The 115,343-nt window shown below is 42.5% G+C and carries 101 protein-coding genes, 7 tRNA genes, 1 other RNA gene and 1 pseudogene (2 of these 110 only partly in view); 49 read left to right on the top strand and 61 right to left on the bottom strand.

The window, feature by feature from the left end:
- Positions 1–157, bottom strand: partial view of an ESPR-type extended signal peptide-containing protein gene (locus tag F899_RS05795; protein WP_005221405.1) — the start only. The gene continues 11,105 nt to the left of window position 1, outside the view; 157 of the gene's 11,262 nt are visible here — the first part of the coding sequence; the start codon lies at positions 155–157; the stop codon falls past the left edge of the window.
- A gap of 603 nt (positions 158–760) precedes the next feature.
- On the opposite strand from F899_RS05795, the gene F899_RS05790 reads away from it, so the two are divergent.
- Both F899_RS05790 and F899_RS05785 read left to right on the top strand, forming a co-directional pair.
- Entirely contained in the window at positions 761–1,435 is a 675-nt protein-coding gene (locus tag F899_RS05790; protein ID WP_004893735.1) for a response regulator transcription factor, read from the top strand.
- Positions 1,345–3,264 (top strand): sensor histidine kinase, encoded by a 1,920-nt coding sequence (locus F899_RS05785; RefSeq protein ID WP_228127788.1) that lies wholly within the window; start codon positions 1,345–1,347, stop codon positions 3,262–3,264. Before F899_RS05790 ends, F899_RS05785 begins: the two co-directional genes overlap by 91 nt.
- Before the next feature lie 202 nt (positions 3,265–3,466).
- Here the strand turns inward: F899_RS05785 and F899_RS05780 are convergent, their stop codons facing one another.
- From F899_RS05780 to F899_RS05770, 3 genes are read right to left on the bottom strand one after another with little or no spacing between them, the layout of a single operon-like run.
- Complete coding sequence (locus F899_RS05780; protein ID WP_005221401.1) at positions 3,467–4,339, bottom strand: MBL fold metallo-hydrolase; 873 nt, start codon at positions 4,337–4,339, stop codon at positions 3,467–3,469.
- Between the two features lie 2 nt (positions 4,340–4,341).
- Positions 4,342–4,758, bottom strand: a complete 417-nt coding sequence (locus F899_RS05775) for a DUF6691 family protein (protein ID WP_005221399.1) — start codon at positions 4,756–4,758, stop codon at positions 4,342–4,344.
- A gap of 1 nt (position 4,759) precedes the next feature.
- The gene (locus F899_RS05770; RefSeq protein ID WP_004810628.1) at positions 4,760–5,176 is read right to left on the bottom strand and encodes a YeeE/YedE family protein; all 417 of its coding nucleotides are present in this window, start codon (positions 5,174–5,176) and stop codon (positions 4,760–4,762) included.
- A 120-nt stretch (positions 5,177–5,296) separates the two neighbouring features.
- Here F899_RS05770 and F899_RS05765 point away from each other — a divergent pair, with 120 nt between their 5' ends.
- Complete coding sequence (locus F899_RS05765) at positions 5,297–5,617, top strand: ArsR/SmtB family transcription factor (RefSeq protein WP_005221397.1); 321 nt, start codon at positions 5,297–5,299, stop codon at positions 5,615–5,617.
- On the opposite strand, the gene F899_RS05760 is transcribed toward F899_RS05765, so the two are convergent.
- From F899_RS05760 to dsbD, 4 genes are all read right to left on the bottom strand, one after another.
- On the bottom strand, positions 5,614–5,976 hold the full coding sequence (locus F899_RS05760; protein ID WP_005221395.1) for a YidH family protein: 363 nt from the start codon (positions 5,974–5,976) through the stop codon (positions 5,614–5,616). The two genes, F899_RS05765 and F899_RS05760, sit on opposite strands and share 4 nt — an antisense overlap.
- A 110-nt stretch (positions 5,977–6,086) precedes the next feature.
- Positions 6,087–6,827 carry a thiol:disulfide interchange protein DsbG gene (dsbG, locus tag F899_RS05755; protein WP_005221385.1) on the bottom strand — a complete coding sequence of 247 codons (741 nt, stop codon included), beginning with the start codon at positions 6,825–6,827 and terminating at the stop codon, positions 6,087–6,089.
- Between the two features lie 18 nt (positions 6,828–6,845).
- Entirely contained in the window at positions 6,846–7,694 is an 849-nt protein-coding gene (locus F899_RS05750) for a TlpA disulfide reductase family protein (RefSeq protein WP_005221383.1), read from the bottom strand.
- Positions 7,691–9,628 carry a protein-disulfide reductase DsbD gene (gene dsbD / locus F899_RS05745; protein WP_005221382.1) on the bottom strand — a complete coding sequence of 646 codons (1,938 nt, stop codon included), beginning with the start codon at positions 9,626–9,628 and terminating at the stop codon, positions 7,691–7,693. The genes F899_RS05750 and dsbD overlap by 4 nt, the downstream gene beginning before the upstream one ends.
- 108 nt (positions 9,629–9,736) lie before the next feature.
- Here dsbD and F899_RS05740 point away from each other — a divergent pair, with 108 nt between their 5' ends.
- Positions 9,737–10,411: a response regulator gene (locus F899_RS05740; RefSeq protein ID WP_005221381.1), complete on the top strand. Its 675-nt coding sequence runs from the start codon at positions 9,737–9,739 to the stop codon at positions 10,409–10,411.
- Positions 10,404–11,768: a sensor histidine kinase gene (locus tag F899_RS05735; protein WP_005221380.1), complete on the top strand. Its 1,365-nt coding sequence runs from the start codon at positions 10,404–10,406 to the stop codon at positions 11,766–11,768. The genes F899_RS05740 and F899_RS05735 overlap by 8 nt, the downstream gene beginning before the upstream one ends.
- Before the next feature lie 625 nt (positions 11,769–12,393).
- Here F899_RS05735 and F899_RS05730 read toward each other — a convergent pair.
- From F899_RS05730 to lldP, 7 genes are all read right to left on the bottom strand, one after another.
- Positions 12,394–12,484 (bottom strand) — tRNA-Ser (locus F899_RS05730).
- An 87-nt stretch (positions 12,485–12,571) separates the two neighbouring features.
- The gene (locus F899_RS05725) at positions 12,572–14,608 is read right to left on the bottom strand and encodes an NADPH-dependent 2,4-dienoyl-CoA reductase (RefSeq protein ID WP_005221379.1); all 2,037 of its coding nucleotides are present in this window, start codon (positions 14,606–14,608) and stop codon (positions 12,572–12,574) included.
- A 107-nt stretch (positions 14,609–14,715) separates the two neighbouring features.
- Complete coding sequence (locus F899_RS05720; protein WP_005221378.1) at positions 14,716–15,012, bottom strand: hypothetical protein; 297 nt, start codon at positions 15,010–15,012, stop codon at positions 14,716–14,718.
- Positions 15,013–15,302: 290 nt separating this feature from the next.
- A complete protein-coding gene (gene dld / locus F899_RS05715) occupies positions 15,303–16,997 on the bottom strand; it encodes a D-lactate dehydrogenase (RefSeq protein ID WP_005221375.1) in 1,695 nt (564 codons plus the stop codon).
- Between the two features lie 156 nt (positions 16,998–17,153).
- Positions 17,154–18,308: an FMN-dependent L-lactate dehydrogenase LldD gene (lldD, locus tag F899_RS05710; RefSeq protein WP_005221367.1), complete on the bottom strand. Its 1,155-nt coding sequence runs from the start codon at positions 18,306–18,308 to the stop codon at positions 17,154–17,156.
- A 3-nt stretch (positions 18,309–18,311) separates the two neighbouring features.
- Positions 18,312–19,055, bottom strand: a complete 744-nt coding sequence (gene lldR / locus F899_RS05705) for a transcriptional regulator LldR (protein ID WP_005221366.1) — start codon at positions 19,053–19,055, stop codon at positions 18,312–18,314.
- Between the two features lie 21 nt (positions 19,056–19,076).
- Entirely contained in the window at positions 19,077–20,738 is a 1,662-nt protein-coding gene (gene lldP / locus F899_RS05700) for an L-lactate permease (RefSeq protein ID WP_004810658.1), read from the bottom strand.
- 504 nt (positions 20,739–21,242) lie between these two features.
- Here lldP and argG point away from each other — a divergent pair.
- Positions 21,243–22,583 carry an argininosuccinate synthase gene (argG, locus tag F899_RS05695; RefSeq protein WP_004810660.1) on the top strand — a complete coding sequence of 447 codons (1,341 nt, stop codon included), beginning with the start codon at positions 21,243–21,245 and terminating at the stop codon, positions 22,581–22,583.
- Positions 22,584–22,649: 66 nt separating this feature from the next.
- Here the strand turns inward: argG and F899_RS05690 are convergent, their stop codons facing one another.
- On the bottom strand, positions 22,650–23,918 hold the full coding sequence (locus tag F899_RS05690) for a GGDEF domain-containing protein (protein ID WP_034434197.1): 1,269 nt from the start codon (positions 23,916–23,918) through the stop codon (positions 22,650–22,652).
- A 151-nt stretch (positions 23,919–24,069) separates the two neighbouring features.
- On the opposite strand from F899_RS05690, the gene pyrC reads away from it, so the two are divergent.
- The 12 genes from pyrC (at position 24,070) to F899_RS05635 (ending at position 34,719) form a co-directional block, all read left to right on the top strand.
- On the top strand, positions 24,070–25,104 hold the full coding sequence (pyrC, locus tag F899_RS05685; protein WP_004893685.1) for a dihydroorotase: 1,035 nt from the start codon (positions 24,070–24,072) through the stop codon (positions 25,102–25,104).
- Positions 25,089–25,748, top strand: coding sequence for a ribonuclease T (gene rnt / locus F899_RS05680; protein ID WP_008303612.1), 660 nt, complete (start codon positions 25,089–25,091; stop codon positions 25,746–25,748). Before pyrC ends, rnt begins: the two co-directional genes overlap by 16 nt.
- A gap of 20 nt (positions 25,749–25,768) precedes the next feature.
- Positions 25,769–25,844: transfer RNA gene (locus tag F899_RS05675), tRNA-Glu, on the top strand.
- 162 nt (positions 25,845–26,006) lie between these two features.
- Positions 26,007–28,553 carry a TonB-dependent receptor plug domain-containing protein gene (locus tag F899_RS05670; RefSeq protein ID WP_005221361.1) on the top strand — a complete coding sequence of 849 codons (2,547 nt, stop codon included), beginning with the start codon at positions 26,007–26,009 and terminating at the stop codon, positions 28,551–28,553.
- Between the two features lie 81 nt (positions 28,554–28,634).
- Entirely contained in the window at positions 28,635–28,784 is a 150-nt protein-coding gene (locus tag F899_RS15625; protein ID WP_171063857.1) for a hypothetical protein, read from the top strand.
- Positions 28,785–28,995: 211 nt separating this feature from the next.
- A tRNA-Glu gene (locus F899_RS05665) sits at positions 28,996–29,071 on the top strand.
- Positions 29,072–29,185: 114 nt separating this feature from the next.
- Positions 29,186–30,598 carry an amino acid permease gene (locus F899_RS05660; RefSeq protein WP_005221357.1) on the top strand — a complete coding sequence of 471 codons (1,413 nt, stop codon included), beginning with the start codon at positions 29,186–29,188 and terminating at the stop codon, positions 30,596–30,598.
- A gap of 87 nt (positions 30,599–30,685) precedes the next feature.
- Positions 30,686–31,579, top strand: coding sequence for an alpha/beta fold hydrolase (locus F899_RS05655; RefSeq protein ID WP_005221355.1), 894 nt, complete (start codon positions 30,686–30,688; stop codon positions 31,577–31,579).
- A 243-nt stretch (positions 31,580–31,822) separates the two neighbouring features.
- A complete protein-coding gene (locus F899_RS05650; protein ID WP_004893674.1) occupies positions 31,823–32,734 on the top strand; it encodes an alpha/beta fold hydrolase domain-containing protein in 912 nt (303 codons plus the stop codon).
- A 131-nt stretch (positions 32,735–32,865) separates the two neighbouring features.
- Positions 32,866–32,941: transfer RNA gene (locus F899_RS05645), tRNA-Glu, on the top strand.
- 46 nt (positions 32,942–32,987) lie between these two features.
- Positions 32,988–33,063: transfer RNA gene (locus tag F899_RS05640), tRNA-Glu, on the top strand.
- A gap of 243 nt (positions 33,064–33,306) precedes the next feature.
- A complete protein-coding gene (locus F899_RS05635; RefSeq protein WP_004893673.1) occupies positions 33,307–34,719 on the top strand; it encodes an iron-containing redox enzyme family protein in 1,413 nt (470 codons plus the stop codon).
- 53 nt (positions 34,720–34,772) lie between these two features.
- Here the strand turns inward: F899_RS05635 and F899_RS05630 are convergent, their stop codons facing one another.
- The 6 genes from F899_RS05630 to F899_RS05605 all read right to left on the bottom strand — a co-directional run bounded on the left by F899_RS05630 (position 34,773) and on the right by F899_RS05605 (position 44,969).
- Positions 34,773–36,017: an NADH:flavin oxidoreductase/NADH oxidase family protein gene (locus F899_RS05630; protein ID WP_005221353.1), complete on the bottom strand. Its 1,245-nt coding sequence runs from the start codon at positions 36,015–36,017 to the stop codon at positions 34,773–34,775.
- 102 nt (positions 36,018–36,119) lie between these two features.
- Positions 36,120–37,706, bottom strand: a complete 1,587-nt coding sequence (locus F899_RS05625; protein ID WP_005221350.1) for an ABC transporter ATP-binding protein — start codon at positions 37,704–37,706, stop codon at positions 36,120–36,122.
- Positions 37,681–38,694: an ABC transporter permease gene (locus F899_RS05620; RefSeq protein ID WP_005221347.1), complete on the bottom strand. Its 1,014-nt coding sequence runs from the start codon at positions 38,692–38,694 to the stop codon at positions 37,681–37,683. The genes F899_RS05625 and F899_RS05620 overlap by 26 nt, the downstream gene beginning before the upstream one ends.
- Positions 38,694–39,761, bottom strand: a complete 1,068-nt coding sequence (locus F899_RS05615) for a microcin C ABC transporter permease YejB (protein WP_004810685.1) — start codon at positions 39,759–39,761, stop codon at positions 38,694–38,696. Before F899_RS05615 ends, F899_RS05620 begins: the two co-directional genes overlap by 1 nt.
- A gap of 18 nt (positions 39,762–39,779) precedes the next feature.
- A complete protein-coding gene (locus tag F899_RS05610; protein WP_005221345.1) occupies positions 39,780–41,621 on the bottom strand; it encodes an extracellular solute-binding protein in 1,842 nt (613 codons plus the stop codon).
- A gap of 27 nt (positions 41,622–41,648) precedes the next feature.
- Complete coding sequence (locus F899_RS05605; protein ID WP_005221342.1) at positions 41,649–44,969, bottom strand: lytic transglycosylase; 3,321 nt, start codon at positions 44,967–44,969, stop codon at positions 41,649–41,651.
- 206 nt (positions 44,970–45,175) lie between these two features.
- On the opposite strand from F899_RS05605, the gene dnaQ reads away from it, so the two are divergent.
- From dnaQ to nudC, 3 genes are all read left to right on the top strand, one after another.
- On the top strand, positions 45,176–46,579 hold the full coding sequence (gene dnaQ / locus F899_RS05600; RefSeq protein WP_005221340.1) for a DNA polymerase III subunit epsilon: 1,404 nt from the start codon (positions 45,176–45,178) through the stop codon (positions 46,577–46,579).
- 127 nt (positions 46,580–46,706) lie between these two features.
- Positions 46,707–48,350, top strand: a complete 1,644-nt coding sequence (locus F899_RS05595; RefSeq protein WP_005221338.1) for a hypothetical protein — start codon at positions 46,707–46,709, stop codon at positions 48,348–48,350.
- Positions 48,350–49,126, top strand: coding sequence for an NAD(+) diphosphatase (gene nudC, locus F899_RS05590; RefSeq protein ID WP_005221336.1), 777 nt, complete (start codon positions 48,350–48,352; stop codon positions 49,124–49,126). The genes F899_RS05595 and nudC overlap by 1 nt, the downstream gene beginning before the upstream one ends.
- Before the next feature lie 61 nt (positions 49,127–49,187).
- Here the strand turns inward: nudC and F899_RS05585 are convergent, their stop codons facing one another.
- The 4 genes from F899_RS05585 to F899_RS05570 all read right to left on the bottom strand — a co-directional run bounded on the left by F899_RS05585 (position 49,188) and on the right by F899_RS05570 (position 52,266).
- Positions 49,188–50,069 (bottom strand): alpha/beta hydrolase, encoded by an 882-nt coding sequence (locus tag F899_RS05585; protein ID WP_005221334.1) that lies wholly within the window; start codon positions 50,067–50,069, stop codon positions 49,188–49,190.
- The gene (locus F899_RS05580; protein WP_004810697.1) at positions 50,059–50,742 is read right to left on the bottom strand and encodes a BON domain-containing protein; all 684 of its coding nucleotides are present in this window, start codon (positions 50,740–50,742) and stop codon (positions 50,059–50,061) included. Before F899_RS05580 ends, F899_RS05585 begins: the two co-directional genes overlap by 11 nt.
- Before the next feature lie 139 nt (positions 50,743–50,881).
- Complete coding sequence (locus F899_RS05575; protein ID WP_004893644.1) at positions 50,882–51,301, bottom strand: YraN family protein; 420 nt, start codon at positions 51,299–51,301, stop codon at positions 50,882–50,884.
- 5 nt (positions 51,302–51,306) lie between these two features.
- Positions 51,307–52,266, bottom strand: a complete 960-nt coding sequence (locus tag F899_RS05570) for a penicillin-binding protein activator (protein WP_005221332.1) — start codon at positions 52,264–52,266, stop codon at positions 51,307–51,309.
- Positions 52,267–52,276: 10 nt separating this feature from the next.
- Here F899_RS05570 and rsmI point away from each other — a divergent pair, with 10 nt between their 5' ends.
- Entirely contained in the window at positions 52,277–53,119 is an 843-nt protein-coding gene (gene rsmI / locus F899_RS05565) for a 16S rRNA (cytidine(1402)-2'-O)-methyltransferase (RefSeq protein WP_005221330.1), read from the top strand.
- Between the two features lie 82 nt (positions 53,120–53,201).
- Here the strand turns inward: rsmI and F899_RS05560 are convergent, their stop codons facing one another.
- From F899_RS05560 to F899_RS05520, 8 genes are all read right to left on the bottom strand, one after another.
- Positions 53,202–53,450, bottom strand: a complete 249-nt coding sequence (locus tag F899_RS05560) for a hypothetical protein (RefSeq protein WP_004810703.1) — start codon at positions 53,448–53,450, stop codon at positions 53,202–53,204.
- 174 nt (positions 53,451–53,624) lie between these two features.
- On the bottom strand, positions 53,625–54,866 hold the full coding sequence (locus tag F899_RS05555) for an FAD-dependent monooxygenase (protein WP_005221329.1): 1,242 nt from the start codon (positions 54,864–54,866) through the stop codon (positions 53,625–53,627).
- Positions 54,863–56,071, bottom strand: coding sequence for a 2-octaprenyl-6-methoxyphenyl hydroxylase (gene ubiH, locus F899_RS05550; protein ID WP_005221328.1), 1,209 nt, complete (start codon positions 56,069–56,071; stop codon positions 54,863–54,865). The genes F899_RS05555 and ubiH overlap by 4 nt, the downstream gene beginning before the upstream one ends.
- 1,095 nt (positions 56,072–57,166) lie before the next feature.
- Positions 57,167–57,757 (bottom strand): DUF4142 domain-containing protein, encoded by a 591-nt coding sequence (locus F899_RS05540; RefSeq protein WP_005221327.1) that lies wholly within the window; start codon positions 57,755–57,757, stop codon positions 57,167–57,169.
- 376 nt (positions 57,758–58,133) lie between these two features.
- Complete coding sequence (locus F899_RS05535; RefSeq protein ID WP_004810720.1) at positions 58,134–58,376, bottom strand: DUF378 domain-containing protein; 243 nt, start codon at positions 58,374–58,376, stop codon at positions 58,134–58,136.
- A gap of 578 nt (positions 58,377–58,954) precedes the next feature.
- On the bottom strand, positions 58,955–59,911 hold the full coding sequence (locus F899_RS05530; protein WP_005221321.1) for a sensor domain-containing diguanylate cyclase: 957 nt from the start codon (positions 59,909–59,911) through the stop codon (positions 58,955–58,957).
- A gap of 211 nt (positions 59,912–60,122) precedes the next feature.
- Entirely contained in the window at positions 60,123–61,457 is a 1,335-nt protein-coding gene (pepP, locus tag F899_RS05525) for a Xaa-Pro aminopeptidase (protein WP_005221319.1), read from the bottom strand.
- 109 nt (positions 61,458–61,566) lie between these two features.
- Positions 61,567–62,202: a UPF0149 family protein gene (locus tag F899_RS05520; protein WP_005221317.1), complete on the bottom strand. Its 636-nt coding sequence runs from the start codon at positions 62,200–62,202 to the stop codon at positions 61,567–61,569.
- Between the two features lie 64 nt (positions 62,203–62,266).
- Here F899_RS05520 and F899_RS05515 point away from each other — a divergent pair, with 64 nt between their 5' ends.
- The 3 genes from F899_RS05515 (at position 62,267) to ssrS (ending at position 63,390) form a co-directional block, all read left to right on the top strand.
- A complete protein-coding gene (locus F899_RS05515; RefSeq protein ID WP_004893620.1) occupies positions 62,267–62,824 on the top strand; it encodes a hypothetical protein in 558 nt (185 codons plus the stop codon).
- Positions 62,821–63,108, top strand: coding sequence for a cell division protein ZapA (locus tag F899_RS05510; RefSeq protein ID WP_004810731.1), 288 nt, complete (start codon positions 62,821–62,823; stop codon positions 63,106–63,108). The genes F899_RS05515 and F899_RS05510 overlap by 4 nt, the downstream gene beginning before the upstream one ends.
- A 97-nt stretch (positions 63,109–63,205) precedes the next feature.
- A non-coding RNA gene (gene ssrS / locus F899_RS15365) (6S RNA) lies at positions 63,206–63,390 on the top strand.
- A 95-nt stretch (positions 63,391–63,485) separates the two neighbouring features.
- Here ssrS and F899_RS05505 read toward each other — a convergent pair.
- Complete coding sequence (locus tag F899_RS05505; RefSeq protein WP_005221315.1) at positions 63,486–63,938, bottom strand: hypothetical protein; 453 nt, start codon at positions 63,936–63,938, stop codon at positions 63,486–63,488.
- A gap of 69 nt (positions 63,939–64,007) precedes the next feature.
- A complete protein-coding gene (locus tag F899_RS05500) occupies positions 64,008–65,198 on the bottom strand; it encodes a YncE family protein (RefSeq protein WP_228127807.1) in 1,191 nt (396 codons plus the stop codon).
- 359 nt (positions 65,199–65,557) lie between these two features.
- Here F899_RS05500 and F899_RS05495 point away from each other — a divergent pair, with 359 nt between their 5' ends.
- Positions 65,558–66,148 (top strand): 5-formyltetrahydrofolate cyclo-ligase, encoded by a 591-nt coding sequence (locus F899_RS05495; protein WP_005221313.1) that lies wholly within the window; start codon positions 65,558–65,560, stop codon positions 66,146–66,148.
- Positions 66,149–66,290: 142 nt separating this feature from the next.
- Entirely contained in the window at positions 66,291–68,717 is a 2,427-nt protein-coding gene (gene lon, locus F899_RS05490) for an endopeptidase La (protein ID WP_005221312.1), read from the top strand.
- A 60-nt stretch (positions 68,718–68,777) separates the two neighbouring features.
- Here lon and F899_RS05485 read toward each other — a convergent pair whose 3' ends face one another.
- On the bottom strand, positions 68,778–69,725 hold the full coding sequence (locus F899_RS05485; RefSeq protein WP_005221311.1) for a M28 family peptidase: 948 nt from the start codon (positions 69,723–69,725) through the stop codon (positions 68,778–68,780).
- Between the two features lie 154 nt (positions 69,726–69,879).
- On the opposite strand from F899_RS05485, the gene rlmH reads away from it, so the two are divergent.
- The 3 genes from rlmH (at position 69,880) to F899_RS05470 (ending at position 72,207) form a co-directional block, all read left to right on the top strand.
- Positions 69,880–70,362, top strand: coding sequence for a 23S rRNA (pseudouridine(1915)-N(3))-methyltransferase RlmH (gene rlmH, locus F899_RS05480; RefSeq protein ID WP_034433940.1), 483 nt, complete (start codon positions 69,880–69,882; stop codon positions 70,360–70,362).
- Between the two features lie 113 nt (positions 70,363–70,475).
- Entirely contained in the window at positions 70,476–71,252 is a 777-nt protein-coding gene (locus F899_RS05475) for a dioxygenase family protein (RefSeq protein ID WP_004893595.1), read from the top strand.
- 184 nt (positions 71,253–71,436) lie between these two features.
- On the top strand, positions 71,437–72,207 hold the full coding sequence (locus F899_RS05470) for an META and DUF4377 domain-containing protein (RefSeq protein WP_034434194.1): 771 nt from the start codon (positions 71,437–71,439) through the stop codon (positions 72,205–72,207).
- A 61-nt stretch (positions 72,208–72,268) separates the two neighbouring features.
- On the opposite strand, the gene F899_RS05465 is transcribed toward F899_RS05470, so the two are convergent.
- Complete coding sequence (locus F899_RS05465; RefSeq protein ID WP_004646736.1) at positions 72,269–73,420, bottom strand: IS4-like element ISAbe18 family transposase; 1,152 nt, start codon at positions 73,418–73,420, stop codon at positions 72,269–72,271.
- A 139-nt stretch (positions 73,421–73,559) separates the two neighbouring features.
- Positions 73,560–74,903, bottom strand: a complete 1,344-nt coding sequence (gdhA, locus tag F899_RS05460) for an NADP-specific glutamate dehydrogenase (RefSeq protein WP_004810752.1) — start codon at positions 74,901–74,903, stop codon at positions 73,560–73,562.
- Positions 74,904–75,250: 347 nt separating this feature from the next.
- Between gdhA and F899_RS05455 the strand changes: the two genes are divergently transcribed.
- Together F899_RS05455 and nth are read left to right on the top strand one after the other, a co-directional pair.
- Complete coding sequence (locus F899_RS05455; RefSeq protein ID WP_005221308.1) at positions 75,251–76,042, top strand: RnfABCDGE type electron transport complex subunit B; 792 nt, start codon at positions 75,251–75,253, stop codon at positions 76,040–76,042.
- 4 nt (positions 76,043–76,046) lie between these two features.
- Positions 76,047–76,751, top strand: coding sequence for an endonuclease III (gene nth / locus F899_RS05450; RefSeq protein ID WP_034434191.1), 705 nt, complete (start codon positions 76,047–76,049; stop codon positions 76,749–76,751).
- Positions 76,752–76,816: 65 nt separating this feature from the next.
- On the opposite strand, the gene F899_RS05445 is transcribed toward nth, so the two are convergent.
- From F899_RS05445 to F899_RS05430, 4 genes are all read right to left on the bottom strand, one after another.
- On the bottom strand, positions 76,817–77,029 hold the full coding sequence (locus F899_RS05445) for a hypothetical protein (protein WP_005221304.1): 213 nt from the start codon (positions 77,027–77,029) through the stop codon (positions 76,817–76,819).
- Positions 77,030–77,115: 86 nt separating this feature from the next.
- Positions 77,116–77,775 carry an adenylate kinase gene (gene adk / locus F899_RS05440; RefSeq protein ID WP_004810758.1) on the bottom strand — a complete coding sequence of 220 codons (660 nt, stop codon included), beginning with the start codon at positions 77,773–77,775 and terminating at the stop codon, positions 77,116–77,118.
- Between the two features lie 84 nt (positions 77,776–77,859).
- Positions 77,860–79,176, bottom strand: coding sequence for a DUF445 domain-containing protein (locus F899_RS05435; protein ID WP_004810761.1), 1,317 nt, complete (start codon positions 79,174–79,176; stop codon positions 77,860–77,862).
- A gap of 66 nt (positions 79,177–79,242) precedes the next feature.
- Positions 79,243–79,761, bottom strand: a complete 519-nt coding sequence (locus F899_RS05430) for a hypothetical protein (protein WP_004893576.1) — start codon at positions 79,759–79,761, stop codon at positions 79,243–79,245.
- Positions 79,762–80,001: 240 nt separating this feature from the next.
- Here F899_RS05430 and mrdA point away from each other — a divergent pair, with 240 nt between their 5' ends.
- Positions 80,002–82,050 (top strand): penicillin-binding protein 2, encoded by a 2,049-nt coding sequence (gene mrdA / locus F899_RS05425; protein WP_034433937.1) that lies wholly within the window; start codon positions 80,002–80,004, stop codon positions 82,048–82,050.
- 3 nt (positions 82,051–82,053) lie between these two features.
- Entirely contained in the window at positions 82,054–82,605 is a 552-nt protein-coding gene (rsmD, locus tag F899_RS05420) for a 16S rRNA (guanine(966)-N(2))-methyltransferase RsmD (protein ID WP_005221299.1), read from the top strand.
- 85 nt (positions 82,606–82,690) lie between these two features.
- Here rsmD and F899_RS05415 read toward each other — a convergent pair whose 3' ends face one another.
- The gene (locus F899_RS05415; protein WP_004810769.1) at positions 82,691–82,894 is read right to left on the bottom strand and encodes a hypothetical protein; all 204 of its coding nucleotides are present in this window, start codon (positions 82,892–82,894) and stop codon (positions 82,691–82,693) included.
- Between the two features lie 246 nt (positions 82,895–83,140).
- On the opposite strand from F899_RS05415, the gene F899_RS05410 reads away from it, so the two are divergent.
- The 3 genes from F899_RS05410 to F899_RS05400 all read left to right on the top strand — a co-directional run bounded on the left by F899_RS05410 (position 83,141) and on the right by F899_RS05400 (position 85,204).
- Entirely contained in the window at positions 83,141–83,878 is a 738-nt protein-coding gene (locus F899_RS05410; RefSeq protein ID WP_005221297.1) for a sulfite exporter TauE/SafE family protein, read from the top strand.
- A 92-nt stretch (positions 83,879–83,970) separates the two neighbouring features.
- Positions 83,971–84,732 (top strand): 3-oxoacyl-ACP reductase, encoded by a 762-nt coding sequence (locus F899_RS05405; RefSeq protein ID WP_005221295.1) that lies wholly within the window; start codon positions 83,971–83,973, stop codon positions 84,730–84,732.
- 151 nt (positions 84,733–84,883) lie between these two features.
- Positions 84,884–85,204, top strand: a complete 321-nt coding sequence (locus F899_RS05400) for a hypothetical protein (RefSeq protein ID WP_005221294.1) — start codon at positions 84,884–84,886, stop codon at positions 85,202–85,204.
- A gap of 67 nt (positions 85,205–85,271) precedes the next feature.
- Here the strand turns inward: F899_RS05400 and F899_RS05395 are convergent, their stop codons facing one another.
- Complete coding sequence (locus tag F899_RS05395; RefSeq protein WP_005221283.1) at positions 85,272–85,859, bottom strand: 1-acyl-sn-glycerol-3-phosphate acyltransferase; 588 nt, start codon at positions 85,857–85,859, stop codon at positions 85,272–85,274.
- A gap of 191 nt (positions 85,860–86,050) precedes the next feature.
- On the opposite strand from F899_RS05395, the gene F899_RS05390 reads away from it, so the two are divergent.
- Entirely contained in the window at positions 86,051–87,382 is a 1,332-nt protein-coding gene (locus F899_RS05390) for a hypothetical protein (RefSeq protein ID WP_005221272.1), read from the top strand.
- A 46-nt stretch (positions 87,383–87,428) separates the two neighbouring features.
- Here the strand turns inward: F899_RS05390 and F899_RS05385 are convergent, their stop codons facing one another.
- On the bottom strand, positions 87,429–88,583 hold the full coding sequence (locus F899_RS05385) for a helix-turn-helix transcriptional regulator (RefSeq protein ID WP_005221270.1): 1,155 nt from the start codon (positions 88,581–88,583) through the stop codon (positions 87,429–87,431).
- Positions 88,584–88,797: 214 nt separating this feature from the next.
- Between F899_RS05385 and F899_RS05380 the strand changes: the two genes are divergently transcribed.
- The gene (locus F899_RS05380) at positions 88,798–89,280 is read left to right on the top strand and encodes a copper resistance protein NlpE (RefSeq protein WP_005221268.1); all 483 of its coding nucleotides are present in this window, start codon (positions 88,798–88,800) and stop codon (positions 89,278–89,280) included.
- 75 nt (positions 89,281–89,355) lie between these two features.
- On the opposite strand, the gene groL is transcribed toward F899_RS05380, so the two are convergent.
- Both groL and F899_RS05370 read right to left on the bottom strand, forming a co-directional pair.
- Positions 89,356–90,990, bottom strand: coding sequence for a chaperonin GroEL (gene groL, locus F899_RS05375; protein ID WP_005221266.1), 1,635 nt, complete (start codon positions 90,988–90,990; stop codon positions 89,356–89,358).
- A 71-nt stretch (positions 90,991–91,061) separates the two neighbouring features.
- Positions 91,062–91,352, bottom strand: a complete 291-nt coding sequence (locus F899_RS05370) for a co-chaperone GroES (protein ID WP_004810787.1) — start codon at positions 91,350–91,352, stop codon at positions 91,062–91,064.
- A 1,222-nt stretch (positions 91,353–92,574) separates the two neighbouring features.
- Here F899_RS05370 and F899_RS05365 point away from each other — a divergent pair.
- From F899_RS05365 to F899_RS05360, 3 genes and pseudogenes are all read left to right on the top strand, one after another.
- Complete coding sequence (locus tag F899_RS05365) at positions 92,575–94,404, top strand: phosphoenolpyruvate carboxykinase (GTP) (protein WP_004810788.1); 1,830 nt, start codon at positions 92,575–92,577, stop codon at positions 94,402–94,404.
- 323 nt (positions 94,405–94,727) lie between these two features.
- Positions 94,728–94,907 (top strand): annotated as a pseudogene (locus F899_RS15780) (alpha-ketoglutarate permease); the annotation flags it as partial.
- Positions 94,908–95,103: 196 nt separating this feature from the next.
- On the top strand, positions 95,104–95,526 hold the full coding sequence (locus tag F899_RS05360; protein ID WP_034424215.1) for a hypothetical protein: 423 nt from the start codon (positions 95,104–95,106) through the stop codon (positions 95,524–95,526).
- A 49-nt stretch (positions 95,527–95,575) separates the two neighbouring features.
- Here the strand turns inward: F899_RS05360 and F899_RS05355 are convergent, their stop codons facing one another.
- Together F899_RS05355 and folD are read right to left on the bottom strand one after the other, a co-directional pair.
- Positions 95,576–96,244: a class I SAM-dependent methyltransferase gene (locus F899_RS05355; protein WP_004810792.1), complete on the bottom strand. Its 669-nt coding sequence runs from the start codon at positions 96,242–96,244 to the stop codon at positions 95,576–95,578.
- Positions 96,245–96,355: 111 nt separating this feature from the next.
- Positions 96,356–97,204, bottom strand: coding sequence for a bifunctional methylenetetrahydrofolate dehydrogenase/methenyltetrahydrofolate cyclohydrolase FolD (gene folD / locus F899_RS05350; protein WP_004810794.1), 849 nt, complete (start codon positions 97,202–97,204; stop codon positions 96,356–96,358).
- A 153-nt stretch (positions 97,205–97,357) separates the two neighbouring features.
- Here folD and F899_RS05345 point away from each other — a divergent pair.
- Together F899_RS05345 and F899_RS05340 are read left to right on the top strand one after the other, a co-directional pair.
- Positions 97,358–97,431, top strand: a tRNA-Cys gene (locus F899_RS05345).
- Between the two features lie 10 nt (positions 97,432–97,441).
- A tRNA-Leu gene (locus F899_RS05340) sits at positions 97,442–97,527 on the top strand.
- A gap of 143 nt (positions 97,528–97,670) precedes the next feature.
- Here the strand turns inward: F899_RS05340 and F899_RS05335 are convergent.
- A complete protein-coding gene (locus F899_RS05335) occupies positions 97,671–97,850 on the bottom strand; it encodes a hypothetical protein (protein ID WP_004810797.1) in 180 nt (59 codons plus the stop codon).
- A gap of 357 nt (positions 97,851–98,207) precedes the next feature.
- Positions 98,208–99,200, bottom strand: coding sequence for an NAD(P)H-quinone oxidoreductase (locus tag F899_RS05330; RefSeq protein WP_004810798.1), 993 nt, complete (start codon positions 99,198–99,200; stop codon positions 98,208–98,210).
- A 259-nt stretch (positions 99,201–99,459) separates the two neighbouring features.
- Between F899_RS05330 and F899_RS05325 the strand changes: the two genes are divergently transcribed.
- Positions 99,460–101,856 carry a glycerophosphodiester phosphodiesterase gene (locus tag F899_RS05325; protein WP_004810800.1) on the top strand — a complete coding sequence of 799 codons (2,397 nt, stop codon included), beginning with the start codon at positions 99,460–99,462 and terminating at the stop codon, positions 101,854–101,856.
- A gap of 47 nt (positions 101,857–101,903) precedes the next feature.
- On the opposite strand, the gene F899_RS05320 is transcribed toward F899_RS05325, so the two are convergent.
- The 5 genes from F899_RS05320 to cysD all read right to left on the bottom strand — a co-directional run bounded on the left by F899_RS05320 (position 101,904) and on the right by cysD (position 106,035).
- The gene (locus tag F899_RS05320) at positions 101,904–102,161 is read right to left on the bottom strand and encodes a DUF2798 domain-containing protein (protein ID WP_004810801.1); all 258 of its coding nucleotides are present in this window, start codon (positions 102,159–102,161) and stop codon (positions 101,904–101,906) included.
- A 32-nt stretch (positions 102,162–102,193) separates the two neighbouring features.
- On the bottom strand, positions 102,194–102,712 hold the full coding sequence (locus F899_RS05315; protein ID WP_004810804.1) for a PadR family transcriptional regulator: 519 nt from the start codon (positions 102,710–102,712) through the stop codon (positions 102,194–102,196).
- Positions 102,713–102,953: 241 nt separating this feature from the next.
- The gene (locus F899_RS05310; protein WP_004810806.1) at positions 102,954–103,220 is read right to left on the bottom strand and encodes a hypothetical protein; all 267 of its coding nucleotides are present in this window, start codon (positions 103,218–103,220) and stop codon (positions 102,954–102,956) included.
- A 142-nt stretch (positions 103,221–103,362) separates the two neighbouring features.
- Entirely contained in the window at positions 103,363–104,976 is a 1,614-nt protein-coding gene (gene cysN / locus F899_RS05305; RefSeq protein ID WP_004810808.1) for a sulfate adenylyltransferase subunit CysN, read from the bottom strand.
- A gap of 144 nt (positions 104,977–105,120) precedes the next feature.
- Complete coding sequence (gene cysD / locus F899_RS05300; RefSeq protein ID WP_004810809.1) at positions 105,121–106,035, bottom strand: sulfate adenylyltransferase subunit CysD; 915 nt, start codon at positions 106,033–106,035, stop codon at positions 105,121–105,123.
- Between the two features lie 321 nt (positions 106,036–106,356).
- Between cysD and F899_RS05295 the strand changes: the two genes are divergently transcribed.
- The 4 genes from F899_RS05295 to pgaB (F899_RS05280) all read left to right on the top strand — a co-directional run bounded on the left by F899_RS05295 (position 106,357) and on the right by pgaB (F899_RS05280) (position 111,289).
- Entirely contained in the window at positions 106,357–106,899 is a 543-nt protein-coding gene (locus F899_RS05295; protein ID WP_034433933.1) for a hypothetical protein, read from the top strand.
- 584 nt (positions 106,900–107,483) lie between these two features.
- Positions 107,484–108,119 carry a YqiJ family protein gene (locus F899_RS05290; RefSeq protein WP_005221262.1) on the top strand — a complete coding sequence of 212 codons (636 nt, stop codon included), beginning with the start codon at positions 107,484–107,486 and terminating at the stop codon, positions 108,117–108,119.
- 82 nt (positions 108,120–108,201) lie between these two features.
- Positions 108,202–109,908 carry a flotillin family protein gene (locus F899_RS05285; protein WP_005221260.1) on the top strand — a complete coding sequence of 569 codons (1,707 nt, stop codon included), beginning with the start codon at positions 108,202–108,204 and terminating at the stop codon, positions 109,906–109,908.
- 178 nt (positions 109,909–110,086) lie between these two features.
- Positions 110,087–111,289, top strand: coding sequence for a poly-beta-1,6-N-acetyl-D-glucosamine N-deacetylase PgaB (gene pgaB, locus F899_RS05280; RefSeq protein ID WP_005221258.1), 1,203 nt, complete (start codon positions 110,087–110,089; stop codon positions 111,287–111,289).
- Here the strand turns inward: pgaB (F899_RS05280) and pgaD are convergent.
- The 4 genes in view from pgaD to F899_RS05260 are tightly spaced (at most 1 nt apart) and all read right to left on the bottom strand, a layout consistent with a single transcriptional unit that may run on beyond the window.
- On the bottom strand, positions 111,267–111,848 hold the full coding sequence (pgaD, locus tag F899_RS05275; protein ID WP_005221257.1) for a poly-beta-1,6-N-acetyl-D-glucosamine biosynthesis protein PgaD: 582 nt from the start codon (positions 111,846–111,848) through the stop codon (positions 111,267–111,269). The genes pgaB (F899_RS05280) and pgaD overlap by 23 nt on opposite strands.
- A gap of 1 nt (position 111,849) precedes the next feature.
- Positions 111,850–113,112 carry a poly-beta-1,6-N-acetyl-D-glucosamine synthase gene (pgaC, locus tag F899_RS05270; protein ID WP_005221256.1) on the bottom strand — a complete coding sequence of 421 codons (1,263 nt, stop codon included), beginning with the start codon at positions 113,110–113,112 and terminating at the stop codon, positions 111,850–111,852.
- Positions 113,109–114,914: a poly-beta-1,6-N-acetyl-D-glucosamine N-deacetylase PgaB gene (gene pgaB, locus F899_RS05265; protein ID WP_005221255.1), complete on the bottom strand. Its 1,806-nt coding sequence runs from the start codon at positions 114,912–114,914 to the stop codon at positions 113,109–113,111. The genes pgaC and pgaB (F899_RS05265) overlap by 4 nt, the downstream gene beginning before the upstream one ends.
- Positions 114,914–115,343 carry the 3' portion of a PgaA family protein gene (locus tag F899_RS05260; protein ID WP_005221254.1) on the bottom strand. It continues 2,024 nt past the right edge of the window, so 430 of the gene's 2,454 nt are visible here — the last part of the coding sequence; the start codon falls outside the window, past its right edge — the gene reads right to left on this strand; the stop codon is at positions 114,914–114,916. Before F899_RS05260 ends, pgaB (F899_RS05265) begins: the two co-directional genes overlap by 1 nt.

Genomic DNA, 115,343 nt, shown 5'->3' with positions numbered 1-115,343 from the left:
TAGCGAATGCGGGAATATGTAGCAAACTGATGAGTGTTGTAACGGAAAGAGCAGCTAATTTTACTGATGATCTTTTCCCTTTTCTTTTTACATTCTCTGCAACTGCAACCCATGCCCCTAAAGTTTCATTCCAGATAATACGGTAGATGTGGTTCATGACTTTCTATCTCATGCAACGACTCTCATCTCAATGTCAATTAAAAAAAATAAATAAAAATAAATATATGTATTAATAAAATTGACGAGATTAAAATGCAGTCCTAGTTAACTCAATCCAAACACCTGTTACAAAAGTGCATGGTTCTCCTATCATGAATTACATCAATGAAAAGAAACTTTACATATCCCTGAAAATTGGTATTTTCCAAAATTATTCATCTGATTTAGGTCATGTTTAGAAAACTAAATGTTCCATAAATCTCCCGTTAAAATCATAAAAAATTTTCGGTCAACTAAAAAAATGGCATTTGTTCATTTCGATTTTTCCTAGTATTTATTTTTCTTTAACGAAACGAAAAAGGTTAGAACTGTAGAGAACGTATGGAATAGAGCAGAGAAATTTGATATTTGTTATAGGAAATAATGCATAAATTATAAGTTAAAAATATCCACTCTAAAGTATTAAAAATATTTGTAATATATATAAAATATAGGCTACATTAATAAAGCAACACAACAACTGAATTATAAATAGCGTTCTTTCCTGCAGGCGCATGCTCTTTCATAAAATGCACTTTGATTTGAGGGAGACATCAATCTGATGCTGACGTACGAAATGGAATTACCTGCCCCCATATTAGTTTTAGAAGATGATATTTTCATGCAACAACGGACTGAAAAGCTGTTGCGAGAACTGGGCTATACTTCCGACGTCATTTATTATGCGCAGTCAGTTAAACAGGCGCATACCTTCATTGATCAATATTCTTTTGCACTTGCCTTGATCGATCTCGGCTTACCTGATGGCTCAGGACTAGAGGTCATTCAAACCTTACATCATCTGAATGCAGAACTCCCGATTCTGGTCATTTCGACCTGCTGCACACAGAACATTATCCTTCAGGCCATCCATACCGGGGCAACAGGTTATTTTTTAAAAGAACGTGATGACTTTGAAATATTACTCTCCATACGTAATGTCATTCGGGGAGGTGCACCCATTGACCCCTTTATTGCACAGCAAATTCTGAAAAATATTTCTTTTGAATCAATAGAAAAGCATTCAAACCTAGAGAAAAATGATTTACTCTCTAAACGTGAATATGAAATTTTAAATCTGGTCGCTCAGGGGATGAGTAATAGAGAGATTGCCGAAGCATTGTTTCTATCAAAATATACAATCGAATGTCATATCAAAAATATTTATCGCAAACTTTGCGTGAGCAACAGGTCGAAAGCTATCCATACTGCACGCACTATGGGGTTAATCTCTTAATTTTATGCCTGCTGTTTTTCTTCGTCTGTCAATTGCATGCCCAATCACCAGAGTCTTCCTCAACCTCCTGTAAAGCATACATTACAGAAAGTTTTATCGCCAAAGCAATTCCTAATAACCCTGTTGAACGACCAACAACAGGCTGGGCAAAAGTCGAGCACTTTCCTGATTTCATCAATTCACACTGGAAAGATTATAAAGGTAATGCCTGGTATAAAATTCACTGGACCTATGACTGTAAAAATAAGCCTGACCACCCCCTGAGTCTTGTTATTAGTCATATTAATATGGCTGGAAAAGTCTATTTAAACGATGATTTACTTTGGAAAGATCAATCTTTAACTGAACCACTATCACGAAGTTGGAATATTCCACGTAGCTGGCAAATTCCCATCTCTGCTCTTAAGACAAAAGAAAATACGATCTGGATATATGTAGCAAGCGCATCAATTCAGGAAGGAAATTTAGGTCATGTCCATATTGGACCTTATAACCAGCTACTGCCACTTTATCAAGAGTATCAATTCAAGCAAAAGACATTGATTTCAATTGGTTTTTTAATCAATGTAATTATTGGTATTTTTTACTTTATGGTATGGATTATATACCGTAAGGAATCAGCATATCTCTGGATCAGTGCGAATGTCTTGTTTTGGCTCGGCTATTCCCTGTTCTTTCTGCTGTATTCAACCCCACTCAGCAGTATTCAGGTCGACAGGTTGCTCGCCTGGTTATTTTCAACCTATACCTTGGTCTCCTGTGTTTCTATCTGGCGCTTTGCCAATCTGAAATTTCCTCGAATTGAAAAACTGCTTTTGTTTATATTTTTTCTTGCCACTGCTGTACTCGCAGTTATTCCAGATGAATATTTAAAACAAACTATTCATTTCTTTTTCATCCTTAATATGATTATTTTCTTATTAGAAAATTCTACTTATCCATTTTTAACTTATAAATCTAAACAAATTGAAGTGTATTTAATGGCAGGATTACATGCATTTTTTGTTCCGGTTGCGATTCATGATGCTTATCAAATCCTGACTTATCAAAATGAATTCTGGTCACCTTTTATTTCACCATTTAGTGCTTTATTCTTAGGGCTTTTACTAGGTCTGCGTTTATATCGTAACAATAAGGTGATTTCACGATTTAATAAAACTTTAAAAGACGAAATTGATAATGTGACTCAAAAACTCAGTTCTTCTTTAAATTCTCAGTACCAATTAGCTTTAGAAAATATTCGCCTTCAAGAACGCGTTAATTTGTCTCGTGATTTACATGATGGTATTGGTGGTTCAATTGTTCGTTCAATCGAACTGGTGAGCCGCAATGATCATTTAGAAAAAGAAAAATTTTTATCGATTTTAAAATTATTAAGTAATGACTTACGCCAGATTATTGATCATGGTTCAAGTCTGGATGCAAAAATACCTGATAGTCCAATATTATGGGCAGCGCCAACCCGCCATCGCTTTATGGAAATTTTTGATGAGCTGCACATTGCTGCACATTGGCAAATACCAGATAAATGGAACAAGTCGCCCACACCTCTGCAATGTTTAACCCTGACACGTATTCTTGAAGAAGCACTGACCAATATTATTAAACATAGTCAGGCAAGCGAGATTAGTATCGGGCTTGAACAGACAGAGCAGGCATTAATCCTGAATATTCGGGATAATGGCGTCGGTTTTGATCCTGAATGTATTATAGAAGCCAAGCATATAGGGCTACAAAGTATGAAAATACGTGCTCAACGTGCGAATGGTACACTGAATATCCTGTCTTCAGGTCGGGGAACTCATATTCAGGTCATGTTAAGTTTTTAAAATTATTTAGGATAGTTAAATACTTATTTTAATTTATCAAGACTAAGCTGCTTTTTTCCTCCGATGCTTAAATGTAGTGTGGCACAGAATGAGGTGAAGCATAGGAAGGAAATAAAATGAGCTGACATTTTCCTTTTATAAGCAAGTCTTATGAACAATTAAGCCCTGTATCTACAGGGCTTACAGAAGCAGCAGTTCAAAACTATTTAAAATAATTCAATGGTAATTTCAAATAAGACACACCATTGGCTTCAGGCTCAGGAAACTGCCCTGCTTTCATATTGATTTGAATCGCTGGCAGAATCAGTTTTGGCATATTTAAAGTAGCATCACGCTGATGACGCATTTCGACAAACTCTGCTTTACTGGTGCCTTCGTGGATATGAATATTTTGGGTCTTTTGTGTCTGCACATCAGTTTCACAGACATAGTCATGACGCGTTTCAGGCAGATAGTCATGACACAAGAACATCCGCGTTTCAGGCGGAAGCTGATACAGTGACTGTACCGAATCGAACAAGGTCGATGCACTACCACGCGGGAAGTCACAACGCGCCGTACCGTAGTCCGGCATAAACAGGGTATCACCCACAAATACCGCATCTCCGATTACATAGCTGAGACAGGCCGGTGTATGCCCTGGCGTAGGAATATTATAGGCATCCATTTCACCAATCTTGAAATGCTCATGATCCTCAAACAGGTAGTCAAATGGTTGCAGGGCATTAAACTGTTTCATGTCCAGATGATAAATCGCACCAAAGGTTTCCTGTACCACAGAAATCTTCTGGCTCATGGCAATTTTACCACCCAGTTCTGCCTTGAGATATTGCGCTGCCGTCAGGTGATCAGCATGAACATGAGTTTCCAGAATCCACTCAACAGTTAAATTTTGTGCCTTAACATAGGCAATAATTTTATCGGCATGAATAGTTGAGGTACTTGCTGATGCCGGATCATAATCCAGAACGCTATCAATAATGGCGCAGGCCTTGGTCTCCGGATCACGTACAACATAACTGAAGGTATTGGTATCTTCGTGAAAAAAATCTTTTACTATAGGTAAGTTTGACATCATTAAGCTCCTGACCATTTACGGTGAATCCATACACCCACCAGCATTGCTACAATAAAATAGAGCACTTGATAGTGGCCCAAACCGATCAAGGTGAAACTTGGCGCCGGACAGATGCCCGCAATCCCCCAACCTGCACCAAATAAAACCGCGCCCGTAATCAGTTTCTTATCTATCTGATTATTTTCAGGCAAATCAATAGGCTCATTAAATACTGTTTTCGGTTGCGCCGTACGTACTGCTTTCTGGAAAGGAATAAAGGCTACCAGAATCGCCCCCATCATGACAAAGGCCAGACTGGCATCCCAATCACCAAACAGATCCAAGAAATCGAGTACTTTTTCCGGATTAGACATGCCTGACACCATCAGACCCACAGAGAACAGAGCACCAAATAAAAAGGCAAACACATTTTTCATTTTAGAATGCTCCTGTGATATGACGGATAATATAAACGGTGACAAAACCTGCAAACATAAAAGTCATCGTCGCGACAATAGAACGCTTAGACAGCCGACTAATGCCACAAATTCCGTGACCACTGGTACAGCCCGAACCCAAACGTGTCCCAAAGCCTACCAGTAGACCTGCCACAATCATCATCAATGGGCTGGCATTCAATTCGATTTCAGGTTGTACAAACAGACCATAAATAAACGGTGTGATGATCAAGCCTGATAAGAACCAGATCGCAGGCGTTTTAAATACGGTTTTTGGGTTTAATACCTGCCCCACCAAACCACTGATTCCTGCAATACGGCCATTGACGTAAAGATAGCCGACCACTGAAAGTCCGAGCATTAAACCGCCAATAAATGCGATGAGGAAGTCATGCATGGTAAATCAATCTCTATACAATATACTTTTTTATATTATATAATAAAAAATAATAATCAAGCAGTTTTATGGTAAATTGTGTAAACTGCATGGGCTACATCAAAGGTTTGAAGGACATTTATGGATATGATTGCTGCAAATGCCAAAATTGATTTTTCACAGGTCGATTTCGTCAGCCAATGTCTAAAAGTTTTAGCCAATCCTGATCGTCTGAAAATCTTATGTGTTCTGGTCGACGGGGAAATGAATGTTCAGAAAATTGAAGAATCTACCGATATTCATCAACCTACACTTTCACAACAGCTGACTGTACTGCGTAAGGCCGACATGGTTGGCACCCGACGTGAGGGCAAACAGATTTTCTATCGTCTGAGTGATCCCAAGGTCTTGAGTCTGATGCAAAAGCTGTACGAGCTGTATTGCGCCCAGCCCTCTTCTTAGCGCAGCCAAAAAGAAATGATCAGAAGCAGTCCGCTAAAAGCAGTAAACAGATTTAGCCATACGGGATACTGGGTGTAATAACCTTCAATAAATTCCAGCGGTCGCAGTGATGTCAACCCCCGTCGATATTGCAGGATTGAGGCGAAATTCACCAACATACCAAATACAATCACCGCAATTCCCAACCATTGTGAATAAGCTATTTTCTGTGCATAAGTGTCTGGGTCCACCAGTTGCACTAGCAGGTTGGATTTTTCAATCACAAAACCAAAAGCAATTAATGCCAAACCACTCCGGTTCCACGCCAGAGCGGTTCGTTCCAAAGCAAGCAGTACCCGTGGATCATCCAAATTTGACATATCTTATCTGCTCTTCATACTTAGCCTTTCCATCAATGTAAATCTGGACTCTCAATCATGTATAGACGTTTTAAGTAAAAAATAACTTTTTCTATCATATAGTTAAAATCTTATTGTTCAAAAATATCTTTGACATCCCTCGCCAAGCCTTGAGTAGATTTAAATTCACCCTGGTTATTTTTCCAGGCCATCGACGGTGTGGAGAAAAAGCCGTATTTCCCCATTAGGGCCTGGTTGGCATCAATTTTTGCAGCAATTTCTGCAGGAATCTTTGCCATTTTCTTGAGCTGCTTTTTGCCTTTATTCTTGTTTATATCATTAAAAACTGCTGCTGGATCTTTCGACATTAACAATGTTGCCACCTGACCACGGCTTTCTTCACGGATCACACCGACCTGAATATGACGCAGCTGTACCTTGCCTGATTCGACCCAAGGCCGAGCCGCCTGCCAGAATTTATAGCAATATGGACAATTCGGATCGGAAAAGACATAAACCACTCGTGGTGCATCCGGCTTGCCATCCTGAATCCAAGTCGATTTTTCCAGGGTTTTCCAGACGTCGTCCAATACCGCTTTTTTCATATGCTTTTCAATCTGTTCATTGGACAGGCTTTTCCCTTGCGCATCAAACAGTTCGCCCTTGATATAGTATTTATCATCATTGGAGATAAATACCGTATTGGAGTACTGGTCTTCATGCCCCACCCAGCCGGTCATTCCTTGTGGTGCCGGAATCTGTTTTACAAACACAAAACCCTGTTTTTCAATATTCTGTTTAATATTTGCCTGCGTGTGCATGCTCATGATCAGAAACATGCCTGCACCAAGCACCTGGTTAATTTTATTCATACTACGTCCTTCCGTTTTTTAAGGTTGATCTGAAATCCTGTTTAAATATTGCTGCAACATGGCCGGACTGAGTTCCCCCATATGCCGCTCGACCAGCTGACCTTGAGCATTAAAAAACAGCGTCGTTGGCAGGCCGAAACTATTCAGCTGCTGGGGTAGTTCACCATATGGGTCCAGCAGGACATGTTTAAATTGAAACTGATGTTTTCTTAAATAGGCATTTACGGTGGCTACCTCCTCACCCTGATTGAGCATGACAAAATTCACTTGAGGATGCTGCTTGGCTGCTTTAGCCAACACCGGCATTTCACGGTGACACGGCGGACACCAGCTCGCCCACATATTAATTACCGTGGGCTGGCCAATGAACTGGCTGAGTGGAATCTTGTCTGTACCCAGATGCCCCTGTTCTAGCCCACCAAAGGCTAGATCAGGAAACGCCGCTTCAGTTTTTAGACTGGATTTGAATGCGAGCCCAAGCCCGATCCAAATTATAAAGATGATCAACAAGATGGCTTTGAATCGGGTCTGCAACTGTCTGTTTCGAATGACATACCACAAAGCACAAATCAGCACCCCTCCCCATAAATGGAAACCTTTGTCCTGGATTTTCAGTATGTCGATGGGTGCTGCAAAATACAGCTCGGCATTAAGCAGGACAAAAACAAGACGCGCACCCAGCATCCCCAGCAAAAAACTGCTCCAGAGCAAATCCTGACTTTGTCCAAGCAGCTGTTTAGACCATGAATACTTTCTGGCTAATCCAAACAGCACGGCAGATAACAGCATCAAGCCAGTGGCAACAATTATGAGTGTCCAGGGCAACATCAAAGGTCCCAGATGCAATGCATCACTGGAAATCATCATGGTTGCTCCCCTTGCAGTTGCTGCAATGTGTCTAGTAAATGTGCCGCACTAAAGCTTCCGGTCAAACGCAACTCGCGCTGCTCCTGATGCGCTGCATTTAAAAATATAAAGGTGGGTGGACCCAGGATTTGCCATTCTTTTAGCAGCTCATCCTGACTTGGATGATAGTGAGTCAGGTCTAATTTGATACGAACCACATTTTGTAAAGCCGTCTGGACATCACTACGTGGAATCACTTCCTTTTCAATCGGTTGACAGGCCACGCACCAGTCTGCATAGACATCAATCACCACCGGCTGTGCAGGATGTTTGGCTAAAACCTGTTGCAATTGTGCGGCTGTGCTGACCTTCTGCCATTCAAGCCGTGATTCTACATGGGCCACCTGTACCTGACTCCAGACATGATAGAGCTGCATGCCTCCTGCATAGACCAGTAAACCACTGAGCAGCATCAGGACTATTTTCAATACAGACCGATGCACATGGGGCAGCATCTTGAACAAGAAATAACCTGAACAGGTGATCAGTACCACACCCAAAAGGCTCAGGTATAAAATGCCGGGCAATAGAGGGCGGGCAAAATACAAAGCCAAGGCCAGCATGACAAAGCCAAAACTAAACTTCAGGCGATCCATCCAGATGCCAGGCTTGGGTAAAAGATGAGATCCAAATACGGCTGCAATAAATAGCGGCAAGCCCAGCCCAAGGCCTAAGACGAACAGATAACTGGCTCCCAGCATCGGTTGATTGAGCTGAGACACATAGATTAAGGCACCGGCCAACGGTGCACTCATACATGGCCCGACAATCAGTGCGGCGATCATACCCATAAGACCAGCACCAATCAGCGTGCCACCCTTCTGCTTTTGCTGCCATTGATCCAGACGCTGTAACATTCCTTGGGGTAAGGACAGCTGAAATGCTCCGAACAGATTAAGCGCGAACAAAACAAACAGAATGCTGAAAATACTGATGAATACCGGACTTTGAAACCAACGCTGAAAACTGTAACCAAGCTGTGCCACAGCAAATCCCATGACCGCATAGACCAGTGCCATACCCAAAACAAAGACCAGCGCAATCAGTGCAGCACGGTAACCTCGGTGCTGCTGGACCAGAATACCCGTTAAAATTGGAATTAAAGGTAAAGAACACGGTAAAAATGCCAGCAGAATGCCAAGCCCGAGAAAAATCAGGGCATTAATTAACAGACCTTGTTCCGACAGCAAACTTAAAAAATACTGGTCATTGTTCCATTGGCTATTCATGCCTGCTGACGAAGTTTGATTTTTAGAGTCTGCAATGAGCTGGTCATTTTTCTCTGTTAATTCCACCTCAGGCTGCACCATAGGTTCAGAAACTGCAGCGACTTGTATTTCCTCTACCTTTTCTTCGGTCAGTGCTTTATCTGTACTTGGAGTCTGCTCTATAGCTTGGAGCTCATCTTTCTGAGCATTCAGAATTTTTTCGTTTGCTTCTGGCTGTACAGTACTGGCCAGCAGGTTTGGGGTTTTGCTCAAGTTTTGCGCTGGAAATAAACCATCTGCATCAGTTTTTATTGTGGTACGTTGCACCGGATAACATAAACCGCTTTCTGCACAGCCCTGCCACTGCACCACAAACTGCTGGTTGGGCTGCACATTCATATTGCTTTTGACTTGCCCATAATGCACCTGGGTCAAACCGAAATTGGGGTCGTCTTTGTCTTCGGGTTTGGGCAGTGCCAACTTGACTGGGATCTGCTGATGAGACACTTTAAGCTGGTCATGATACAGATAATAACCATCTGCGATTTTCCAGCTAAGCTCTGCCTGATCCTGACTTGTAGAAACCACCTGAAACTGAAATGCCTGATCTGGTGATAAAAAGTCTGCATGTGCAGTTCCCGTCATGATTCCACCGCCAATCACGGCACCCAATATCCACTTCAACATCCAGCTGATCTCCTCCTGTTAGGACTGCATTATTGAAAAACTAAAATTAAGGCAACATTAACAGCCCAAATCATTTATAAAATAATGGCAGTTTGATCAGGATGTTCTATGTTTATTGTATTGGTTGAGGATGATCCCTATATCGCACAGAGCATTTGTGCTGCTCTGAACTATCTGAATTTTTCAGTGGAGCATGTCAGTCACGCACGTGCTGCAGATTATTTTATCCGGCATAGTGCAGTCGATTTGTGTTTACTGGATTTAGGCCTGCCGGATCAGGATGGCCTGGAGTTGTTGCATAGCTGGCGACGCGACCAGATTGATCTCCCAGTACTGGTATTGACGGCGCGGCTACGGACCGATCAATGTGTTCAGGCCCTGAATGCCGGTGCCGATGACTATCTGACCAAACCCTTTGAACTGGAGGAGCTGATTGCCCGGATTCATGCCCTCACCCGTCGCCACCGCGGCTTTGCCTCCAATACCCTGCAATTTGATGAACTGGTTCTGAATCGGGATACCCAGACTGTGATCTATCAAGACCAGACCGTGAATTTATCTCGCCGTGAATTCAGCCTGCTGGAAACCCTGATGAGCCACCCCAACCAGATCCTGAAAAATGAACAGCTTATTGACAAGCTCTATGGTTTTCAGGACTCTATCGAGAGCAACGCCCTGAATGTACACATTTATCACCTGAGACAAAAACTGCATCCAGATTTAATTCAGACCATTCGTGGTGTGGGATATATTTTCAAACCGTTTGAGCAGCGTCATGTTTAGTCACAGCTTGAAATGGCGTTTGGTCATGAGTCTTTTGGCCGTGTTTATTGTGCTGTGGAGTGCAGTATTTTCATGGCTGTATATTGACCTGAAACAGCGTTTACAAGACACACTGGATCAACGCTTATCGGCATCTGCACAAATGGTTGCCCGGCTGATTCAGCAGTTACCGCTGGATAGTCTAGGGGATGCAACCTTATCCAAATTAGCCAAGAATGATGATGCAAACCAGTTAATTGCCTGTGAAGTTTCTCTTTTTAGCTCTGACATCTCGTTAGGTAATCAAGTGATTGCCAAAACACGCGGTGCCCCCCAAAATTTAAGCCAGCGACCAGAAGGATTCAGTACCTGGCAGCAGGGTGATACGGAATGGCGCAGTTATGTCCTGCGTCGTGGCGATATTCAGGTGGTGGCGGCAGAACGCATGTTCTTGAGGGATATGCTACTACAGCAGATTCTGCAGTCCGTACTGGTTCCCTTGGTCTTCTCACTGCTGATCTGTATTGCCTTGATCATCTTTATTATCCGCAGACAGTTCCGGCCTTTGGATCAGCTCAGTCAATACCTGAACCAGAAAAACCTCAACTATTCACAGGCGGCAGATTTTTTAATGCAGCTCAAGCCTGCAAGCATCCCTCAGGAAGTACAGCCTTTTGTCAACAATTCCACGCAGTTGATTCAGAAACTCAATGACAGTCTGCAACAGGAGAAAGCCTTTAGTGCCTATGCTGCACATGAATTACGCAGTCCCCTGACCGCAATTAAAACCCATGTACAACTGGCCCAGCTGATCGGTCAGCAGCAGAACCTGCCTGAATCCATTCAGCACAATTTGCAGCAGGCCAATGAGAGCATCCGGCGTTATACGCTGTTACTCGAGCAGCTTTTATTGCTGACCCAATCAGAAAACAGTATCCAAGCAATGTCTGAAGCCATCTGGCTTCGCCCCACGCTTGAGAAGGTGCTTGCAGACTTAAGTACACGCTATCCTGAAATTAATGAAAAAATACAGGTGGACTGGGAAAGTCTAGGCGAAATTCAGCTACCTGAATTTGTGCTGTATACGGTACTGAAAAATCTGCTTGAAAATGCACTGCTGCATGCACAGGCTACCCATATCTGGATTTCCATGCAGTCTCATGGCCTGGTGATTGAAGATGATGGACAACAACTTACAGCCAAGGATATCCAACATTTAGGACAACGCTTCTGGCGAAAATCTGCTCAGCAGCACGGCCATGGTCTGGGACTGGCATTGGTTAAAAGCTTGCTAGGTAATTATCAATACCACCTTGGATTTCAGCAGCGTCAGCCAGTAGGACTGACCATCAAAATTCGACGATATATTCAAAATTAATTTGAATTTAATAGATCTCTTTTATAAATCAAAAAATGATCGTGCTATTTATCTTTAAATGGATACTAAAAGTGCCTTCTCTCTTTGGGATAAGAAGCACTGCCTCGCAACAGGATGAGGGGGTGGAAAGCTCTTCCTAAGGAGCCTGTTTCGCAAATCTTCTATAAGGAGAAGGAACTGTCTTGATAGTGATTAAACATAATTTATGAAAGAACTCTAATAATCATGCAAACAGAAAATAAAATTCCCCCTAAAGCTGAAATTTTATTTTCTGTTATTTAAGTTTGAGCACTTGCTCCCATGAGGATCAGTATCAATACATAGATCAAGATTTTCGCCAGCTGGCAGCTTTATTATTTTGTCCAGATGAAGTTCTGCTTTTTTAACCTCTATAGTGGTTATAGCGGCCAATTGACTTAAACCACATGTAATCCCATTCACCATGCAAAAAAAGGTGTAGGTTTTAGCTTTTGGCACTTTTTACTACTTTGTCACTGTCAATCTATATCAGTTGTTTATATGTCCGCATATTCTAATTTATTATATAATTCAATTACCTATACCCGTAACTCAAAATATCCAGGCAATAAAAAAACCCCAGTCATTGACTGGGGTTTTTCGTATCTGGCGGAAGCGGTGAGATTCGAACTCACGGAGGGGTATAAGCCCTCGTCGGTTTTCAAGACCGGTGCATTAAACCGCTCTGCCACGCTTCCATGTGCGCCATCATACGGAGCTTTTTCTCACCTGACAAGTGAAAATTACAGTGAATGCAATCAACTGCATATAGTTTCATCAAATCCTTACAATCTGGCTGCCAGTTCAGCACCTTCACGAATCGCGCGTTTGGCATCCAGCTCTGCCGCCAGTTTGGCACCACCAATAATATGATACTTAGCTATAGTTTTTTGACCTTCAACTGGCATGATTTCTTTCACTGATTCCTGACCGGCACATACCACAATCGTATCTACGCGTAGCAATTGGTCATGTCCATCCACTTCAATCCATAAGCCTTCATCAGTAACCGACTTATACTGCACACCCCGCAGCATACGTACACCATGTTTTTTCAATTGTGCGCGATGTACCCAGCCTGTGGTTTTGCCTAAACCCGCACCAAGTGGTGTGGTTTTACGTTGAAGCAGATAAATTTCCCGGACTGGTGCTTCAACCTCTGCAGGCTGCATCCCCCCTTCCGTTACATAATTTGGATTTGGATCTACTCCCCATTCACGCTTCCATTCCTCTACAGGCATTGGCTGGGGTTGCAATGGCGGTTTTAGCAAAAATTCAGATACATCAAAACCAATCCCACCTGCACCAATCACGGCAACTCGATCTCCGACAGATGCTCCATTCAACACTTCGGTATAGGACAAGACCTGTGGTGCATCACTACCCGCAATCTTCAAGGCGCGTGGTACAACGCCAGTCGCCACAATCACCTCATCAAAACCTTCACGTTCCAGCTGTTCACGATTGACCTTGGTATTCAGACGTAATTCAACCCCAGTCTTTTCTATTTGAACCTTGAAATAACGAATGGTTTCATGAAATTCTTCTTTACCCGGCACTACTTTTGCCAGATTGAACTGGCCACCAACATCGTTCGTTGCTTCAAACAGGGTCACCTCATGACCACGTCCGGCAGCCACCGTTGCCGCTGACATACCTGCAACGCCACCACCCACAACGGCGATCCGTTTCGGTTTTTTGGTTTTTACATAAACCAGTTCAGTTTCATATCCAGCACGCGGATTCACTAAACAGGTAGCACGCTGGTTTTTAAACGTATGATCCAGACAAGCCTGGTTGCAGGCGATACAGGTATTGATCTCATCAACACGGTTGGTCGCTGTTTTATTGACCCAGAAAGCATCTGCCAGTAAAGGACGTGCCATTTGCACCATGTCCGCCTGCCCTGATGCCAGGATTTCTTCAGCAGTATCTGGCATATTGATACGATTCGATGCGATCACCGGAACAGTAACATTTTTCTTTACTTCTGCAGTGTACTCGACGAAAGCAGCCCGTGGCACAGACGTAACAATGGTTGGAATACGTGCTTCATGCCAGCCGATCCCGGTATTAAGTAAAGTAATTCCGGCCTTCTCTAATGCTTTAGCGACGGTAATGACTTCCTGCATGGTATTGCCATCATGCACCAGATCCAGTAAAGACAGACGGAAGCAGATAATAAATTTTTCACCAATCTCGGCCCGAATCGCTTTGACAATTTCCACCGCAAAACGCATCCGGTTTTCGATCGAACCACCCCAGCGATCATTGCGCTGATTAACATGACGACTCAGGAACTGGTTAATCAGGTAACCTTCTGAACCCATGATTTCCACACCATCATAGCCGGCTTTTTTTGCCAGACTGGCAGTTTTTACATAGTCCTGAATAGTATCCAGAATCTGTTTTTCTGAAAGCTGGCGTGGTTTAAAAGGAGAAATCGGTGACTTGATTGGACTCGCTGAAACCACAAAAGGTTGGTAGCCATAACGGCCGGCATGCAGGATCTGCAACAGGATTTTGGCACCATGCTTATGCACGGCATGGGTTACCAGTCGATGCGGAGCAATATCTCCCAAGGTATTCATGGTCCCACCTGCAGGCAGTAACCAGCCCTGACGGTTTGGAGAAATACCACCCGTGATGAGCAGCCCTACCCCACCTTTGGCACGCTCGCCAAAATAAGCTGCCAGTTTGGGATAATTATAGAAACGATCCTCCAGCCCGGTATGCATTGAACCCATCACCACCCGGTTTTTAATCGTGGTAAATCCCAGATGAAGCGGTTTTAAAATATTCGCATAACGAGTCGTTGTCATGGCTATTCCCTTTGATGATGGCTTTGCAACTTGTTGCATATTACTCTAGCGTGTTTTTTATTTTTGTTTATGGCATTTTCACAAAATTATTGCTTTCTCAGGTCAACTCAGGCCTCCCACTGTTTCGCCGAGCTTTTCCATAATGCAATTGCCCCCAGTACTGTTCCTACAGGAAAACTCAACAGCATCAGCACCGCCATAATTCGGGAAAGTGTACGTCCCTCGCCCTGACCTTTCTTAACTTTCAGAGCTGCCTGAATATTGAAATAGATCAATACCAGCATTAATAGAATGACAAATCCCAGGCTGATGGTTGAAGCGGTTCTTTGCTGAGATTCAAGATAAAGAAATACTGCGCCACTAAAGATCAACAGGCCGGCATAAATGCCATGCAATACAGACAAAGTCTGATTACGCTCATGTAGTCGTGGCAGCTGGGCGGGGTGATACTTGAATTCATAAGAGACTCCTAAAAACTTGTTATTGTTGGTTTTATCGTATCAGGAACAGATCATGATCTCTACTTGGCATATTAAACCCCAAGACTGGATTTAAATCAGCAATTTTTCGATCTATTGCAAGATTCGTACACCCTGTATTTTTCCAATGTTTTATAGATAAAAAAATGCAGTGCGAGCACTGCATGAGATAGGCCAGATCATATTTTTATTGTTGTTATTCCCAGTTTTTCTGCTTATTTCCAATATTTCAGCTTTGAGCTATGCCCAATCCCAACATTAAAACTATTGGTCGGGTCCAGCTTCTGGTAATGATTTTTTAATGCCGGTTTGGCAATGTAGAGATGCCCTACATTATGTTCAGCCGGATATTCCGCACCACGATCATCCAGCAGCTTCCACATGGCATGTTCCATTTTCAGCGGATTAACCCCTTTTTTCACGATATAATCCTGATGGAATACATGGCACAGGAAGTGACCATAATAAAGTTTATGTAAGATCTGCTCCTCCATTTCCTGTGGCAGGGTTTCTACCCATTGGCGGTCATTCCTACGCAGCGCAATATCCAGCGCCACAATATCTTCTACTTCACTTAAATGAGTATCACGATAACGAATTGCTGCACCTGCTACGGCAAAACGGTGCAGAAATGCCTTACGTCCTTCGTCTTCGGTGCAGAGAAAATAGTTCCCGTTAGGATGGGTCTTAAAGTAGCCTTCAAAGAAGGCCTGTACCTGTGCCACATCCTGATTTTCAATTCTGAGAATCAGATGATGCTCATACAGATCACGGTACTCATTCATGCGTTTTGGCAAGTGTGATGGCAGCATTTTACTGATCATTTGCAAAATTTTGTCACTTAAGCCACGTAGCCCCATTTTCTGCAATATCCCATCAACCTTGTCTTTCATGGCAAATGCGGCAGGCACTTTGGCAGTACCAAATTTTTCAATGAACATAAAAGTGTCTTTGCCGTATTCCGCACCGATGTCATAAGCCACACGGTGAATATATTCTCCAGCAATCGGCAGACCTGGCAGATCTTTGAGCAGAAAGCGACGGATTTTTGTTAGATCATCCTGTGAGTTGGTGCCAACATAGAACACCTGACTCGGGATTTTTTCAAAAGTATCCAGACGTACTGCAAAAACACACACCTTGCCAGCAGAACCAGAGACTTCAAACAGACGGCTTGGATCAGCATTGAAGCGTGCCGGAGTATCAGCATCGACCTGACGCACATCCTGACTATAACGATGATCAGATGCACAGCGATGTTCCTGCTGCTGGATATCCTGCTCGTTATATTGTTTCTGCTCCAGATTTTTCAGAATCTCTTCCGGACTATGACCCAGATGGATACCGAGATGATTCACCAGCTCCAGTTCGCCATGTTCATTCACACGCGCATATAATGCCAGTTCAGTATAGGCCGGCCCTCGGCGAACCAAGGCTCCACCGGAGTTATTGCACACGCCACCCAGCACCGAAGCACCAATACAGGATGAACCAATCACCGAATGCGGTTCACGGTTAAATGGCACTAACTGTTTTTCCAGTGCATCAAGTGTTGCACCCGGCAAACAGATAACCTGTTTGCCTTCCTGGATCACCTGAATACCTGTCAGACGGCGAGTACTCATCACAATCACTGGACGGTCATATTCACCAAACGGCGTTGAACCACCAGTTAAACCGGTATTGGCTGCCTGCATAATTACGATACAGTCTACTGCAACAGCAATTTGCAATACTTGCCATTGTTCCAGTAATGAACCTGGAGTGACGACCGCAAACACCTCACCTGAACCATAACGCCGGCCCTGCCGATACAGACGAGTATCGTGATCGTCCGTCAACACATGTCGCTGGCCGACCACAGCGACCAGATTGTTTAAGGTCGCAGTAGGGTCAAATGAGTTTTGCATAGTAGAGCCCCGTTTCATTTTTATAGCTATCTTTTTATAAAATTAGCCATAAGCATGTTTTGGATTTTTAATCTTGAATAGATGAAATAGCAGTAATTATGTAGTTCCGAATTGCTCTAGGATGACCACGATTTAGAGTGGTCATCCTGATTGGTTTTATTGTGAAATTTCGCGATCGAGCCTTACCAGACAATCCTGTGTAATGTCAGCAATGGTCTTGGCACCTGTTAAGGTCATGGCAACACGCATTTCCTTGTCGATCAGATCAAGAAGGTTGCTGACACCAGCCCCGCCTGCAGCACCCAATGCATAAACGAAGGCCCGACCGAGCATACAGGTGTCCGCACCCATTGCCAGCATACGCACCACATCCAGACCATTACGGATACCAGAGTCGACCAGGATTTTCAGTTCACCTTTTACCGCATCAGCAATTGGTGGCAAGGCACGTGTGGTGGATAACACACCATCTAGCTGACGACCACCATGGTTGGATACTACAATGCCATCCGCACCGAAACGCACAGCGTCTTTAGCATCTTCAGGATCCAGAATCCCTTTGATCACCATTGGACCATCCCAATAGTCACGGATCCACTCCAGATCTTTCCAGGAAATAGACGGATCAAAGTTGGCACCCAACCAGCCGATATAATCTTCAAGGCCTGTCGGTTTACCAAGGTATTTCGAGATATTACCCAAGTCGTGTGGACGACCCATTAAGCCAACATTCCAGGCCCAGTGCGGATGCATGCAAGATTGCATATAACGGCGCATCGCTGCATTTGGTCCACTCATGCCAGAATGCGCATCACGGTAACGTGCACCCGGCACTGGCATATCCACGGTAAAGACCAGCGTTGAACAACCCGCAGCTTTGGCACGTTCCAAGGCATTTTTCATAAAACCGCGGTCACGCAGGACATAGAGCTGGAACCACATTGGGCGCTGGATCGCTGGTGCCACTTCTTCAATTGGGCACACAGATACCGTCGACAAGGTGAATGGAATACCTTTTTGGTCTGCCGCAACTGCTGCCTGTACTTCCCCACGGCGTGCATACATACCGGTCAAGCCTACAGGTGACAAAGCCACCGGCATCGAAAGGGTTTCATCAAATAATTTAGTTTCCAGACTTAGTGCTGACATGTCATTCAAGACACGTTGACGCAGCGCTACTTTTGATAAATCTTCTACATTGCGTTTCAGCGTGTATTCTGCATAAGCCCCACCATCAATATAATGAAACAGGAATGGTGGAAGACGACGTCGTGCGGCTTCACGGTAATCATTTGCAGAAGAGATAATCATAATTTAGATCCTGTTTAATCGGCTCATACGTTGCTGACGGGCTTCATCCTCATCAATCGTGCGTACTTGCTGAATGACAAACTCAATGTGTCCACAAACTGCCTGACGTGCAGCTTCTGGATCTTGACGCTCAATTGCGACCATCACCTTAAAGTGCTGGTCCTGCAACTGATCAAAACGGTGGGCCTCGGAATAGACTTTGCGTCGTCCGAGTACCACATTAAATTGCAACAGGTCGAACAGACTGCGCATCAACTGGATCAGCACCACATTATGCGATGCTTCGGCAATCGCAAGATGAAAACGGGCATCCGCGCGAGCTGCCTCATCGTCATCACCCAACAGCTGATAGTGCGCAATCTGGTCGTAACACTGTCTGATTTTTTTTATATCATCGGGTGTGGCGCGCTGTGCCGCATACCAGGCTGTACCGCCTTCCAGAATCAGACGAGACTCCTGAACATCAAAACGGTATTCAGGATCGACATCCATCAGGTCACTTAAAGGCTGCACAATATGATGCTGTGACCAGTGATTCGGCAGTTCCTGCAAATAAGTACCGGCACCAACACGGCTCACCAGCATGCCCTGGCTAACCAGATGCTGCAGCGCTTCTCGCAACGAAGAGCGCGACACACCTAACTGTTCACATAATTTACGTTCTGCGGGCAAACGGTCCCCGACCTGCATATGATTTTTTTCAATCAGATTACGCAGACTTTGTACGACTTTATCAGAGACTTTCATTGCACCGCCCTCAGTATGGTGTTATGGAATCATCCATGGGAACACATAAGCTTGTAAGGTGATAATGATACCGATCATCACCGTGAAGGTGATACTGTGTTTTACGGTAAAGCGGAATAAATCCGATTCTTTACCGACAAGACCTACTGCGGCACAGGCAATTGCAATCGATTGTGGTGAAATCATTTTACCGGTTACACCACCGCTGGTATTCGCAGCCACCAGTAATACTTCAGGCACACCGATCTGCTGGGCCGTAGTTGCCTGTAAAGCCGAGAACAATGCGTTTGCTGAAGTATCAGACCCTGTCAGGAATACACCGACCCAACCCAGGAATGGCGAGAAGAACGTGAATGCTTGTCCTGTATGTGCCAAGGCTAATGCCAAGGTTGCCGATAAGCCTGAGTAATTGGCAATAAAAGCAAATGCCAATACCATACCAATTGAGTAAATCGGTGTTTTCAGCTCATTTACCGTTTCAGCAAAGGTCGCTACAGCTTCTTTCGGTTTCATTTTCAGGTAAATGATGGTGATGATTGCAGCGATCATGATCGCTGTACCCGTCGCCGATAACCAGTCAAATTTATAGATCGCGTCGTAATCTTTCGCTTCAGCGACCACCGGCGGCAACTTTTGAATCATTTGATGCAGGAAAGGCACTTTAATAGAAATTACTAAATCACTTAAAGCCCCATCTTTGGCAAACAGATCTTTAAATGGTTTGATGCTCCATAAAGTTACCATGGCAGTCAGTACCGCAAATGGCGACCACGCTTTAATAATTTGACCGATGCTATATTTTTGCTGGCTTGCCAAAGCAATATTGCTATCGACTTGTTTTTCATTATCAAAACGGAAAATATGTTTTGGCTGCCAGAACTTGAGTAATACCGTTAAGCTCACCAAAGATGCAATCGCTGCAGTGATATCGGGTAATTCAGGACCCACATAGTTAGCAGTCAGGAACTGCGCCAGGGCAAAAGAACCACCACCGACTAAAATTGCAGGCCAGGTTTCTTTCACACCACGCCAGCCATCCATGATTGCCATAATCCACACCAGTACAATGGGTACCATGATTGGCAATTGACGTCCTACCATCTGGCTGATTTCCATGGTGTCTACGCCTGATACCTGACCAGCGACAATAATCGGAATTCCCATCGCACCAAAAGCCACAGGTGCTGTGTTCACAATCAGACATAAACCCGCGGCATACAGTGGTTTAAATCCAAGACCTACTAATAACGCAGCAGTAATTGCAACCGGTGCGCCAAAGCCTGCAGCACCTTCCAGGAAAGTACCAAAAGCGAAGCCAACCAATAACATTTGCAAACGCTGGTCTTCGGTTAATGACAGGATCGATGAGCGAATAATATCAAATTGACCGGTTTTCACTGAAATCTTGTAAAGGAATACTGCTCCAATAATAATCCAGGCGATCGGCCATAAGCCGTAGAAGAACCCATAGACCATGGAAGCCAATGCCATAGTGACTGGCATTTTGTAGAGGAACATTGACACCAGAAATGCCAAAGCCACAGTAATCGTTCCAGCTACACTGCCCTTCATTCTGAAAACAGCAAGAGCAAGGAAAAAGAATACGATTGGAATGAGGGCGATCGCACTGGAAATCCAAATATTTCCGATTGGATCGTAGATTTGTTGCCACTGTTGAAGCATTCTCTACTCCTTGAAATGCTTGTTTGTTATGTCATTACAGGACATGTCCAAAAGATTATTGGTATGACCAATTTAACATTAAACAGACCAATATCGGTCTTTGAGGTAGCTAAAATTAATAAAATATTTAAAATACCGCAACAGTTAAATCATTAAAATATAATTGGTATGACCAATTTTTTATATTAAAAGATGGAATTCAATATGAGCGAAAGCTAAGCAACATCGGGTATTTAACAGGTTGAAAGGAGCAAAGGTTGAGATAAAATGAAGCCTATAGAACTTTAGTCTTAGCCCGCTTTAAAACCCTGGATTTGGCTAATTCAAGGCCATTTGTGATGGCTCTATTTGCATTAGATTGTTTATTTTTTTGTCTATTTTTTAGATTTTGCATTTTTTTTGCGAAAACTTGCCATTTGAAAGGTGTTACAATATCTGCATTCAAAATTCTCTTTGGCCACCAATATAAGTGGTGCCTATATTATTCTATCGTTAGGATTAACAATGTCTGATAATGCAACTATCTTACAGAATGTACCTGTAGGCAAAAAAGTTGGTATTGCCTTTTCTGGTGGTCTAGATACTTCAGCAGCCCTGTTGTGGATGAAACAAAAAGGCGCAGAACCTTATGCATATACTGCAAACCTGGGTCAGCCTGATGAAGATGATTACGATGCGATTCCAAAGAAAGCTGAAGCATATGGCGCAGTAAAAGCACGTTTAATCGACTGCCGTCTACAGCTTGCATTAGAAGGTATTGCTGCAATTCAATGTGGCGCGTTCCACATCTCAACTGGTGGTGTTCCTTACTTCAACACAACGCCACTAGGCCGTGCAGTAACAGGGACAATGCTTGTTACCGCAATGAAAGAAGATGACGTCAACATCTGGGGCGACGGATCAACCTATAAAGGTAACGACATCGAGCGTTTCTACCGTTATGGTTTGTTGACTAACCCGAATCTTAAAATCTATAAGCCTTGGTTAGACCAGACATTTATTGACGAGCTGGGTGGCCGTGCCGAAATGTCTCAGTTCCTGATCGACAACGGCTTTGACTACAAAATGTCAAAAGAGAAAGCTTATTCAACTGACTCAAACATGCTGGGTGCGACGCACGAAGCCAAAGATCTTGAATACCTGAATGCAGGCATCAAAATCGTTGACCCAATCATGGGTGTTGCGTTCTGGAAGGAAGAAGTTGAAATCAAACCTGAAGAAGTGTCGATCACTTTTGAAGAAGGCTTCCCAGTTGCAATCAACGGTCAACGTATCGAAGATCCTGTTGAGTTCATTCTTGAAGCAAACCGTATCGGTGGCCGTCATGGTCTAGGTATGTCGGATCAAATCGAAAACCGTATCATTGAAGCGAAATCTCGTGGTATTTATGAAGCTCCAGGTATGGCGCTGCTTCACATTGCTTATGAACGTCTGGTGACGGGTATTCATAACGAAGATACCATTGAACAATACCGTATCAACGGTCTTCGTTTAGGTCGTCTTCTTTACCAAGGTCGCTGGTTCGATTCTCAAGCGCTTATGCTTCGTGAAACTGCTCAGCGTTGGGTTGCTAAAGCGGTTACCGGTACTGTGACTTTAGAACTACGTCGTGGTAATGACTACACGATTATGAACACTGAATCTGAAAACCTGACATACGAAGCTGAACGCTTAACGATGGAAAAAGGTGATTCAATGTTCTCGCCAATGGATCGTATCGGTCAGTTAACTATGCGTAACCTGGACATTACGGATACGCGTGCAAAACTGGGGATCTACACAGGTGCGGGTTTACTTGCAGTGGGTACCGGTTCAGCTGTTCCACAATTAAAAGACAAAAACTAAGTTTTAGTTGTGTCAAAAAAACCGCGCAAATTGCGCGGTTTTTATTGTCTGTAATTCAGGAAAAATTCAACTGATATGCAGCGGTTTTGAATTTACCGAAGCAATGCTTTGATAATAAATCTGATTGCGCCCTAGTTGCTTGGCACGATACAGTGCCTGATCTGCAATACCGAGTAATCCATCTTTGGTCATAGATTGCTCGCCACGATAAACCGTAATGCCTAGACTTACCGTAATCTGCTTGGATACCAAAGATTTTTCATGTGGTATTTCCAGACGTTCAATCGCTTTAAAGATATTGGTAGATACTGCATAAGCCCCATGTGCATCAGTTTCTGGAAGTAGCACCACAAACTCCTCACCTCCATAACGCGCAACAAAGTCCATATGCCGGATCGCATTCTTGATAGTTTTGGCGATGGTCGAAATCACATCATCACCCTTTTGGTGCCCATAAAAATCGTTATAGTTCTTAAAGAAATCTACATCGACAAATAAAATAGCCAAAGAGCTTTCCTGACGCTGAGCGGTAGAAAAGTAAATTTCCAGCATTTCATCAAAGGTACGGCGATTCGAGATTTTGGTCAGCTCATCATGCTGGCTCAGATGTAACAGTTCGGTATTGTGAATCCGGTGAATCTGCTCACTGATCCGCGCCCGCATGGAATAAAGAAAAATCATCCGTTCACGTGCAAAAATCATATGACTAATAACAAAACCGAGCAGGCAACTTCCCAACAGAATTCGGCCAAATACCAAAGGATTAAAGTTAGCCCCAACCAGGGTCAGGCAAATAATCGTAGTTCCAGCTGCCAATACACCAGTGATCATCATCTGAATCGGCTTGACACCAGTAAGGATATAACCCAACACATAAATAATGGTGACAATTGCCATGGATTGATGCTGTAAAGCTGCAGTCTGAATGGACATAGTTAGACATGAAATTGAAACCAGTGCCCAGAATATCAAGACCAGTGAAGCAGGCTGAAAAAAAGGTTTTAAGCGTTCTAAACTTGAGAATAAATAGAAAACAAATAAACTAATTCCGCCATTAATAATACCTATTAAAGACAATACAAAATCATGTACAAAATATTGTTTATCGATGATCCAGTAATCGGTAGGAATAAGGATAAGGATGCCGATAAAATAGATTAATAATCCTGCCCAGACATACTGATCGGTGTGCTTACGGGCACGTTCCAGATTTTTGGTCCAGAATTCATCTTCAAGCGGTTGAGGAAAAACTCGGCTCAATTTCTGCCCAGCAATAAGCTCTTCGACTTTTTCCTTTTGATCCTGCAGTTTTGCTAAATTATACTTATATTCCATGGCAAGCATGTATGTAATTTTTTTAGTGTTTTTAAAATAACATACTTTTTTAAATTAATTCATAGTTAATGCATCTTTTGTCAGTATTTCACATTACCATTTTCGGTATAGATGCATTATCATTCATATTATTTCTCTGATTGAATTCGCCTTGAATACGATTACGATTCTCCAGCCAGATGACTGGCACGCTCACCTACGTGATGGTCTAGCACTTAAACGTACTGTTCCTGATCTAGCTCAACAATTTTCCCGCGCAATCTGTATGCCAAACCTGGTTCCACCGGTAAAAACTGTGGAAGAGGCAAACAGCTATCGTGAACGCATCATGGCGCATGTGCCGGAAGGCTGCAACTTTGATCCACGCATGGTGTTGTACTTCACCAACAATACTTCACCTGCCGAAGTTAAAAAAATCAAAGAATCTGAGTATGTGAATGCCATCAAGCTTTATCCTGCTGGTGCGACTACAAACTCGGATAGCGGTGTAAGCGATATTTCTAAAGTGTATGCAGTAATTGAGCAGCTTGAAGAACATCAGGTACCTTTACTGCTACATGGTGAAGTCACGCATAACCATGTCGACATTTTTGATCGTGAAAAACGTTTCCTGGACGAAGTACTTTCTCCATTATTAAAGCAGTTCCCGAAACTGAAGCTGGTACTTGAACATATTACCACCAGTGAAGCGGCAAACTTTGTCCTGGAACAGGACCGTAATGTGGCTGCAACGATCACGCCACAACATTTACTGTTTAACCGTAATGACATGCTAGTGGGTGGCATCAAGCCGCATTTCTACTGCCTGCCGATTTTAAAACGCCAGACGCATCAGCAAACTCTGCTGGAAGTCGCGACCAGCGGTAATCCTAAATTCTTCTTGGGCACAGATAGTGCGCCGCACTCAAAAAATGCCAAAGAAAATGCATGTGGTTGCGCAGGATGTTATAGTGCGCCCACTGCAATTGAACTTTATGCTCAGGCATTTGATCAGGTCGGCAAAATTGACCGTCTGGAAGGTTTTGCGAGCCACTTTGGTGCTGACTTCTATGGCCTTCCTCGTAATACCAATACCATTACCCTGGTAAAACAAGATCAAGTGATTCCTGAGAGTCTGGACTATTTGGATGGTGAACAGATTATTCCGTTATATGCGGGTAAAACCATTCAATGGAGAAAAGTGTGACAAATGAAACTCTCCCAGTCATTGGTCAACGTTTCCGTGGATTCCTGCCTGTTGTTGTCGATGTAGAGACAGCGGGCTTTAATGCACAAACTGATGCCTTGCTGGAAATCGCTGCCATTCCTATTATTTTTAATGAGAAAGGTGAATTTGTGCCCGGCCCTGCTCACCATGCACATATCAATCCATTTGAAGGGGCAAACCTTGACCGCCGTTCGCTGGACTTTATTGGGATCGATCCCTCTAATCCGATGCGTATTGCAATGGCCGAAGATGAGAAAACTGCGCTTAAACGTATTTTTAAATCTGTCAATGAAGTACGCCGCCAGCAAAACTGTACCCATGCCGTTCTGGTCGGTCATAACGCCCATTTCGATTTAGGCTTTGTACAGGCAGCAATTGCCCGTACAGGAACCAAAAACCAGAACCCATTTCATAGTTTTTCTGTCTTCGACACAGTGACTTTGAGCGCGGTGATGTTTGGTCAAACCGTACTGGCAAAATCCTGTATTCAGGCCGGTATCGAGTTTGATGGCAAAGAAGCCCATTCTGCGTTATACGACACGCAGAAGACAGCTGAACTGTTTTGCTATATTTTAAACAAACTCACCCCACACCTGCTTGACACTTTGGTGGCGGATCAATAAGATACCGCCATCTTCTAAACGTCCCTATCGTCTAGAGGCCTAGGACATCGCCCTTTCACGGCGGTAACCGGGGTTCGAATCCCCGTAGGGACGCCATCTATTTTCCTCTGTCTTTTTATTTCTATTATTCAGCTATTTAAGTCGATTAAATTCCGCACACATAAAAAACCCATTAATGCAAATAATTCTCATTATTATTGATTATTACACTAAAGTTAATGATAATCACTTTCATTATCCTTATTAAAATCAATCATTATGCGTTTTGCCTATTCCACCCTGTCAATTGCCATTTTATCTGCCCTAAGCAGCAACTTGTTTGCTCAAACAACCAATCCAAAAGCACAAAGCAAACCAGAGGCTGAAGTCAAATTATCGACGATTGTGATTGAAACGAAGGTTGAAAATGAAGTTGGAAAAACGGTTTATAGCAAAGAAGATTTAAAAAAGACGCCGAATAGCTCTAAAAATATCACTGACTTTCTAAAAGTAAATCCGAATGTGCAGTTTAGCAATGAACATATGGCAGCCAGCTCACAAGCTGATTTAAAACCGGCTGAAATTTCGATTCATGGTGCACAATCATTTAATAATAAATTTGTGGTCAATGGCGTCAGCAACAGCAATAACCTCGACCCTGCTGGTTCAGGAACAACCAACTACGGTGCAGTGTCTGGCGGTTCACAAGGTGTGGCAATCAACACCGATTTATTGTGTAATTTAGAAGTATTAGACAGCAACATTAGTGCAAAACACGGTGGCTTCACCGGTGGTGTGGTTCAGGCAGAAACCTGTGCGCCTAAATCTGAAATTGGCAAAGTCCATGGTAGCATCACTTATGACTATACAGAAAGTGACTGGAACCGCTACCACTTAAAAACTGATGCAGACAAAGGACTTTTTGAAGGTTCATCCACCCAGTCAAACCAAAAAGAGTATGTTCGCCAAGGTGTTAGTGCCAATATTTTTGCTAAGCTTTCAGAGGTTTATGGCTTCGACCTCTATGCTTCACAACGTAAATCAACAATTCCTGTTGAAAGTGGCTTACCTGCACCAAAACAAATTGATCAAGAAAAACGTAATACCAATGTCGGCGGAACCTTGTATGTCGATCCAAATGTAGACACCAGTATGAAATTCGGTTTCGCTTTAGGTGATTTGGAAGACAATACTTACGCAGACAAACGTCGTAACTCTCACAGCAGCACCAATAATCAATCAGCTTTGATTTTCGCAGAGATGCAACAAAAACAAGATTGGGGACAATTAATACACCAGCTCAATTACCAGCAAATTGACAATGCACGTGAATCATCATCTGATCGTGGTGTGAACTGGATATATGCAGCAGGGAGCAAAGACTGGGCAAATACTGAAAAAGTATGGGAAGGCGCAACCTCTGCAGATATTGATTTAAAACAATCTTCTGTGAGTTATGGGTTAAATGCGCTATTTAATAACTTTAAATTTGCAGACACCGACCATCAAATCAGCGCCGGTTTTGCCTATCATTATGATGATGTGCAATGGGAACGTACCAAAGATTTTTCAACTTTCTATGGCGTAACATCAGGGAAAACCCAAAACTTGTTTGATCTCAAAGGTCAACAATGTCAAATCAATGATCCCCTCTGCGATGAAAATACCACAGCTGTATTCCTGAACAATAAAGTCCCTACGGTCTTTGATGGCCAATACTTTAAAAAGGGTAATGTATACAAAGCAGGCAGCTTTGCTGGTCAATATCATCAAGCAGCCTTGTATCTAGAAGATAATATTCGCTGGAACAACCTCAATGCCCGTTTAGGTGTGCGTGCTGATTATGATGAATCAAATAATAATCTTAACTTTGCACCACGTAGCAGCATTAGTTATCAGCCTTTTTCCAATAAATTATTAACCCTGACTTCAGGTTGGAACCGCTACTATAATGCCCCAACGTATATGACGGACTTGCGTCAACATCTGACCTCATTAGATTTTGACATCAGCCGTGCTGATCAAAATTCTGAATGGGTTGAAGAAGCAAAAGTTTCAGCCAATGATACACGCCGCAAGGATCTTAAAACCCCATTTGCAGATGAATTTGTCCTTGGGTTTAATAGCCAATTTAAAAACACCAATCTTAGCTTAAAATGGGTGAATCGTCAGTATGATGATGAAATCACCCGTAATAGAACTGATATTCCAAATGACTATTTTACTTATTCTTATGAGTTTGATAACAGCGGTTATGGCGAAAATGATACCGTAACGCTAGAACTTAATACGATTGAGCCACTTAAATTTAAAGGCACTCAACATAATTTAGGCTTAGCGGTCAATTACTCGGAGGTGTACCGTAGCGCACCAGATTATACGGAAAACTTTACCGAAGAAGATCTTCAGGAGCTGATTTCCTATGATGGCAAAATCATGCCTTATGGTGACCGTCCTGCATCAAACTATAACCAACCGATTACTGCACGTGTCATGTGGAATATTGGCTTTGATTCTCTTCCTTTAAAAATTTCCAACTTCTTTAGCTATAAAGACACCTATGAGCAAGTGCTAGAAGCGAGCTCTGCTGACAAAGTGGTGCATGATGGCGTTAAAATCGATACTTATACGCTACAAGATGTAAAACCTCGTTTTACATGGGATGTGCGCACCACCTATGATTGGAAAGTTTCAAAAGATTATTCAGCGATTTTTGGCTTAACGGTCAATAATATTACTAACCGCAATAATTTATATGTGAGTGGAAGCAAACTGTACTCTGAAATTGGCCGCCAATTTATCGCAGATATCACTTTTAAATTCTAACTCATGGACAAGAGCACTCAGGTGCTCTTTTTAATTTGCTTAGGCTATAATTACTGCAATTTCATCTCTTGCATTTGTGCCATGTTAAAAAAGATCTTACTGGTTTTAGTGATTTTAGCGCCTTCCGCACTGTACCTCTATATCGTCAATCGTGAAGATAAAACCGAAGCACCTGCGGAACAAATGGTTCCGGCCAGTAACCCGCCTGAATACCAAACACCTGACCATTAAATCCACACGACTTAAACTTCTGTAAAGTGACGGGAGTTTGAGGTTTTAATGTCGATTTTTGATGCTACAAACTGATTGACACGCCTGTTTGGAGTCCAAAATAACATTATTGCTTTGTTCTTGTTTAATGTTTGAACTTTTAGCGTATTTTTAGCAAAAAGCCTTTTGACAAAACTCAGCTTAGTCCTTAACATAGCCATCACCTCGCAACGTCCCTATCGTCTAGAGGCCTAGGACATCGCCCTTTCACGGCGGTAACCGGGGTTCGAATCCCCGTAGGGACGCCATCTATTGATCTCATACGATCAGCACTTATTCAAAATTACTATTATTTGATTGCAGATTTGTAGTTTTTCACTACAATAGCTCGCTTCATTCCTTTGAAGTATTTCTTATTTCCTATGCACTCATCTCCGAATGATGCTACGCATCAGGGCAATTCTGCGCCTTTAAAACGCGCTATGAGTACTCGACATCTGGTCATGATTTCGCTTGGTGGCGCAATCGGGACCGGCCTATTTTTAGGGTCGGGTGAAGTCATTGCACAAACGGGGCCTGTAGGTGCCATTCTTGCTTATCTCCTCGGCGGTATCATCGCTTACATGGTTATGCTATGTCTGGGTGAACTTGCCGTACATATGCCTGAATCTGGTTCATTTGGTGCTTATGCCAAACGTTATATTGGACCGGGCACAGGTTATACCATTACCTGGTTATACTGGCTGACCTGGTCAGTGACATTGGGAACCGAATTTACCGCTGCAGCTTTATTGATGCAGGAATGGTTCCCGGACAGCTCCATGTGGATGTGGACACTGGTCTTTGGTGCGCTTGTGTTTACACTGAATATGATTTCGACCCGCTGGTTTGCAGAATCCGAATTCTGGCTAGCCCTCATTAAAGTTGTCACTGTTATTGCCTTTATCCTGCTGGGATTATTGGCCATATTTGGTGTATTGGGTTATGCAGGTCAGGAAACTGCCCCGCTGTTTAGCAATCTGACAGCTCAGGGTTGGTTCCCTGAAGGCCTGTTCCCCATCTTCACAACAATGCTGATTGTCAACTTTGCCTTCTCAGGTACAGAACTGATTGGTGTAGCCGCTGGTGAAACCAAAGATCCTGCCAAAAACGTACCGAAAGCCATCAATACCGCAATTTTCCGCCTATTGATTTTCTTTGTAGGTACGATTGTCGTGGTGACGTGTCTATTACCACATCAAGAAGCAGGTCTTGCTGCTGAAGGTGTAAGTAGTAGCCCATTTGTGACCGTATTCCAGCACATTGGTATTCCATATGCTGAAGACGTTATTCGCTTTGTAATTATCACCGCACTGTTGTCTGCTGCAAACTCAGGTTTATTTGCTGCTTCCCGTATGATGTGGTCATTGTCTTATAGCAAACAATTACCAGCCATATTCTCAAGAGTGAATGCACGCGGTATTCCTTACATTGCGGTAATCGTGACCATGATTGGTGGTATGCCAGGTCTGTTGTCTGAACAGTTTGCGCCAGAAACCATTTTCACCAATCTGTTAGGTATTGCAGCCTTTACCATGGTGGTGGTCTGGATGAGTATCTGTCTGAGTATGTTCAACTTCCGCCGTGAATGGTACAAACAAGGGAAGACAGCTAAAGATCTTGCTTTCGCTGCACCGTTGTTCCCGATTGTGCCAATTCTGGGCTTCCTGTTCTGTCTGATCACCTGTATCAGTATGGTATTTGATCCAACAATGCGGATCAGCTTCTTTGGCTGTCTGGTGTTTATTGGACTTTGCTATGCCAGCTACTACAAGTTTTATCACAATAAAGCTTAAATCTTAGCGCTAACAAAAGAGCAGCTCCGGCTGCTCTTTTGTTATCTATACTGAATATGTTTCAGGCAGCCACACAGCGGTGTGTCAATGAAAATTTTTTATATCCATGGAATGAACAAGCAGAATTTTAGTTCTGCTTCATTAAAGCAACGTTGGCTAAGTCTGCTTAAACATGGTCTGGAACAGTCGCATCGACAGGCTTGTTTTTCCTATATCAAACGTCATGTTCGTATCCCTTTTTATGGAGATTTACTGTTACGGCATCATTTACATAATGTATTGAACGCCAGTACCTTAATGCCACAAGACTGGCCACATTTTCCCATGCGCCAGCCACTTAAATCCCAACCGTCGCCGCCACATCTTCATCAGTATTTAGCTGAAACTTGCAAGATTCCCGAATTAAATATTGAGGATGCTTTGACTTTTAACCAGAAGCTGAAATTTATTACTACCTTAAGCCGAAATACAGCCTTACGGGATTTTATGGTCTTGCTCAATTATTTTCCCCATCTGCATGATACGCTCATCAAAAAATTTCTGATTGAAACATATTCCTATCTAGCCAATGCCAGATTCATGCAGCAAGTTCATCAGCGTATTGGTCAGCGACTACATGACAATAAACCTTGTATCTTGATCGCACACTCCTTAGGCAGCGTGATTGGCTATCATTATCTGCTTTTACATCCGGAATTAAGTGTGCAGCGCTTTATTACGCTGGGATTACCCATGGCCTTTCGTGTAATACAGGAACATTTGCCGCAACCGATGACCCGACCCGAGGCCATTCGTGGTGACTGGATCAATTTTTATTGTAGTGATGACTTTCTGACTGCCTTTCCCTTATCAGAACCACCCTTCCAGTTTCAGCCGGCGATTATTAATCAGAAAATTCGTACCTCCATCTATCATCCGCATGATATTGATGGTTATATCCAACATCCCAACGTCATCAAAGCGCTGCTGGAATTAATTTAGGATTTACTTAAACAGCGGGATTTAACTTTTACCGTTTGATTCCTATCTTTTTTCTATGTAGTAAAATCCTTGATCCGTATCTATCAATTTACTGCTTTTTCTACTTTTTTATAAATATACAACTGTCTGTTAATGGTTGTTTTATCAAAGTAATTTACACATGAACACCACAAAAAGTACAGCTTGGCTTGCCGCAATTTTCTCTATAATGTGAATATATAGATCGACCTCCGTGAGGTATCGATGAAAGTTATTTTTATTCATGGAATGAATCAGCAACATCATAGCGCTGCATCGATCCGTCAGCGCTGGCTACATATACTTCAAAAAGGCATTCGCAAACATCATCACGATGCCAGATTCAGTTATTTACGACGTCACATTCACATTCCATTTTATGGGGACTTGCTTTCTCGCTATAACGTCCGCAACATCCTCAATGCTGGCACCCTGATGCCACAGCAATGGCCTAGCTTTCGGTTCCGTCAGCCTGTTCAGCCCCAGCTTCCTGCACCAGTTCCACGTCCTGGCTGGCGCAAACCCGTGATTTCCGATCTTCCCCTGCTCAACCTGAATGACTCCATGAATTTCAAACAGAAATTCAAATTTATTACTACACTGAGCAAAAATGTTGCGCTGCGGGACTTTGTGTTATTGCTCAATTATTTTCCCAGTCTGCATCGTAGCCTGCTTCAAAAATTTCTTATTGAAACCTATTTGTATCTCGACAATCCTGGTTTCATGAAAGAAGTTCATGAGCGGATCGCCCGGCAATTGAACGGTCGTAAACCTTGTATTGTAATTGCTCATTCTCTGGGTAGTGTGATTGCCTATAATCATCTTATTCAGCATCCAGAACTCAATGTACAGCGTTTTATTACTTTAGGATCGCCATTAGCATTCCAGGTGATCCAGTCACATTTACCACAACCGATTGTACGACCTGCTGCAATTACAGGCGACTGGATAAATTTCTATTCAACTGATGATTTCCTCACCGCTTTTCCTCTTACCCAACCGCCATTTCAGTTTCAACCTGCAATTATTAACCATGGCATTCGTACACATATTCACCGCCCACATGATATTACTGGTTATTTACTCCATCCGCAGGTGGTAGAAACAATTCTAGAATTGCTTAAAAATCCAGCTTAAACCATGTATTTTTCAAGTATTTTCTTAAGATTGTTTTAATTTTATGCACTCGGTTCAAAAAACCAGAAAAAGTGCAGAAATGCGTTTGACACCCCCCATTTTTCACCCTATTATACGCCCACCTCTGAAACGTCCCTATCGTCTAGAGGCCTAGGACATCGCCCTTTCACGGCGGTAACCGGGGTTCGAATCCCCGTAGGGACGCCATTACTTCAAACTGAAAGTAAAGGTTTTAAAATCTATCTTCTGTACTGTCCCTATCGTCTAGAGGCCTAGGACATCGCCCTTTCACGGCGGTAACCGGGGTTCGAATCCCCGTAGGGACGCCATATTCGAGATGATTATCTTAAAATGATCTTCTCATAAAAAAGCTCAGGCATTGTGACCTGGGCTTTTTTATTGCCTTCAATTTGATTTATTTTTACCATATATTCAAAATAATAAACCTCTAAAAATTTACGCACTTTTGCAAAGTCCTTGTATTTTCCGCCATAAAATCGAACAAAAACCAAACATCTGATCTTTCACATAAGGCTAAGGTAAGTTAGGAGCCAATATGCAAGGATAAGATTATGTTCACGAGTACGGAGTTTTGTTTAACTGCACCCCCATTTGAGAATCTTGTTCAAGAACCAACTAAAAGCTTCAAAGATTGGGTGGATTTTTTTCTGGATGAGCAGATCTCTAAAAAAACAAAAACAGATTCGGCAGAACAATACCTCAGTCAGTTAATCCAGCACATCGATCTGGGTTCCATCAGCTGGCTCGACCAACCCGAACATGCTGCTACGCATTTTTTAGAAGAACATCATAAAATTTGTGGAATATTTCAGGATTATCTCAGCCGTCGCAAACAAGGCGGACAACGTGAATACTTTGCTACGGTATCGCATGCATTTGAATTTCTCTACCGGGTGGCACCTACAAAAATGGTCGATGGCTCATGGTTATACTCTACTCTGGAACATGCGGATCAACCTGCGCTTAAAGACCTGATTCATATTTATCTGGAAGAGCTGGGGCTAGGTCATCCACAAACCAACCATGTCACCATGTATCAGGATCTGCTAAATAACTATGAACTCACTGCCTATAGCGAACAACTCGATGACCGCTATTATGAACAGGCAGCTGTCCAGTTGGCTTTGGCGTATGCGCCAGCTGAATATTTACCGCTGGTGATTGGCTTTAATCTGGGCTATGAACAACTACCGCTACATTTATTGATTACCAATTATGAACTGGCTGAACTCGGTATCAATCCGCATTACTTTAATGTGCACATCACGATTGATAATGCGCATAATGGCCATGCGCAAAAATCCCTGCAAGCTTTCCTGGATCTATACCGTTCTGCAGAACACCCAGAGCGCTATCTGGAAATGGTCAAACAGGGTTACTTGCTGAATGATGTAGGCAAGAGTTCTACTCAGATCGTGCGTGAGTTGGATCTCGATGCCCAGGTGTTGAAACTGTTTCAGCAGAAAGCTTTAATTGGTCAGTACATTCATAACCAGAAATGTCAGTTTAGTGGTAAGACCATCAATGAGTGGTTGTCACAACCTGAACAGATTCAGGATTTCCTACAGGTCATGATGGATAAAGGCTGGATTCAACGTGGACTGTCTGTAGAGCAAAGCCGTTTCTGGAAACTGATTGATGATCCAGATGGCAAGATGTTTGGCGTATTTAATGCCACAGAGAAACAGATAATTCGTGACTGGATTCAAGGTCCAGAACTGGCTCGACGGCTTTCTTCACATCAACTACGGACGCAAACACCGATAATCAGTCGGCAAGAGCAACATAAGCTGGAAGAACTTCGCTTGCATCTGAAGCGTTGTGACAATAATGAGGAAAAACTGGAGATTCTCACGCCTTATGTAGCACCACATTGTCATTATCAGCAGCTTGGACTTTGGGCGACACAACAGGTCTCTAAAATCCTGTTTCCTTTCCAGACCCAAGCGGTGCAATTCAGCTAAATATGTTGCATTTAAAAAGGCACCATAGGGTGCCTTTTTATATTTAGATCAGGTTATGCAGATTTACGTGAATTGATCTGTCCTTTAATCACAGCAGTGACATTGCCTTTTAGATAATGCAGGAAAACTTTTAATGGTGACAGTTTTGGATTTGGCTGTTTGCCTTGAGCAATCTGTTTAAACTGCGCGGCATACCAGATGATTTCCATGATTGCCATTTTATCAATCATTGGAATACCGGTTTTAATCTTCTCTACAGCATAGCGTACATCCTGCCCTGCCACGAGCTTCTGCCCCAGATCAGTTTCTACTGCAAACGGACGGGCAATACCAACAAAATCACAGGCACCACTCTCAAGTGCGGCATTCATACCAGCAGCAGTTCTAAAACCGCCAGTTACCATAATATGGCAACTCACTTCCTGACGGATTTTTTCGGCAAAATCCAGGAAATAGGCTTCACGGGCAATCGTGGAAGCCTTACGTTTATCCGCTTTAACGCCTGCCATTGCTGGTGCTTCATAGCTACCGCCGGACACCTCAATCAGATCAATGCCTACTGCATCAATAGCTTTAAAGACATAGATCACATCTTCTTCGGTAATACCGCCACGCTGGAAATCAGCCGAATTCAGTTTAACGGAAATAATGAAATTTTCTGAAGTTGCAGCACGAACTGCCTTATAGATTTCTAATAAGAAACGGGTACGGTTTTCAATACTGCCACCCCACTGATCCTGACGTTTATTGGTCAATGGCGATAAGAACTGACTGATCAGATAGCCATGCGCACCATGCAACTGTACGCCTTCAAATCCTGCTTTTTCACAAATTGCAGCGGAAGTTGCAAAACGCTGGATAATATCCAGAATTTCATCTTCGCGCAGTTCACGTGGGGTACCAAAACTGACAGCCAGTGCCGGACTAAATGGCACTGCCGATGGTGCTACAGTTTCCCGGTTCAACCCTTTCGGACATTGACGTCCCGGATGTGACAACTGCACCAGTTGTACCATACCATGACGTTTGCCAACTTCTGCCCAAGCCTTAAGCTTGTTCAGGTCACGTTCTGTTTCAGCGACTACAACACCCGGTTCATTCTTGGCACGAAAATCCACCATGACATTACCCGTAATCGCACAGCCTAGCCCGCCTTTAGCCCAGGCTTCGTAGAGTTTCAAATGTGAGTCATTCGGTTGACCAGCATCATTAGCCAGTGCCTCGCTCATAGCACCTTTGATGATACGGTTTTTAAAGAGGGTATTACGAATCTGAATTGAATCTGCCAGTTGTGTCATATTTTTTCCTAAACATTATGCTTTTATTCTGTCGGTGTTATACCCTGTCAGCAAGAAATTGACAATAACCCATGTCAATTTCATTTAAAAAGATTTGTAGTTTTAATATTGGCTGGCTGCAAGTAACTGACGGGTATAATCAGTTTGTGGATGCAGGAATAATTGTTCAGTCTCCTGAACCTCCATAACTTGTGCATGATGCAGTACCAAAACCTGCTGGCAAAGTGCTCGTACCACTTGTAAGTCATGACTGATAAACAGGTAGCTAATTCCTTCTTCCTGTTGGATACGACGTAACAGTTTCACAATTGCACGTTGTGTAGTACGGTCCAGTGCTGAAGTCGGCTCATCCAGAATTAAAAGTTTTGGCTCTAAAATCAATGCTCTTGCCAATGATACACGCTGACGCTGCCCCCCAGAAAGCTCATGCGGATAGCGGTCTTTAAAAGATGCGGGCAGCTCTACCCGCACTAAAGTTTCCTCGACACGACTACGGATTTGCTCCTCGGTCATCGCCTTCAAGCCCAACCCTTCACCAATGATCTGTTCAATGGTCATACGCGGATTCAGACTGCTAAATGGATCCTGGAAGACGATCTGAAAATTACTACGTAATGGTCGTAAAGCTTTTTCAGACAATTGATTCAAATCCTGATTTTCCAAAAGGATCTGACCATGGCTTTCAATCAATCGTGCTATGGCTAAAGCAAGTGAACTTTTACCTGAACCACTTTCTCCTACTACTCCAATCGATTGTCCCTGCAGCATGCTTAAATCGAGCGGTTCGACAGCAGTTACATAGTCCTTAATGCGATTCAGTAGACCTTGTTTGATGGGAAATTTGACTTCTACCTGCTTAAGTTCGAGTAAGGTTTCAGTCTGAGTTAAAGGCAGTGCCTGACCAAAATCATGATTGAGCAAGTCTTGAGTATAAGTTGATTGGGGTGAATTAAAGATTTGTTGTACTCCACCTTGCTCTTCAACGCAGCCCTTGTTCATGACAATCACCTGATCAGCATAGCGTCTCACCAGATTCAGGTCATGACTGATCAGAATCATCGCCATCTGCCGACTCTCCTGTAAAGATTTCAGCAAATATAAAATCTGGGCTTGCAAGGTGACATCGAGTGCGGTAGTTGGCTCATCTGCAATCAGGATATCTGGATCCAGTGCCAATGCCATGGCAATCATCACGCGCTGACGCTGGCCACCAGATAATTCATGCGGATAACGTCTCAGTTTGTCCTCAGGTTCAGGAATACCAACATCCTTCAGTAATTCTAGCACCCGTTCTCGTGCCTTGGCTTTAGACCAGCCCTGCAACAACAAGGTTTCGCCAATGATCTTTTCTACCCGATGTAAGGGATTTAGTGCCGTCATCGGCTCCTGAAAGATCATGGCAATTTTCTTGCCGCGAACCTGGCGCAGTTGCTTCTGGGTCATAGATAGCAAATTCTGTCCATCCAGGATCGCCTGTCCCTGTACATGCAGGTTATGTGGTAACAGGCCAAGGATCGCGAGGCTACTAATCGATTTACCTGAACCGCTTTCACCGACAATCGCTAAGGTCTGCCCGGCAGACAGTTCAAAACTTAGCTGCTGTACCAGCACCTGATCTAGACTGCTGATCTGCAGATTTTCGACCTGTAGAAGCGGTGTTGCGTTATTGACGTCTTGGATCGAATGCATCACGCGTCGCCTCCCCAATATAGATCAGTAAAGATAGAACTATGGCCAGCGTAAAGAAGCCGGATAAAGCCAACCATGGCGCATTCAGATTATTTTTGCCTTGTAGCAGTAATTCACCCAGTGAAGCCGCATCAGGTGGCAATCCATAACCGAGAAAATCCAATGCGGTTAAAGCGGTAATATTAGCCGTCAGCATAAAGGGTAACTGGGACAGACTCGAACTCATGGCATTGGGTAAAATATGCCGGAAGATAATCGCGCGATCAGAAACACCAAGGCTACGCGCGGCACGCACATAGTCAAAATTACGTGCCCGTAAAAATTCGGCCCGCACCAGGCCAACCAGGGTAGTCCAGCCGAACAGCAGCATGATCAGGAATAGCCAGTACACATTTGGGGTAAACATGCTGACCAGAATCATCACCATAAACAGCATCGGCAAGCCACCCCAGACTTCCAGAACGCGTTGCCCTACCAAATCAATCCAGCCACCATAATAGCCCTGAATCGCACCGATTATAATGCCGATCACGGCAGATGCGATGGTCAGGGCGAAGCCGAAAAGCAATGATATTCGTAGACCGTAAAGGATTCGCGCCAACACATCACGACCTTGGTCATCAGTCCCTAACCAGTTTCGTGACGTGGGTTCAGACGGCACGGGCACTGCCAGTTCCAAGTTTGGCGTCTGGTAGGAATATTCAATCAGTGGCCACAATGCCCAGCCCTTGGCATTGATTAACTGCTGAACGACAGGATCTTTATAATCTGCTTCAGTTTCAAACACACCACCAAATGTGGTTTCCGGATACGTCTTAAATGCCGGCACATATAGTGAACTGTCATATCTCACCAGCAACGGTTTATCGTTAGCAATCAGTTCTGAACCTAAGGACAAAATGAAAATAATGATAAAGATAATAAAGCAGCTGAAGCCGAGTTTATTTTCCTTAAAACGCTGCAAGCGCGCTCGCATGATCGGTGACATTATTTGGCACCTCGCGAGTCAAAGTTAATTCGCGGGTCGATCACCTGATACATCACATCACTGATCAAACGCAGAATCAGCCCAAGCAAAGTAAAGATAAACAAGGTCCCAAAAATCACCGGATAATCACGCTGTACAATTGCTTCAAAGCCAAGCAGACCTAATCCATCTAAGTTAAAGATAATTTCAATAAACAGGTTACCGACAAAGAAGATCCCGACCAGTGCTTCCGGCAGACCCGCGATGACAATCAGCATGGCATTTCGGAAGACGTGTCCATATAGCACACGCGATTCATTTAAGCCCTTGGCACGTGCTGCCAGTACGTACTGTTTGCTCAGCTCTTCCATAAAAGAATATTTGGTTAAGTAAGTCAGCCCGGCAAAACCGCCAATTACCATCGCCAGCAATGGCAAGGTCATATGCCAGAAGTAATCCTTAATTTTTCCGAACCAGGACAATTCAGCAAAGTTTTCCGATACCAACCCTTGCAATGGGAACCATTGGAAATAGGAACCACCCGCAAAAAATACGATGAGTAAAATGGCAAAGACAAAAGCCGGAATGGCATAACCCACGGCGAGCAGCATCGAAGTGGATTTATCAAACAGGCTGCCATGCTGACGCGCCTTCCGGATCCCGAGTGGAATCGAGACCAGATAAATCAGCAAAGTACTCCACAGTCCCAATGACAGAGAAACTGGTAATTTTTCCAATAATAATGTAGTTACAGGTTTATCTTTAAAGAAACTGATGCCGAAATCTAGTTGCACATAGCTTTTCAGCATTTCCCAAAAACGGATATGAGCGGGCTGATCAAAACCATATTGGGCCTTGATTTTTTCCACCATCTCGTCACTCAGGCCTTTGGCACCCTGATAGCTGCTTTTGGACTGTGCAGTTTCTGCACCTGTGGTTCCGCCCATGCCCTGAAAAGTTTCTGCCTGTTGAATGGCCTGTTCGACCGGTCCACCCGGCGCAATCTGAATGACAATGAAATTAATCAGCAGAATCAAAAATAAAGTCGGGATAATCAGCAAGAGCCGCTTAAGTATGTAGGTTCCCATTGTCAGTGATATTCCTTATTATTTTTGACGACGTAAATATTGGCTCACTTGTGCAGCTTTTTGTGGATTACTCCACCAGAAGTCGAATCCAACAGCAAGCTTTGGCTTGATCTTTGGCTGCTCATACATATTCCAGTAAGCATACCAGTTGCCGCCTTTCCCATAGGTCGGAATCTGATAATAGCCAGCACGTAGCAGACGATCCAGTACTTTGGTACGTATCACCAGCTGCTGGCGATCCGGTGCCTGAATCACCTTAGTAATAGCATCATCAATCACAGCATTTTTGATACCCGCATAATTGTAATTACCCGGCTGATCTGCTGACGCACTACTCCAGAACTGTGCCTGCTCATTGCCCGGGTTGAGAGACTGTGGCAAGACATTGGTCGTCATATCAAAATCTTTACTGCGCATACGTTCAATGTACTGAGGCACATCAACATGACGGATATTCACCGTGATCCCCAGTCGTTTCAGATTACGTATAAAAGGCATTAAGGTACGTTGCAAACCATCCTGATGAATCAGAAACTCAAGTCGAATCGGCTTACCTTTTGGATCAGTCAGTTGCGCATTGTGATAACGGTAACCCGCTTCGAGTAACAATTCCCGCGCGACCAGTAAATTCTTGCGATTAAAGCCCGAAGCATCCGAAACTGGATATTTCCAGTCTTTCAGCACACCAACACGCTGAATCGGATCTAACTTAGCCAGATAAGGCTTTAAAATCGCCAGTTCTTCAGCTGAAGGCATGCCCTTCGCTTCCAGCTCACTATTAGCAAAATAACTTTGTAAACGGTGGTATTGACCATAAAACAGCGCCTTGTTCTGCCACTCAAAATCATAGGCATAAGTTAAGGCTTGACGAAAGCGGATATCCTGCATTGGTGCACGACGGGTATTGAATACAAAGCTTTGTGTCGGAATCGGGTTTTCATGGTTGAAGTTGTATTTCACCACCATCTTGTCCTTGATGGCTGAAAAATTGTATTCCGTTACCCATTTACGTGCGGTGTATTCCTGATGCACGGTATATTGACCAGACTTAAAACCCTCAAAACCAACATCCATATTGCGGTAATAAACAAACTTCAAGCGATCAAAGTTATATTTACCCCGGTTAACGGGTAGATCTTTCGCCCAGTAATTCGGATTACGTTTATAGCTAATGCTGCGCCCTGCATCAATGCTTTCAATCAGATAGGGACCTGAACCCAAAATTGGCTGCATGGTGATGCGGTTAAAGTCTTTGCCTTGCCAGTTTTTCTTAGAATAGATAGGCATCTGCGCCAGAATTAGCGGCATTTCCGAATTATTATTCGACTTGAAGCTCATCTTGACCTGGTACCTGGATAGTACCTCGGTTTTATCCAGATCTGACAGATACATCTGCAAGCCTGGATTACCTTTGCTTGTGTACGTATCAAAACTGAATTTTATATCTTCTGCAGTGACTGGCGTACCATCACTAAAACGTGCTTTGGGATTCAGATGATAAATCACATAGGCAGTTTTTTTTGGATCATAGGTGACTTTTTCAGCCAACAAGGGATACATCACGCCCGGCTCATCCAGGGAACTGACCATGAGCGTATCAAACAGGTATTCCACACCATCTGCTGCTGTACCTTTGCCGTTCATGGCATTCAGATTATCAAAGGTACCATTGGCAGACTGGCTGAGATAGCCACCTTTGGGCGCTGCAGGATTGGCATAGGGTAAATGTGTCAGCCCGGCATATTTGGGCTGACTATGAATGGCGATATAAGGAGTGGTCTGCAGTGCAGCCCAAGCCCCCTGAGTAATGACCGAAATTCCACAGATATAAATCAGGCGCTTTGCAGCAGCAAACGGCATTCAGATACTCCCTGTATCATTTCGGCTTTAGAGATTTGGAACCTTGATCACATCCCCAATACGCAGTTGAGTATTCGGTTTCAGGTCATTCATTTCTGCCAGTGTACTACTGTCCATGCCATAACGTGAGGCTAAACCGATCAGTGTATCGCCACGCTTGATTTTATATTCCGTAATACGTTTAGGGACTTGCAGACTTTGGCCCACACGCAAGCCTGCATTAGCACGCAGATTATTTAAACTGGCAAGTTCTGTGGTGGTAATTCCCAGACGACTGGCAATCGCGTTAAGTGATTCACCTGACTTCACTGTATAGCTTTCTGTGGCCTTAGATGAAACAGTCGTGGTTACTGCTTTGATCTCATCTACCTTTTTACTTTCTGGCAGCTCACCATCAATCTTCAGACGCTGTCCGACACGTAATGGACTCGATACAGACAAATCATTCAGCTCAGCCAGATATTTCAGTTGTAACTTGTACTCGCGTGCAATTGAACTGAGGGTTTCACCTGGTTTCACTATATGGGTGTCTGACTTCACACCTTTCACCGCCTGCTCAGTCACAGTTTCACGAGCTGCTTCTGCATCTCCGGTCAATTTCAGACGTTGTCCTACTCGAAGGCCAGCATTACGGGATAAACCGTTCAGATTCGCCAGATGATCCATGCTCAGATTATACTTGGCCGCAATCCCTGTCAGGGTATCACCTGACTGCACAGTATAATTCTCTGGCACAGTGCTGCCCGCAGGAATCTTGATGGTTTGACCAATACGTAAACCGCTATTGGCAGCAAATCCATTTAAGGCTGCCAGTTCAGCCACACTGAGTTTGTACTGATTGGCAATGCTATACAGCGTCTCACCACGTTTTACCTGATAGTTTTCAGTTGCAGTCTGATCCACTTTAATATTTTCAAACTTCTGCTCAATTTTCTTGCCTGAGCTTGCAGATTCAGCCTCATTCACAGGTACATTGATTTTTTGACCTGCCATCAGGCTGCTGCCTGAAGTCAAACCTGGCGTCAACGCAGCCAGTTCTGCATTCGAAAGTGCATAACGGTCTGCAATCAGTTTCAGATATTCGCCGCGCTGAACGGTATAGGTCTTAGTCTGAACTTTGCTGCTTTCCGTTTTTTTCGTTTCTTCAATTTTCGCTTTAGAAGCAGCAGTTTCTTTTAAAGATAATTTTTGACCGACAAATAGACCGCTGGTCGTGCTCAAACCATTATAGTCAGCCAGCTGTTTTACCGTTAAACCAAACTGGCTGGCTACACCGGTGAGTGAATCATTGGCTTGTACCACATAGCTTTCTGGTGTTGCAGCAGGTTTTGATGCTTCTTGAACAGGTTTGGCATCATAAAGATAGATCGTGGTACCGACATATAAAGTGGCATTTGGATCAATCTGGTTCCATTTCGCCACATCCCGCCAGTTCACTCCATTTTTAGCAGCAATCAAAGCCAGGTTGTCACCCGGTAAAACCGTATAGGTACTGCGCTTGCCTTTTGGTGCAACAACCACAACTTCCGAATCTGTTTTAACGTAATTCTTGCCTTGGTTCAATTTCGCTTCGACTGAATCTGCCTTGGTACTTTCCGCTACGCCTTTTGGATACGAGAAACCTTTGGTCAGTTCTTTACCCTGCTGTTCTGCTACAGAAAGGCTGGTCTGAATCGCGGTCAGCTTAATCTTGCCATCATAAGGATCGACAATTTCAGTACCCGCAGGTGCCAGTGCTTTCAGCTCCTCCACCACTTCTGCCTGTTCTGCGGCTGTCGCTACCGGTTTCAGGATTTCATCTACAGACTTTGGAATTTCCTCTGCCACAACCGCTGCCTGAATCTGTTCACGTTCCTTTGCAGAAATTGGCGGTTCAACCTGAATCGGTTGCACAGGTGTTACTGGCGTCACCGCAACTGGAATACGCGGTGCACTTGGAATAGGTAATTCACTCTTCGCAGCAAAATCAGCCAAAGCTGAAGAACCTCTTGGTGTGCTGACCCTAGTCTTGCTTTGGGCAGTCAGGTTGGGTTTGGCTGTACTTGTAGCTGCTGGTGTTGCAGCGGCAGTAACAATCGCTGTGGTCGCGACTGTGGACGTCGCTTTGCTTGCAGTAGTGGCTACAGGTGTTGCAGGTTTAACGGTTGTCGTAGTTGAGGCCGTGATTGCAGGCGGTGTCTGTTTAGCTGGCGTAATTGTTTTGCTATTCAGCTCAGGTGGCGTGGTTTTTACTGGCGTAATCGTCTGATTATTCTTCGGTAAACTGCTGGTAGAGCTTGCCCATAAACCTGAAGAAGAGGATTGAAGCTTTTTCAGTTTTTCATCAATGGATGGACTCAGGTCAGCTGGAATCAGAATACGGCGCGGACTGTCCGGATCAATCCTGTCTCCACGATGCCCTGGGTTCAACTGATACAATTCAGCCCGACTTAAACCGGTAATCGCAGCAATTTCATTCAGGCTGGCTGCCCCAACACTGACTTCACGAAAGTGCGGACGGTTGGCAATAGGCGGCAGACTCACGCCATATTTGGCTGGACTTTTTACAATCTGTGCCACTGCCATGAAACGAGGAACATAGTTCATGGTTTCCTGCGGCAACTTCAGTGACCAGTAATCAGTTGGCAAACCAGCAGCCTTATTACGGTTAATCGCCTGCTGAATACGGCCTGGACCGGCATTATAGGATGCTAAAGCCAGTTCCCATGAACCGAACTGATTATATAATGCACCCAAAAACTCATAGGCAGCGCGAGTTGACTCCACCACATCACGGCGGCCGTCATACATCGAAGTCTGTTTTAAACCATAAATACGGCCGGTACTTGGAATAAATTGCCACAGACCCGCTGCAGCTGCACTACTGGTTGCTGCCGGATCGTATGAACTTTCAATCACTGGAAGCAATGCCAGCTCAGTCGGCATACCACGGCGTTCAGCTTCTTTTACTGTGTAATATAAATAACGTGAAGCACGCGCACTTAAACGCTCTAAATATGGCTGACGTGATGCGAACCAGCCACGCTGGGCATCAATACGCGGATTCCAGACATCCAGATTCATCTTGAAACCGACAGTCATGCGCTTCCACACATCACCGTGTTTCAGTACCAACAGTCGGTCGCCTTCTACCGCACGCATATCAGTCGCGGATAAAAGATCTTCCAGACTATCCAGACTGTCGGCGCCTAAATAATTAGAACTTGTTTGTTTATGCTTGGACCCTGCCGCGCTTTGTGTCGTCGAACAACCCGTTAAACCTAAGGATGCAAGCGCAGTGCCAAGAACTGAGACTTTTAAAAATGAAGGTAACGATGGCTGCCACATGAATGCGGTTGGTTTATACATAAAGAAATCCAAACAACTTGTATAAAATTTATTTTTTAGATATGCCATTTTAATTAAGCATGTCGACGACACAAGCTAATAATTTACCGCGATTTGACGTTAAATGTTACAAGAAATTAAAAAATCGCGGAGATATGGATTATTCAAACGTATTTGCGTTATACAATATCCCACTCAGCTTGTTCTTTTTTGATCGGATTTGGTTTATGTCTCAAACAATCACACTGTATGTGGATGGCGCATGCCGCGGCAATGGTAAGGAAATCGCTGTAGGGGGTTGGGGTGCCTATATTCAGAACGGTTCAGATGAGCATAAAATTTATGGGGGTGAGCTTCAGACCACCAATAACCGTATGGAACTGATGGCTGCTATAGAAGGGATTTCTGTCTGTCCCAAAGATGCCAAGCTGGTGATCTGGACCGATTCCAATTATGTCAAAAAAGGTATCACTGAATGGATCGAAGGCTGGAAACGTAAAAACTGGAAAGATGTCAAAAATCCTGACTTATGGAAACAGCTGGATGCAGTTTGCCAGGGCCGTCAGATTGACTGGCACTGGATCAAAGGACATGCTGGCCATGAGGGTAATGAAATGGCCGATCAGCTGGCTAATCTGGGTGCGGATCTCGCCTTAAAAAATGGCGAAAAATCCCGTCATGTTCCAGCAATTCATTTTGCAGCAAGCGCTGAGAAAAAAACACAAGATATAAAAAAGCCTGAAAAAGACTGGTTACTGGATGACCCTTTTGGCCTGGAACTGGCTGAAGCTGAAGAAATGGATGAACTCATGGAAGATGTAACTGAAGTGACCATGGAAACTCACTTAAACAATCAGCCTGTCGTTGCTGAACAAACTCCAGCGGAGAATCAACTACACCCGCAGATTGTGATTACTCCAGCCACATTAGATATATCTGGTCCTCGTCAGCTGATTCTCGATACAGAGACCACCGGTTTCTATTATCAGGATGGTGACCGGATTATCGAGGTCGGCGCGATTGAAATGGTGAATCGTAAACTCACCGGCAGCTCGATTCATATTTATATCAATCCGAAAAAACCGGTAGGCGATTCAGTTAATGTCCACGGCATTACTGATGAGTTCCTGCAAGACAAGCCTTTATTTGAAGATATTTCTCAAGTTCTGTTCGATTACTTGAAAGGCGCAGAAATCATCGCGCATAACGCGACCTTCGATATGAACTTCCTGGATATGGAATTCAAACGGGCTGGTTTTCAAACCCTGTCAGAAGTCTGTGAAGTCACGGATACCCTGGCGATGGCCAAGTCACGCCATCCGGGCCAGAAAAACTCTCTTGATGCCCTAGTACGTCGTTATGAGATTCCGCAGCGTGACCGTACCTTCCACGGCGCATTACTCGATGCGGAAATTCTGTCCGATGTTTACTTGGCGATGACCGGTGGTCAGGTTTCTTTTGATATGGAGGCCTTGTCACATAGTGAAGAACAAAATGCCAGTTCAGGCAGTGTGAAAATTGAAATTGATCTACCGGTAATTTTACCATCTGATGAAGAATTGAGCGAACATGAGAACTGGGTCAAACAATATGAAGAAAAACATGGAGCGCCTTGCCTTTTCGCAAAATAAAATCCATTATTCAGTTAACAATTTATGTTAAAAAAAATAACAGTTCAGTTATAGTAAATACAAAGATGTCCTGCCAGTTGCAGCAGGACTCAACTATTAGATAAAACTTCAGGAAAGGTGCAGATCAATGTCTTACCAAACCTCTATACATTTTGACCCTACGGCTTTACTGATAATAAAAAATGAGGTTGATAATTCGATCAAATTGGTTGAATCAGCAGTCAGCACACTGGTAGAAGATCAGACCTTGCCTTTTGGGATTGATGATGCGCTCAACCAGTTCGAACAGTGCGCACAAGTTCTTGCACTGATCGATATGCCAAGCCTGGCCAAAGTCGCTCAATATTCTGCTGAGCTTATGCGCAAGATCATGGGGAATCCTGCCAACGTAAACACGGCAGAAGTGATCGCCCTCAGTGAAGGGACGACCATGCTGAAGCGCTATATCGAGTTCATTTGCTTGCGTGAAGTCAAAATTCCACAATTTTTGCTGGATACTTTAAACCGGCTGGAACTTGCTCTGGGCAAGCCACTGACTACTGAAGGCCATCAGATTGAGTCCCTGCTCGACCTGATCACGCCTGATTTTGATCTGCCGCAAGCACCTGGACTGGAGAAGTCTGTTTATGTGCATCGCCTGTACAAGCTATCGCTGAATAAACTGCTTAAGCAGGAAGAAAGCGATCTGGACTTACAAGCGATCAAACTGGTGGGGACTTATCTGGCAGGTCTTTCTGAGCAGCACCCAAGCAAACAGTACTGGAATCTGGTCTATGTGGCGTTCAATCATATCGATGAGATCCTGATCAACGAGCCACGTTTACGCACCCTGATCAGTGTTGAGCGTAATATGGCACAGTATTTCAATGCCCCAGACCCTTTCAAGGCGAACATTGCTGACCTGGCGAATATACTGAGCTTATGTATCAGCCAGGAAGATGACATTGCTCATCATATCCGTAGCAAGCTGAATATCGGTGAAGATTCATTGACCGATACCCAATTACAGGTATTTAGCCGTCATTTATATGGTCCTGATTTTGAAACCATGCATACCATCAGTGATCTGGTCACTGCTGAAATGGCACAGATCCGTAATGACATCGAATACAACTATCACAACATGACTCCTGAAAAGACTCAGGAATTGCAGGTTCAGCTGAATAGCATGGCAAACATCTTCAAGGTTTTGAACCTGAATGAAGCTTCTAATGATCTTACTCGTCAGGCTGCTTCACTCAGTCAACCTGAAGTATTGAAAGATGAAGGTTTTGCCCAGCAGCTCATGAATGTGATTTTGTCTGCTATGAACTCGATTGGGGTACTGGAACGTCATCATACCTCTAGTCGTTTACAGCTCCGTGTAAATAACATGAATATTTCACTGGATCGTCTGGATGAAGCACATGCTGCTTTACTGAGCGAGACCAAAGCCCTGATCGAACTTGCCAGCCACACCCTAATGAATTACTTGCAGGACCAGAACCTGCAAACATTAGAAAGCTTGCCAAACCAGATCCGTGAAATTGCGGGTGCAATGCTGTTCCTGAACGCTGAAAATGGTCAGGCCGCACTAAGCACAACGGCTGACTTTATTCAAAGCCGGATTGAATCTGCTACTGCACTCAGTGCCGATGACGTCAATCGCGTGCTTGATCCACTCGCCAGCGCGGATATGCTCATTGACAATTTAAAGAGCAAACAGCCTGTATTACAGTCAATGTTTAAGGTAGCATTGGACAGTAGTCAAAAACTGAAAACTGTAGCCTAATGTCTAAATTGTCACTTGCGTATATCTTTCAACAACAGCAACTTTTAGTCGATGAAAATCTCCAGCTTCCCCAAGTGGAAGCGCTAGCAAGTGACATACAGCTCGGTACGGGTGATCAGGTGATTGCCCGTGACCTCCTCCCTGAGGAACCGATTCCTCTAGGTCTGCAACTTGTTCCAATCCGTCAGTTATTGCAATATTGGAATGTTCGCCAGTTTGAACAGGCCAGTCGCGCTGTACAGCTACTGGAATGGCGTCGCAATCATCGTTTCTGTAGTCATTGTGGTACACCGACCGAAGCCCATGCCGTAGAATATGCTATGGTCTGCCCCGCTTGCCACTACCGTCAATATCCACGCGTACAACCCTGTGTGATTACGGTAATTACCCGTGGTAAAGATGAAATCTTGCTGGCTAAAAATGCCCGCAATAAAACCAGCCAGATGTATGGACTGATTGCCGGTTTTGTCGAAGTCGGTGAAACTTTGGAAGAAGCAGTCCGTCGTGAAACGGAAGAAGAAGTCGGAATTAAAGTCAAAAATATTCAATATCTGGCCAGCCAGCCTTGGCCCTTCCCAAGTAATCTGATGATTGCCTTTAAAGCAGAATATGCTTCTGGTGAGATCAAACTGCAGGAAGAAGAAATCAGTGATGCGCAATTCTTTAAGCTGGATGCCCTGCCAGAAATTCCATTCAAAGGCAGTATTGCACATTCTATGATTATGCATATCACGCAAGGCACGCCCGTGGCTGATGATACTCAAGCCTGGTTGTAAGCCAATTTATAAACAAAAAGCCCGGTATTAAATCCGGGCTTTTTGCATTCAATAGAATGAATTATTTAAATGCATCTTCTAGTGCCCACAGTACTCTAGACTTGGTTACAAAGAAGCGGCTAAACAGGCTGGAAAGTGATCCAACAATAGTAATGTGTCCGAGCTTTGGAATACTGATCACATGACTATGGTTACCATGTTGCTTTAATACCCGATCCAGATCATGACTATTGAAATGTCCCACGATATCGTCTTTTTCAGCAATAAACAGATAATGCTTCAAAGGCTGAGGTTGTACAAAGTACAGTGGCATCACCTGCTGATAAGGCACCGCCTGATCAAAGGCATTAGCACAGATCGGATCATCCTTATAGTCAAAATGATAAGGTCCTGCTAAACCAATGATAGCGCGGATATTCGCCAGCCGCTCTGCTGTATGCTGCTGCGGATAGTACACCGCTGACATCACATTAAACGCACCGGCAGAATGTCCCATCAATACAATATTCTCTGATGAAATCTGCAGCTTTGCTGCCGCAGTGTGCAGATGATCCAAAAGCAGATGCAAGTCATCCACAGATTGCGGGAAGATATGTTCTGGCGCCAGATGGTAATTTGGAACCACCACGTCATAGCCTTCACGGGCAAAAGCCTCACCAATAAACTGATATTCTTTCTTATCCCCATGCAGCCAGGCACCGCCATGGACAAAAACAATCAAGGGGCGATGTGCCAAAGGCTGTGCACTACGATACAGATCAAAACGCTGCCGCGCTTTAAGGCCATAGGCCAAATGTCGTTCAGCGCTATAACCTGCTTTGGGAGTAAAACGGTTCAGCGCATAGCTGCCGAGATCATATAAACGAAAATCCCGGTAGATTTGTCTTGCAACGTTCAGATGACTCGACAGCCTGGCTTTAAAAGAGTGCACCTTATTGTGCATAAGTTGGTTCAACTGTATCAGGATCAATCGCAACTGGAGTTTGCACCAAGGCACTTGATGAAGCTGTAGTCGCAAAGTTTTGGCTGGTTGAATTGCTGAGCGTTTCCACATTATCAATCAGGGTCACAATTTTAGTGACATTACCGACTTGCGCCAGCACCTGATTAAGATCAGCAATTTCAGCATTGTTTAGACGGCCCATCACATATAACACGCCATCTTCGGTATGCACATGCACTTTACTGTCTGCAACTACAGGCGCCTTCATGATCAGACCACGGGTATTTGCCGTCGCTGCAGTATCCTGCATGATGGTACCATAACTGATCTGGTTACCGATAGTAATAAAGTTATGTACGGCTTTCACATCACTCATGGCTTTGACATTGTCTTCAGCCAGTTGTTTCAGATGTGCGTCTGGCACCTGACCAGTCAGTAGTACATGACCATGAAAACTCTCAATATTGACTCGCGACTGTTTGAATCGTGAATCAAGTTTATAAAGATTAATTTTTGCAGTACGAACAATCGAAGAATCGATAAAAACCTGTCCAAGGGTACGCGCCCCTTGGTCCGTACCGACAGGAGCCGTGCCTGTACCACCTGAAATAAAGCTGGCACAGCCCGATAAACTTGCGACACATAACATTGTTATTACAATACGTTTAACCACTCAGCAAGACTCCTTATTGTTTAATACGTCTTTGTTCAATTTAATAAATTCTGTCGCGCAATCTTGATCAACTTTTATTTTCCTTGAACATTACCATAATCTTTGTACAGAAAACCGCACAAAGAAAAGCCTGTGTTGTTCAAAGATTAATAAACTCTTGATCAAAAGTAAAAGCATTTTCAATCCATTGCGAATCATAAAGGTAATTGCAAAAATCATGCTGTATGGTTTTTGCAAAATGTTGATTAAAATCAAAACAAATCACATCAAAACGACAGAAAAAATGCTGAAATTCTTCATGATTTTGCAGGAAATAAAGAGCAGTTTTCATCATTTTCCGCTGCTTGCTAAGGGAAATTGACTCGAGTGCATTGGCATAATCTGTACTTGCCCGTGCTTTTACTTCCACAAAAACCAGCTCTTGATCACGTTGCACGATTAAATCAATTTCACCATAACGGCTGTGATAATTGGCTTGGACCAACTGAAAGCCATGATGCTGCAACAAGGCAAGCGCTTGCTGTTCTGCCCATTTTCCCAATTGCTGACTGATACGCATAATAGTTAAATCAGCTTGACGCCCTTGCTGGTATATTTAAAGCAGGCGGGCATACGTCGCAGTCCCTCCGCATTGACCTGAATATGTCCGGTACGACCCTGGAATTGTAGCTGTTCGGCTTTATTGTCATTTAAATACAGCTGACTGATCTGCCAGGCATCTCCACCAAAGGCGATTAACCGCTGATAGGACATCTGCACCGGCGCCTGCTGATAGGCATTCAATACATCTGGCCAGGCATGGGTATATAGTGCAGGTACGTCACAAAATTTAATACCTTTAGGCAAAGTTATATGCTGGTCAATCGCATTGGATACGGTATAAAGCCGTTTCTTCGGTAGGTTTCGCATTGCGGCTAACCACTCCGGATTGCCCATGAGTAATAACCCCTGTTTAGAGGACAAAGATTTTGGTGCAATATCGATAATATCGACTTGCAGATCCCCTACACTGAGCAAAGACATCAACATCAGTTCATGCTCGGTCTCACTTCCAGGCTGACGTAGTACCTGTAAATACCGAATTTGATCCTTCGTCAGCACCTTCTGTAAAGCAATTGCATCTTCACGTTTAGACAGACTGAACTGCCAAAGCTGAGGTGAACTGCTCATGCTGTCATTCAGACTCAGGGTTTTGACTTTGGGCTGGGCCTGAACCAGTGCTTCAATATCCTGACGTGCCAGTGGCCCCACGATGAGCTGCGTCTTTTTATTGACATGCTGTTTCAGTAATTGTGACATTTTTTTCTGATCAGAATTCACCCATTTAATCGGCACTTTTTGCCCTGATGCCATATAGGCACTCATGAATCCCTGTTTGATATTCGATGCAGCTCGCGCCAAAGGACCAGATTCGGGTAGAATGACCAGAATTTCCGCTTGCACGCTGCCGATGCAGCCCAATAAGCTCAAACCCAATATTTTTTTAATATTCTTCCGTTTTTTATAATTCTGTTTATTCCACATGGAGAAACCTATGAGTGCTCAGTTATTTGTTGTTGCGACTCCAATCGGGCACTTAGATGATATTAGTTATCGTGCAATTGAGGTGTTGAAGTCGGTGAGTCTTATTGCTGCTGAGGATACACGAACTTCTATGCAATTGCTCAAGCATTTTAATATTTCCACTCCACTGACAGCCTGCCACGACCATAATGAAAGCAACAAGATAGATCAGCTTATTCAACGTTTGCTCAATGGCGAAAACATGGCGCTGATCAGTGATGCGGGTACACCATTGATTAGTGATCCAGGCTTTAAATTCGTGCGTGCTGCACAGGAACACAATATTCGTGTGATTCCTGTGCCGGGTGCCTGTGCTGCAATTGCTGCATTAAGCGCAGTAGGTTTACCGAGTGACCGTTTCAGCTTTGAAGGCTTCCTGCCATCAAAACAAAGCCAGCGTCTGCTGAATCTGGAAAAACTCAAAGATGAAACCCAGACCATGATTTTTTATGAGGCACCGCACCGCATTCTGGAATGTGTAAAAGATATGGCGAATGTGTTTGGTGCTGATCGTGCGGTTGGCTTTGCCCGTGAAATTACCAAAACGTTTGAAACTATCCGCAAGATGACCCTAGGTGAATTGATTGAGTTTATTACCAATGACGCTAACCAGCAAAAAGGTGAAATCGTACTGGTAGTGGGTGGAGCAACTGTCGAAAAAGATATAGATCAGGAAAAGCTCGACAAACTGTTACTCCGTTTATTACAGGATCTGTCCGTGAAAGCCGCTTCCCAGCTGGCAGCCGACCTGACCGGCATCAAAAAGAAAGTGGCTTACCAACGCGCACTTGAGTTAACGGGCGCCAATGACTAAATAGCTTTTTCCAGAGAAAGATAGGCATAAAAAAACACCACTGTAATCTGCGGTGTTTTTTTATATTCAGGAGGTAGACGACTTATTCGCGTACTGAATCGTCTGCCGGCACTTCAGTAATTCGACCACCGCGAGCCAGGAACGCAGCCACCTCATCTTCAAGTGCCTGACGCTTTTTTAGCTTCGCTGTCACAGTCAATGTTTCAGCTTCCAGAACGTCTGTATCACTAACAACTTCATCACCTTCAGCAGCGCCTTTCTCTGCTGCTTTTGCTTCATCATCATCAACGACAGCATCTTCTGCTTCATCATATTCATTCATATCTGTCATATTCATGTCCCCCACAAATGACCATCACATGTGCATTTAAACTAGGTTGTAAATTACCTGAAATTTAGCAATCTCTTTGTGTTTCGCCTAGTACCAAATATTAAAAAATCGTATCTTTTTTAAACAAATTCGTTTCTTTTTACATATGATTGTTTAAAAAATAACAATTCTAGATCAGACGGCGTAGCGGGTATCTTTGAGCAGTCCCAAGCCATTGGCCTGCGCCATAAAAGCATCTTTTAATACAGGCAGCTGTTCAACCTGTTTCAGGCCCAAATTACGTGCCCAAACCACAGGGCAAAGTTGAGTGGTTTCCATCCAGCCAATCGCAGACATGCTGTGCATCATGGCATCATTTTGCCCCTTACGCAGATGTTCATAGCGCTGTAAGGTTTGCTCATGTGCCCAGACGCCACGCGTTTTATCATGCAGTAACACATCACATAACACTGCCGCATCCAGACAGCCAATATTGACACCTTGTCCCGCGAGTGGATGAATCACATGGGCAGCATCACCGATCAGGGCCAGTCCATCTTGCACATATTGCTGAGCCGCACGTGCTTTAAGCGGGAAAGTTGCTCGTGGGCTTGCTTCGAGCACTTCACCAAGCATGTGATGACTTTCTCGGGTCAGTAATTGGATAAATTCCTGATCTGACAAGGCTGCATATTCTTCGGCATAATCTTCTGGCAAAGTCCAGACAATCGATTGCCAATGTCCCTGCTCTTCCAGATTAAGGCTGGCCATCGGTAAGTAAGCCAATGGACCAGTTTCCAGGAAAATCTGGCGTGCAACATGCTGATGGGGTTGTGCGGTCTTAATGGCACAGCTGATACCGGCCTGTTTATAGTCCAGGACATCAATGTCAATAAAGGCCTGTTCACGGACAAAGGAATTGGCACCATCTGCACCGATCAGCAATCTGGTTTTGAGCTGGGTACCATCGGCAAGGTGTACAATCCAGACTCCCACACCGCGTTCCACCCGGCTAACTCTAACCTGTGTGCGGTAATCTTTCAGTTCTTGCAGCATTTTTTGCTGAATGGCTAGGTTCAGAATACTTGGCTCAACCATAGAACCCAGCGCCTGCTCGACTTTTAGTGTTTTCTTGGAAGGCTGGCCAAAATTGATTTCACCATAACCATTTTTATTCCAGACCTGCATACCTGTATATGGCTGCTGACGTGCAAGTTTTTCCCAAACCCCTACTGTTTTTAACAAATGAATAGTGGCCTGGCTGAGTGCCAATACGCGTGGATTGGCAACACTTAGTGTCTTTTCAGCATCTAGAATCGGTGCAGCATCCAGCACGGTGGCCTGTACGCCACCTTGAGCAAGTAATAATGCCGTTAAGCCACCAACCAGCCCGCCACCTACAATGACAGCATCTAATACCTGAGTTTGTTCTTTCATGCTTTGAGTCCCATTGCATAGTTGGCTACAAGTGGCTTGATGCCTGGAATATTTTCAAAAGCCACCAGTCCGGTATTACGGATCAGTTTCAGGAATGGATTCTGGTTGCTAAAACCACGTACGACTGAATCACAGAACTTGATCACACGTTGCTGATCTTTCAAGCGTGATTTTTCATAATCTTGCAGCATTTGAGCATCGCCCAAATCAGCCCCCTGTTCCAGCTGTTCTGCCAGATAACGGTTCAGTACATAAGCGTCACGCATACACAGGTTAAAGCCTTGGCCTGCAACTGGATGGATCGTATGCGCTGCATTCCCCATTAACACCACACGACCAACTGCCTGCTTTTCCGCCAGGACTTGCGATAATGGGAAACTGAAACGCTTACCAGTTTTCTGGAATTTTCCGACACGATCACCATAAGTCTGTTGTAAAGCGTGCAGGAAGTGCTGATCATTTTCATCATCCAGCCATTCATGCTCGGTACCTTTAGGAACTGGCCATACCACGGAACGACGGTATTCGCCTGGAAGAGGTAGCAAAGCCAAAGGTCCTAAAGGACTAAAACGTTCAAAACCGACATGTTGATGCGGTTTTGATGTTTGTACGGTTGTGACAATCGCAACTTGATCATAGTCGTGTACCGATGCGCCAATACCCAGTGCCTTACGACAGAAAGAATCGCGACCATCCGCAGCAATTACCAGTTTGGATTGCAGTTTTAAAGCAGTCTCGCCACGCTGTGCTTCAATATAAGCAAAGTCTTTATCCTGGATGAGAGAAGTCACCTGCACGCCATCGATCAGTTCAATGAGTAGCTCTTTTTTGACTTGTGTCAGCAATACGCGACCGAGCCAGGCATTTTCAATCACCTGACCAAAGCTTTCGACTTTTTCCTGTTCAGCGATCAGACGTGCCTTACCAAAGCTGCCCTGTTCGGTAATATTCACTTCCAGAATCGGCGTGGCATGTTCCTGTAAAGCATCCCACAGACCCAGCTCCTGATAAATCTGTACACTACGACGTGATAAAGCGCTGTTACGGGCATCGAAACTGGAGTGATAGGGAGCAAGATTGATATCATCATAATCTGGGTATTGGATTGCTTCTAACAGTTTGACCGCAATCCCGGTTTTCGCCAGCATCAGTGCGAGGCTTAAACCCACCATCCCACCACCGACAATGATGACTTCTTGTTGCATGCTTTGATCCTTATCTGGGTATCTATAAAGTCTAGATACGTCTAATCATGTTGGATTTAATCTTACCTCAAAGATTTTTATTTTTATAATGAATTAGTTGTTTAGCTGTAATTGATATTGCTTTGTTAATCGCTTAAATCTCTAGAGAAATAAAACTTGGCACAGATCTGTGTCTTTTTTATAAACGAACCTTAAATAGTCCTTCCAAGAATAAAGCTTAAAGAGAAAAACAATGCAAATAAAGAAATGCTTTATCTTAGCCGGCTATATTGTCCCACTTATAGCCTGTTCATCAAAAGAACAAGCATATATTCCTCAGAAAGAAGAAGTCGTCACCTGGAAACAGAATCCTGAATTGATTGTAAAAACACAGCTTAGTCCACATCGAGAGCATTATTTAGGATCCTTTCCAATTGATGACATCCCTGAAAATATCAACCGATTACGTAGGAAGAAGCAAATCGACTGCCGATGCCTGACTCTAATCGTCAATTAGAATTTTACTTGATATTGCATAGAACAAATGTTCAAGCGACAGATAGTTATCTGCTAGAGCATAAAGATCAAATTAGAGTAAGAATAGAAAGATTATCTTAGGATTTCAGAAAAAGTTATTTTAATACTGAAAAAGTATTTATCAGCAATTTAGGTTTAAAGTATGTCAAGCTTCATTCAAAATTTAAAAATATAGTCTAGATTTTTATATTAGAATTTTCCCTGATGATTTCTTATGTTGTTTTGGGTCCACAAAAAATAGTGGAGTTTTTTTACATTTAAATAAATAGAGTGAAAAATTAATTCATGCAATGCAAGGAAATCTTTTTAAATTGGATAAACATGGTGGAATATGGCTTAAGCAGGAAACTAATTTAAATAATTTAGATAAATAGCAAGAAATTCATGAATAATTATAGCAATTATTATAAATATGGAACATCACACCTCTAATCTACAATAATTAAGATTAAATATGAAAATTAATTTAACTCTATTCACTTAAAAGCACTTAATATAAATTAGTTGATTATCATTTATAATATAAAAAAGCCTGACGCAGAAATGTCAGGCTTTTTTATAAAACTTTGTTAAGTCAGATTACTTCATTTTGGCAACAATATCTTCAGCCATTTTTAAGTGCTTGGCAACTGCGGTACGTGTTTGTGTCAACATATTTTTGAGTTCAGCATTTTTAGCATTCGGGATTAATTGTTTTTCAATCGTATTCAGTACTTTACGATGTACGTCAACTTGGCTGCTCATATAGTCTTTATCTGGTGTGGATGAGTTGCTCAGTTTTCTGACTACATTATCACTGTCTTTTTGCAAAGAGGTGCTAATACCACTCACTTGTGGGGTTAACTTCAAACTGCGTGCCAGTGTCTGGCCTTTCTTCTCATTTGCTGAATGTTCATTAATCATCATCTGAGCATACTTACGGGCTTCTTCTGTTTTCAGCTTCGGTAAAACAGTTCTTGCCTGTTTAATCTCACCATTATTGGCTGTGCTTACCACTTTAATCACTTGACTCTCTGTCAAATTCTGATGAGCATTCTGCATTGCTTTAGACTGATTCTTACTCTCGCTGGCAGACTGCTGATCCATAGCCATAGTTTGAGATGCAGCAAAACCTAATACTCCACTTACTGCAGCACATTTGATCATGTTCTTCATAGTCATCTTTTTCATCTAGGCATCCCTCAGGTTTGTTATTTAGATAAGCCTTAATAAAATAAATGAATTAAATTAATAACAGTGTAATATTTCATTAGCTTTATGAGCTAAATATATAAAATGGATATTAAATTAGGTAAAAAATTATTGACTAAAATCTTTTTAATTTAATTTCTTAAAACAAATCTCTGAAATCTCTATATAAAGACAAAATCCACAATATAAATATTATAAAATTAAACAATTTATTATAAGCAATAAATATAAATCTATATCTAGTTATTTTTTACAATAAAAACGGAGCATAAGCTCCGTTTTTATTTAGCAGTCAACTCACTCTAACTTACTTAATTTCTTAACCTAATAATAAGTGAGTTTAAATACTGACTTATCAATGCATTGTTCGTGTATGAGCTTCATGATGGACATCATGACGGCCTAACTTAGTTGCGGTATAGATCAGGTAAATCGCTGATAGACCAACCAAGACATAAATAATTCGAGAAAGAGCACTCTGCTCACCAAAGATTGCTGCGACCAAGTTAAAGTCGAATGCACCAACTAAGCCCCAATTCAGGCCACCAATAATGGCTAATGCATAGGCAATCCAGTCTAAAGTTCCAAGTCTTCTCATGATTTTTCTCCAAGCTAATGTTTGACTAATTCTCATCCAAAATTATGCAAGCCATAGTAAAATGAATATGTAGTCTTGATGCTAAAAGTCCCTATTCTGTGTTGATCTATGTTGAATAAATGTCATGTTATAAGCATTAAATTTTAATTGGGTTGGTTTTCTTTGAATTGTTCATATTTTACGTAAACCAAATCAGAATTAAGCTTTGAATATTTTATTAATAATATTTAATTTATTGATTTTAATAATTTTATTTGATTTAAAAACAACTAAAGACTATAAATTATTTCTTCTACATTCTGATTTAACATCCTACCACGACTGGAAAAATTGCTTGTTTAAAAGTATGAGTAATAAATTTCATTAGTTTAGGTTTTGATTTTCCGCTCAAAATATTTCCCTATGCAGTAACCAGTCATTGAATATCTAAATCTAGTAATTGATGAAAATAGATGAAAGGCGATTGTTGTACTTTTTATTTGCGCAAAGGGGGACCTTGATACTGCCTCTCAATAAATACACCTTAAGGAACGTTTCATGCAGACCACCAAGCCTATATGATTTGATCTTAACGAGTTTTAGCTTATAAAATCATCTGCTTCCAGTTTCGCTTTTTTCTTATGTTCATACATATTCTTATCTGCCTCTATTAAGACCTCATGTAGATCTTTAGTCAGCTGACGGACTGCATAGCCAATTGCCACATGAATATTGGCAGCTGCAAATATTTCACTTAAACGGCGATATAAAATCGCTGCGTCTTCAGCTTTGGTCTCAGGACATAAAATCGTAAATTCATCCCCACCCATACGTGCAATCACATCATTAACACGCATATGTTCTACCAGTACATCTGAAGTACGCTGAATTAACTGGTCTCCTGCTTCGTGTCCAAACTGGTCATTCACCTGCTTTAAATCATTCAGGTCGATGCTAAATATTGCAGCTGGTAAGCCATAACGTTGACAGCGTCCCTCCTCAGCTTCTAACAGCTGATCCCAGGCGCGGCGATTATACAGTCCGGTTAAACTATCGGTGAGCGCTTCTACCTCATAACGTTCACGTAAACGTCTCTGTTTATTTTCCCGCAATTCACTTTGTAAAATTGAGCTCAATAAACTGCCTAAAAGCGAAATGAGTGCCGCATCTTTTAAAATATCCTCAGAATGGGGCTTATCATCAATAGCGCAAATTGTTCCAAAAATTGATCCATCTTCATTAAATAGTGGCTCACCAATATAAGATTTGATCGACAGTTTGTTATTTATTGGTGCTTTTGAATATAGTTCGATTTCGTTAGAACATGGCGCTATTTTAGGAGTTTTTCCCTGTACCATGTGATAGCAAAATGAATCCGCCCAACCAAATACTTCGCCTGGCTTAACATTATATTTTTGATTTTCTGCCTGGAGAATAATCCAATCATCATTTTCTACACGAGTGATCATCCATAAGCCAAAACCCAAATGCTGATGAAGATATTGAAGTACCTGCTTGCCCGCTTCTTCAAAATTATGAAATTTTATACTGTGCATGGAGAACACTCAGAATGATGAGTATTTGTAAATACTGGTTAGGGAGATTAAAAAGAGAATTATATAAGAATTGAATCAAAAAATATCCAGATTATTTCTAATAAAATCATTCAGTGAAAGATTAATTCATTATTTATTTGATTAGATTCATATTATTTTAAAAAATAAAAAAGCTGGTCAAATGACCAGCTTTTTTCAAGCTATCGTATTTTTAAGCAGCATAAGCTTTTGCCATTAAGGCTTCAATATCTTCCACAGTTTTGACCACTTTGGCAGTTAATACTAATGGGCCATTTTGAGTCGCAACCACATCGTCCTCAATACGAATTCCGATGCCACGCCATTTTGGATCAACTGTTTCATCATCAGGTGCAATATACAGGCCCGGTTCTACAGTCACGACCATACCTTCTTCATAAGAACGCCATTCACCATTTGTCTTATAAGCACCGACATCATGTACGTCCATGCCCAACCAGTGTCCAGTACCATGCATATAGAACTGGCGGAAACTTTCGGTTTCGATAATTTCCTCAATCTTGCCCTGCATAATACCTAAGTCCAGCAAACCTTGAACCAGAATTCGCACTGCCACATTGTGTGGTTCTTTATAGGAGTTGCCGATCTGAACTGCATTGATCGCAGCAATCTGTGCATCAAGCACGATGTTATAAAGTGCTTTTTGTTCAGGACTGAATTTACCATTTACCGGGAAAGTACGGGTAATGTCGGATGCATAGAACTGATATTCACAGGCTGCATCAATCAGCACCAGATCACCGTCTTTCAGTTCTTTGTCATTTTCCACATAGTGCAGGATGCAGGCATTTTCACCGCCACCGACAATACTGTTATAAGAAGGTACACAGCCATTTTTGCCAAATACATAGTTCAGCTCTGCTTCCAGTGCATATTCCATCATGCCCGGACGTACAGTCTGCATCGCTCTGGTATGTGCTTCCGCAGAAATATCTGATGCGATCTGCATCATTTCAATTTCATTGGCATCTTTATGCAGACGCATTTCATCAACAATACGGTCTAACTGAACGATTTGAGCAGGTGCAGATTTTCCTCGACGGCTTTCACTACTGGCTTGTGCAATCCATTTCGCGACACGCGCATCAAACTCTGCACTATGGCCGACCCGATAGAATAATTTGTCCTTGTTTTGCAATTTTTCCAGAATTTCCTCATCAAGCAGATCAATCGCATAAGCTTCATCTGCCTCATAGTCATCGACAGCACCATCCACCCCGGCACGATAACCATTCCAGATTTCCATCTCGCGGTCACGTTCACGACAGAATAGACTGTAGGTATAACCTTCTTCTTCGCTGTCAAAGGTTTCGATTACAGCCACAGCTTCTGGTTCAGCAAAGCCCGTCAAATAAAAGAAACTGCTATCGGCACGATATTTATAGTCAGCATCACGGTTACGCAGGGCCACTGGGCTGGTGGCTATAATGGCAATACTGCGTAGTCCCATTTCCCCGGCGAGGATATCACGACGTTCCTGAAATTCTGCTTTTGTCAGTTTCTTCATTGGTCCTTACTTCTTATATCAATGCTGTTCTTGAATATGATTTGATACCGGAATAAGCCAGAGAATGACTGGACTTATTCTGGTTTTTTTAAAGCTAAATAGCTATAGTTCAGCTTGGGCGATGTGGTGAGAAAATTTCAACTACAGATTGTGCCTGAGCTGGATCCGTAGACTCAGTTTTTACTTTAGCTGTAAAACGTTTCAAAAGTGGCGTTTCCTCAACTTCAACTTTTTTACGACCTACAGACAAGCTCACTGGAATCAGACGTACAAATTCGTACAACTCCAGATAGCTTTCCTCACCTTCAGCATCGTCGTCAGAATCTTCAAATTCAACTGCTGCAACATCTTGTAAATGTTCAATCAGTTCCATTTCATCATCACGAATATGACCTGTTGCCAGCCCAAAACCAAGGACTACACCGGCACACCAGTCTGCCAATGCCTGCACACGTTCTGCGAGGCTATGCTCGTCATCCGGAAGTAATGGAAGATAATCCAGCTCATCTTCAGAAAGTGAGTGAAATACGTCTTCTGCTTCACCTGTTAGTAATTCCAATGCTTCAGCATCCAGCTCAGGGACATCTAAAGTTTCCAGAATCTGTAACCATTCTTCGCTACTCGGCGCCTGGGTCACACAAACAATACCAGTAAGCAAACCATGAAGTTCGCTTGGGCTGGAAATTTCCTCAATTGAAGAAAAATTGCGGTGCCAATCTGACCAACCTGAAATATCGTCTTGCATTCGTTTATCCAATCTCTATACTGCTTATATATTACCTTTGTTTGCAATACTGTGCGACCTCGATATGTTAGAAGAATTACAGCGTCTACAAGTGCATATTGGCGTTTTAAAAACGCGCCTTGCACATCTGGAGAACGAAAACTCCAGCCTGCGTGAAGAACAGGACTCCTCTCTGAGTCAGCATCAAGCCGAAATCATTCAAAAAAACAGCATTATTAGCCAAAAACAACAAGAAAATGAAAGTTTAACTGAACAGTTAGCTGAATCTCGCTCGCAATATCAACAGCTTAATAATGATGCAACTGCACTTGCAGACCGGTATGGCCGTCTGGAAAAAAGCTGCACCGATCTGAAAAACCGTTTTCAGGAAATTCTGGCTGAGCGTAATGAACTGCGTGCTTTGAAAGAAAAGCTGCTGAATGAACAGCAACAGGCGCGTCAGGAAATTCAACGCCTGCATCAGGAAACTGAGCGTCTGACCCAGAAGAATGAGCATGCTAAAGCCAAGGTTGAAGCGATTATCCAGCGTCTGGCAATTCTGGGCACAGCTCAAGATCATCATGCACAGGAAATTCAGCAATTGGCCCATCCGACTGAAACGACTGAGGAAGCGTCAACATGAGCGAACAGATTGCTATTGATTTAAGAGTAATTGGCCACAGTTTCCGTCTGGCCTCCACAGCAGATCAACGCGAAGAACTTGAACGTGCAGCGCAACTATTGAATGACAAATACGATGAATTTCGCCGTAAAGCACCTCGTATGGAACCAAGCAAACTGGTGATTATGGTAGCGCTAGAACTGATGCAGGAAGTATTGAGCATGAATAAATCACTGCAACAATATGCTCACTGCGAACGTTTGTTACAAACTATTTTAGAAGAAGTTGAAGAATTGACTGAATAAGCAGACTTTTTGTTTAAACTTCATTCGATCAATGGTCAAGTTTACAGTTCCAACACAGCATATAGTTGCTACATAAACTTTATCGTTTATACTAAGTCTAACTCTGGGATGTTCGCCAGCGGGTCTATTCCCCTGCCGATACTTAAACTTATGGATTGCGTTCTGTATATTTAGAGTGTATGCCCACCTTCGAGTGGGAAACCCAGCAAGTATACGTCGCGTCCACCTTGAACTCATCGGGTTCAGGGTAACGACACATGCAGCGGCATCTTCGGAGTGTTTTATTTTCTAAGAATAAGAATATGAGCAGCTCAATTCTTGGCAGCATTCTAAAAACATTTTAATTTTCAAAATTTAATCTTATTTAATACCATCTTTTATTCAATCAGCTTAATTTCACGAGCCAATTCACCCTCCATTTCAGGTAACACTTTTTGTAAAAATTGAATGGTCGCGGTTGCCTCTTGTACAGAAATCACTTTTACCTTTACCAGCTGTCGCTGCATTTCCAGAATTCTACTTACTTCTCTTAGGTCTGGTTTTCTGCCTTGGCTGAGATGATTCGAAATATCTGCCAATTGCATATAGAGATCATCACGCTTCTGTATGATTTGCTGATTCTGTTGTGCAATTTTCTGCTCATTTTCAAGCATAGGAGTTGGATCAGGTAGCTGTGATTCTTGCTGGATCAAGACGGGCTGTTCATCCAAACTCGAGTGTTCTGCTTTTGCAATACTGTCTTCATCTTTCATTAAAAGAAGCATCAGTGCTAAACCACTGAAGAAGATCATTGCAATACCGATGATCATATTTTTATTGTTATTCAGCATTTCGCGTTTATCCTAAAAATTCATATTAAAACAGCAGAGAGATTCTCTACTGTTTTAACATTTTTATTTTTATGGGGTAGACCAGTCTTTGGGTGCATAACCAATACGAACCCGTTGCGGATGATTGCCTACAGGCACGCTCATCACTTTATTGCCTGTAGCAAAATCAATCACTGTCACTACATCTGTTTCACTTTCAGAAATGACACAGTTTTTGCCATCTGGGCTTAGAGTAGCCCAATATGGTTTACCGGCTGGAATTAAAGGACCGGCTGTTAAGGTTTTACGATTCACAATAGTGGCGTAATTATCCATTGTCCCTGCAACACAGAGTTTTTCACCATCGCCACTAATTGAAAGTCCGTGGTGGCGGGAATCATTGACCCATTTGGTACGATCACTTGGAATCGTACTGCTGCCTGGCAGCTGACCGATACGGGTAATTTTGTCCTGATTTAGGTCATATTCAATCAGACCATTAAAGAAAGAGACCTGCGCATAGATTTTGCTTTCATCCTTACTCAAAACCATTGGACGGACTGAATTGGACAAATCTTTACGCCCAAATTTATCCAAAGCTGGCCGGAAATCAATTTTCTTTAAAACCTTAAAAGTATTTGCATCAGCAATAGTGATAAAACGTTTACCCTTAGTAAAGTCCTGCCATTGGGCATCCATAGATGTTTCGACATTACCGATTGCAGAATTCAGGATTTTATTTCCACCATTAAAATAGATATTTTCATGGGGTTTATCCCCTGTCGCGAAGCGTCCTAATTCCTGGCCCGTATTGATATCCAGGACATGTACCACATTGCCCGAAGATGCAGAAACAGCCACGTGCTGTCCATCTGGCGAAACTGCCATATGGTCTGCCCGGAAGCCTTCGACTGGTGTACGCCAGTTAATTTTGCCAGTTTTAATATTAATTGATACCACATCGGCGAAACTTGGACGTGAAGCCACAACAGACTGACCGTCTGGTGTGGAATACATATCATCTACCAGCTGATCATTACCTTCCCCTGCCGTCGCCTGGATATAGGTATAAGCAATCAATTTGATTGGATTAAGATGGATCTCAAGTAAGCGCTCTTTGCGATCCGGAATCATATTAATCACCCCGACTTTACCAAAATCACCTGATGGACGGATCACCGTGACTGTACCATCCCAGTTATTACCGACAAAAAAAACCTGTTGTGTATTCGGTGGTGCGGGCAAGTTAGGCACTGCAGCATAGCTTAATCCTGCCAGCATGCTACCGAGACCAAAAAATAGTTGTGTAAACCGTGTTAATGGCTTGATTTTCTTATTCATATCATTCAATCCTGAATTGTTTTTTATATTATTCTTAAGTTGAGTTTTAGCTCTTCAACCAGGGCAAAACTTCAAGCTGTTCCAATATACAAAGGTAATTGGATTGGTGGGGAAGTTTCCGATAAATAAATTAATTCTATGTATATTAATAAAATATTTTTCAATACCCGAATAGCTGTGAAAATTTTTAGTCATCACCTGCTTTTACTCAAAATTTATTTTCTTTAGGTCTTCTTTTTTACTTTTTTCTTTTCCTGCCTTAGACTTATGCTCAGCACCATCTAAAGTTCAGATAATTTATGTATACGACCGTTCAGGAACTTCGAAAAAAAATCCGCCAAGCCCGTCGTCGCATTTCCCGATTTGAACAAAAAAAATCTGCCCAGCAGGTGCTAAATCTGCTTAGATCAAATTCTCAATTTATTCACTCACAGCATGTCGGTCTTTACTTAGATGCTTTTGGTGAAATTCGTACTCAGCAAATTATTGAATATTGTTTCTCTGTCGGTAAAAAAGTCTATTTGCCAGTGATCTGTAACATGAATCAGCGATTAGAATGGGTACGGATTAACAAACACCTATACCGAAACAAGCGTTTTTTCCACCACCGTTTAGGTATGCGTGAACCTATGCAAAGCCGTGGTTTGCATGTATCAAAACTTGATTTATTAATTATGCCGTTATTGATCTGTGACTATCGAGGTACCCGGATCGGAATGGGTGGTGGGTATTATGACCGTACCTTGGTAACAGCGTATAAAAAACCCTATCGTCTTGGTTTAGCACATGATTTACAGCTTGTAGAAACATCATTACCCCGGGAAAAATGGGATCAGCCTTTAGATGCACTTTTAACTCCTACACGCTTGCTACATTTTAAGCGTTTGTAAATCAATTCATTGACTAAGTTACTTTTAAATCAAATAATTAGTCAATAATTATACAATTTCATCTGAACGGCCCTTGTAATTTTAAAAATACCCATCACTATAAAATACATGGCAACATCGTTGTCACTCATTAGGAGTGCCCATGTCTGAAATTATTATGAATGAAGAAAGCTTTGAGCCTCAGGTTCCAAGTGTATTACCACTTTTAGCGTTACGTGATGTAGTGGTATATCCACACATGCAAATCGCGCTATTTGTCGGTCGTGAAAAATCGATCAATGCAGTTGATGTGGCTCGTAACAGTGACAATCTGGTATTTGTGGTTGCGCAAAAAGATTCGCTTACAGAAGAAATTGATCACGACAACTTATATCAATACGGTACTGTCGCGAAGATTGTGCAGGTTGTGAATCATGAAAATGATGAAAACTGTATCAAGGTACTCATCGAAGGCCTTTATCGTGCCAAATTAACTAAAATCATTGATGACACTGATTATCTGACTGCTGAACATGAGCTTAGTCCGATCACTGTCAAGATGGACAATGACACTCAGGATACCCGTGTAGAAGAACTGCGTGCGTTATTTGCCCAGTATGCAGAAGCGAAGTTACGTAATGCACGTGAACTGATTGCAGCTGCAAATAAAATTGAAGACTTGCTTCAGTTATTGTTCTTCGTGGCAACTCGTGTGCCGCTGAACATCGAAATCAAGCAAAAATTCCTTGAGCACGATGAGTTTGAAGCACATCTGACTGAACTCATGACTTATTTACTGCAACAGTCTGAAGAACAGCAGATTGAGCAAACCCTGCATGATTCAGTAAAACGCCAAATGGAAAAGAATCAGCGTGAATATTTCCTGAATGAAAAAATGAAGGTGATTCAACGCGAACTTTCTGACCTGAATGGCGGTGCAGAAGATGATGTCGCTGAGATTGAAAAACGTCTGGCTGAAGCAGACCTGCCTGAGCACGTACGTAAAAAAGCGGAAGCTGAGTTTCGCAAGCTAAAAGCAATGCAACCAGCATCAAGTGAAGCTGCGGTTGTTCGCAACTATCTTGAAGTGATCCTAGATACACCTTGGAACAAAGCGAGCAAAGTCAGTATTAACCTGAACAAGGCTCAGGAAATTCTGGATGCTGATCATTATGGTCTGGATGATGTCAAAGATCGTATTGTGGAATATCTGGCAGTTCAGTCACGTGTGAAAAAACTGCGTGGCCCGATTCTATGTCTGGTAGGTCCTCCGGGTGTAGGTAAAACCTCTCTGGGTGAATCTGTTGCCAAAGCAACTGGTCGTGAATTCGTGCGTATGGCGCTAGGTGGTGTACGTGATGAAGCTGAGATCCGTGGTCACCGTCGTACTTATATCGGTGCGATGCCAGGTAAAATTGTGCAGTCTTTAACCAAAGTTGGTGTAAAAAACCCACTGTTCTTGCTTGATGAAATCGACAAGATGGCTCAGGACTACCGTGGTGACCCTGCTTCTGCCCTGCTTGAAGTACTGGATCCATCACAAAACAGCAAGTTCAACGATCACTACCTGGATCTGGATCTGGATCTGTCTGAAGTGATGTTCATCTGTACTGCAAACAGCATGAATATTCCGGAAGCTTTGCTTGACCGTATGGAAGTGATTCGTCTTCCAGGTTATACCGAAGATGAAAAAGTCAATATTGCTGAACGCTACCTTGTTCCGAAAGCAATCAAGAATAATGGTTTGCGCAGCAAAGAATTGACCATTCATGAAGAGGCAATTCGCGACATCGTACAGCGTTATACCCGCGAAGCTGGTGTGCGTAGCCTGGAACGTGAAGTTTCTAAAATTGCCCGTAAGGTAGTTAAAGAAGCGGTGAGCAAGAAAGCGAAAAATCTTCAGCTTGAAGTGAATTCGAACAACTTGCCAGAGTACCTGGGTCCTCACAAATTCGATTTCGGCATGGCTGAAGAAGAACCAGAAGTGGGTCGCGTAAATGGTCTGGCCTGGACTTCGGTTGGTGGTGAGTTACTGACAATTGAAGTAGCAGCGGTTCCGGGTAAAGGTAAATTCATTACTACCGGTTCTCTCGGTGATGTGATGAAAGAATCGATTACCGCCGCGATGACCGTAGTACGTACGCGTGCAGCTGAATTGGGTATCGAAGCTTCTCGTTTTGAAGAAACTGATGTACACGTACATTTACCTGAAGGTGCGACACCGAAAGATGGTCCATCTGCTGGTCTGGCACTAACCACTGCTCTCGTGTCTGCATTCACAGGTATTACGATTCGTCCTGATATCGCGATGACCGGTGAAACCAGCTTACGTGGTCGTGCGATGCGTATCGGTGGTCTGAAGGAAAAACTGCTTGCTGCTCACCGTGGTGGGATCAAGCTGGTATTCATTCCGCAAGACAACGTACGTGACCTAGCTGAAATTCCTGAAAATGTGAAAGAAGGTCTGGAAATCAAAGCCGTGAAATCAATCGATGAGATTTTACCATTGGCACTTACCTCTATGCCGAAAGCATTGGTAAAAACCCCAATTGTAAAAGCGACTGATGAAGCTAAAGCCGCACGTCACTAAGTGATCTGCTCATAAAAAACCCTGCTCCGGCAGGGTTTTTTTATTATCTCCACCTAAATTTTATGGACTTAGAACGGTTTGCATCAATCCGTCTACCACATAAGTCATTTTTTTCAGATCCAGTTTATCTAGAGTGTCCTGCTCAGTGTTGTAATAAGGATAACGGTAATGAGCCGTGTCACTGATCAGTACAGTTGGAAAATTCTGCTTGGCATAACTGAGATAGCCCGAATAATCCAGTCCCTGCATAAAAGTAGGAATAATAAAACGTTCACACTCTAAACGCTGACGCGTCTGCATAGCTTCGCAAAACCTTCCTGTAAGTCCTACTGAACTTAGATGTCCAATACTGGCAATATAATTGGCATGCCGAGGATAAAACCATTTTAGAGTTGCCGGATAGCTCTGTACCAGATTTTCATCATAGTAACCAATAGAGTCCAGTACAAAGACGCCACGTATTTTCTGCTTTTGTTTTCTCAATGACTTGGCATGGATCGCACTGCCCATATGCTCTGTGTTGAGATACGGCGGTTCTTCCAGACCATAGAAAACAAACTCGATATTATTTTTCAGTTTATTTTTTTGCAGGGCCAACAATCGTGCAGCTTCCACCACTCCTACGACGCCAGAAGCATTATTATTCGCACCGAGATGATTGGCAAAAACATCATAGTGAGCACCAATAACGATTTTATCTTTGGCTTTTACATTGAGCTGGCAAACCAGATTGCGATAGCCCTGACTATTCACAATATAGCTTTGAAATTGACACGGGATACCAAAGCGTCGCATTTGCTCTTTCAACCAACCGGATACCCGGTTCAGTTCAGCTGTATTCTTGTGATTTCTAAATTCATCCACATTCAGGATCTGGCTAAAGTAAAGCTCGAGATTTTTGACTTGAGCATTTCTGGCTGGATTGGCCCAGGCCCAACTCGGGAAGATTAAAGACAGACTGATCAGCAAACCCAGATAACTTTTTCTTAAAATGGCTACAATCCGCATTTGTTATTATTTCCATGACATGATCAAGCAGAAACTTGAACTCTGGATATTTATGCAGCAGTGCTTTTTCTAATTCAATTTCAATTTGTTTCTATACTCAACTTCATGTTGTTTCATCGTTATAATGAGCACTTCTGAACTACACGATGTCTGTATGAAAATCCGTATTCTGACCATTGGTCAAAAAATGCCAGCTTGGGTACTCACTGGTTTTGAAGATTATTTCAAGCGCATACAGCCATTTGTTCAAACACAAATCATTGAATTGCCGATGGCGAAACGTGGCAAGAATGATTCAGAAGCCGACATCCTGAAATATCGTAATATCGAAGGCGATAGTATCCTGAATGCATTAAAGTCAAATGAAACCCTGATTGCACTTGAAGTCGGCGGCCGTGAATTCAGTACCGAAAAACTGGCTGAAACCATGAAAGGCTGGATGCTGGAAGGTAATGATGTGGCTTTAGCCATTGGTGGGCCGGATGGTCATTCTGAAGCGGTACGTAAGGCAGCTGCATGGCACTGGTCACTATCCAAACTGACCTTGCCGCATCCCTTGGTTCGTGTCATGCTGATTGAACAGTTGTACCGTGCCATGAGCCTTAATCATAATCACCCTTATCACCGTGCGGGTTAAGGTGAGAATTGGCTATTGTTCTATTTCCGCAACGAATTGTTGAACAATCTCCCCTCCTTACTTCGCTTGCTTTCATGCATTATTGAAGACATCTTCCAGATGTGGCTTGAACTATGAACTTACAAACGCTTCCCGGCCTGTTTATCTCCCATGGCTCTCCAATGCTTGCCCTGAATCCTGAACAGGTAGGTCCGGCACTGGAGCGTTTAAGTGTCAATTTGCCACGTCCAGAGGCAATCATTGTAATGTCTGCCCACTGGGAAAGTAATGCACTGGAAGTAAATACCGGTATTCGTCCAGAAACTTGGCATGATTTCCGTGGCTTCCCGCCTCAACTGTATCAACTACGTTATCCTGCGCCGGGTCAACCAGAACTGGCTGAACAGATTCTCGGCTTGCTGTCTGAAGCTGGCTTTAGCGCCTACGCCAATAATTCACGCCCGCGTGATCATGGCGTGTGGATGCCACTGCTACATATGTATCCGGATGCAGATATTCCGGTGGTAGAAATTTCCCTGCCCATCAACATGACTGCACATGACATTTATAAAATTGGTCAAACGCTGGCACACCTGCGTGAGCAGCAGGTCCTATTGATTGGTTCAGGCAGTATCACGCATAACCTGCGAGAGCTGGATCGTAGTGGACAATCCAATGTTGTTCCAGAATGGGCCTCGACCTTCCGCAATTATGTGGTAAGCAAACTCGCTCATAGTGACTATGAAGCCGTATTGGATTGGCCAAGTATTCCTTACCTGGAACGTAATCACCCGACCCTGGAACACTTTGCCCCGATTTTTTTTGCAATGGGAACTGGTACCCGTTTCAGTCTGGTGCATAGCAGCTTTAGCATGGGTTCACTGGGTATGGATATCTATCGTTTTGATTAGGATTTAAAGGCTCTATCTGAGCCTTTTTTCTTAGGCCTAAGAAAATCTTCCTGTCTTATTTTACTCATCATGCAATTTTCATGGATACATTTTGCTACCTAAAGCTTCAGAATGTATCCATATTTTTTAAAAATGAATCGTTTAAGCTTAAGTCTGATTTATTTGCTTCATGACTATTCAATCAATGAAATTAAAATACTTATTTATTGCATTATTCCCTTTAACCCTTGCAGCTTGTCAGTCCAATGATGTCCAAAAAGTAGGAGATCTTGCCGTGTCCGTATTACAGCAACAAAATGCCGCCAATACTTTGAGTGCTTATGAATGGCACATTGATACCGGTGCAAAAGAACATATGGTACTGAGCTTCCATGATGAGAATCGTTTTAGTGTCACTACCAGCTGCAATAGCTTGGGTGGTAGCTGGAAAATCTCTGAGGGTCAGCTGGAAACTGGTACCTTAATCTCAACCATGAAAGCTTGTGATACCAATGCCATGCAACAGGAAAAGCTGGCAGGCGAAATTTTTAATGATGCCCGTATTCCATTTAGCTTAAATACCAGTGATGCTCAAAATCCGGTTTTGACTCTGACCGTAAACGGAAAGGCTTACGTCTTCACAGGGAAGATGACGCCAGAAGCCCGTTATAATGGTCAGGCTGATATTATTTTCTTGGAAATTTCTCCTGAAACCAAAGCTTGTACCGGTGTAGCACAGCAAACCTGTCTTCAGGTGCGCGAAGTCAAATACAATGAGCAGGGCTTAAAAACTCAGGTCGATAAAGATTGGAACCTGTTCTATGACCAAATCGAAGGCTTCCAGCATACGCCAAATGAGCGTCAGGTAATTCGCATAAAACGCTTTGAAATCAAGAACCCGGCAGCAGATCAGTCTAAATATGCCTATATATTTGATATGGCCGTCGAGCGTGAAGCAGTAAAAGGCTCGCTATAAAATATTTTTATGACAGAGACAAAAAAACCGAGGCTATGGCCCATTGCTGTCCCACAATTTTTCACAAGAGGAAGCTCATTTGAGCTTCCTCTTGTTTTATGGGTATTTTATCGGGTGAAAATAAAGCTTTTAAAGTTCTTCTTTCAAACAAATTCACCTGAATTATTCTGAGTAAACGTTGAACTGTCCAACCCGTTTTTCCTAAATGTTGAGCGAAACTCACCAATAAATAGGCGATCATCGCAATCCAGATTTGTGTCTGAATTGCGTTCCTGCTGCGGCCTAGAAACGCTTTTAATTTGAGATTCTGCTTAATCGCCTTAAAGAACAGCTCAACTTTCCAACGATCTTTATAAATCGCCGCAATGGTGGAGGCGGCTAAATGAAAGTTATTGCTGAGAAAACTAAAGTGCTTGCCACTTTGCTGATCTCTATATTCAATTCTTCTTAACACTGGGGCTTTTCTTTTTAGGGCATGTGCGCTATTCAGCTGAATGGTTTCATCTTTTAGAATACCTTTGGATTCAAGCACTGGATGTTGCTGGATCACCTGATACACAGATTTAGGCCTAAAACGTGTGACAAATCCAATGTTTTGAGCAGTCAGATTTGCATACCATTGGTAATCGACATAGCCTTTATCAAAAACTACAATGCTGCCAGCAGGAAACTGGAATTTGCGGCCTTGTACCATGTCATTTTCTTTGCCATTTTCAACTGCAACAAACTCAGGAATATCATTGCTGTGATTCAATCCTATGCTGAGTTTCATGCTGGCTTTTGAGTCGTGAACTTTGGCCCATTCACATAAGGAAAGCGACAGGTCAATATGACTGGCATCCAAGGAATACAAGGGATTCTTAAAGCGAAATTTATGAGCTACTTTTGAGTGTTCATAGTATTTAAGCAACTTGTAAAATAGCTGTTGATATAAGGCAGCAGGCTGCTGCTCATTGATTCGTGCCAGCGTGCTTCGGGGAATAGACTTTGCTCCGAGATGACTTAGCTTTTCCTGTTGGCACTCCAAATTGGATTGAATATCTCTCAGACTTTGCCTACAAGAGAATTGAGACATCAATATGGCAATAAACTGATCCCACCGGGAAGCCGCTCTAAATTTCTGTCCAACATGGTGTACTTTAGCAAGTTGTTCAAAATCCTGTCGCACAACAGGTTTAATTAGCTCATGAAATACGGTATTCTGATGTGACAAAACCTGAATCCTGGTCGTTAAAGTGTTTGTTTGCACTCATATTTTAACTGTTAGGACTCAGGTTTTTTTATTTAAAGCAAACTATGGGACAGCAGTGGCTATGGCCTCGGTTTTTTTTAAAGCTTAAACTAAGTCAGACTTAGAATACGCCTTGAGCAAGCATTGCATCAGCAACTTTTACGAAGCCCGCAATGTTTGCACCGTCAACATAGTTCACAGTACCGTCTTCTTTAGTACCGAATTTCACACAGTTACGGTGAATTTCTTTCATGATTGCATGAAGACGTTCATCAACTTCTTCGAAAGTCCAGCCAAGACGCAATGCGTTTTGAGACATTTCAAGACCAGAAGTTGCTACACCACCTGCATTCGATGCTTTACCTGGAGCGTAAAGGATTTTCGCTTCAACGAATTTCTCTACAGCACCTAAAGTAGATGGCATGTTTGCACCTTCAGCAACACAGATTGCACCGTTTGCAAGAAGTTTAGCAGCATCATCAGCATCTAGTTCGTTTTGAGTTGCACATGGAAGCGCGATATCACACTTAATACCCCAAGGACGTTGACCTTCAAGGTATTCGAAACCGTGTTTAGACGCGAACTCAGAGATACGACCACGTTTAACGTTTTTCAGTTCCATCACTTCAGCAAGAAGTTCATCAGTGAAACCGTCTTTAACATAAACAGTTCCCGCAGAGTCAGATAGAGAAACGACCTTAGCACCTAAGAACATTGCTTTTTCAGCAGCGTACTGCGCAACGTTACCCGAACCAGAAATGGTCACGACTTTATCTTTGAAGCTATCGCCACGAGTTTTCAGCATTTCCTCAGCGAAATACACAGTACCGTAACCAGTTGCTTCAGGACGAGCCAATGAACCACCGAAAGACAAGCCTTTACCAGTGAATACGCATGAAGTGTCATTGCTGAGCTTCTTCATCATACCCGCCATATAACCTACTTCACGGCCGCCTACACCAATGTCACCCGCAGGGATATCAGTATTAGAACCAAGGTGACGGTAAAGCTCGATAATTAACGCTTGGCAGAAACGCATGATTTCGCCTTCTGACTTGCCTTTAGGATCAAAGTCAGAACCACCTTTACCACCGCCCATAGGCAAAGTAGTCAAAGCATTTTTAAACGTTTGTTCAAAGCCCAGGAATTTCAGGATTGAAAGGTTCACAGATGGGTGGAAACGCATACCACCTTTAAATGGACCAATCGCTGAGTTGTACTGTACGCGGAACGCACGGTTTACTTGAGTTTGACCTTGGTCATCTACCCAAGAAACGCGGAACTGGATCGCACGCTCTGGTTCAACTAGACGTTCTAGTAAACCGTGAGCTGCATATTGTGGGTTCTTTTGAATGAACGGCCACAAGCTTGTCATCACTTCTTCTACAGCTTGAAGAAATTCTGGTTGATGTGCATCACGTGTTTTAACGTAATCTAGGAACTCATTAAGTGTGTTGTATTTCAACGCTTAATCCTCAGCAGAAAATGGATCAAAATTGGTCAAATTTACAATCAATGTTAAATTTTGGCGCAAAATATTAAATATCTTTTGTAACCAATCCACAATAGTTTTTTTGAAAAAATATGAAAATTAATTTTATAACAGTTATTTATATTTATTATGAATTAAATTTTTGGATAGCAAAATATGAGTGGAATCAAAGTCTAAATTCTTATTTATGCATGATAATAATGCATATTGGTTACCTTAATTGTGCACAAACAAGCCGATCAAAATATGCTAAAATTTGTAATTCTGACATATTTTGTTTCACCTCCTGAAATGCTCACTGTGAGCGGCTTTGAAATATCATGAATTCGCAGATTTCCCTCATCCAATCCATTGATGCGTTATTGCCACAGACCCAATGCGGTTTGTGTGGTCATCGTGATGGCTGCCTACCCTATGCTCAGTCCATTGCCGAGGGAGAAGAAGCTAACAAATGTGTACCCGGTGGACAGCCGGTGGCAGATGCCCTCGCCAGATTGTTAAATCGTCCTAAACTTAGTGCTGAGCCAAGTGTCTGGCCCATTCAGGCTGATGGGCGTCCTCAGCGCATGAAAGCAGTGATTCGTGAAGATGAATGCATTGGCTGTACCAAATGCATTAGTGCCTGCCCGGTCGATGCCATTATTGGCTCAGGCAAACTGATGCATACGGTACTGACAGATTTGTGTACTGGCTGCGAACTGTGTATTCCACCCTGCCCGGTCGACTGTATTGATCTAGTAGAAGATACCCATCCACTCATGTCAGAGGAACAGCATGTGCAGGAACAGAATGATCTGCGCCAACGTTACTATGCACATATCCAACGTGAGGAAAAACGCCGCATTGACCGTAAAGGTCCTGTGGTACGTGCTGAAATCAATACCGAACTATTTGCCGAGTTCTCTGCACAAAGTCGAAATGTACCCGTGATTGAAATGGTGGAAAAGCCAAATGAGGATGGATTGATCCGGGACGCCAAAACTACGATTGAACTGGCCAAACTGCGTACCCAGATCAAAAAGCTCGAAAAACAGCTGTCTGTACGCGAAGATACAGGTAAACGCACCCAGCTTGCCGAACTAATGCAGCAATTACAGGATTTACAGGGATAAAATGATGACAAGCATGAGCGGCAAACCTGTAAAGAACATGACCAAGAAACAGATTCAAACTTTTTTTGAACGCTTACGTGAACAACGTCCGAATCCAAAAACTGAACTGAATTATTCTAATCCTTTTGAATTACTGGTCGCAGTGACACTCTCGGCACAAGCAACTGATGTCAGCGTCAACAAAGCCACAGACAAACTGTTTCCAGTCGCCAATACGCCGGAGGCAATTTATGCTCTAGGTGTCGATGGTTTGAAGGAATATATCAAAACGATCGGTTTATATAATTCCAAAGCAGTCAATGTGATTAAAGCCTGTGAAATGCTGATTCAGAAGCACAACAGCATCGTACCGGACAATCGTGCAGACTTAGAAGCCCTGCCGGGTGTAGGTCGTAAAACGGCGAATGTAGTGCTGAACACGGCCTTTGGTCAACCGACCATGGCGGTCGATACCCATATTTTCCGGGTCGGTAATCGTACCGGACTTGCGGTTGGTAAAAATGTGCTGGAGGTTGAACACCGTCTGATCAAAGTCATTCCCAAGGAATTTATCATTGATTCACATCACTGGCTGATTTTACACGGTCGTTATACATGTATTGCACGCAAACCAAAATGTCATGAATGTGTGGTCGCTGATGTCTGTAACTGGCCGGACCGTTTTGACTTTGGTGCATTGAAACCAATTGCAGTTAAAAATACTGACTGATCCCTTAAATGAAAAAGCTGAACTCTGGTTCAGCTTTTTTTGTCTCGTTCAGCAGATAAGAATGCTTATTTTTGCTTTTCCTCTAACTGCTGTTGCATTTTTTTGCGCTGCTCTAATTCAGCCTGTAATTTCGGGTGCAATTGTCGCTCTGGGGTTTTGTCCCTATTTTCGATTTTTTCCTGTTTCTGCACTTTGTTTAGCATTCGGTAGCTCATGACCAGAAGGCCTGCTAGAACAACCAAGAACACCACCATGAGCAATAACAAACCAATTTTCACAGTCGCAATTCCTTTAAAGATGCAGAAATAAAAAGAGCCCTAATATGACTTAGGGCTCCCTGAATGTCAAAATTATCGTGAAATGATTATTTTGACTGATCCAGAATCGCGAACAGATCCGCTTGAACTTGTTCAATTGGACGTAGACCGTTCAATTTGTCATAAGTCGGTGCATTTTCACCTGATGCAGCACGGCCTTGATAGAAGCCAACCAGCTGTTCAGTTTCAGTATGGTAAGAACCTAAACGTTTACGAATGGTTTCTTCCTGGTCATCAGGACGTTGAACCAGATCTTCACCAGTTTCATCATCTTTACCTTCCACTTTTGGTGGGTTGTAAACAATGTGGTAAACACGACCAGAAGCCGGGTGCTGACGGCGGCCAGAAAGACGTTGCACGATTTCTTCGTCCGGTACATCAATTTCAATCACGTGATCGATGTTGATGCCTTCGTTTTCAAGCGCTTCAGCTTGTGGAATAGTACGCGGGAAGCCATCAAAGATGCAGCCATTTACACAGTCAGGCTGTGCAATACGTTCTTTAACCAGACCGATGATCAACTCATCAGAAACCAAACCGCCATTATCCATGACGCTTTTAGCTTTTAAACCTAATTCAGTTCCTTCACGAATTGCAGCACGGAGCATATCACCGGTTGAAATTTGTGGGATATTGTAGCGCTTACAGATCAACTGAGCTTGTGTACCTTTACCTGCTCCAGGTGGTCCGAGTAAGATAATGCGCATATATAAACATCCTCATTTTTTAACAATGTATAGGACACCAAATGTCTGGACATCCCCAAAGATATCCAGCATTTCAGCGTCTCGTTATAAGAAAGCCACAAACAAATGGATTAAACCCGCGACAAAACCGGTTACCCCACCCAATACAATCAGAATCCACTCATCTTCCTGAAACGCAGGTCGTAAAAGATTCTGAAACTCCTTCGGTGTTAACTCGCGTATGCGGTCTCTAAACATTTGATAGATTTTCTGTGCACGGCTCGCATTAAACGCAGGGTCGCATACAGGCACCATCGTAATTTCAATTGAGCGATCGATCAAGTCTGTCTTGAGTTTTGCATACTCTCTTGGCCCCAAGGATAGCTGTAAAGAGGTGCGAACCAATGGAGTTTCCATAATTTCGTTAATGTGACGCTTGACGATCCGGCGGGTTTTTTCTTTCTTACCACCATACATCATTTCTGTCATGATCGATTTTAACGTAATCAGATCTTCTGTCACTACACTTGCGAAGACGTCAGAGACTTCTTCCTGACGTTTCATAAAAGCACCTTGTATGTTATAGGTGCCAATACGTGGAATAACCGGTTTGATCCATGGAAACTTGCGGCTCTGCGTGCGGGTGAAGAACTGCGGGTATTTCACATAGTGTGGTTCTATCGGATTGAAGACCATCCAGATGGCAATCCAGTTGGTCAGGAAACCCCAAATTGCTGCCCAGAATGGTACGGTCCAGTGCCAAGGCACCACGAACCATACGATCATCTGGAACAGACCAAAGAACATACCAATTAAAGCACTGATATGCCAGATAAAGTTAATTTCTTTCTGTCCAACCTTTAGGAACATGCGTACCATCAGACGGCGGTCACCCTCCATTTGACTGACCACCATGTCACGCATATCCACAAGTGACTCGACGTTCATGGTCAGCTCAGTCACTAATTCGCGCAACACATCCGGCAACTGCTTGTGTGCCTGGGAATAAATACGGCGCTTGATGGAATACGGCAAGTTTTCCCATAAAACTGCATTACGGTCGATCATGACCTCATCAATCAGATGTTCAAGTTCGAAACCGACCTGTTCACCGATGATGCGTGCCATATCATCCGGGTCCATCGCCTGTAGAAATTCCTGGATCGATCCCAGTTTAGACAAGGTATTGTCTGTGATAATTCCTGAAATTCTTCCTGCTTTGCGTGGCACAATGCCCTGCCAGCCGACAGGCAATGGACCAATATGGAATCCCCAGAACGTGATTGGATAGAACACCATTTTCAGGGCCATCCATACGTGTGCCCAGGTAACGAATGCAGTGACAGGAATGATACTGAGCACAGCCCAGAAATCTGGACGCATCAGAAAGGCTTGCCACAACTCGTTAACGTACTCAAGCATGTATAACTTCCATATTTAATTCTTTGTTCACAGAATACAATTTTCTTATCAAGTCGAATATTTTCTCTATAAACCGATACTTAAAGTATAGGAGAATTGTAGTTGAGGTTCGATTTCGGCCACAACATGTCCACTTCGGCTTTTCATTTCTTCACCAGCACCGATTCCGACACTGAAGGTACTGATCCGTTCTGAACTCAGCATGACATAGGATAAATCCACCCCGCCCCCCAGACGTGCTTCATATTCTCCATCTACTTTCTTACTCTGGATATGTCCGGCATAAGCCCCGACATAATACCCATTTTTATCTTTTCCTGTGAGGTGTGCCGGGTACCGAAAGCCAACTTGTGCACCAAATGGCTTGTCATCGTCCAGAAAAACACCACCTTTGACATATGCGATTCCATACGGATTCACCCACTCAGTATTCAGATGAATCATATTCCGGGTAAATCCTGCCCCCACATTCCAGGTACTTGCCTGACTATCGCTCAGTTTTGCTTCAGATCTATACGTAGAATCATCTGCATAAGCCGTATTTGCGATGAAAGCAAATGCCAGCAAAGGGTATAATTTATTCATTCCTTTTCACCAATATCCTTGATTCATTATAGTTTTAAGGTATCGTCCTTTTTTTATTCAATTTGGACTTTAGCAGAATTATCAACACAGTTGTATACAACTGCAGACAATTTTAATGTCTGCAAAGTCAACGTTTAGCAGATGGGTAGCCCACTCGTATTTCAATATCCAAACCAGGTCAGTTGGGTTAGAATAACGCACTTTCATTCCTATCCGTGTTCAGGTCTAAGTCGATCTCGTATGAAGCAGCATTTTCCATTAAAAAATGTACAGCAAGAAAAACGCATTTATCGCAATCGTGTATTTTTCTCGATTGGCTTGGTCATCATCTGCATGCTGCTACTGATCAGCCGCTATGCCTATTTGCAGATTGTCAGCTTCGATGAGTTCAACACGGCTTCTGACCAGAACCGTATCCGCCTGCAACCACTTGCGCCTGCACGTGGCTATATCTATGACCGCAACGGCGTCCTTTTGGCAGATAACTATCCGGTATTTACCGCGACCTTAAGTCGTGCCGATGTTGAGGATATTGATGATACGATTAAGCGCCTGATCCCGATTCTGGAACTGAACGAAGAAGATATCGAGCGTTTTAATAGCCGGATTAAAACCGCAAAAAAAACAGAACGTGTTTCTATCAAACTGAATCTGACCGAAACCGATATTGCCCGCTTTAGTGAAATTAAGCACCTGTTCCCAGGGGTAAAAATTGATACCCAGATGACCCGTTACTATCCACATGGTGAATTGTTTGCACATGTGATTGGTTACGTGGGCCGTATTAATGACAAAGAATTAAAAAGTATTGATAAGGACCTTTACGCGGGTACCAACCTGATCGGGAAAATCGGGGTCGAAAAATCCTATGAAGAGCTGCTCCACGGTGTTCCTGGCAATGAATCAGTCGAAGCAGATGCACATGGTAATGTGCTGCGTCATCTTGGACGTAAGGATCCAGTACGCGGGAATGACCTGTTTTTATCTTTAGATTATGGCCTGCAAATGGTTGCTTCCGAGCAACTGGCGGGACGTCGTGGCGCCATTGTTGCCATGGATCCAGGCACAGGGGAAATTTTAGCACTGGTTTCTAGCCCAAGTTTCAACCCGAACCTGTTTGTAACCGGAATCAGTACCAAAGATTATTCTTACTTGCGTGATAACCTTGATCAGCCGCTGTATAACCGGGCGGTGCAAGGAACTTATCCTCCTGGTTCGACCATTAAACCGATGTTTGGCCTGGGTGGCCTTCATTATGGTCTGGTCGATTGGGATACAGCGATTTCTGATCCCGGCTATTTCACTTTGCCGGGTGATAGTCACCGTTTCCGTGATCATAAGAAAACTGGACATGGCACTGTAAATCTGCATAAAGCCCAGGTGGTTTCCTGCGATACCTATTTCTATGTCATGTCCTATCGTATGGGTATTGAACAGATGAATGACTGGATGCGACAGTTTGGTTTTGGTGAAAAAACGGGTGTCGATCTGCCAAGTGAAAGCTCTGGTCTATACCCAAGTCCTGAATGGAAAATGCGTACCCGCAACTCTAAATGGTCACGTGGTGAAACGATTTCTGTGAGTATTGGTCAGGGTGCCTTTACAGCAACGCCATTGCAGTTAGCGATGGCAACAGCAATTACTGCCAATCATGGCAATAAAGTCGTACCGCATGTCTTGCGTGAAAGCCGTGGCGCCAAAGCATTTAAAGTCCATAATGGCACCCATGGTAAAATTGATTTTAATGGTAAAGAAGAAGACTGGTTCAAAATGCGCGATGCCATGGTTGATGTGATTCAGTCGGGTACGGGTCGCGGTATTAAAGGCGGCCTGCAATATAGTATTGCCGGTAAAACTGGCACAGCACAGGTAAAAAGTATTGCCCAGGGTAAACGTTACAATGAAGCCCTGCTGACTGATCGCCAGCTTGACCATGGTCTGTTTGTCGGTTTTGCTCCTGCAGAAAAGCCTGAAATTGCCATTGCAGTCATTCTGGAGAATGGCCGCGGCGGTAGTGCAGCCACTGCACTCGCCCGCCCTATTTTTGATTACTGGTTACTGCATAAAGATAAGAATCCGGTACGCCCACTCAATCATCAATTAAGTGGGGGACTGATGACCGCCGGTATTAAACCTGGCGAGCTACCAAGTGGTGCAAGTATGCTTAGCCCTGATGCTGCGGCAACACCTAACAGCACGGATGCACCACAAACTTCCTCAAACGCAACATCGAATACATCTCGTTCGAGCTCATCTGCAAACTCTGCACCAGCTGTAGAAGGAGATTAATATATGAAAAATCAGCTACGAATTATTGGTGGTGACTGGAAACGCCGTCAGCTTGCCTTTGCCAGTATTGACGGTTTACGTCCCACCCCGGACCGTGTCCGTGAAACCCTGTTTAACTGGCTGATGTGGGATGTACAGAATGCCAAGGTGCTGGATATCTGTGCCGGTTCTGGTGCTTTGTCCTTTGAAGCACTTTCCCGCGGTGCAACCAGTGTGGTGATGATTGAACCGGATCGTACTCAGGCACAATTTCTGAGCCAGAATCTGGAGCTGCTTCAAGTCACCAAAGCACGTGCACAACTGAAAGTAACCACGGCGCAGCAGGCTTTGCAAACATTGAAAGATCAATTTGATCTGGTCTTTTTAGACCCGCCTTACAGCTTGGACTTATGGACTTCTCTGGCTGAACTTGCTGATCCGCTAATCAAGCCTGAAGGCCTGATTTATGTCGAAGCAGATCGGGATTTAAATACGTTGCAGCTTCCCTCTTCTTGGCAACTGATTAAAAATACCAAGGCTGGGACAGTACGTGCAGGCTTATATCAGAAAAAGTAAATGAATATTTGCACAATAAATATTAAAAAAGGATTCCTGTATGGAATCCTTTTTTGTGAAATGTAAGTTATAAATAGCTGATCTCTTAACGGCGATCACGCCAGTCACGGTCTTCCCGATCACGTTTCCAATCACGATGATCTCTATCTTTCCAGTCCCGGTCACCATGGTTACGGTCATAATGTCCATTACGGTCTCGATGACCACGATAATCATCATCCCAAGGATCGACCATACAACCGGTTAAAGCCACTGCCAGCACAGATGACAGTAATATCATTTTTTTCATTTTCATCACCTCTTCCTTCCTGCACTCTGCCAGTATCAGGCGATTTCATGGAGAGTACACGCAGCCATTGTTGGTCTCCTGTACCGATTTGTTTGCTTTTTATTCACCATCAAAACAATTCAATTATCTTCAAATAAATTGGTTATCTGAACTTCGACTAAGCTGTGCACAAATACAGCTAAATATTAGCTTGGCTTTTTCAGCAATCTTTTGAATACTGCTGGCTTTAGTTATCTACTAATCAATATGACCTGGCTGTTATTTATTTTAGGCGCAATGATCGCAGGATTTGTACAAGGTCTTACCGGTTTTGCCTTCGCTTTAATTGCCATGTCATTTTGGGTATGGGTACTCAGTCCTCAAGTTGCTGCTCCCCTCCTTGTGTTTGCTTCGATTTGGAGCCATGTTATTTCATTATCGAATGAACAAAAGCATGTTCATTTGTATAAAGCACTTTATTTACCGTATTTAATTGCCGGACTGATCGGCGTCCCGCTCGGCACCTGGTTACTGAATATCATTGAGGCACATACTTTCCGTGTCTTACTGGGTATGTTCCTCATCATCTGGTGTCCACTCATGTTGTTGAATCCTCAGATCCGACTGATTCAACATTCAGGCAAAACTGCAGATGCCAGTATCGGTTTGGTAGGTGGCATTTTAGGTGGCTTGGGGGGATTTTGTGGTTCCGTACCTTCTGCCTGGTTAATGCTCAAACAGCTCCCCAAAGATCAGCAGCGCTATATTTTACGTCATTTTAATTTCGCCATTCAGATGTTTACCTTGGCAGCCTATCTATATCAGGGCAATTTAAATCAGAGTCACTTGCCCTATATGGCTGTACTGATTCTTGCAGTCAGTATTCCCGCTATTTTGGGTGCGCGCCTATTCCATCGCATTTCAGAACTGCACTTTAAGCAAATTGTTCTTGGACTACTTTTCAGTTCAGGATGTTTCCTGCTGCTTAAAGAGTTGATCCATTAAACTGTTCCAAAAAGGCCAAAGCCTTGTCCTACTTTGCTTTCAGCCAGTTTACTGCTAAGGTAACTTGAATGATTTTTCTGTAGAAATGAGCTATGCAAATTCGTGATCAAATTGTGCTTGTGACTGGCGGTGCACGTGGACTTGGCCTGGCAATTAGCCAGCTTCTGATTGAAGAAGGTGCACGTATAGTGGTGAACTATCTTAGTAGTAAAACGCAGGCTGAAGCTTTACAGAAGCAGTATCCCGATCAGGTATTTACCTATCAGGCAGACGTTACTCAAGTAGATCAGGTCAAAGCCCTGTTTACCGCAAGCAAAGCACATTTTGGTGAAGGCATTCATTCGGTTGTGAACAATGCCCTGATACAGTTTGAATTTAATGGTGATAATCGTCCCAAGGTAGAGGATTTGTCTTGGGAGATGATGTCGCATCAATTCAGTGGTGCTGTTCAGGCTTGCCTCAATACGACTCAGGCGGCGCTAGAAGATATGAAACAGGCACATTTTGGCCGGATTGTGAATATCGGTACCAATCTGGTTCAAAATCCGGTGGTGCCTTATCATGACTATACGACTGCTAAAGCCGCGCTACTGGCATTTACCCGTACTACTGCGCAGGATCTTGGTCAATATGGAATTAATGTAAATATGCTTTCAGGCGGCCTATTACAAACCACAGATGCCAGCAAAGCCACGCCTGATTTTGTGTTTGATCTGATTGCTCAGTCAACGCCATTACGCCGTGTCATTACCCCTGAAGAATTCGCGTCGGCAATCTTGATGTTCCTGTCTCCTTATTCACGCGCTGTCACGGGGCAAAACCTGATTGTAGATGGAGGCTTAGTCAAAGGTTAATCAACCTTGATACATGATCATAGAATCGTTCAATACTGACTCCGATTGTACGATGCCTCACATTTTAACCAACTGTTCAAAAAAAACGGTTTTGAAACTCGAAATACCTTTTAAAATATCGAGACCTTTCAAAACCGTTTGACTTCTCCCTATGAAAGCCTTAGCAGTATTGAGCCTGACTCTGCTACTGACAGCTTGTATGTCACATGATGCCCAAAAAGCCGAACACATTTTAAAACTCTTCCACTGTAAGGGTATTGAACCTTCGCAAATGCAGCATAATAGTGTGACTCAATATTATGAGCATTCTCTGTATAGCTCAAAAAGCAAAGCAGAGGCTTATATAGAACAGTATAAAAATGGCGAGGAATCTTTTGAAATCCCGCTCTCTGAAATCGTGAATCAGCAATATGAACTATACAAATCGGCCTGTCAAAATCTGGGGGGCATTCCAGCCAAAGAATTATTCTGATCTTTAATGCAATATGAAATAAAATCTTAATGCTAAAAAAACAGGAGTATTCTCCTGTTTTTTCATTTTAACTCGCTTTGTAATATCGCTGATCTACACTAAATTCTTCAGGAAATTTGGCCTGGATGCCCGCATAGAAATCCATGATCTCAGCCATATCTTCCTCAAAATTTCCTGTGGGATGAATGATTTTTCCTACACCCGCCTTCTTATGTTCATAATCCATATAAGCCAGTGCAATCGGGACGCCAGCATTTACCGCAACATAATAAAAACCGGTTTTCCATTGCTCCTGACGGGCACGTGTTCCTTCAGGTGTAACCAACATGACCAGTTCAGGATGCTGCTTAAACAGGTCTGTCATCACCTGAACCATACTTGGACGCGGCTCACCTGCCTGCTTGGGACGGCGATCAATTCCGATTCCACCCATCGCACGTACAAAAGGACCCAATGGGAACTGCATGTAGCTGTCTTTAATGGTAATACGCACATTGACACCTAATGCCTTCAACGCTAGCCGTGCATATAATGCATCCCAATTACTGGTATGCGGCGCAGCAATCATGACACATTGGCTCAGGTTTTCAGGCCAGTGATTGTCTGTTTCCCAGCCCATCAATTTAAGTGCTTTTTCAACTAAATTTTCAAACACAATTCAATCGCAAAATAAATAAAAAATTATGTAATAGTGTACCAATATTAGAGTTTAATTCGCTTTGTAATCGAATGTAAATACATTATTTGATGCACTTTTTATACAATCAACCTCCCAATATTGGGATATTCCTTAATCATTGGCTTCCCTAGACTCAGGTGGACAATTATAAACCACCCATGGGGTCAATGATGAAAAAAACTATACTCGCAGTAATGCTTTCCACCCTTGCATTAACCGCATGTAATGATGATGACGATGACCATCACTCACCAGGAAATGGTGGCAACCCACCTGGAACACAGCAAGGTATCTTGACTGATGGCCCAATTGAAAACGTCCGCTATGAAACATCAAGTGGTGTAAGAGGCTCTACCAATGCGGAAGGTAAATTTAATTATAATACAGGTGATACAATTAGATTCTTTATCGGAAACCTTCAGCTAGGTGAACAGGATGGAGTTCCAGCTCAAGCCCGGATTACTCCGACAGATCTTTATGAGAATGATCCAGACATACCTGGAAATGAAGATGAAGAATTAGAAGAAGCATTAACAATCTTCCTGCAATCGATTGATGCAGATTATATTACACCGCCAACAGGTGCTCCCGCAGATTACAATGCTCATGATAATGGTATTCAAATTACTCAAGATGTCATTAATCGAATTAACACAGCTTTCACCTCTGCAACTACATTCGAGACAGCACTAGAGGATTCTGATAACAGTATAACAACCCTTATTCAGGACCAATTACAGCTTAGCGACGTAACTCCAGTTACTCCTGATGAAGCTGCAGCTAATATTCAAGAAGCTTTCTATAAAGATATTGCTGGCACATGGCAATTAGGCTCTGCAGATAAATCGGATAAAGTCATTTTAGTGGTTTATACCGATGGTAGCTACAAACTAGGTGAAGCCGATGAGGCAGATGATGATGGAGAACCAGGTTATGAACTTGGGAATCTTCAGTGGAACTGGAAAGGTGGGGTTATCACACCTGTGATTGATGAAAATGGTGACACTAATGGATCATGGGGGCTTTCAGATTCAGAAGGTGACGAAGGTTATACCCTAACTTTTGACGGTACAAACTTAGTTCTTACTGAAACTGGTTTGGATGAAGATGATACCTCTACCCTTACACGAGTAGAAAATTCAACCAATGGCCTCGTAGGTACGTGGGAGCTGGATGATACCCATGTACTGGTATTCTTGAACGACGGCTACTACTTCCTGATTGATACTATAGGAGGAGAGGATTGTGGCCCAGAGGGTATTGAATATGGCCAATACACTACTTCGAACAACATCCTCACAGTCACCAATAACTTGTTCGATACAAATGAAAGTTGTGGTCTACATGATAGTCAAACCTCTCCATTCGTTCTTGGAACCTATACAGTTAATGCAACTACCATGACATTAACCCCAACAGGTGAACCTGCTGTCACTTTCACTCGGGCTGATTTCCAGCGTGATCCAGAACCCGCTCCTGAGCCACAGCCAACAACGTAATATCTCTTGGTATAACTTTAAAAAGCCAGGTAATTAACCTGGCTTTTTATGCAATATGCTGAAACTGTAACGTACAGTTCATCAACTTATGTATCAGCTCAATCTGGCTATTCACTTCTAGCTTTTCATAAATCTTTTTCATATAAGTTCTAATGGTTTGAATACTGAGTTGCATCTGTTCAGCAATCTCTTCAGGTTTATAACCATTGATCAGGTATTCACATAATGCGATCTCCCGACATGTCAACTGATAATGCTGCCTTAAATAGCTTTGTGACAAGATATGGTATTGATTTCGGTCCGTCAAAAATATTGCAACTTGATATTGTCTCGATTCTTCAATAGATGTTATTGACTGTTTCGACCAAGGTACGATTGTCAGCATGATGCAATGACCTGTTGCATCCTCTACAGCCATTACTCCACCGATTTTACTTATTCCCCCACTTCCCTGCTGTAAAGACCCTCTGATAAGTTGTTCTAGTTGCAGATGATAGGCTCTATTAAGCTTCAGATAATTGTACTGATCTATTTCAATTTCCTGATTCTGCCTCAGCATTTTTTTTGCTTCAATATTGGCAAACTGTATCTCGAAATTCTCAAGTAATAATACAATCCCGACCTTTAGAGCGTTCATGGCCTGATAAGCATTGTACTTATCCTGAATAACTAAACTGAACTGACGATAAATCTGTAGCGCTCGCCTTAAATGAATACTGATACGCTCCAGAAAATCCAGCTGCTCTTTACCATAAGGGGTGGCTTCAGGTGCCCGGTGAATTCCCAGTACCGCCCAACTAAAATCACCACGATCCAGCAATACACCTGCAAGATGTAAAATACCGGTAGGCTTTAAACATTTTTCATAAAAGATATGCTCTTCTGAACCTTTCATGGAAGGATAATGCTGACAATTGATCTGTAAAGCCTCTCCCACTGCAATCTCATTCCATAGCGGCAAGTGCAGCTTCATATCAATGACTTGAATACGTTCATCCCGATAAGCTGCTAGACCTTCATAAGGAATATTATAGGTATGGACAAAGTTGTAAGCTGGGTTGAGCTGATCCATCGCAGTAAAGATGGCTGTCTTGCTTTGTGTGTATTCCACTAGCTCATGCATAACCTGAGTCCATAACTGAGGATCCAGTGCTGCATCATAGATATGCGCAATAATGTTATTTTCTTTATTCAAATCCATCATTGCCCTCATTATTATTTTTTTTAAACCTGTGAAAGCACTATTTATTTAAGATGATAGTGATTTTATTTTTTATTATTTTAGCAATTCCTTTACCTCATCACACGTGCAGAGTGAATTTCACTTAATCAATACATCATTTACAAAGTTGTACTACCCTTATGATTTTTAAATTTTTATGTTGAATATTAGCAAATGCAAAACGGGCATAAAAATGAAAAAGTCTCTCCTTATCGTCGCAATGACCACAATCACGCTAGGTTTAAGTGCCTGTTCTAAAAACCAAGAACCCTCTAGCAATGAAAATATGGATTCAGAAAATTCTGCTCAGATGAATACGCCAGCGACATCACGCAGCTTACCTGCAGGCGATACTGCAGAAACTTCTCTTGACTGGGCGGGCGAATACGAAGGAACTTTCCCATGTGCGGATTGTGAAGCCATTAAAGTGGAGCTGGAACTTCATCCTGACAAAACCTATGAGTTGAAAGAAGAGTATGTTTCCGATACCAAAAGCACAGAAACCAAAACCAAAGGAAGTTTTAGCTTTGACCCTAAAATGACTTCAATTATTACGCTGGATGAAAAAGGTGAAAATCGTAAATTCTTTGTCGGTGAAAATTTCTTAGAAGCTCGAGATATTCAAACTGGCGAGAAAATTAACAGCAATCTGAATTACAGATTAATCAAACATTAATATTTTTAAGCTAACCTGAATGAAAAAAATCCCCGCAAATACGGGGATTTTTTAGATCAATGACCGGTTGATGAATTACATCATGCCGCCCATACCACCCATGCCACCCATATCAGGCATAGCAGGTTTGTCTTCTGGGATATCAGTGATCATACATTCAGTTGTCAACATTAATGCAGCAACAGAAGCAGCATGCTCAAGCGCAGAACGTGTTACTTTTGCTGGATCAAGAATACCCATTTCAAGCATATCGCCGTATTCGCCAGTTGCAGCGTTGTAACCAAAGTTATCTTGGCCATTTTTCACTGCATTGATCACAACTGAAGGCTCATCACCAGCATTAGATACGATTTGACGAAGTGGCGCTTCAATTGCACGACGAAGAATGCTGATACCTACGTTCTGGTCATCATTTGCACCCTTCACACCGTCAAGTGCAGCTGCAGCACGTACCAGTGCAACACCACCACCCGCAACAACACCTTCTTCAACCGCTGCGCGAGTTGCGTGAAGTGCATCGTCTACACGGTCTTTCTTCTCTTTCATTTCAACTTCAGTTGCAGCACCGATTTTGATAACAGCAACACCGCCAGCCAATTTAGCTACGCGTTCTTGAAGTTTTTCTTTGTCGTATTCAGAAGTAGATTCTTCGATTTGCGCACGGATCTGTTGAACACGGTCAGAGATCTGAGCTGCATTACCTGCGCCATCCACAATCACTGTGTTTTCTTTAGAAACTGTTACTTTGTGCGCAGTACCCAGGTGTTCAAGAGTCGTTTGGTCTAACTGCATACCGATTTCTTCAGAAATCACAGTACCGCCAGTCAGGATGGCGATGTCTTGCAGCATTGCTTTACGACGGTCACCGAAGCCAGGTGCTTTAACAGCACATACTTTAATGATACCGCGCATATTGTTAACAACCAGAGTCGCAAGCGCTTCGCCTTCAACATCTTCAGCAATGATCAGAAGTGGTTTGCCAGTTTTCGCAACTGCTTCCAGTACAGTGATCAATTCACGGATGTTACTGATTTTCTTGTCAACCAATAGGATGTATGGGTTTTCAAGTTCAGCAGTTAGCGTGTCTTGTTTGTTTGCGAAGTATGGAGAGATATAACCACGGTCAAACTGCATACCCTCTACAACGTCAAGTGCATCTTCGAAGCCTGAACCCTCTTCAACAGTGATCACACCCTCTTTACCTACTTTTTCCATTGCTTGCGCAATCAGTTTACCAACAGTAGTGTCAGAGTTAGCAGAGATCGAACCTACTTGCTCAATTGCTTTAGAATCAGAAGCAGGCTGAGCAGTTGCCTTGATTTCAGCAACTAAAGTTTTCACTGCGATATCGATACCACGTTTCAGATCCATTGGGTTCATACCCGCAGTTACTGACTTGATACCTTCATTTAAGATTGCTTGAGCAAGAACAGTCGCAGTCGTTGTACCGTCACCAGCGATGTCATTGGTTTTTGAAGATACTTCGCGAACAAGTTGAGCACCCATGTTCTCGAACTTGTCTTTTAAAGTAATTTCTTTCGCCACAGTTACACCATCTTTAGTGATATGTGGGGCACCGAAAGAACGGTCGATGACAACGTTACGGCCTTTAGGACCAAGTGTTACTTTTACTGCATCTGCAAGGATGTTCACACCAGCGATCATTTTCGCACGAGCTGAATCACCAAATTTTACGTCTTTAGCTGACATATTTGACTCCGAGTATTATTAGTAGCTTTACAAAATCTGATATGGAATATGTAAGACTGTTTTAGCGAAGATTAACCTTCAAGAACCGCTAAAATGTCAGATTCTTTCATGATAAGTAGTTCTTCCCCGTCTACTTTTACAGTTGTACCTGCATAAGTGCCGAACAATACTTTGTCGCCAACTTTAACGTCTAACGCGCGTACGCCATTGTCAGTGATTTGACCATTACCAACTGCAATAATTTCCCCTTGCGCTGGTTTTTCTGCTGCAGAACCTGGAAGTAAAATACCGCCAGCTGTTTTAGTTTCTTCTTCAACACGACGAATAACAACGCGGTCATGTAATGGACGAATGTTGCTCATTTTTAACTCCACCAGACTAAGTCTTTTTGATTACTGATGACGACTTAGTTATTCCCTGGTCGTCATCAAAACTTTTAGATGTCACTTTTATGGAGATGGAATAAATCGCTTCAAGGGTAAAACTGAAAAAAAATTCATTTTTTTTTATTTTTTTATCATGTGCATATACTTTTGCTGCTTTTTTCTTCAAGGCCAGTCTGAAATTAGAGTATAGCCTTCAGTTTTCAGAATTTTTCATCTTTCTATAAGCTTCTTTAAGAACGTGGTGAAGTATAATAGTGCTTATATTTGAACAGTCAGTAGATACAGCGCTACTCCTCTTTCCTATCTGATAAATAATTTAAAATAAGCAGTGCAAACACCTTAAACTCATCTTCTATATAAAGCTATTTCTTGGAATGACCTAGTTATATAGATAATTTTTTCCACATAATGAATACTATTTATATAGTGCTTCAGCCTTGTACAGGATGATCATTTCTATGCCCACATTCGTTGAAGATACTTACCTGGAGAATACTGTTATTGGCTTCATAGAGCTAAGCCTAAAAGATCAAGGTTGACTTTCTAATACCTACCAATCGTAAGTTACTAACCAATTAAAAATTAATCTTAAAGTGGTTTTTCTTAGGCGCTTTAAGAAAGCAGAAATTATAAATTTTATTTTTAAAATCAAAAATTTAAAATCACAATAAGCTATATAGCAAAGTTCAATCATGATCTTAAATAGAAATGACTCCAACATTCTATAACCACAGTCTTTTATGTGATAGAAATTAGATATATATGGTTTATAATAGTTCGGAAAATCATCAGCATTGATTATTTTTCTGGCAAACTGTCTAAATGCTAAACAGATGTCATTCAGTACTATGCAAAATTCAAATTACCCTCATTTATTTAATCAATGATAAGAGTCATTCCTAGAAAAATAATAAGTAAATGTTTTTTATAATTATATTTATTAAAAATATTAACCATAATTAAAATAAATACAAGATTACTCTGCAATGTTATTTTATATACTACTGTTTTTTAAATACTTATTTAAAATATTGCATTATGTGACAATTTAACTCTAACCCTGCTTTGGTCTTATTTTTTTTGTCATTTTATGCTTTAATACAGCCACTTTTTTTTTCATATTTCATCTGGGCGATGTTTTCATCACCCAGACTATACTTTGTACATAGTTTTGTACACTTTTGAGATAGGCCTCACCATGACCCAAGTGAACGCACCAGAATTCGTTCGTCACCCTAAGCTTATTGCTTGGGTGGAAGAGATTGCTAAATTAACAAAACCAGCAAAAATTGAATGGTGTGACGGTAGCGCAGAAGAGTATCAACGTTATATCGACTTGATGATCGCTAACGGCACAATGCAAGCGCTTAACCAGGAAACTCATCCAGGTTCTTACCTTGCAAATTCTGATCCTTCTGACGTTGCTCGTGTTGAAGGTCGTACTTATATCTGTTCAGAAAACAAAGAAGACGCTGGCGCGACAAATAACTGGGAAGCTCCAGCTGAAATGCGTGCTCGCCTAAATGGCTTATTTGACGGTTCAATGAAAGGTCGTACTTTGTACGTTGTTCCTTTCTCTATGGGTCCTTTAGGTTCTCATATTGCACACATCGGTATCGAACTGACTGACTCTCCTTATGTTGCTGTTAGCATGTCTAAAATGGCGCGTATGGGTAAAGCGGTTTATGACGTTTTAGGTACTGACGGCGAATTCGTTCCATGTGTACACACTGTTGGTGCACCATTGGAAGAAGGTCAAAAAGACGTTGCTTGGCCATGTAACCCAGACAAATGGATCGTACATTATCCAGAAACGCGTGAAATCTGGTCTTACGGTTCCGGTTACGGCGGTAACGCATTGCTAGGTAAAAAATGTCTAGCTTTACGTATTGCATCTTACATGGGTCGTCAACAAGGTTGGTTAGCTGAACACATGCTGATCCTTGGCGTGACAAATCCACAAGGCGAAAAACACTACATCGCAGCTGCATTCCCATCTGCTTGTGGTAAAACAAACTTCGCGATGCTGATTCCACCAGCAGGCTACGAAGGCTGGAAGATTGAAACTGTAGGTGACGATATTGCCTGGATCAAACCAGGTGAAGACGGTCGTCTATACGCAATCAACCCTGAAGCTGGTTTCTTCGGTGTAGCGCCTGGTACGAATACCAAGACCAACCCGAACTGTATGGCTACACTGCACAAAGATGTGATCTATACCAACGTTGCTGTGACTGACAACGGCGAAGTTTGGTGGGAAGGTTTGACTAAAGAAGCACCTGCTAACCTGACCAACTGGAAAGGTCAACCACACACTGGCGAAGAAAAAGCAGCGCATCCAAACGCTCGTTTCACCGTTGCTGCTGGTCAATGCCCTTCTATCGATGCTGATTGGGAAAATCCAGCGGGTGTTCCAATTTCTGCGTTCATCTTCGGTGGTCGCCGTGCAGACACAGTGCCGCTAATTTCAGAAGCTATTGATTGGGTTGATGGCGTGTATAAAGCTGCAACCATGGGTTCTGAAACCACTGCTGCTGCTGTTGGTCAACAAGGTGTTGTTCGTCGTGACCCATTCGCGATGCTGCCATTTGCTGGCTACAACATGGCTGACTACTTCACTCACTGGTTAGAAATGGGTGAGAAAGTGGGCGAGAAAGCTGCTGCTGCAGGCAACAAGCTGCCTGGTATCTACAACGTGAACTGGTTCCGTCGTGATGCTGAAGGCAACTTCGTATGGCCTGGTTTCGGTCAAAACATGCGTGTTCTTGAATGGATCATTGACCGCTGTGAAGGTCGTGCAACTGCTGTTGAAACTCCAATTGGCCGTGTTCCAACTTACGAACAGTTGAACTGGAACGGTACTGATTTCTCTAAAGAACAGTTTGACCTGGTAACTTCTCAAGACAAAGATCAATGGATCAAAGAACTTGAAAGCCACACTGAATTATTCAACAAATTAGGTGATCGTTTACCTGAAGCGTTGAAAAAACGTCAAGCTGAGCTTTTAGAAGCAGTTAAATCTGCTTAAGTGCTGATTTAATTTAAGAAGGTCGCGTAAGCGGCCTTTTTTTATTGCTGGTTATTCATTAAATTTAAGTACTTTCATTTTTCCAATTTTTGCAGTTATTAGATTTCTCTAATACCTCTTAAATTATTCAACAACATTTAATCAATAAAAATTATCTTAAAAAATCAAAAATTTAATATAAAAATAAATAACTTAATGCTTTGAATTATCAAAACTATCTCTCTTGTTTCATTAAAACTCAAGTTCTATAAAAATTAAAAACTATATAAGCATAAGACCCTGTAATTATTTAACTTTACTTTTATAAAACATGTGTCAACTCTATTCTCGGTGGTTCCGCAGGAAACCTAGTCGAATGATACGACTTATATGTTTATACAGCCTTTACTTTATATTTTGCTTCGAAATTTTCCCCTAAAGGCGATGACACCGTAAAGCTGCTGCTATTTTGCCCTAGTTTTTTTAATACGCCGATTGGCGCATGGATTATGGGAATTTATGCATATTGCTGACTTATATCTTCATGAAGGACACTAAAAATACAGCATGATTACTGATGACTAATTAATGGTTGAGCTGTTTAAGCTTTCTGAGTGGAAACATTCAGAAAGCTTTTTTATTGGATTTTTAAGTTTACTGCCATTTTGTCTTTTCAATGCTATGGCATACTTGCTGTATAAAAAATGGGAAATCATCATGATGAAAAAAACAGTTTTTCTACTAGGTTTGGGTTTCGGCACTTTGGTGCTTACTGCCTGCCAAAGCACACCTCAACCTTATAACGGTCAATCTGGTTACGAAGTCATTGAGCAAGGTGCAAATACTGCAACATTACGCTATACACTTTCTGGTCGTACCAGTCAGGATGAAGGAAAATTGCAGGCTGCTTGCAGACAGGCACTTGGTACTTCTAAAAACTGGAATGTAAGCGTACTCAGCAGTAATGAGATTAGTAATACTGCATTACCAGATGAACAGTATGGTCGCCAGCTCGGCAATAGCCGTACTCAAATCAGTTTAAGCAACACGCCTGACCTGTACAATACTGAAAATCCAGGCGCGCGTGATGCCCTGAATGCCCGCCCAAGCACATTACGCGTGATTCAATTCACCTGCTCATAATCTCTAAGATATGAAAAAAGGGCTTAATGCCCTTTTTTTATTTTTCGCTTCAAAGTGTCTTATAGAAACTGACGTTTCTGAATTCTGGAGATTCATCCAAATCCGGCCAGGTGGTAGCACTACGCTCATCCAGTTTTTCATATTTGGGATGGCTAAAGTTTTTTACCCGACTATCTGCAACCCACACCTCAGGCGCAAATTTTAAAAACTCATCCAGGAAGAAACGGTTGCATTGGTCATAAAGTACGTCGGCGGCTAACAGGATATCCACCTGTTCTGCTTTATACAGATCATCCAAGTATTCAAGCTCAACACTATTCAACTCAGCATTGGCACGACACGCCTCTAAACTCACTTGATCAATGTCACAGCAAATGACGCGTTTTGCACCTGCCATTTTTGCTGCAATTGCAACGACACCTGAACCTGCACCAAAATCCAGCACTACTTTATCTTTCACATGATGTGGTTCTGCCAGCAGCCACTGCGCCATCGCAAGACCAGATGCCCAGCAAAAGATCCAATACGGCGTATCATTCCAGATACGACGGATGACTTCATCATCCAGCTTATCAGTTGGAAATACTGGCGGAATTAGCCACAGTGAAATAGGTGTATCCGGCAATTGCTGTGCATGCAGTTCACAATGTGGAATCACATCATGCAAGGCTTGTAGAAGATGCTCAGGAGCTTTAGGAAATTGGAAAGTACAGCTCATGGTTTTTATTCATTCTAATTTAAAAATCCCCTCTCCTTTTAGGAGAGGGTCAGGTAAAGGTTTAATACCCCTCATCCTAGCCTTCTCCCAGAGGGAGAAGGAACAAAGCAATTAACCCAATGCTTTCTCAGCAGCTTCAACCGTTTGACGAATCAAAGTGGTAATGGTCATAGGGCCTACACCACCTGGAACTGGCGTGTAAGCAGAAGCAATTTCTTCGATACCAACTAACTGGATATCCCCCACACCACCGCCATCACGTGGATGGAAACCGGCATCTACAACTACCGCACCTGGTTTGATCCAATCTTTCTGAATCAGCTCAGCCTTACCTACCGCACCGACAATGATGTCTGCTTGTTTCACAAATTCCGGCAGGTTTTGAGTACGTGAATGGCAAATCGTCACAGTGGCATTCGCTTCAAGCAGCATCGCTGCCATTGGTTTGCCCAGAATTGCAGAACGGCCGACAACAACAGCGTGTTTACCTGCAATTTCAATGTTGTTTTCTTTCAGGATAGTCATGATGCCAGCAGGTGTTGCAGAACCATATGCCGCTTCACCCATCGCCATACGGCCATAGCCAAGACAAGTTACACCGTCCACATCTTTTTCAAGAGAGATTGCGTCGAAACAAGCACGCTCATCAATTTGCGCAGGCACTGGGTGTTGCAACAAAATACCGTGAACATCAGGGTTTGCATTGAGTTTTTCAATTTCTGCAAGAAGTTGTTCAGTTGTGGTTTCTTTTGGAAGCTCAACTTTCAATGAATCCATACCGACACGACGGCAAGCATTGCCTTTCATACGAACATAAGTTGCAGATGCACCATCGTCACCTACCAAAATAGTCGCAAGAATTGGAGTACGACCTGATTTTGCTTTCAGCGCTTCCACGCGAGTTAACAAGTCAGCTTCAATTTGCTTCGCCAATGCACGACCGTCTAGAACTAATGCCACGGCACTTCTCCCAAGTGTTGATATGAATCAATTTTGCACATTCTACATGATAATTCTTAATATTTTCCGCCATATGCTGCTTTTATGCGCATATGAATGAATACACTATTGTTTTTTTTTCAGAGCTTGATAATATACGCATCAACAAGACGCGGCGGGGTGGCAGAGTGGTCATGCAGCGGACTGCAACTCCGTGGACGCCGGTTCGATTCCGACCTCCGCCTCCATCTTGTTAAAGCCCGAGTGGTGAAATCGGTAGACACAGGGGATTTAAAATCCCCCGCCCACAAAGCGTGCCAGTTCGAGTCTGGCCTCGGGCACCATTCTTCTACTATTGAAGATGGTGCAAATAAAGAATCCAGCGAAAGCTGGTTTTTTTTATGCCTGAAATTTAGTGAAATCTATTTACAGCCGAAATCAATAAAATAGATTTGCCTTCTGCGAGGGTAAGATAGCTTGAATCGGCTTAACGACGTTTGCGTTTAGGCTTAGACAATTTGGTCATATAACTTTCAAGATTTAATAATGCCAAATAGAAAATTTTAGCCTGCTGTGTCGTAACCCGGTTAAATAATCTGGCTTGAATCACTTGTGTTAGTGCTCGAGTTTGATGGATCCGTTTAAATGGTCCTTTTGCAATCATCATCGCTATTACTCTCTTGGATAAAGGAGAACAAGGTGACTATTGGATAAACAGTCTCTATAAGGATTGCAAAAACCTGACCATTTTTTACTTAAAGTTCAAAAACATAACTACCGTTCGTCGGAATTAATAAAACAGCTCTCAAATAAAAATTCTAAATATTTGTTATTTATATATTTTTATAAAAAAAGACTTTGGGAAAATTTTCACATAAATAAGTATGTTTTCTTTCAAGTTTAAATGCTATAAATTTCAGCTGTTATTGTATTGCTAAAAACTGACATACCTTGTCATTTTTTGCACAAAAAAAGGGAGGGAAGCCATTAGCCCCCTCCTTTAAGTATTTTAATAATATGTGAACTAGATCACTTCTACCACAATTTTTCCGATATGTTCGCCTGTATCCATAGCTGCATGTGCATCCTGAATCTGATTAAATTTGAAAGTCTTATAAATCATTGGCAAACATTCACCTTTTGCCCATAAAGGTGCTACATGCATTTTCAGACCTTGTGCAATTTCAGCTTTTTCCGCTGTGTTACGCGCACGCATGGTTGAACCGGTAATCGTCAGGCGCTTCATCATAATCTGACCCAGCTTCACTTCCTTAGCCTTAGCTCCCCCCAAGAATGCGATATACACCAGACGACCATCACGGCGTAATAGATTCAGGTTTCTCTCCAGATAGGGCGCACCAACCATATCCAGAATCACATCTACACCAGCATTGTCCGTTGCTTCGTTAATCACCTGCTCAAAGTCCTGAGTTTTGTAATTAACTCCTGTGGTCAGATGTGAAATCGCCTGGATTTTTTCATCACTACCTGCTGTGGCAAAGGTTTTAATACCCAGTGATTTACATAGCATGAGTGCCGTAGTCCCAATCCCACTGGTTCCACCATGCACCAGCACCGTTTCTCCTACCTTGGCTTTACCCATCTGGAATACATTTGCCCACACCGTAAAGAAGGTTTCAGGAATAGCAGCGGCCTGAACAAAGCTTACGTTTTCAAGAATATTCAAAGTTTGGCTTTCAGGTACGACGCAATATTCTGCATAGCCCCCACCATTGGTCAGGCCACACACCTTGTCACCGACTTTAAACTGATTTACGTCACTTCCAACTGCAACCACTTCACCGGCTACTTCCAGACCTGGAACAGGCGTCACCCCTTTTGGCATCGGGTACAAGCCCTGACGCTGCAAAATATCCGGACGGTTAATTCCAAAGGCATGAACCTTGACCAGCACCTCATCGGCCTTCGGTTCAGGAATGACAACCGTTTCATAAGCGAGTTTATCCACTCCACCCGGTTCTGTAATGATGACGTGTTGCATAGTTTTTTGTGACATAGATCATTCCGCATGTATTAACTGTTTCCTAACCCTATTTGAACATAGATAATTCCAGCTTTAAAGCCAAGTCGGACTTATGTCGAAGACCTGGCCATCATTAAGAAAAATGCATGGCATTGAGATCTCACCTTATTCTTTAAAAAAAGAAATTTTAATCTGTAAGAATTATTTTCATTTATGACAAATCCATATAAATGTCATGTTCTGCTTTTAATTTCTCAAATTCAAATATAAATGACTTGAGAATATTAAAAGCATGAAACCTGCTCATCTCTACCTCTCTATTTTGCTGTCCTTGGGCCTCGCCGCATGTTCTGATGATGACGACAAGAATTCAGGCTCCTTACAGCCACCGGTAACCCAGCCAGATCAGCCGGCTCCTGAGCCCAATATTCCTGATGAAGAAGTTCCCATTCCAGAGGTTCTACTGGATGAGAATTTTGATAAATGGGCGGCTCTTCCTGGCGACTGGATACAACCTAAAAATAACGCGGGCCAGGTATATCTTGAAAATGGCGACTTGTATATCGATGGTCGTGCTCATAGCACACAAATGACAACCCTGCATCTGCCAGAGAAATTCCAGCAATTACGCAATTACCGTATCGATATGGAATTTTCATTTGAAGAAGCACTCAATGAAGCCCGCTGGGGCAGTATCATCTACCGAGGCGCAGATCAGTTCGCTGATCCGTCTTTTACCCCCTATTACCAGTTTGCCATGCGGGTTGCTACCACCAGTGCTAGTGGTCTGGAACTATCTTTACGCATGCCGACCAATAGTTGGAATGTGCTTCAGAAATCTGCTCATAGCGAAGATATTGGCCTTCAGAAAACTCACAAGGCCAGCGTTGTAGTGTATGGAAATCGTGTACGGCATTATCTGGATGATCAACTGGTGTTAGATAGCACCTTGCCTTATAACCTGGCTCAAGGCAGCATTGGTTTATCTAGTGCCGGCTTATTGATGAAAGTAAGCCACCTGAAAGTCACTGAACAACTCGATGCCTTGCCTGAATCCAATAAAGTCACTGATATTATTGACCAGCAACTCCCGGTTTCAATGGCACCGACTTTAGCCCAGGCTGCACCGCTTAATGGCCCAGTCTCGACCGCGGCTACCCATGCTGCTTATCAACTTGATGCAGATCTTAATTTACTAAGCAACAATCAGAAAGTAAGCCACCTGACTGATTATCTTAAAGATACCCAGCGTCGAACTTTACCTTTACTCACTATCCAAAATTCGGCAACCGTTCAGGCACTGAAAGGACTGACAGAAAATTATGATCTGGCTGATATCACCCTCATTTCCGATAATGTAGATTTACTGCGTCAGGCCCGTATTGATTTACCGATGCTCCGAACAGCTCTGGATTATTCCAAGCAGACCGGGCTGGGTTATAACAGCAAAGATATCGTGACCATCGCCCACAATACCAATGTATCGCTGTCCAAAATCGTCATCTTGCCACCACAATTACTAACACGTGAAGCAGTTAGTCATCTACAACGTTTATTGATTACGCCTTGGGCCAAGATTGACAGTGCACAGGTCTTGGACGCAGCAAAAATTCTAGCTACAGGTGTTAATGGAATTTATAGCAACCATCCTGACTTATATAAAGAAATTATGCAGCGCATGGCACCCAACACCCTGTTGCGTAAGCCGCTGATTACCGGACATCGCGGTATCCCGGCGCAAGACGATGAAAACACACTGGAGGGCACTCTCAAAGCGATCACTGTAGGTGCTGATGCAGTAGAATATGACGTGTATCTGACTAAAGATGATCATGTCATTCTTATGCATGATACCTCTGTGTTACGCACGACTGGTGTCAACCGCAACATTGAGGATATGACACTGGCAGAAGTACGTGAGCTCAGAACACTGAACTATAACCGTCAGATTCCTACCATGGATGAAGTGCTGGCTGAGGTGAAAAAGTACCCACATGTCACCAACTTTATTGAAATTAAAAGCTACAAGCCCGAGATCGTACCGAAGATCAAAGCACTGCTAGATAAACATGATGCCTATGATCAAGCTATTGTGATCAGTTTTAGTGGCGACCAGATTTTACAAATGAAGAATGTGCTTCCAGGTGTATCAACCGGTTTCCTTACCAGTACTCCAGCCGCACAAAGCGATTTGGTCAATACACGGCGAATTCTGGATGCAACTCAACAGTATTCATCCACTTTCAATCCGTCTTTTAGCGGCTTGAGTGCGAATTTAATGCGTACTGCCTCCCAGCGCGGAGTCACTTTCTGGCCGTGGACGTTCCGTTTAAACAAGGATGATTTTAATCGCATGTATGTCCAAGGAACACATGGTCTTACCACAGATTATGCACATGATGCATCCAATTTTGTGGTAAAACTGAATACGCCAAAACAGCTCAATGCTACAGCAGCTCAAGCTCTGGAAATTCCAGGTGAGATTCAGACACAAGTTGGCAGTAAATCCTCTTATATCTTTAAAAATATGCTGGTTCTGCCTGGCTCGGCTAAATATACGCAAAATGGTCAGAGTGTAACATTTGTAGAGAAAGGCACAGCTTATGTGATGCCGCGTTATGACTATACAATCGCTCCAAACTATACATACACCCTGTATGCAGAACCTGTAACTGTCACTATCCAATAATAAGTTTTATAAGCAAAACACCCAATTCACGAATTGGGTGTTTTCATTTAAAGATTTCCTTTAGGCACATCCACGAATTTCATTAGGGTACGACGTACTAAGGGCAGCACCACTAAAATTAATGGAAATGCCATCAGCCATGACATGCTCCAGGCATGCAGCCATAATGAAATAAACTGATCACTCCAGCCTTTATTCAGCAGCATGTTAAAGCAGGAAATTGCACCACTCATAATGCCGGAAAGGATCAAGGGCATGAGCCAATTCAAATGTTTGGCATGAAATTTGGGAACTCTATTTTTCATCATTTTACCTGATTTTTAAATCGTGAATCGGATTACAGACGTGTGATGTTTATGGCTGCTTGATCAATCTGTTCTGCAATTTCACGTATTTGGATTTCATTAAGTTTGCTATGTTGAATCTTTAAACGCAGTGAGGTTTTTAAATTTTCCATTGCATGTTTAATATCAACATATTGTTCATTCGATTGAATTTGTTTACGCGTATTAAAACGGTCTAGTACCTTTTGTAAGGTTTGCTGACGTTGTTTGAGATGTGCCTGACCTTTTTCAGTAATGTGATACTGCTTGCGCCCATCAGCACTCATAGTCATTTGCGTATATTGCTGTTCTTCCAGATAATTAATGGTTGGGCAGATTGTGCCGGTGCTCGGCTTGTAGTTTCCGCCCACTAAAGCAGCCACTTCTTTGATAATGTCGTAGCTAAATTTGGGCGCTTGAGCAATAAAATGCAGCACCAGCAATTTCATTTCACCTGCTTCAAACAGGCGTTTGCGAGGTTTTGGAGAGTTCTCTTGTTCTTCTGTTAGGACAGAATTAGGAATTCTAGACATAGCAAAGATATATCTTAAAATTAATTAAGATATATCTTATCATACTTAAGCAAAGCGATAAAAGTCAGATTTAAAGATAAAGAAATTCGACAAAAAATGTTTTTTGAAGAACATCAATATACAGGCTCATTCCTAGTTAAGGTCAATATTGAAAAATTAATGGAAAAACCACAATGTGTATGGTTACCGCCTTATATGAATGCTTAAATGTGGATGATTGATAATCTCACACATTAGAATTTTAACGTTTATATTCCCTTACCATCCGGTCACTTACATCCTCCGGATAACAAAGTGGCGCATATCCACCCGCTCGGTTATAAGCACTACGCTTACCACAACGACTACCATTACTCGCTGTATTATAAGGACATGGGCAATTGCCCGGATAACTCTCAATTGATTCTTTAATAATCTTCTGCTTGATTGCTTCAACGCTTTGGCTACTCTGTTTGGCTTCAACTCCAAAAGTCATACACAAGCCAGCCAGCAATAATAATTTTTTCATAAATTCCCCATCTAGGGAGAATTGTATTTAGTAACTAATAAATTGAAAGATCACATTTTGACTAATTGAGCGATTTTCATGCAAACAAAATTTATGCAATAAAAAACCCGCTTTTCAGCGGGTTTTTAAAATCAGTACTGTCTTATAGACGAACCAATTCCACAATTTTCTCAGCAAGTTCTTCAGCAGATTCCTGAGCAAAAGTCACATCTGTACCTTCAGTTGCCTCAGTCACCACAACCACACCAGTTTCACGAACCAGCGCAACTTGATCAGCTGAAAGACCGACTTTTGCAATCGCAACCACACCTTGCTGAATTAACAGGCTTTCAAGTGCTTGAGCATTTTCAAGCGCTTTAGCAGATACAGATACCGCAGCTGGTTTTTGACCCAAACGTGCAGCACGATCTTCAGCAGTCACAGGATTGGTATGTGCAGTCCATTCGATTGCATCTTCAATCATGCCCGCACCAACAGTGACGTTGCTTAAACGGTCAATGAAGATAAACGAACCAGTATGACGGCTTTCACGGTAACGGTCGAATACCACTGGCGCATCAAACTCGATTTGAACATCAGCAATTGCATTCAGATCCAGCTGCTCTACCTGAGTTTTCTCAAGTGTATTGACGTTTACACGGTAGTTGATCTCTGCAACTTTTGCAGGAACCGTTTGCGTACCTAGCTTAACATTATACAACTTACCTTTAACCAATGGCTGGTCATTCATCCATACCACAGAAGCGCGAACCGAACGTGAAGCTAAAGGCTGATCACCCGCTTTCACCAGCATGTTGCCACGAGAGATATCAATCTCATCGTTCAAGGTTAAAGTCACTGCTTGACCTGCAAATGCACGTTGCAAATTGCCGTCAAAAGTTACAATTTCCTTAACAGTAGATTTCTTGCCTGATGGTAAAGCAACAATCTCATCGCCTACAGCCACTTCACCCAGCGCTACAGTACCGCAGAAACCACGGAAGTCGAGGTTAGGACGGTTAACATACTGAACCGGGAAACGGAATTCTTCTTTATCTACACTGTGGGTAATTTCAACAGTTTCTAGAGTACCCATCAGGGTCTGGCCTGTATACCACGGCGTATTTTCAGACTTGTTCACCACGTTATCGCCATTCAGGGCAGAAATCGGTGTGAAGATAATATTCGCCGGCGTACGGTCACCTAACTGGTTCACGAAGTCAGTATAGTCTGCCTTGATCTCGTTGAAACGAGTTTCAGAGAACTCCACCAGGTCCATTTTGTTGATCGCAACAATAATGTTCTTAATACCCAGCAGGCTGGCAATAAAGCTATGACGGCGAGTCTGAGTCTGTACGCCATAACGTGCGTCAATCAGGATAATTGCAAGATCTGCAGTAGACGCACCTGTCGCCATGTTACGCGTATATTGCTCATGTCCCGGAGTATCTGCGATGATGAACTTACGTTTTTCAGTAGAGAAATAACGGTAAGCGACATCAATGGTAATCCCCTGCTCACGTTCCGCTTGCAGGCCATCTACCAGCAAAGCCAGGTCAGGTGCATCGCCAGTCGTACCGACTTTTTTAGAATCACGCGTTACAGCTTGCAACTGATCTTCATAAATCAATTTTGAATCGTAAAGCAAACGACCGATTAAAGTAGATTTACCATCATCAACGTTACCGCAAGTCAAGAAACGCAGTAAGTCTTTATTTTCATGTTGTTTTAAATAGCTCAGGATATCCTGGCTGATTAATTCAGATTGATGAGACATCGCTCAAACTCCACAAATGCTTAAGAAATCGGTTTAATCTTGAATCCCTCTAAATCTCTCTTTGGTAAAGGGAGACTTGGCTCCGTTCCCTTGGGAGTTCCCCTTCTTTATTAAAGAAGGGGTTAAGGGAAGATTTGAAGATGCTTAGAAGTAGCCTTCCTGCTTCTTCTTCTCCATTGAACCTGCCTCATCATGGTCAATCATACGGCCTTGACGCTCAGAGCTGGTTGCAAGCAACATTTCCTGGATAATTTCCGGCAAGGTGTTGGCAGTGGATTCAACTGCACCCGTTAATGGGTAACAACCTAAAGTACGGAAACGTACCGATTTCATTTGTGGAACTTCACCTTCTTTTAAAGGCATACGCTCATCGTCCACCATAATCAGTGTACCGCTGCGCTCAACAACTGGGCGTTCAGCAGCAAGATATAGTGGGACCAATGGAATACTTTCAAGATAGATGTATTGCCAGATATCAAGCTCAGTCCAGTTCGATAATGGGAATACACGAATACTTTCGCCTTTGTTCACTTTACCGTTGTAAAGGTTCCAAAGTTCTGGACGCTGGTTTTTAGGATCCCAACGGTGTTTCGAGTCACGGAATGAGTATACTCGCTCCTTGGCACGAGATTTTTCTTCGTCACGGCGCGCACCACCGAAGGCGGCATCGAAACCATATTTATCAAGTGCCTGTTTCAGACCTTGAGTCTTCATGATGTCGGTGTATTTTGAGCTACCGTGATCGAATGGGTTAATACCCGCATCACGGCCTTCTTTGTTCTGATGCACGATCAGATCAAAGCCATGAGTTTTTGCCATGTTGTCACGGAAGGCAATCATGTCTTTGAATTTCCAGCCCGTGTCTACATGAAGTAGCGGGAATGGAAGTTTTGCAGGGTAAAACGCTTTTAATGCTAGATGCAGCATTACCGCAGAATCTTTACCAATCGAATAAAGCATGACTGGGTTTTCAAACTCGGCAGCAACTTCGCGAATGATGTGAATACTCTCAGCTTCAAGCTGTTTAAGATGAGTAAGTCTTTCCTCATTTAATGACATGGACAACCTGCGTATTACACGTGTACTTATTACACTTTATAAAATTTATATTCATTATAGTGATTAAGTTTTCATAACGTTTTCTTGTTTTGTGCTATCCATATATCAAAACATCATATAAAACTTCACTGATATCTATTATTAGTTTTATTCAATCTAATGATTTTTAATGCTTTGAATTTTAGTATTTTCTTCTATTTAGCCTTTTAAACCTACTATTTTTTAGCAATAACTTCATAGATAAATCATCTAAAGTACCTGTTCCCAACGGTAGCAAAACCACCTAGAGTAATCCTAGTACCTATGGATCTAAATTTAGACATGCCATTTACTCAATATACCCTAGAAACGTTAAAAACCCGTCTTGAGCAAGCCAAACTGGCTGGCTATATCTATCAGCATCAACAACACATGCTGATCTTACAAGGCCCCTTTTCTGATGATGGCAATGCTTTAAACGTCTATATACAGCATGAACTGACTGCAGATCAGATCGGTCTACAGTTCGGAGTTCGCCTGCAAGACAATAATGCTGAATACGTTATCGGCCTGACGCATAGTAACCAAAATCCGAAATATGAGATTGGTGCAGGCAATCTGAAAGGTGACCAGAAAGCCTTCAACCTTTTATATGCTTTTTATAACTACCCTAAAGCATTTTATCTGGTTGCCCTGCCTTTAGCCGCGAATAGCCAGACACTTGAACAGGCACTTGAAGATCAGCTGTTTAGCAAGCCCGAATTGGATTTCCTGAATACGGCGGTAAAAACTAATCCAATGGGTGAACAGGTACAATGGATGAAAGCGTATATTCTTCAGCAAGCTTTAGATATGAAAGTACGTATTCAGACGTCATTATTGTAATTCTACTTAGGCTAATTGAATTAATCGTAGAGTCGATACACATGCGATCGACTCGATTCAATTTAGCTTTTTTTAGGCAATCTCTATGTCAAAATATTTTTTATAAATCAAATAGTTTAAGATCATTAGGACAGACATATACTTTTAAAAAGAAGGATGAATATTAAAAATGTTTAATATTGTGCTTTCTTGCATTTATTACTACGTACCTCCTATCCGATACTAGAAGGGGCATATTAAGATATCCTTTGATCAAATAAAGTCATTGTCTCTGACCTAAATGCCTGTTTCATTCGGATTTCAGCTTTACAAAAATGTGACCACGTTAAATTTTTTATCTATCTATTCATAAATTTATTAAGATATTGTCATCTTTTTGAAGCTATTGTTTTCTAAAATATTAATTTGATAACTCATACAAGAATTCAATCTAATTTCCAAATATTTAAAATTATTCAAGTTGAATATCCGCTACTTTTGTGTGTATTTAGATTGCAAAATGTATAATCAATGTTATCTTTTTATAAGCAAGAATTATTCTTACTCATTTTGCCAAACATAATTATAGATAGAGACCCGAAGGAATGTGGGAGCTTTTTACCGAACCGTCGAATGTTGTTTTCAGTATTAGTCTTAGCCTGATGCTGATGTTTGCAGCGCTGGAATGTATATTGCTGTTTCTGGGTGGTGGTTCACAAAGTGTTTTTGACCAACTCTTGCCTGAAGACTCGCATCATGTAGACCTTCATCCTGCCAATAACCCTAATATCTTTAGCAAGGTATTTGACTGGCTGTATCTGGGACAACTTCCTCTCTTTATCTGGCTGATCATTTTCCTGACCACCTATGGCTTAAGCGGTCTTTTGATTCAAGGTATATTTGAACGTCTTACTGGACATTTAGTTAATGGCTGGATCATTTCTCCCGCCTGCCTGTTCTTGTGCATGCCCCTGGTCCGTTTTAATGCCAAAATAGCGGAAAAGATCCTGCCAAAAGATGAAACCACCGCGATTCATATTGAAGAACTGATTGGCCGAACTGCAATCATTATCCTCGGCGATGCTCGTGCCAACTCACCAGCACAAGCCAAAGTTCAAGATCAGTATGGCCATACCCATTATGTGCTGGTCGAACCTGCCAATGGTGAAATCCTGAAACAGGGCCAATCTGTGATTTTAATGGATAAAACCCGTAATGGCTTCCAGGCCATGAAAGTCTAAATACTTATTCTCTCTTACTTTATATTTATTATTTAATCCAAAATTATATTTTCAAATACGCTAAAACAGAGAACAAACAACAATGTTAAATTTTGATTTATATAACATTTTAATCATTACTGGGGTTATCTTTGCCGGCTTGATCACCTTTGGTCTGATCATTGCTCGCCTTTACCGTCGTTCAAGTAAGGAAATTTCTTTTGTCCGTACCGGTTTTGGCGGGGAGAAAGTCATTCTAGGCGGTGGTGCGCTGGTTCTGCCGGTATTGCATGAAATTATACCGGTAAATATGAATACTCTGCGTCTGGAAGTTCGCCGTGCTGATGATCAGGCACTGATTACCCGTGACCGTATGCGTGTCGATGTTATGGCCGAATTCTATGTCCGGGTTAAACCAACCGCAGATTCAATTGCAACGGCAGCACAAACCCTTGGTCAAAAAACCATGTCACCGAACGAGCTGAAAAATCTGGTAGAGGGCAAATTCGTGGATTCGTTACGTGCCGTAGCTGCTGAAATGGCGATGGAAGAGCTGCATGAAAAGCGTGTCGACTTTGTACAAAAAGTACAGCAAGTCGTGTCGGAAGATCTGCATAAAAATGGTCTTGAACTCGAAACTGTTTCTTTAACAGGTCTGGATCAGACTGGCTTCAAATATTTCAATCCACAAAATGCTTTCGATGCTGAAGGTCTGACCAAACTGACTGAAACCATTGAAGACCGTCGCCGTAAACGCAACCATATTGAACAGGATACTGACCTGGCAATTAAAACCAAGAATCTTGAAGCTGAACAGGCACGTTTACAGATTATTCGTGAAGAAGAATACGCCAAGCTGCAACAGGAACGTGAAATTTCGATTCGTCGCGCTGAACAGCTGGCTGAGATTGCAGCCCAAGAAGCTGCTAAAAAACGTGAAGCTGAGGAAGCACGTATTGCGGCTGAACGCGAAGTTGAATTAAAACGCATTCTGGCTGCCCGTGATGTCGAAAATGAAAATATCCAGAAAGCACAGATTATTCAAAAAGCTCAGGTTGAACAAAAGAAAACCATTGAACTGGCTGAACAGGACCGTGCGATTGCGATTGCTGAAAAATCTCGTGCCGAATCTGAAGCCAAAGCACAAGCAGATCTTGCCCGTGCTCAAGCAGTAAAAGCTGAAGAAGAAGTTGTAACAGTACGTCAGATTCAGCAGGCAGAACGTCAAAAAGCAGTTGAATTGGTGGCTGCCAAAGAACAGGCCGAGAAAGATGCAATTGCGATTACCGTGGCTGCTGAAGCAGGTAAACAGGCAGCGGCTGATGATGCAGAAGCGGTTCGTATTGCCGCTGAAGCAGAAGCTGAAAAAGTTCGTTTAAAAGCCAAGGGTGAAGCAGATGCTAAAGTTCTCCTGGCTCAGGCAATGGAGAAACAGTATCAGGTCGATGCTGAAGGTACCCGTGCAGTGAATGAAGCTAACAATGTACTGTCTTCAGAGCAGGTAGAAATGCAGATCCGTCTGGCAATGCTCAAATACCTACCTGAAATTATCCGTGAAAGCGTCAAGCCAATGGAAAACATTGATGATATAAAAATTCTTCAGGTGAATGGCCTTCACGGAGCACATACAGGTTCTTGTCAGGCAGATGCTCATCATGAAAGTAGTAATGTTGCTCTTTCCGACCAAGTTGTAAATAGTGCTCTACGCTACCGCAGTCAAGCTCCGCTCATTGACAGTCTGATGAGTGAGTTAGGCATCCAGGGTGGTGATATTAATGGGATGACACAAAGTCTAAAAACGAAAACCTAAAAATTTATCGCTAAAATTTTTAAAATAAAAAAGCTTCCAAGATGGAAGCTTTTTTCAAAAATTACACATATATTTCCAAATAAACATGCTATCAGTAAAGAAAGCGAATAAGCATCATTCTCATGATGGATTATTAAGATAAGAAAATTTATAACAATGATAATTACTGGATAGCATAATGAAAAATACAACTTACTCCAGAAAATCTGCATTCAATATAACTTTAAGCTTAGGTTTAATTACCTCTTTAAGTTTACTTAGCACCTTTTCTAGCTCATCAAATGCACTGACCAAACCTTTATCTTTTTCATCATTAATTGAAAGGTACCAGAAGAACCAACAATTAGAGATGTCAATTATGCATCTTGATTTAGACTATATTTATGACCCTGATCCACGTCAGATGACACGTAATATTAACCAGTTAATCAAGCGTATAGAGACTGTCCAACCTAATACTATTTTTTTACAGGCTTATGCTGATGAGGATGCTAATGGTTCAGCAAATGAAGTGTATTTCCCTAACCCACATATGCCTGTCAGGGAAGATTTATTTAAAAAAGTCACTGAACAGATTCGAAATCGCACCACTGTTAAAAAAATCTATGCCTGGTTACCCATGTGGGCTTGGGAACTGCCAAAGCACTACCGGGCAAATTATGTAGAAACTACAAACCAGAACATAAAAGGTTATATTCGCCTGTCGCCATTTGATCCAAAAAACTTTGATTATGTCTATGACATCTATAAAGCATTAACAGATAAAATAACTGTGGACGGTATTTTGTATCATGACGATATTACCTTGAATGACTATGAGGATAGTTCCCCCTCTGCCATGCAAGTATATAAATATTGGGGATTTAAAGATGCTGAAAAAATATTACGTCATCCTCAACATCCAGAACAAATGAAGTTTGCTAAAGCTAAAACCGCCTATTTAGATAATCTTGCTTTAAAATTGAGTAATAAGCTTAAAATCACCAATCCCTCACTCAAATTTGCCCGAAACTCTTATGCGCCTGTGATGTTGAATCCTGAAAGCGAGAAATGGTTTGCACAATCAACCTCAAGTACCCTACAGCATTATGATTATAATGCTGTTATGGCTATGCCTTATATGGAAAAAGCCCCAGACCACTCCAAGTTCTATCTTAATTTGGTAGAAAAAGCACGGCAGTATGACCCTACTTTATCTCGGACCATTTTTGAAATTCAAACCATAGACTGGAATACACAGCACAAACTTTCAAATGAGGAGTTATTAGAAACTGTACATCTATTAAAAGAACAAGGAGTGCAGCATATTGGCTATTATCCAGAAGATCCTTTTATGCCACACCCACATGCAACGATTTTTAAGCCAAAGAAATTTTCATAGGCCTACCTTGTATATCGTACTGCTCTAATCTCCCCTCCTGATTATAGTACAGGGTCAATTGTTTGGCCTGTACCATTTCCAGTAGAGCATGCTTTTCAACATCAAAGCTATAAGCAATCTCCTGGAGTTCAACCGGTCTAGGTGCCGAACGTCGATCTACTCGATTGAATCGAATCCAGTTATAACAAGCCCATAACAGCAAGCTTGAAAAAGCAATAATAATCAGTAGGGCCAGCTCAAGTAGCGTCATTCCCTGATAAGGTTTATGGTCTATTAAGACATGATCAACAATCAGGCTCGATTCAAACCACCATAAACCCAGGGAGGCCAATGGCATAAATAGCCATATCCACGCCATCCAGCCTAGTGCCATCAGGCTATAACCACTCGTTCGACCACTTACATATTCTGGAACATCGATATACTCCGGAATATCGAGTTTAGATTCTTTAACAGTTGCTGCGACACTGAGTTCAGAAATTTCAACAGTTGTTGGGAGCTCCATATACTCGGCAATTTTAACCTGCGGCTTGGCAGGAATATTTTTATTGTTTTTCACCTTATTTTACCTCTGTTTCACCACGGAAGCCTCGGTCTGGACTGATCCACCGTGCACGGGTTTGGGTTTTAAAAATGGTCTTCGGCAACGATACAACAGTCGTTAACATGGTTAAAATCCAGAAAAATAGTGGGTACCAGATTACCCAGAAATAACTTCTGAACATTCGACCTTTATCATATCTGCGGTCAATCCATAGACTGACCATGAACTGAATCAAACAGCTTGCGCCGAGAATCACACCATACCACTGCGGCAACAGAGAATTGATATACCACTCTGGGGCCACAGGAAAGAACAAACCATAAAAGAACAAGACGAATACACCAAACATGGTATATGCCCATAACACGCTAATTACAGATTCCAGTGCAATCGGCCACATGCGGCGCAAACGCCATTTAAATATTTTAGGAATATACGCAAAGAGTACTTCAATACCACCTTGTGCCCAGCGTAATCGCTGCTGCCACAACCCTTTAAAAGTTTCGGGCATATAAATATAGGTGAGTGCTTGAGGGACATACTGCACATCCCAATGATCAAACTGCAAACGCCATGACACATCAATATCCTCAGTAATCATGTCATCACGCCAGTAACCAATACGATCCAGAGCAGTTTTTCTAAATCCGGCACAGACACCAGAGACAGTGAAAATGCGACCATAAGTACGTTGTGCCCGCTTAATCAATCCGATAATAGAAGAAAATTCTCCAACCTGAACTTTGCCTAGTATGCTGGAGCGATTGATAATCCGCGGGTTACCCGTTACCGCTCCGACACGCGGGAACATGGTTAAGTGGTGCATCATCCAGAGTACACAATGTGGATGCATTAAAGCATCGCCATCAATACAGATCAGGTACTCATAACCACTTACCATTGCGCCTGCACGTAGTGCATACGCTTTACCCTGGTTCTCGGCCAAATGTACTACACGTAATTTTGGATATTTTTCTGCCAGTTCATCCAGAATCTCTCCTGTCTGATCCGAACTGCCATCGTTAATCGCAATCACTTCAAATTTTGGATACTGACTTTGCATGGCATAGCGAATGGTCTGCTTGACCTGTTCAGCCTCATTAAAACAGGGAATTAAAATACTACAACCTGCTTCTTTGGGTTCAGGTAATACTTTCTGATTCAGTTCGCGTTTTATAAAAAACCAGATTCCACCAGCAATCCACATCCAGGCCATAAACAATGGATAGAAAAAAGCAAAGCCAAAGATGACATCATGTAAACTGATACTATTAATCATTTACGTTCTCCCTGCTGAGCCTGAAAGGGATCACGATAAACGAAAGGATTACTGTTTAAGCTAATCGATGCATAAAGTCTTTGTTGAACCTGCCCGGCATTTTTAAAATTATAATTTTCAAGAGAAATTTTCTGGATACCTTGTCTACGTAAATTCGCAATACTATTAGTAATCCATTGATCTTGTTCTGATTGACCTGCCAGATCAAAACCGATCATCAAACGTTGTTTTTGTACGGAGGTTAATTGCTGAATATTTTTGAGCAACTGGTTATGCTCAGCTTTGCTGGTTTTTTGATCCAAAACCAGATAGATATAGTCTGAATCATCTGCCAAGGTTTCAAATAAGGCCTTCAGCCCCATAGTTTTATGGGTATTTATTTTCAGTACTGCCAAATAGACATTACTGATATTGGCATAGTATTTGGCACGCCGACTCGTATTTTGTTTTAAGTTAATAACCCGCTCAATCTGTTTCTTACATTCAGCCGACCACTGTGTACTCTCTACAGCACAATTTAACTCTTGGCCAGCATCTATCACCAAGCCTTCCAGATTGCTGTTATATTTGAATATATCTTCAACCAGCTGGACCATATTATAGCCCTGATTCATCATACTGAGCGGTAACTCTGCATAAACACGCTGATACGTACGGGTACGTGCTTGCCATAAAGTACGATTCAGTAAATCCTGTTGCATTTTTAACTGGCTGTTCGGGAAGTAAGCCACATCGACCGTGCCATTACCATCGAGATCGGCAACAGGTTTCAAGATCAGCTGATTGGTTTTCAGTGCATCTAACTGGTTGAGGAACTGACCGAGTTTTTCATCAGCCTGTTTTATACTGGGCTGCGCAAGATCTTTCAAATTAAACTGAATAAAGCTCTTCTGCTCCAGATAGGGTTGCTTGGTGTGATACAAAAACTCAGACATTGCCTCTTTAATTTCTGCCAGGTTCGGGTTATTCATAATCAAGGCACGCTGATAAGTTTTTACTGAATCAGCCAATGGCGCCATAGTGCCGAGGCTAAAAGACATGCTTAGTCCTGCCTGCTTAGCAATATCTTCTGTTTCTGCTGTTACAGCACCATAAGGCCAGAAAATAGCATGAGTCGGTACTGATAATTCCTGTTCCAGAATGGCTTTAGAACGCTTTAAATCTTCCAGCACACGCTGCCTATAAGCGAGGTCAGATTCATAACGTGCCTTTGTCAGATCATATATACGTGCAGTTGCAGCAGGCTGCATATTTCTTTGTGGATTCGAAATAACTCCACGATGCAGATTATGTGAATGCGATACAAACTCGACCAAGCCACTATTTTGCATTTCCCGCATCTGGTCCCAATTCATCAGATTATTTGCCCCATAGGACTCTATGGCATCTTTATGCTTGGTACCAATCCAGCTGGTTGGAATAGCAAAAACGGCATGTAATTTATATTGCTTTAATAAAGGAAATACTTGGGTATATCCGCTTAGCGCCCCATCATCGAAGGTTAAAAGTACCGATTTTTCTGGTAATGGAATTTTTTTCTCACGGGCACGGCGGATATCTTCCAAAGAAATAGTTTTCCAACCTTCACGTTTTAACCAAGCAAAATATTGCGCCAAATATTCAGTACTAATTGCATATTGATCACGATCACCCTGACGTGCTACATCATTCCTGACATCATGAAAAGTGAGTGTTACGAACTGGTTTTCAGGCAGATCCATCGCTTTATTTTCAGCATGACTATATGCCATAAAAAGAGTTAAGCATCCTAATAGAGCGAGTGTATTTTTTATTGTTTTCATTAGAATCTCCCTTCAAATCCAAAACTTGCTTCGAGTCTATTTTCATCTTCACCGTCATAAGGGTGTTGCCCATAGGACACCCCATAATTCAGGGACCAAGTTCTGGTGATTTGCCAGAGGTGTTGATATTTCGCCAAATAAATTAGGCCTGAGTCATAATCTTCCTGGTCAAATACACCAAGATTTAATGAAAAACGTTGAGTCAACGACTGATCATAACTACGCCAGGTTACCCAATCATGTTCCGGACCTGCTTCTGCACTCCAACTTGAAGATGGATTGAAATAGGAAGTTTCTACATCATCTTTATTCGATGCCCAAAATCCATATAAGTTCAGATGGGTTAAATGATGTGGAGCCTGGAAAATACGTTGTTTGAAATAGGTACCTAGTTCCTGACGCTCATTTCCGTCATCAATATCAGTAAAC

It is taken from the genome of Acinetobacter sp. CIP 101934, from assembly GCF_000369585.1.
Taxonomy (GTDB): domain Bacteria; phylum Pseudomonadota; class Gammaproteobacteria; order Pseudomonadales; family Moraxellaceae; genus Acinetobacter; species Acinetobacter schindleri.
This window is presented reverse-complemented; position numbering and strand designations above follow the sequence as displayed.

Excerpts from the sequence above, each read along its gene's own strand:
- F899_RS05790 (WP_004893735.1), top strand. The coding sequence starts at position 761 with ATGCTGACGTACGAAATGGAATTACCTGCCCCCATATTAGTTTTAGAA.
- F899_RS05785 (WP_228127788.1), top strand. The coding sequence starts at position 1,345 with ATGTCATATCAAAAATATTTATCGCAAACTTTGCGTGAGCAACAGGTC.
- F899_RS05780 (WP_005221401.1), bottom strand. The coding sequence starts at position 4,339 with ATGTCAAACTTACCTATAGTAAAAGATTTTTTTCACGAAGATACCAAT.
- F899_RS05775 (WP_005221399.1), bottom strand. The coding sequence starts at position 4,758 with ATGAAAAATGTGTTTGCCTTTTTATTTGGTGCTCTGTTCTCTGTGGGT.
- F899_RS05770 (WP_004810628.1), bottom strand. The coding sequence starts at position 5,176 with ATGCATGACTTCCTCATCGCATTTATTGGCGGTTTAATGCTCGGACTT.
- F899_RS05765 (WP_005221397.1), top strand. The coding sequence starts at position 5,297 with ATGGATATGATTGCTGCAAATGCCAAAATTGATTTTTCACAGGTCGAT.
- F899_RS05760 (WP_005221395.1), bottom strand. The coding sequence starts at position 5,976 with ATGTCAAATTTGGATGATCCACGGGTACTGCTTGCTTTGGAACGAACC.
- dsbG (WP_005221385.1), bottom strand. The coding sequence starts at position 6,827 with ATGAATAAAATTAACCAGGTGCTTGGTGCAGGCATGTTTCTGATCATG.
- F899_RS05750 (WP_005221383.1), bottom strand. The coding sequence starts at position 7,694 with ATGATGATTTCCAGTGATGCATTGCATCTGGGACCTTTGATGTTGCCC.
- dsbD (WP_005221382.1), bottom strand. The coding sequence starts at position 9,628 with ATGTTGAAGTGGATATTGGGTGCCGTGATTGGCGGTGGAATCATGACG.
- F899_RS05740 (WP_005221381.1), top strand. The coding sequence starts at position 9,737 with ATGTTTATTGTATTGGTTGAGGATGATCCCTATATCGCACAGAGCATT.
- F899_RS05735 (WP_005221380.1), top strand. The coding sequence starts at position 10,404 with ATGTTTAGTCACAGCTTGAAATGGCGTTTGGTCATGAGTCTTTTGGCC.
- F899_RS05725 (WP_005221379.1), bottom strand. The coding sequence starts at position 14,608 with ATGACAACGACTCGTTATGCGAATATTTTAAAACCGCTTCATCTGGGA.
- dld (WP_005221375.1), bottom strand. The coding sequence starts at position 16,997 with ATGCAAAACTCATTTGACCCTACTGCGACCTTAAACAATCTGGTCGCT.
- lldD (WP_005221367.1), bottom strand. The coding sequence starts at position 18,308 with ATGATTATCTCTTCTGCAAATGATTACCGTGAAGCCGCACGACGTCGT.
- lldR (WP_005221366.1), bottom strand. The coding sequence starts at position 19,055 with ATGAAAGTCTCTGATAAAGTCGTACAAAGTCTGCGTAATCTGATTGAA.
- lldP (WP_004810658.1), bottom strand. The coding sequence starts at position 20,738 with ATGCTTCAACAGTGGCAACAAATCTACGATCCAATCGGAAATATTTGG.
- argG (WP_004810660.1), top strand. The coding sequence starts at position 21,243 with ATGTCTGATAATGCAACTATCTTACAGAATGTACCTGTAGGCAAAAAA.
- F899_RS05690 (WP_034434197.1), bottom strand. The coding sequence starts at position 23,918 with ATGGAATATAAGTATAATTTAGCAAAACTGCAGGATCAAAAGGAAAAA.
- rnt (WP_008303612.1), top strand. The coding sequence starts at position 25,089 with ATGGAGAAAAGTGTGACAAATGAAACTCTCCCAGTCATTGGTCAACGT.
- F899_RS05670 (WP_005221361.1), top strand. The coding sequence starts at position 26,007 with ATGCGTTTTGCCTATTCCACCCTGTCAATTGCCATTTTATCTGCCCTA.
- F899_RS15625 (WP_171063857.1), top strand. The coding sequence starts at position 28,635 with ATGTTAAAAAAGATCTTACTGGTTTTAGTGATTTTAGCGCCTTCCGCA.
- F899_RS05660 (WP_005221357.1), top strand. The coding sequence starts at position 29,186 with ATGCACTCATCTCCGAATGATGCTACGCATCAGGGCAATTCTGCGCCT.
- F899_RS05655 (WP_005221355.1), top strand. The coding sequence starts at position 30,686 with ATGAAAATTTTTTATATCCATGGAATGAACAAGCAGAATTTTAGTTCT.
- F899_RS05650 (WP_004893674.1), top strand. The coding sequence starts at position 31,823 with ATGAAAGTTATTTTTATTCATGGAATGAATCAGCAACATCATAGCGCT.
- F899_RS05635 (WP_004893673.1), top strand. The coding sequence starts at position 33,307 with ATGTTCACGAGTACGGAGTTTTGTTTAACTGCACCCCCATTTGAGAAT.
- F899_RS05630 (WP_005221353.1), bottom strand. The coding sequence starts at position 36,017 with ATGACACAACTGGCAGATTCAATTCAGATTCGTAATACCCTCTTTAAA.
- F899_RS05625 (WP_005221350.1), bottom strand. The coding sequence starts at position 37,706 with ATGCATTCGATCCAAGACGTCAATAACGCAACACCGCTTCTACAGGTC.
- F899_RS05620 (WP_005221347.1), bottom strand. The coding sequence starts at position 38,694 with ATGTCACCGATCATGCGAGCGCGCTTGCAGCGTTTTAAGGAAAATAAA.
- F899_RS05615 (WP_004810685.1), bottom strand. The coding sequence starts at position 39,761 with ATGGGAACCTACATACTTAAGCGGCTCTTGCTGATTATCCCGACTTTA.
- F899_RS05610 (WP_005221345.1), bottom strand. The coding sequence starts at position 41,621 with ATGCCGTTTGCTGCTGCAAAGCGCCTGATTTATATCTGTGGAATTTCG.
- F899_RS05605 (WP_005221342.1), bottom strand. The coding sequence starts at position 44,969 with ATGTATAAACCAACCGCATTCATGTGGCAGCCATCGTTACCTTCATTT.
- dnaQ (WP_005221340.1), top strand. The coding sequence starts at position 45,176 with ATGTCTCAAACAATCACACTGTATGTGGATGGCGCATGCCGCGGCAAT.
- F899_RS05595 (WP_005221338.1), top strand. The coding sequence starts at position 46,707 with ATGTCTTACCAAACCTCTATACATTTTGACCCTACGGCTTTACTGATA.
- nudC (WP_005221336.1), top strand. The coding sequence starts at position 48,350 with ATGTCTAAATTGTCACTTGCGTATATCTTTCAACAACAGCAACTTTTA.
- F899_RS05585 (WP_005221334.1), bottom strand. The coding sequence starts at position 50,069 with ATGCACAATAAGGTGCACTCTTTTAAAGCCAGGCTGTCGAGTCATCTG.
- F899_RS05575 (WP_004893644.1), bottom strand. The coding sequence starts at position 51,301 with ATGCGTATCAGTCAGCAATTGGGAAAATGGGCAGAACAGCAAGCGCTT.
- F899_RS05570 (WP_005221332.1), bottom strand. The coding sequence starts at position 52,266 with ATGTGGAATAAACAGAATTATAAAAAACGGAAGAATATTAAAAAAATA.
- rsmI (WP_005221330.1), top strand. The coding sequence starts at position 52,277 with ATGAGTGCTCAGTTATTTGTTGTTGCGACTCCAATCGGGCACTTAGAT.
- F899_RS05560 (WP_004810703.1), bottom strand. The coding sequence starts at position 53,450 with ATGACAGATATGAATGAATATGATGAAGCAGAAGATGCTGTCGTTGAT.
- F899_RS05555 (WP_005221329.1), bottom strand. The coding sequence starts at position 54,866 with ATGAAAGAACAAACTCAGGTATTAGATGCTGTCATTGTAGGTGGCGGG.
- ubiH (WP_005221328.1), bottom strand. The coding sequence starts at position 56,071 with ATGCAACAAGAAGTCATCATTGTCGGTGGTGGGATGGTGGGTTTAAGC.
- F899_RS05540 (WP_005221327.1), bottom strand. The coding sequence starts at position 57,757 with ATGAAAAAGATGACTATGAAGAACATGATCAAATGTGCTGCAGTAAGT.
- F899_RS05535 (WP_004810720.1), bottom strand. The coding sequence starts at position 58,376 with ATGAGAAGACTTGGAACTTTAGACTGGATTGCCTATGCATTAGCCATT.
- F899_RS05530 (WP_005221321.1), bottom strand. The coding sequence starts at position 59,911 with ATGCACAGTATAAAATTTCATAATTTTGAAGAAGCGGGCAAGCAGGTA.
- pepP (WP_005221319.1), bottom strand. The coding sequence starts at position 61,457 with ATGAAGAAACTGACAAAAGCAGAATTTCAGGAACGTCGTGATATCCTC.
- F899_RS05520 (WP_005221317.1), bottom strand. The coding sequence starts at position 62,202 with ATGCAAGACGATATTTCAGGTTGGTCAGATTGGCACCGCAATTTTTCT.
- F899_RS05515 (WP_004893620.1), top strand. The coding sequence starts at position 62,267 with ATGTTAGAAGAATTACAGCGTCTACAAGTGCATATTGGCGTTTTAAAA.
- F899_RS05510 (WP_004810731.1), top strand. The coding sequence starts at position 62,821 with ATGAGCGAACAGATTGCTATTGATTTAAGAGTAATTGGCCACAGTTTC.
- F899_RS05505 (WP_005221315.1), bottom strand. The coding sequence starts at position 63,938 with ATGCTGAATAACAATAAAAATATGATCATCGGTATTGCAATGATCTTC.
- F899_RS05500 (WP_228127807.1), bottom strand. The coding sequence starts at position 65,198 with ATGCTGGCAGGATTAAGCTATGCTGCAGTGCCTAACTTGCCCGCACCA.
- F899_RS05495 (WP_005221313.1), top strand. The coding sequence starts at position 65,558 with ATGTATACGACCGTTCAGGAACTTCGAAAAAAAATCCGCCAAGCCCGT.
- lon (WP_005221312.1), top strand. The coding sequence starts at position 66,291 with ATGTCTGAAATTATTATGAATGAAGAAAGCTTTGAGCCTCAGGTTCCA.
- F899_RS05485 (WP_005221311.1), bottom strand. The coding sequence starts at position 69,725 with ATGCGGATTGTAGCCATTTTAAGAAAAAGTTATCTGGGTTTGCTGATC.
- rlmH (WP_034433940.1), top strand. The coding sequence starts at position 69,880 with ATGAAAATCCGTATTCTGACCATTGGTCAAAAAATGCCAGCTTGGGTA.
- F899_RS05475 (WP_004893595.1), top strand. The coding sequence starts at position 70,476 with ATGAACTTACAAACGCTTCCCGGCCTGTTTATCTCCCATGGCTCTCCA.
- F899_RS05470 (WP_034434194.1), top strand. The coding sequence starts at position 71,437 with ATGAAATTAAAATACTTATTTATTGCATTATTCCCTTTAACCCTTGCA.
- F899_RS05455 (WP_005221308.1), top strand. The coding sequence starts at position 75,251 with ATGAATTCGCAGATTTCCCTCATCCAATCCATTGATGCGTTATTGCCA.
- nth (WP_034434191.1), top strand. The coding sequence starts at position 76,047 with ATGACAAGCATGAGCGGCAAACCTGTAAAGAACATGACCAAGAAACAG.
- adk (WP_004810758.1), bottom strand. The coding sequence starts at position 77,775 with ATGCGCATTATCTTACTCGGACCACCTGGAGCAGGTAAAGGTACACAA.
- F899_RS05435 (WP_004810761.1), bottom strand. The coding sequence starts at position 79,176 with ATGCTTGAGTACGTTAACGAGTTGTGGCAAGCCTTTCTGATGCGTCCA.
- F899_RS05430 (WP_004893576.1), bottom strand. The coding sequence starts at position 79,761 with ATGAATAAATTATACCCTTTGCTGGCATTTGCTTTCATCGCAAATACG.
- mrdA (WP_034433937.1), top strand. The coding sequence starts at position 80,002 with ATGAAGCAGCATTTTCCATTAAAAAATGTACAGCAAGAAAAACGCATT.
- rsmD (WP_005221299.1), top strand. The coding sequence starts at position 82,054 with ATGAAAAATCAGCTACGAATTATTGGTGGTGACTGGAAACGCCGTCAG.
- F899_RS05415 (WP_004810769.1), bottom strand. The coding sequence starts at position 82,894 with ATGAAAAAAATGATATTACTGTCATCTGTGCTGGCAGTGGCTTTAACC.
- F899_RS05410 (WP_005221297.1), top strand. The coding sequence starts at position 83,141 with ATGACCTGGCTGTTATTTATTTTAGGCGCAATGATCGCAGGATTTGTA.
- F899_RS05405 (WP_005221295.1), top strand. The coding sequence starts at position 83,971 with ATGCAAATTCGTGATCAAATTGTGCTTGTGACTGGCGGTGCACGTGGA.
- F899_RS05400 (WP_005221294.1), top strand. The coding sequence starts at position 84,884 with ATGAAAGCCTTAGCAGTATTGAGCCTGACTCTGCTACTGACAGCTTGT.
- F899_RS05390 (WP_005221272.1), top strand. The coding sequence starts at position 86,051 with ATGATGAAAAAAACTATACTCGCAGTAATGCTTTCCACCCTTGCATTA.
- F899_RS05385 (WP_005221270.1), bottom strand. The coding sequence starts at position 88,583 with ATGGATTTGAATAAAGAAAATAACATTATTGCGCATATCTATGATGCA.
- F899_RS05380 (WP_005221268.1), top strand. The coding sequence starts at position 88,798 with ATGAAAAAGTCTCTCCTTATCGTCGCAATGACCACAATCACGCTAGGT.
- groL (WP_005221266.1), bottom strand. The coding sequence starts at position 90,990 with ATGTCAGCTAAAGACGTAAAATTTGGTGATTCAGCTCGTGCGAAAATG.
- F899_RS05370 (WP_004810787.1), bottom strand. The coding sequence starts at position 91,352 with ATGAGCAACATTCGTCCATTACATGACCGCGTTGTTATTCGTCGTGTT.
- F899_RS05365 (WP_004810788.1), top strand. The coding sequence starts at position 92,575 with ATGACCCAAGTGAACGCACCAGAATTCGTTCGTCACCCTAAGCTTATT.
- F899_RS05360 (WP_034424215.1), top strand. The coding sequence starts at position 95,104 with ATGAAAAAAACAGTTTTTCTACTAGGTTTGGGTTTCGGCACTTTGGTG.
- F899_RS05355 (WP_004810792.1), bottom strand. The coding sequence starts at position 96,244 with ATGAGCTGTACTTTCCAATTTCCTAAAGCTCCTGAGCATCTTCTACAA.
- F899_RS05335 (WP_004810797.1), bottom strand. The coding sequence starts at position 97,850 with ATGATGATTGCAAAAGGACCATTTAAACGGATCCATCAAACTCGAGCA.
- F899_RS05330 (WP_004810798.1), bottom strand. The coding sequence starts at position 99,200 with ATGTCACAAAAAACTATGCAACACGTCATCATTACAGAACCGGGTGGA.
- F899_RS05325 (WP_004810800.1), top strand. The coding sequence starts at position 99,460 with ATGAAACCTGCTCATCTCTACCTCTCTATTTTGCTGTCCTTGGGCCTC.
- F899_RS05320 (WP_004810801.1), bottom strand. The coding sequence starts at position 102,161 with ATGAAAAATAGAGTTCCCAAATTTCATGCCAAACATTTGAATTGGCTC.
- F899_RS05315 (WP_004810804.1), bottom strand. The coding sequence starts at position 102,712 with ATGTCTAGAATTCCTAATTCTGTCCTAACAGAAGAACAAGAGAACTCT.
- F899_RS05310 (WP_004810806.1), bottom strand. The coding sequence starts at position 103,220 with ATGAAAAAATTATTATTGCTGGCTGGCTTGTGTATGACTTTTGGAGTT.
- cysN (WP_004810808.1), bottom strand. The coding sequence starts at position 104,976 with ATGTCTCATCAATCTGAATTAATCAGCCAGGATATCCTGAGCTATTTA.
- cysD (WP_004810809.1), bottom strand. The coding sequence starts at position 106,035 with ATGTCATTAAATGAGGAAAGACTTACTCATCTTAAACAGCTTGAAGCT.
- F899_RS05295 (WP_034433933.1), top strand. The coding sequence starts at position 106,357 with ATGCCATTTACTCAATATACCCTAGAAACGTTAAAAACCCGTCTTGAG.
- F899_RS05290 (WP_005221262.1), top strand. The coding sequence starts at position 107,484 with ATGTGGGAGCTTTTTACCGAACCGTCGAATGTTGTTTTCAGTATTAGT.
- F899_RS05285 (WP_005221260.1), top strand. The coding sequence starts at position 108,202 with ATGTTAAATTTTGATTTATATAACATTTTAATCATTACTGGGGTTATC.
- pgaB (WP_005221258.1), top strand. The coding sequence starts at position 110,087 with ATGAAAAATACAACTTACTCCAGAAAATCTGCATTCAATATAACTTTA.
- pgaC (WP_005221256.1), bottom strand. The coding sequence starts at position 113,112 with ATGATTAATAGTATCAGTTTACATGATGTCATCTTTGGCTTTGCTTTT.
- pgaB (WP_005221255.1), bottom strand. The coding sequence starts at position 114,914 with ATGAAAACAATAAAAAATACACTCGCTCTATTAGGATGCTTAACTCTT.